The organism is Actinomycetospora sp. ABD4_176 (assembly GCF_056311855.1).
Genome location: NZ_CM149974.1, coordinates 2,879,686 through 2,994,093, shown reverse-complemented (window position 1 = coordinate 2,994,093; position 114,408 = coordinate 2,879,686). Strand labels below are relative to the sequence as shown.

General features: G+C 75.6%; 106 protein-coding genes and 1 pseudogene (2 of these 107 cut by a window edge). 64 read left to right on the top strand and 43 right to left on the bottom strand.

Features of this window, described 5'->3' with window-relative positions:
• Together ACYX4T_RS14480 and ACYX4T_RS14475 are read left to right on the top strand one after the other, a co-directional pair.
• Nucleotides 1-484, top strand: partial view of a MadS family sensor histidine kinase gene (locus tag ACYX4T_RS14480; protein WP_476010005.1) — the 3' portion only. Its footprint begins 887 nt before the window's first position; only the last 484 of its 1,371 coding nucleotides appear in the window; the start codon falls outside the window, past its left edge; its stop codon occupies nt 482-484.
• Nucleotides 481-1,158 (top strand): MadR family response regulator transcription factor, encoded by a 678-nt coding sequence (locus ACYX4T_RS14475; protein ID WP_274203679.1) that lies wholly within the window; start codon nt 481-483, stop codon nt 1,156-1,158. The genes ACYX4T_RS14480 and ACYX4T_RS14475 overlap by 4 nt, the downstream gene beginning before the upstream one ends.
• A 91-nt stretch (nt 1,159-1,249) precedes the next feature.
• Here ACYX4T_RS14475 and ACYX4T_RS14470 read toward each other — a convergent pair whose 3' ends face one another.
• Nucleotides 1,250-2,134, bottom strand: coding sequence for a sigma-70 family RNA polymerase sigma factor (locus ACYX4T_RS14470; RefSeq protein WP_476010004.1), 885 nt, complete (start codon nt 2,132-2,134; stop codon nt 1,250-1,252).
• 83 nt (nt 2,135-2,217) lie between these two features.
• On the opposite strand from ACYX4T_RS14470, the gene ACYX4T_RS14465 reads away from it, so the two are divergent.
• Nucleotides 2,218-2,670 carry a carboxymuconolactone decarboxylase family protein gene (locus tag ACYX4T_RS14465; RefSeq protein WP_476010003.1) on the top strand — a complete coding sequence of 151 codons (453 nt, stop codon included), beginning with the start codon at nt 2,218-2,220 and terminating at the stop codon, nt 2,668-2,670.
• Nucleotides 2,671-2,726: 56 nt separating this feature from the next.
• Here ACYX4T_RS14465 and ACYX4T_RS14460 read toward each other — a convergent pair whose 3' ends face one another.
• The gene (locus tag ACYX4T_RS14460) at nt 2,727-3,266 is read right to left on the bottom strand and encodes a winged helix-turn-helix transcriptional regulator (RefSeq protein WP_476010002.1); all 540 of its coding nucleotides are present in this window, start codon (nt 3,264-3,266) and stop codon (nt 2,727-2,729) included.
• Nucleotides 3,267-3,334: 68 nt separating this feature from the next.
• Between ACYX4T_RS14460 and ACYX4T_RS14455 the strand changes: the two genes are divergently transcribed.
• Nucleotides 3,335-4,726, top strand: a complete 1,392-nt coding sequence (locus ACYX4T_RS14455; RefSeq protein WP_476010001.1) for an MFS transporter — start codon at nt 3,335-3,337, stop codon at nt 4,724-4,726.
• A gap of 43 nt (nt 4,727-4,769) precedes the next feature.
• The gene (locus ACYX4T_RS14450; RefSeq protein WP_476010000.1) at nt 4,770-5,294 is read left to right on the top strand and encodes an OsmC family protein; all 525 of its coding nucleotides are present in this window, start codon (nt 4,770-4,772) and stop codon (nt 5,292-5,294) included.
• Nucleotides 5,295-5,470: 176 nt separating this feature from the next.
• Here the strand turns inward: ACYX4T_RS14450 and ACYX4T_RS14445 are convergent, their stop codons facing one another.
• Together ACYX4T_RS14445 and ACYX4T_RS14440 are read right to left on the bottom strand one after the other, a co-directional pair.
• Nucleotides 5,471-7,204: an FAD-binding oxidoreductase gene (locus ACYX4T_RS14445; protein ID WP_476009999.1), complete on the bottom strand. Its 1,734-nt coding sequence runs from the start codon at nt 7,202-7,204 to the stop codon at nt 5,471-5,473.
• 292 nt (nt 7,205-7,496) lie between these two features.
• Complete coding sequence (locus tag ACYX4T_RS14440) at nt 7,497-8,378, bottom strand: hypothetical protein (protein ID WP_476009998.1); 882 nt, start codon at nt 8,376-8,378, stop codon at nt 7,497-7,499.
• Nucleotides 8,379-9,125: 747 nt separating this feature from the next.
• Here ACYX4T_RS14440 and ACYX4T_RS14435 point away from each other — a divergent pair.
• Nucleotides 9,126-10,358, top strand: a complete 1,233-nt coding sequence (locus ACYX4T_RS14435) for a nitric oxide synthase oxygenase (protein WP_476015277.1) — start codon at nt 9,126-9,128, stop codon at nt 10,356-10,358.
• 58 nt (nt 10,359-10,416) lie between these two features.
• Here the strand turns inward: ACYX4T_RS14435 and mftM are convergent, their stop codons facing one another.
• The 4 genes from mftM to mdo all read right to left on the bottom strand — a co-directional run bounded on the left by mftM (nt 10,417) and on the right by mdo (nt 15,577).
• Nucleotides 10,417-11,361 (bottom strand): mycofactocin oligosaccharide methyltransferase MftM, encoded by a 945-nt coding sequence (mftM, locus tag ACYX4T_RS14430; RefSeq protein WP_476009997.1) that lies wholly within the window; start codon nt 11,359-11,361, stop codon nt 10,417-10,419.
• Nucleotides 11,358-12,902 (bottom strand): VWA domain-containing protein, encoded by a 1,545-nt coding sequence (locus ACYX4T_RS14425; RefSeq protein ID WP_476009996.1) that lies wholly within the window; start codon nt 12,900-12,902, stop codon nt 11,358-11,360. The genes mftM and ACYX4T_RS14425 overlap by 4 nt, the downstream gene beginning before the upstream one ends.
• A 29-nt stretch (nt 12,903-12,931) precedes the next feature.
• The gene (locus tag ACYX4T_RS14420) at nt 12,932-14,188 is read right to left on the bottom strand and encodes an AAA family ATPase (RefSeq protein ID WP_476009995.1); all 1,257 of its coding nucleotides are present in this window, start codon (nt 14,186-14,188) and stop codon (nt 12,932-12,934) included.
• A 96-nt stretch (nt 14,189-14,284) separates the two neighbouring features.
• Nucleotides 14,285-15,577 (bottom strand): NDMA-dependent methanol dehydrogenase, encoded by a 1,293-nt coding sequence (gene mdo, locus ACYX4T_RS14415; RefSeq protein WP_274230606.1) that lies wholly within the window; start codon nt 15,575-15,577, stop codon nt 14,285-14,287.
• A 260-nt stretch (nt 15,578-15,837) separates the two neighbouring features.
• Between mdo and ACYX4T_RS14410 the strand changes: the two genes are divergently transcribed.
• Nucleotides 15,838-16,548, top strand: a complete 711-nt coding sequence (locus ACYX4T_RS14410; RefSeq protein WP_476009994.1) for an SDR family NAD(P)-dependent oxidoreductase — start codon at nt 15,838-15,840, stop codon at nt 16,546-16,548.
• Between the two features lie 81 nt (nt 16,549-16,629).
• On the opposite strand, the gene ACYX4T_RS14405 is transcribed toward ACYX4T_RS14410, so the two are convergent.
• Nucleotides 16,630-17,001 (bottom strand): GntR family transcriptional regulator, encoded by a 372-nt coding sequence (locus ACYX4T_RS14405; protein WP_476009993.1) that lies wholly within the window; start codon nt 16,999-17,001, stop codon nt 16,630-16,632.
• A complete protein-coding gene (locus ACYX4T_RS14400; RefSeq protein WP_476009992.1) occupies nt 16,998-17,585 on the bottom strand; it encodes an acyl-CoA-like ligand-binding transcription factor in 588 nt (195 codons plus the stop codon). Before ACYX4T_RS14400 ends, ACYX4T_RS14405 begins: the two co-directional genes overlap by 4 nt.
• Before the next feature lie 143 nt (nt 17,586-17,728).
• Here ACYX4T_RS14400 and mftA point away from each other — a divergent pair, with 143 nt between their 5' ends.
• The 5 genes from mftA (at nt 17,729) to ACYX4T_RS14375 (ending at nt 21,091) form a co-directional block, all read left to right on the top strand.
• Nucleotides 17,729-17,806 (top strand): mycofactocin precursor MftA, encoded by a 78-nt coding sequence (mftA, locus tag ACYX4T_RS14395; protein WP_408630132.1) that lies wholly within the window; start codon nt 17,729-17,731, stop codon nt 17,804-17,806.
• On the top strand, nt 17,806-18,141 hold the full coding sequence (gene mftB / locus ACYX4T_RS14390; RefSeq protein ID WP_476009991.1) for a mycofactocin biosynthesis chaperone MftB: 336 nt from the start codon (nt 17,806-17,808) through the stop codon (nt 18,139-18,141). The genes mftA and mftB overlap by 1 nt, the downstream gene beginning before the upstream one ends.
• A complete protein-coding gene (gene mftC, locus ACYX4T_RS14385) occupies nt 18,138-19,358 on the top strand; it encodes a mycofactocin radical SAM maturase (RefSeq protein ID WP_476009990.1) in 1,221 nt (406 codons plus the stop codon). Before mftB ends, mftC begins: the two co-directional genes overlap by 4 nt.
• A gap of 211 nt (nt 19,359-19,569) precedes the next feature.
• Nucleotides 19,570-19,914, top strand: coding sequence for a hypothetical protein (locus tag ACYX4T_RS14380; protein WP_476009989.1), 345 nt, complete (start codon nt 19,570-19,572; stop codon nt 19,912-19,914).
• Nucleotides 19,915-20,047: 133 nt separating this feature from the next.
• Nucleotides 20,048-21,091 (top strand): class I fructose-bisphosphate aldolase, encoded by a 1,044-nt coding sequence (locus tag ACYX4T_RS14375; protein WP_476009988.1) that lies wholly within the window; start codon nt 20,048-20,050, stop codon nt 21,089-21,091.
• Nucleotides 21,092-21,101: 10 nt separating this feature from the next.
• Here ACYX4T_RS14375 and ACYX4T_RS14370 read toward each other — a convergent pair whose 3' ends face one another.
• The 6 genes from ACYX4T_RS14370 to ACYX4T_RS14345 are packed head-to-tail and all read right to left on the bottom strand — an operon-like array spanning nt 21,102 to nt 26,834.
• Nucleotides 21,102-21,977, bottom strand: coding sequence for a LysR family transcriptional regulator (locus ACYX4T_RS14370; protein ID WP_476009987.1), 876 nt, complete (start codon nt 21,975-21,977; stop codon nt 21,102-21,104).
• 60 nt (nt 21,978-22,037) lie between these two features.
• A complete protein-coding gene (locus tag ACYX4T_RS14365) occupies nt 22,038-23,027 on the bottom strand; it encodes an AAA family ATPase (protein ID WP_476009986.1) in 990 nt (329 codons plus the stop codon).
• Nucleotides 23,014-23,487, bottom strand: a complete 474-nt coding sequence (locus ACYX4T_RS14360; RefSeq protein ID WP_476009985.1) for a ribulose bisphosphate carboxylase small subunit — start codon at nt 23,485-23,487, stop codon at nt 23,014-23,016. The genes ACYX4T_RS14365 and ACYX4T_RS14360 overlap by 14 nt, the downstream gene beginning before the upstream one ends.
• A gap of 10 nt (nt 23,488-23,497) precedes the next feature.
• A complete protein-coding gene (locus ACYX4T_RS14355; protein WP_476009984.1) occupies nt 23,498-24,922 on the bottom strand; it encodes a form I ribulose bisphosphate carboxylase large subunit in 1,425 nt (474 codons plus the stop codon).
• A 35-nt stretch (nt 24,923-24,957) separates the two neighbouring features.
• Nucleotides 24,958-26,175, bottom strand: coding sequence for a GAF domain-containing sensor histidine kinase (locus tag ACYX4T_RS14350; protein ID WP_476009983.1), 1,218 nt, complete (start codon nt 26,173-26,175; stop codon nt 24,958-24,960).
• On the bottom strand, nt 26,172-26,834 hold the full coding sequence (locus ACYX4T_RS14345) for a response regulator (RefSeq protein ID WP_476009982.1): 663 nt from the start codon (nt 26,832-26,834) through the stop codon (nt 26,172-26,174). The genes ACYX4T_RS14350 and ACYX4T_RS14345 overlap by 4 nt, the downstream gene beginning before the upstream one ends.
• 114 nt (nt 26,835-26,948) lie before the next feature.
• Between ACYX4T_RS14345 and ACYX4T_RS14340 the strand changes: the two genes are divergently transcribed.
• Both ACYX4T_RS14340 and ACYX4T_RS14335 read left to right on the top strand, forming a co-directional pair.
• On the top strand, nt 26,949-27,893 hold the full coding sequence (locus ACYX4T_RS14340) for a phosphoribulokinase (protein WP_476009981.1): 945 nt from the start codon (nt 26,949-26,951) through the stop codon (nt 27,891-27,893).
• Complete coding sequence (locus tag ACYX4T_RS14335; protein WP_476009980.1) at nt 27,890-28,612, top strand: HAD-IA family hydrolase; 723 nt, start codon at nt 27,890-27,892, stop codon at nt 28,610-28,612. The genes ACYX4T_RS14340 and ACYX4T_RS14335 overlap by 4 nt, the downstream gene beginning before the upstream one ends.
• On the opposite strand, the gene ACYX4T_RS14330 is transcribed toward ACYX4T_RS14335, so the two are convergent.
• The 6 genes from ACYX4T_RS14330 to ACYX4T_RS14305 all read right to left on the bottom strand — a co-directional run bounded on the left by ACYX4T_RS14330 (nt 28,554) and on the right by ACYX4T_RS14305 (nt 38,290).
• A complete protein-coding gene (locus ACYX4T_RS14330) occupies nt 28,554-30,098 on the bottom strand; it encodes an Hsp70 family protein (RefSeq protein ID WP_476009979.1) in 1,545 nt (514 codons plus the stop codon). The genes ACYX4T_RS14335 and ACYX4T_RS14330 overlap by 59 nt on opposite strands.
• Before the next feature lie 105 nt (nt 30,099-30,203).
• Nucleotides 30,204-31,427 (bottom strand): heparan-alpha-glucosaminide N-acetyltransferase domain-containing protein, encoded by a 1,224-nt coding sequence (locus tag ACYX4T_RS14325; RefSeq protein ID WP_476009978.1) that lies wholly within the window; start codon nt 31,425-31,427, stop codon nt 30,204-30,206.
• Nucleotides 31,424-32,833 carry a M1 family aminopeptidase gene (locus ACYX4T_RS14320; RefSeq protein WP_476009977.1) on the bottom strand — a complete coding sequence of 470 codons (1,410 nt, stop codon included), beginning with the start codon at nt 32,831-32,833 and terminating at the stop codon, nt 31,424-31,426. Before ACYX4T_RS14320 ends, ACYX4T_RS14325 begins: the two co-directional genes overlap by 4 nt.
• Entirely contained in the window at nt 32,830-33,456 is a 627-nt protein-coding gene (locus ACYX4T_RS14315; RefSeq protein WP_476009976.1) for a BPL-N domain-containing protein, read from the bottom strand. The genes ACYX4T_RS14320 and ACYX4T_RS14315 overlap by 4 nt, the downstream gene beginning before the upstream one ends.
• A complete protein-coding gene (locus ACYX4T_RS14310; RefSeq protein ID WP_476009975.1) occupies nt 33,453-37,472 on the bottom strand; it encodes a Pls/PosA family non-ribosomal peptide synthetase in 4,020 nt (1,339 codons plus the stop codon). Before ACYX4T_RS14310 ends, ACYX4T_RS14315 begins: the two co-directional genes overlap by 4 nt.
• Nucleotides 37,473-37,723: 251 nt before the next feature.
• Complete coding sequence (locus tag ACYX4T_RS14305) at nt 37,724-38,290, bottom strand: DUF1707 SHOCT-like domain-containing protein (RefSeq protein ID WP_476009974.1); 567 nt, start codon at nt 38,288-38,290, stop codon at nt 37,724-37,726.
• Nucleotides 38,291-38,348: 58 nt separating this feature from the next.
• Here ACYX4T_RS14305 and ACYX4T_RS14300 point away from each other — a divergent pair, with 58 nt between their 5' ends.
• From ACYX4T_RS14300 to ACYX4T_RS14225, 16 genes are all read left to right on the top strand, one after another.
• A complete protein-coding gene (locus ACYX4T_RS14300) occupies nt 38,349-40,181 on the top strand; it encodes an oxidoreductase (protein ID WP_476009973.1) in 1,833 nt (610 codons plus the stop codon).
• The gene (locus tag ACYX4T_RS14295) at nt 40,178-42,094 is read left to right on the top strand and encodes an oxidoreductase (RefSeq protein WP_476009972.1); all 1,917 of its coding nucleotides are present in this window, start codon (nt 40,178-40,180) and stop codon (nt 42,092-42,094) included. Before ACYX4T_RS14300 ends, ACYX4T_RS14295 begins: the two co-directional genes overlap by 4 nt.
• 31 nt (nt 42,095-42,125) lie before the next feature.
• A complete protein-coding gene (mftE, locus tag ACYX4T_RS14290) occupies nt 42,126-42,803 on the top strand; it encodes a mycofactocin biosynthesis peptidyl-dipeptidase MftE (RefSeq protein ID WP_476009971.1) in 678 nt (225 codons plus the stop codon).
• A gap of 78 nt (nt 42,804-42,881) precedes the next feature.
• Nucleotides 42,882-43,316 carry a hotdog domain-containing protein gene (locus ACYX4T_RS14285; protein ID WP_476009970.1) on the top strand — a complete coding sequence of 145 codons (435 nt, stop codon included), beginning with the start codon at nt 42,882-42,884 and terminating at the stop codon, nt 43,314-43,316.
• A 10-nt stretch (nt 43,317-43,326) separates the two neighbouring features.
• Nucleotides 43,327-43,947, top strand: coding sequence for a phosphoribosyltransferase (locus tag ACYX4T_RS14280; protein ID WP_476009969.1), 621 nt, complete (start codon nt 43,327-43,329; stop codon nt 43,945-43,947).
• A gap of 111 nt (nt 43,948-44,058) precedes the next feature.
• Nucleotides 44,059-45,612 (top strand): glycosyltransferase, encoded by a 1,554-nt coding sequence (locus ACYX4T_RS14275; RefSeq protein WP_476009968.1) that lies wholly within the window; start codon nt 44,059-44,061, stop codon nt 45,610-45,612.
• Nucleotides 45,609-46,241 carry an MOSC domain-containing protein gene (locus tag ACYX4T_RS14270; protein ID WP_476009967.1) on the top strand — a complete coding sequence of 211 codons (633 nt, stop codon included), beginning with the start codon at nt 45,609-45,611 and terminating at the stop codon, nt 46,239-46,241. The genes ACYX4T_RS14275 and ACYX4T_RS14270 overlap by 4 nt, the downstream gene beginning before the upstream one ends.
• A 114-nt stretch (nt 46,242-46,355) precedes the next feature.
• Nucleotides 46,356-49,037, top strand: a complete 2,682-nt coding sequence (ppdK, locus tag ACYX4T_RS14265) for a pyruvate, phosphate dikinase (RefSeq protein WP_476009966.1) — start codon at nt 46,356-46,358, stop codon at nt 49,035-49,037.
• A 419-nt stretch (nt 49,038-49,456) separates the two neighbouring features.
• Nucleotides 49,457-49,981, top strand: coding sequence for a (2Fe-2S)-binding protein (locus ACYX4T_RS14260; RefSeq protein WP_476009965.1), 525 nt, complete (start codon nt 49,457-49,459; stop codon nt 49,979-49,981).
• On the top strand, nt 49,981-52,473 hold the full coding sequence (locus ACYX4T_RS14255; protein WP_476009964.1) for a xanthine dehydrogenase family protein molybdopterin-binding subunit: 2,493 nt from the start codon (nt 49,981-49,983) through the stop codon (nt 52,471-52,473). Before ACYX4T_RS14260 ends, ACYX4T_RS14255 begins: the two co-directional genes overlap by 1 nt.
• A complete protein-coding gene (locus tag ACYX4T_RS14250; RefSeq protein ID WP_476015146.1) occupies nt 52,470-53,321 on the top strand; it encodes an FAD binding domain-containing protein in 852 nt (283 codons plus the stop codon). Before ACYX4T_RS14255 ends, ACYX4T_RS14250 begins: the two co-directional genes overlap by 4 nt.
• Before the next feature lie 98 nt (nt 53,322-53,419).
• Nucleotides 53,420-54,298 carry an SRPBCC family protein gene (locus ACYX4T_RS14245; protein WP_476015145.1) on the top strand — a complete coding sequence of 293 codons (879 nt, stop codon included), beginning with the start codon at nt 53,420-53,422 and terminating at the stop codon, nt 54,296-54,298.
• Between the two features lie 103 nt (nt 54,299-54,401).
• Entirely contained in the window at nt 54,402-55,193 is a 792-nt protein-coding gene (gene thiM / locus ACYX4T_RS14240; protein ID WP_476015144.1) for a hydroxyethylthiazole kinase, read from the top strand.
• The gene (gene thiE / locus ACYX4T_RS14235; protein ID WP_476015143.1) at nt 55,190-55,822 is read left to right on the top strand and encodes a thiamine phosphate synthase; all 633 of its coding nucleotides are present in this window, start codon (nt 55,190-55,192) and stop codon (nt 55,820-55,822) included. Before thiM ends, thiE begins: the two co-directional genes overlap by 4 nt.
• A gap of 5 nt (nt 55,823-55,827) precedes the next feature.
• Nucleotides 55,828-56,844 (top strand): P1 family peptidase, encoded by a 1,017-nt coding sequence (locus tag ACYX4T_RS14230; protein ID WP_476015142.1) that lies wholly within the window; start codon nt 55,828-55,830, stop codon nt 56,842-56,844.
• 4 nt (nt 56,845-56,848) lie between these two features.
• Complete coding sequence (locus ACYX4T_RS14225; RefSeq protein WP_476015141.1) at nt 56,849-57,523, top strand: helix-turn-helix domain-containing protein; 675 nt, start codon at nt 56,849-56,851, stop codon at nt 57,521-57,523.
• Here ACYX4T_RS14225 and ACYX4T_RS14220 read toward each other — a convergent pair.
• Entirely contained in the window at nt 57,509-57,907 is a 399-nt protein-coding gene (locus ACYX4T_RS14220) for a VOC family protein (RefSeq protein ID WP_476015140.1), read from the bottom strand. The genes ACYX4T_RS14225 and ACYX4T_RS14220 overlap by 15 nt on opposite strands.
• A 61-nt stretch (nt 57,908-57,968) precedes the next feature.
• Here ACYX4T_RS14220 and ACYX4T_RS14215 point away from each other — a divergent pair, with 61 nt between their 5' ends.
• Both ACYX4T_RS14215 and ACYX4T_RS14210 read left to right on the top strand, forming a co-directional pair.
• Nucleotides 57,969-58,871 (top strand): DNA-3-methyladenine glycosylase family protein, encoded by a 903-nt coding sequence (locus ACYX4T_RS14215; RefSeq protein ID WP_476015139.1) that lies wholly within the window; start codon nt 57,969-57,971, stop codon nt 58,869-58,871.
• The gene (locus ACYX4T_RS14210) at nt 58,868-59,341 is read left to right on the top strand and encodes a hypothetical protein (protein ID WP_476015138.1); all 474 of its coding nucleotides are present in this window, start codon (nt 58,868-58,870) and stop codon (nt 59,339-59,341) included. The genes ACYX4T_RS14215 and ACYX4T_RS14210 overlap by 4 nt, the downstream gene beginning before the upstream one ends.
• 17 nt (nt 59,342-59,358) lie before the next feature.
• Here the strand turns inward: ACYX4T_RS14210 and ACYX4T_RS14205 are convergent, their stop codons facing one another.
• From ACYX4T_RS14205 to moaA, 4 genes are all read right to left on the bottom strand, one after another.
• Entirely contained in the window at nt 59,359-60,327 is a 969-nt protein-coding gene (locus tag ACYX4T_RS14205; protein WP_476015137.1) for a hypothetical protein, read from the bottom strand.
• Between the two features lie 69 nt (nt 60,328-60,396).
• Complete coding sequence (locus ACYX4T_RS14200; protein ID WP_476015136.1) at nt 60,397-60,879, bottom strand: methylated-DNA--[protein]-cysteine S-methyltransferase; 483 nt, start codon at nt 60,877-60,879, stop codon at nt 60,397-60,399.
• A gap of 106 nt (nt 60,880-60,985) precedes the next feature.
• Nucleotides 60,986-61,285 carry a MoaD/ThiS family protein gene (locus ACYX4T_RS14195; protein ID WP_476015135.1) on the bottom strand — a complete coding sequence of 100 codons (300 nt, stop codon included), beginning with the start codon at nt 61,283-61,285 and terminating at the stop codon, nt 60,986-60,988.
• Nucleotides 61,282-62,370: a GTP 3',8-cyclase MoaA gene (gene moaA, locus ACYX4T_RS14190; protein WP_476015134.1), complete on the bottom strand. Its 1,089-nt coding sequence runs from the start codon at nt 62,368-62,370 to the stop codon at nt 61,282-61,284. Before moaA ends, ACYX4T_RS14195 begins: the two co-directional genes overlap by 4 nt.
• Before the next feature lie 201 nt (nt 62,371-62,571).
• On the opposite strand from moaA, the gene oxdA reads away from it, so the two are divergent.
• From oxdA to ACYX4T_RS14175, 3 genes are all read left to right on the top strand, one after another.
• Nucleotides 62,572-63,618 (top strand): aliphatic aldoxime dehydratase, encoded by a 1,047-nt coding sequence (oxdA, locus tag ACYX4T_RS14185; protein ID WP_476015133.1) that lies wholly within the window; start codon nt 62,572-62,574, stop codon nt 63,616-63,618.
• Between the two features lie 88 nt (nt 63,619-63,706).
• Nucleotides 63,707-64,759 (top strand): efflux RND transporter periplasmic adaptor subunit, encoded by a 1,053-nt coding sequence (locus tag ACYX4T_RS14180; protein ID WP_476015132.1) that lies wholly within the window; start codon nt 63,707-63,709, stop codon nt 64,757-64,759.
• Nucleotides 64,756-65,205 carry a hypothetical protein gene (locus ACYX4T_RS14175; protein WP_476015131.1) on the top strand — a complete coding sequence of 150 codons (450 nt, stop codon included), beginning with the start codon at nt 64,756-64,758 and terminating at the stop codon, nt 65,203-65,205. The genes ACYX4T_RS14180 and ACYX4T_RS14175 overlap by 4 nt, the downstream gene beginning before the upstream one ends.
• A gap of 12 nt (nt 65,206-65,217) precedes the next feature.
• Here ACYX4T_RS14175 and ACYX4T_RS14170 read toward each other — a convergent pair whose 3' ends face one another.
• Nucleotides 65,218-66,240 carry a hypothetical protein gene (locus ACYX4T_RS14170; protein ID WP_476015130.1) on the bottom strand — a complete coding sequence of 341 codons (1,023 nt, stop codon included), beginning with the start codon at nt 66,238-66,240 and terminating at the stop codon, nt 65,218-65,220.
• Nucleotides 66,224-67,486, bottom strand: coding sequence for a hypothetical protein (locus tag ACYX4T_RS14165; protein WP_476015129.1), 1,263 nt, complete (start codon nt 67,484-67,486; stop codon nt 66,224-66,226). Before ACYX4T_RS14165 ends, ACYX4T_RS14170 begins: the two co-directional genes overlap by 17 nt.
• A gap of 205 nt (nt 67,487-67,691) precedes the next feature.
• On the opposite strand from ACYX4T_RS14165, the gene ACYX4T_RS14160 reads away from it, so the two are divergent.
• Entirely contained in the window at nt 67,692-68,417 is a 726-nt protein-coding gene (locus ACYX4T_RS14160; RefSeq protein WP_476015128.1) for a helix-turn-helix transcriptional regulator, read from the top strand.
• A 19-nt stretch (nt 68,418-68,436) separates the two neighbouring features.
• On the opposite strand, the gene ACYX4T_RS14155 is transcribed toward ACYX4T_RS14160, so the two are convergent.
• Nucleotides 68,437-69,645 (bottom strand): acyl-CoA dehydrogenase family protein, encoded by a 1,209-nt coding sequence (locus tag ACYX4T_RS14155; protein WP_476015127.1) that lies wholly within the window; start codon nt 69,643-69,645, stop codon nt 68,437-68,439.
• Nucleotides 69,646-69,763: 118 nt separating this feature from the next.
• On the opposite strand from ACYX4T_RS14155, the gene ACYX4T_RS14150 reads away from it, so the two are divergent.
• Genes ACYX4T_RS14150 through ACYX4T_RS14135 form a run of 4 tightly spaced genes read left to right on the top strand, consistent with a single transcriptional unit; the run spans nt 69,764 to nt 72,853 of the window.
• Entirely contained in the window at nt 69,764-70,168 is a 405-nt protein-coding gene (locus ACYX4T_RS14150; RefSeq protein ID WP_476015126.1) for a TOBE domain-containing protein, read from the top strand.
• Complete coding sequence (gene modA / locus ACYX4T_RS14145; protein WP_476015125.1) at nt 70,165-70,953, top strand: molybdate ABC transporter substrate-binding protein; 789 nt, start codon at nt 70,165-70,167, stop codon at nt 70,951-70,953. The genes ACYX4T_RS14150 and modA overlap by 4 nt, the downstream gene beginning before the upstream one ends.
• A 35-nt stretch (nt 70,954-70,988) precedes the next feature.
• Nucleotides 70,989-71,762: an ABC transporter permease gene (locus tag ACYX4T_RS14140; protein ID WP_476015276.1), complete on the top strand. Its 774-nt coding sequence runs from the start codon at nt 70,989-70,991 to the stop codon at nt 71,760-71,762.
• Nucleotides 71,759-72,853, top strand: a complete 1,095-nt coding sequence (locus ACYX4T_RS14135; RefSeq protein WP_476015124.1) for a sulfate/molybdate ABC transporter ATP-binding protein — start codon at nt 71,759-71,761, stop codon at nt 72,851-72,853. Before ACYX4T_RS14140 ends, ACYX4T_RS14135 begins: the two co-directional genes overlap by 4 nt.
• Before the next feature lie 42 nt (nt 72,854-72,895).
• On the opposite strand, the gene ACYX4T_RS14130 is transcribed toward ACYX4T_RS14135, so the two are convergent.
• Nucleotides 72,896-73,666, bottom strand: a complete 771-nt coding sequence (locus ACYX4T_RS14130; RefSeq protein ID WP_476015123.1) for a TetR/AcrR family transcriptional regulator — start codon at nt 73,664-73,666, stop codon at nt 72,896-72,898.
• Between ACYX4T_RS14130 and ACYX4T_RS14125 the strand changes: the two genes are divergently transcribed.
• Complete coding sequence (locus tag ACYX4T_RS14125; protein ID WP_476015122.1) at nt 73,649-74,956, top strand: FAD-dependent monooxygenase; 1,308 nt, start codon at nt 73,649-73,651, stop codon at nt 74,954-74,956. The two genes, ACYX4T_RS14130 and ACYX4T_RS14125, sit on opposite strands and share 18 nt — an antisense overlap.
• A gap of 5 nt (nt 74,957-74,961) precedes the next feature.
• Here the strand turns inward: ACYX4T_RS14125 and ACYX4T_RS14120 are convergent, their stop codons facing one another.
• Nucleotides 74,962-76,146: a phosphorylase family protein gene (locus ACYX4T_RS14120; RefSeq protein WP_476015121.1), complete on the bottom strand. Its 1,185-nt coding sequence runs from the start codon at nt 76,144-76,146 to the stop codon at nt 74,962-74,964.
• 125 nt (nt 76,147-76,271) lie between these two features.
• On the opposite strand from ACYX4T_RS14120, the gene ACYX4T_RS14115 reads away from it, so the two are divergent.
• Nucleotides 76,272-77,921 (top strand): AMP-binding protein, encoded by a 1,650-nt coding sequence (locus tag ACYX4T_RS14115; RefSeq protein ID WP_476015120.1) that lies wholly within the window; start codon nt 76,272-76,274, stop codon nt 77,919-77,921.
• Nucleotides 77,922-78,044: 123 nt separating this feature from the next.
• Nucleotides 78,045-78,431, top strand: a complete 387-nt coding sequence (locus ACYX4T_RS14110) for a cold-shock protein (RefSeq protein WP_476015119.1) — start codon at nt 78,045-78,047, stop codon at nt 78,429-78,431.
• Nucleotides 78,432-78,504: 73 nt separating this feature from the next.
• Here the strand turns inward: ACYX4T_RS14110 and ACYX4T_RS14105 are convergent, their stop codons facing one another.
• The 3 genes from ACYX4T_RS14105 to ACYX4T_RS14095 all read right to left on the bottom strand — a co-directional run bounded on the left by ACYX4T_RS14105 (nt 78,505) and on the right by ACYX4T_RS14095 (nt 82,522).
• Nucleotides 78,505-80,319, bottom strand: coding sequence for a ricin-type beta-trefoil lectin domain protein (locus ACYX4T_RS14105; RefSeq protein WP_476015118.1), 1,815 nt, complete (start codon nt 80,317-80,319; stop codon nt 78,505-78,507).
• A gap of 138 nt (nt 80,320-80,457) precedes the next feature.
• The gene (locus ACYX4T_RS14100) at nt 80,458-80,976 is read right to left on the bottom strand and encodes a DUF2771 family protein (protein WP_476015117.1); all 519 of its coding nucleotides are present in this window, start codon (nt 80,974-80,976) and stop codon (nt 80,458-80,460) included.
• Nucleotides 80,977-80,983: 7 nt separating this feature from the next.
• Nucleotides 80,984-82,522 (bottom strand): MFS transporter, encoded by a 1,539-nt coding sequence (locus ACYX4T_RS14095; protein ID WP_476015116.1) that lies wholly within the window; start codon nt 82,520-82,522, stop codon nt 80,984-80,986.
• Nucleotides 82,523-82,643: 121 nt separating this feature from the next.
• Here ACYX4T_RS14095 and ACYX4T_RS14090 point away from each other — a divergent pair, with 121 nt between their 5' ends.
• The 3 genes from ACYX4T_RS14090 (at nt 82,644) to ACYX4T_RS14080 (ending at nt 87,501) form a co-directional block, all read left to right on the top strand.
• The gene (locus ACYX4T_RS14090) at nt 82,644-83,483 is read left to right on the top strand and encodes a DUF3027 domain-containing protein (protein WP_476015115.1); all 840 of its coding nucleotides are present in this window, start codon (nt 82,644-82,646) and stop codon (nt 83,481-83,483) included.
• A gap of 29 nt (nt 83,484-83,512) precedes the next feature.
• Nucleotides 83,513-86,605: a sacsin N-terminal ATP-binding-like domain-containing protein gene (locus ACYX4T_RS14085; RefSeq protein ID WP_476015114.1), complete on the top strand. Its 3,093-nt coding sequence runs from the start codon at nt 83,513-83,515 to the stop codon at nt 86,603-86,605.
• Nucleotides 86,606-86,667: 62 nt separating this feature from the next.
• Entirely contained in the window at nt 86,668-87,501 is an 834-nt protein-coding gene (locus ACYX4T_RS14080) for an NmrA family NAD(P)-binding protein (protein WP_476015113.1), read from the top strand.
• A gap of 15 nt (nt 87,502-87,516) precedes the next feature.
• Here ACYX4T_RS14080 and ACYX4T_RS14075 read toward each other — a convergent pair whose 3' ends face one another.
• Nucleotides 87,517-87,783: a DUF2530 domain-containing protein gene (locus ACYX4T_RS14075; protein WP_476015112.1), complete on the bottom strand. Its 267-nt coding sequence runs from the start codon at nt 87,781-87,783 to the stop codon at nt 87,517-87,519.
• 87 nt (nt 87,784-87,870) lie between these two features.
• On the opposite strand from ACYX4T_RS14075, the gene ACYX4T_RS14070 reads away from it, so the two are divergent.
• The 4 genes from ACYX4T_RS14070 (at nt 87,871) to ACYX4T_RS14055 (ending at nt 92,276) form a co-directional block, all read left to right on the top strand.
• Nucleotides 87,871-89,307, top strand: coding sequence for an NCS2 family permease (locus ACYX4T_RS14070; protein WP_476015111.1), 1,437 nt, complete (start codon nt 87,871-87,873; stop codon nt 89,305-89,307).
• Between the two features lie 13 nt (nt 89,308-89,320).
• Nucleotides 89,321-90,382 carry a nitrilase-related carbon-nitrogen hydrolase gene (locus tag ACYX4T_RS14065; protein WP_476015110.1) on the top strand — a complete coding sequence of 354 codons (1,062 nt, stop codon included), beginning with the start codon at nt 89,321-89,323 and terminating at the stop codon, nt 90,380-90,382.
• Between the two features lie 218 nt (nt 90,383-90,600).
• The gene (gene sfnG / locus ACYX4T_RS14060; protein ID WP_476015109.1) at nt 90,601-91,731 is read left to right on the top strand and encodes a dimethylsulfone monooxygenase SfnG; all 1,131 of its coding nucleotides are present in this window, start codon (nt 90,601-90,603) and stop codon (nt 91,729-91,731) included.
• 110 nt (nt 91,732-91,841) lie between these two features.
• Complete coding sequence (locus tag ACYX4T_RS14055) at nt 91,842-92,276, top strand: YybH family protein (protein ID WP_476015108.1); 435 nt, start codon at nt 91,842-91,844, stop codon at nt 92,274-92,276.
• 10 nt (nt 92,277-92,286) lie between these two features.
• Here the strand turns inward: ACYX4T_RS14055 and ACYX4T_RS14050 are convergent, their stop codons facing one another.
• A complete protein-coding gene (locus ACYX4T_RS14050; protein WP_476015107.1) occupies nt 92,287-95,076 on the bottom strand; it encodes an ATP-binding protein in 2,790 nt (929 codons plus the stop codon).
• A 150-nt stretch (nt 95,077-95,226) separates the two neighbouring features.
• Between ACYX4T_RS14050 and ACYX4T_RS14045 the strand changes: the two genes are divergently transcribed.
• The 7 genes from ACYX4T_RS14045 (at nt 95,227) to ACYX4T_RS14015 (ending at nt 100,729) form a co-directional block, all read left to right on the top strand.
• A complete protein-coding gene (locus ACYX4T_RS14045) occupies nt 95,227-95,511 on the top strand; it encodes an ArsR/SmtB family transcription factor (RefSeq protein ID WP_476015106.1) in 285 nt (94 codons plus the stop codon).
• Nucleotides 95,508-95,900: a VOC family protein gene (locus ACYX4T_RS14040; protein WP_476015105.1), complete on the top strand. Its 393-nt coding sequence runs from the start codon at nt 95,508-95,510 to the stop codon at nt 95,898-95,900. The genes ACYX4T_RS14045 and ACYX4T_RS14040 overlap by 4 nt, the downstream gene beginning before the upstream one ends.
• An 85-nt stretch (nt 95,901-95,985) precedes the next feature.
• A complete protein-coding gene (locus ACYX4T_RS14035) occupies nt 95,986-97,623 on the top strand; it encodes an AMP-binding protein (protein WP_476015104.1) in 1,638 nt (545 codons plus the stop codon).
• The gene (locus tag ACYX4T_RS14030; protein ID WP_476015103.1) at nt 97,620-98,459 is read left to right on the top strand and encodes a methyltransferase domain-containing protein; all 840 of its coding nucleotides are present in this window, start codon (nt 97,620-97,622) and stop codon (nt 98,457-98,459) included. Before ACYX4T_RS14035 ends, ACYX4T_RS14030 begins: the two co-directional genes overlap by 4 nt.
• The gene (locus tag ACYX4T_RS14025; RefSeq protein ID WP_476015102.1) at nt 98,453-98,848 is read left to right on the top strand and encodes a nuclear transport factor 2 family protein; all 396 of its coding nucleotides are present in this window, start codon (nt 98,453-98,455) and stop codon (nt 98,846-98,848) included. The genes ACYX4T_RS14030 and ACYX4T_RS14025 overlap by 7 nt, the downstream gene beginning before the upstream one ends.
• A 224-nt stretch (nt 98,849-99,072) precedes the next feature.
• Nucleotides 99,073-99,291, top strand: coding sequence for a dodecin (locus tag ACYX4T_RS14020; RefSeq protein WP_476015101.1), 219 nt, complete (start codon nt 99,073-99,075; stop codon nt 99,289-99,291).
• A 127-nt stretch (nt 99,292-99,418) separates the two neighbouring features.
• Nucleotides 99,419-100,729, top strand: coding sequence for an MFS transporter (locus tag ACYX4T_RS14015; RefSeq protein WP_476015100.1), 1,311 nt, complete (start codon nt 99,419-99,421; stop codon nt 100,727-100,729).
• Here ACYX4T_RS14015 and ACYX4T_RS14010 read toward each other — a convergent pair.
• Nucleotides 100,675-102,189, bottom strand: a complete 1,515-nt coding sequence (locus ACYX4T_RS14010; RefSeq protein WP_476015099.1) for a glutamate-cysteine ligase family protein — start codon at nt 102,187-102,189, stop codon at nt 100,675-100,677. The genes ACYX4T_RS14015 and ACYX4T_RS14010 overlap by 55 nt on opposite strands.
• Before the next feature lie 246 nt (nt 102,190-102,435).
• Nucleotides 102,436-102,984, bottom strand: a complete 549-nt coding sequence (locus ACYX4T_RS14005; RefSeq protein ID WP_476015098.1) for a bifunctional nuclease family protein — start codon at nt 102,982-102,984, stop codon at nt 102,436-102,438.
• A 178-nt stretch (nt 102,985-103,162) separates the two neighbouring features.
• On the opposite strand from ACYX4T_RS14005, the gene ACYX4T_RS14000 reads away from it, so the two are divergent.
• Both ACYX4T_RS14000 and ACYX4T_RS13995 read left to right on the top strand, forming a co-directional pair.
• Nucleotides 103,163-103,987, top strand: a complete 825-nt coding sequence (locus tag ACYX4T_RS14000) for a TrmH family RNA methyltransferase (RefSeq protein WP_476015097.1) — start codon at nt 103,163-103,165, stop codon at nt 103,985-103,987.
• Nucleotides 103,988-104,025: 38 nt separating this feature from the next.
• Nucleotides 104,026-104,757 (top strand): DUF2537 domain-containing protein, encoded by a 732-nt coding sequence (locus tag ACYX4T_RS13995; RefSeq protein ID WP_476015096.1) that lies wholly within the window; start codon nt 104,026-104,028, stop codon nt 104,755-104,757.
• 12 nt (nt 104,758-104,769) lie between these two features.
• Here ACYX4T_RS13995 and sepH read toward each other — a convergent pair whose 3' ends face one another.
• The 3 genes from sepH to ACYX4T_RS13980 form a co-directional block, all read right to left on the bottom strand.
• Nucleotides 104,770-105,957 (bottom strand): septation protein SepH, encoded by a 1,188-nt coding sequence (gene sepH / locus ACYX4T_RS13990; RefSeq protein WP_476015095.1) that lies wholly within the window; start codon nt 105,955-105,957, stop codon nt 104,770-104,772.
• 194 nt (nt 105,958-106,151) lie between these two features.
• Nucleotides 106,152-107,288: a phosphoserine transaminase gene (gene serC / locus ACYX4T_RS13985; RefSeq protein ID WP_476015094.1), complete on the bottom strand. Its 1,137-nt coding sequence runs from the start codon at nt 107,286-107,288 to the stop codon at nt 106,152-106,154.
• Between the two features lie 68 nt (nt 107,289-107,356).
• The gene (locus tag ACYX4T_RS13980) at nt 107,357-108,487 is read right to left on the bottom strand and encodes a citrate synthase 2 (RefSeq protein WP_476015093.1); all 1,131 of its coding nucleotides are present in this window, start codon (nt 108,485-108,487) and stop codon (nt 107,357-107,359) included.
• Between the two features lie 221 nt (nt 108,488-108,708).
• Between ACYX4T_RS13980 and pdxH the strand changes: the two genes are divergently transcribed.
• Nucleotides 108,709-109,332, top strand: a complete 624-nt coding sequence (gene pdxH, locus ACYX4T_RS13975) for a pyridoxamine 5'-phosphate oxidase (RefSeq protein ID WP_476015275.1) — start codon at nt 108,709-108,711, stop codon at nt 109,330-109,332.
• Nucleotides 109,333-109,350: 18 nt separating this feature from the next.
• Nucleotides 109,351-110,811, top strand: a complete 1,461-nt coding sequence (locus ACYX4T_RS13970) for an MFS transporter (protein ID WP_476015092.1) — start codon at nt 109,351-109,353, stop codon at nt 110,809-110,811.
• A gap of 53 nt (nt 110,812-110,864) precedes the next feature.
• On the opposite strand, the pseudogene ACYX4T_RS13965 reads toward ACYX4T_RS13970, so the two are convergent.
• Nucleotides 110,865-112,181 (bottom strand): annotated as a pseudogene (locus tag ACYX4T_RS13965) (NAD(P)/FAD-dependent oxidoreductase); the annotation flags it as partial.
• Nucleotides 112,182-112,269: 88 nt separating this feature from the next.
• Here ACYX4T_RS13965 and ACYX4T_RS13960 point away from each other — a divergent pair.
• The 3 genes from ACYX4T_RS13960 to ACYX4T_RS13950 all read left to right on the top strand — a co-directional run.
• Complete coding sequence (locus ACYX4T_RS13960) at nt 112,270-113,169, top strand: aldose 1-epimerase family protein (RefSeq protein WP_476015091.1); 900 nt, start codon at nt 112,270-112,272, stop codon at nt 113,167-113,169.
• Nucleotides 113,166-114,104, top strand: coding sequence for a carbohydrate kinase family protein (locus ACYX4T_RS13955; RefSeq protein WP_476015090.1), 939 nt, complete (start codon nt 113,166-113,168; stop codon nt 114,102-114,104). The genes ACYX4T_RS13960 and ACYX4T_RS13955 overlap by 4 nt, the downstream gene beginning before the upstream one ends.
• A gap of 235 nt (nt 114,105-114,339) precedes the next feature.
• Nucleotides 114,340-114,408 carry the 5' portion of a citrate synthase gene (locus ACYX4T_RS13950; protein WP_476015089.1) on the top strand. Its footprint extends 1,236 nt past the window's final position, so the window shows 69 of its 1,305 coding nt (coding positions 1-69); it begins with the start codon at nt 114,340-114,342; its stop codon lies beyond the right edge, outside the window.

The window sequence follows — 114,408 nt, the reverse complement described above, 5'->3', positions numbered from 1 at the left end:
CGACCGCGGCCGGCAGAGCCTGCCCGCCATGCTCGAGGAGCTCTCGACGGTCCACATGCCCTCGGACCTGCGGGTGCAGGTGCGCATCGAGGGGCGCCCGGTGCCGCTGCCGTCGGCGGCCGAGCGCTCGCTCTTCCGGGTCGCGGGCGAGGCACTGTTCAACGCGGCGGTCCACGCCGAGGCGGGCGTGGCCGTCGTGCGCCTGGCCTACCGCAAGGACCGCCTGGTGCTCTCGGTGTCCGACGACGGCACCGGCGACCCCGAGCACGTGCGCCGCTCGCTGCGCGTCGCCGCCGCGGGCGACCTCGACGGGTCCCACCGCGGCCTGGTGAACATGGCCGAGCGCGCCCGCGAGATCGGCGGCACCCTCCGCATCCGCCGTGCACCCCAGGGCGGTATCCGCGTCGAGGTCGGCGTGCCGCTGCCCGCGGCGCCCGCCGCGACACCCACCACCGACACCGAGGAAGCCGGGAGCCGGACATGACCGAGATCCGCGTGCCCGCCCGCGCCGCCGCCAAGCGCGGCGAGGTGCGCATCGTCCTCGTCGACGACCACGCCATCGTCCGCCAGGGCCTGCGCTCGGTGCTCGAGCGCGAGCCGCAGTTCGCCATCGTCGGCGAGGCGTCCAGCGCTGCCGAGGCGCTCGCCGTCGTCGCGCACCAGCGCCCGTCGATCGTGCTGCTCGACCTCAAGCTCTCGACCAGCTCCGACTCCGAGGGCCTGCAGCTGTGCCGCCAGCTCACGCAGGCCCACCCGGGCGTCGGGGTGCTCGTGCTGACGACGTTCCTCGACGACCGCCTGGTGGTCGAGGCCGTCCACGCCGGCGCGCGCGGCTACGTGGTCAAGGACGTCGACACCACGGAGCTGACCGCGGCGATCCGCGCGGTGTCCCGCGGCGAGTCGGCGTTCGACTCCCGCTCGGCGGCCGCCGTGGTGCGCTCCCTCAACGGGCAGCAGCCCCACGGCGACCCGCTGACCGGCCGCGAGCTCGACGTCCTGCGGCTGCTCGCCCGCGGCATGTCCAACCGCACCATCGGCCGCGAGCTCTTCATCTCCGAGACGACGGTGAAGTTCCACGTCGGCAACCTCATGCGCAAGCTCGACGTCACCCGCCGCGCCGAGGCCGTCTACGCCGCCTCCAAGATGGGCCTCATCTAGCCGCTCCCACGCACCTCGCGGTGCGAGCGATGCGGCATCGCTGGCATCTGACACCAGGATCGCCACATCCTCGCCGACGCGACACGCCGGGTCACCGCAGCTCCACCTCGATCCCGGCGAGCACGTCGGGGTCGGCGATCATCTCGATGGCCACGATCCGCCCGTCGACGACGACGAGGTCGAACGCCGCGCGCACCTGCCCGCCCGGGGCGTAGGCGATCCCGACCGCGCCGTCGAGCAGCGCCGGCTGGGCAGCGGTGGCGCGCCCGCTGAACACGCGGGCGATCACCTCGGCGCCGCGCATCTCCCCGGCGACCTGCGGCGCGTTCGGGTTCGCGGCGGCCGCGGCCAGCGCGATGCGGTCGGCACGCAGCTCCACGTCGGGGTCGAGGACGCCGAGCAGCCCGGCGAAGTCGCCGTCGCGGGCGGCGGTGAGGAAGGCCGCGACGACCTCGCGCCGCCGCGCCGGGTCCGGGTCGCTGCCGGCGGACCCGCCCCGCACGCGCCGCCGCGCACGGCTCGCGAGCTGCCGGGCCGCGACCGGGCTGCGCTCGACGACCGTCGCGATCTCGTCGAACGGGACGCCGAACAGGTCGTGCAGCACGAACGCGAGGCGCTCGGCGGGCTCGAGGCGCTCGAGCACGACGTGCAGCGCGGCGCCCAGCGCGTCGGCCTGCAGTGCCCGGGTCTCGGGGTCGGGCTCCTCGTCCACCGCGCTCTCGGCCTCGGCGAGGTCCGACTCGGCGCGGGTCGCGCGCCGCTGCAGCATCGTCAGCGCCACGCGGCCGGCGACGGTCGTCAGCCAGGCGCGCAGGTTCTCCACGTCGGAGACGTCGGTGCGCGCGAGGCGCAGCCAGGTCTCCTGCACCGCGTCGTCGGCCTCGGACGGGCTGCCGAGCAGCCTCATCGTCACCGCGCGCAGGTGCGGGCGGTGGGTCTCGAAGGTCCCCGCCAGGTCAGCCGGATTCGTCTCCATCGGTCACATCCCTGCGTCGCGAGAAGTCTCCCTGGTGACCGGCGAGCGCCGGTCGATGTGACAGGCCGACGGAGGAGACCATCATGGCCGGACGACTCGAGCACTTCACCCGCGCCCTTCCCGGCTTCGGCGAGGCGGTGGGGTCGATGATCGGCACCATCCGCGCCGCGGGCGTGCCGGACGCCACGCTGGAGCTCGTGCACCTGCGCGTCAGCCAGATCAACGGCTGCGCGTTCTGCGTCGACACGGGCACGAAGGCGCTGCGCAAGAACGGCGAGTCCGACGAGCGCATCGACATGCTGCCGGTCTGGCGCGAGGCGCCGGGCTACTCCGACGCCGAGCGGGCGGCGCTGGCGCTGGGGGAGGCGGCGACGCGGATCGCCGACCGCCCCGACCCCGTGTCCGACGAGGTGTGGGCCGAGGCGGCCCGGCAGTTCGACGAGACGGTGCTGGCCGGGCTGGTCGCCCAGGTCGCCCTGACGAACCTGTTCAACCACGCCAACGTCGCCATCCGCCGCCCGGTGGGTGCGTGGTGACCGGGCCGTGTGAGCGGAATTCACGGTCCTGATCGTGAACTCCGCTCACGTGGGGTTCACGGGAGCGGCGCCAGCAGCCGGTGGGGGCGGCGCAGGGCGCGGCTGACGGCGTCGTGGCGCTCGGGCCGCGTGCCGTCGTCCTCGTCGGGGTCGAGCGCCCGCGTCTCCAGCGCCGACGGCGGCGGCAGGGTGCCGCAGGCGGGGCAGACGCCGCCGGCGGCGAGGTCGGCCCCGCCGGCCGGGCAGTCGGCGTGGCGGAACCGGCGCCGCCCGCCGCCGCGCCCGACGCGGTGCCGGTCACCCCACCGCGCGAGGGAGAACAGCGCGGGCCACAGGTCGAGCCCGTCCTCGGTGAGCACGTACTCGTCGCGGCCGGCGGCGTAGGGGCGTCGTTCGAGGATGCCGGCGTCGACGAGGGTCGCCAGCCGGTCGGAGAGCACGGCGCGGGGGATGTCGAGGTGGGCGCGCAGGTCGGCGAAGCGGCGGACGCCGAAGAAGCAGTCGCGCAGCACCAGCATCGTCCAGCGCTCGCCGACGACCTCGAGCGCGCGGGCGAGTGCGCAGTCCTGGCGGTCGTAGTCCTTCCCCAGCGGCACGCGACCACGGTAGCCGCCTCCGCCGGAGAGGTTCAATGACCGAACCAGTGCTGCTAGCGTGCTGCGACGTGACCCCGGTCGACCGCCCCCGCGCCGTGCTCGCCGTCGCCGGGACCGCGACGTTTCTCGCGCTCGTCGTCTTCACGACGCCGCTCGCGTCGCTGCCCTCGACGGCCACGTCGCTCGGGGCGGGTCCCGAGGCGCAGGCGTGGATCCTCAGCTCGATGAGCATCGGGCTCGGCGTCGCGCTGCTCTCGGTGGGCGCGCTCGGCGATGACCTCGGCCGGCGCCGGGTCCTCGTGCTCGGCGCCGGGGTGCTCGCGGCGTCGTCGGTCCTCGGTGCGCTGGCCCCGAACGCGCTCGTGCTCGTCGTCGCCCGCGTGCTGCAGGGGATCGGGGCGGCCGCGCTGCTCGCGTGCAGCCAGGGGCTCCTCGGCCACGCCTTCCCCGCAGGGACGCACGAGGCCCGCACGGCCGGCAGCGTGTGGGGCGCGAGCCTCGGCGCCGGCATCGCCGCGGGCCCGTTCCTCGCGTCGGGCCTCGACCGCGTCGTCGGCTGGACCGGCGCCTACTGGGCCGCCGCGCTCGCCGCGGTGGTCCTCGCCGTCGTCGCCGCGCGCGCGGTACCGGAATCCCGCGCCGACGTCCCGCGCCCGCTCGACCTGCCCGGCGTGCTCGTCCTCGCCGCCGGCCTCGCCGCGCTGCTCGCCGGCCTCGTCGAGGGCCGCTCGGGGTTCACCCGGCCCGGCGTGCTCGCGCTGCTGGCGGCCGGCGTCGTGCTGCTCGCGGTGTTCGTCGTCCTCGAGCGCCGGCGCGCCGCCCCGATGCTCGACCTGGGCCTGTTCGCGTCGCCGGCGTTCGTCGCCGCCACCGTCGGCGCGCTCGCGACGGGCATGGGCATCATCGCGTCGACCTCCTTCCTGCCCACCGTCGTCGAGCGCGGGCTGGGCAGCACCGCGCTCGTCGGGGCCCTGCTCCTGTTCGCCTGGTCGGGCACGAGCGTCGTCACCGCGCTGCTCGCCCGTCGCCTCCCCGCGGCCTGGGCCGGGCGGCTGCTGCTCGCGGCGGGCCTCGCCGTCGTGGCGCTCGCCCAGCTCCTGCTGCTGGGACTCGCGGTCGGCGACAGCCCGCTCTCGCTGGTGCCCGGGCTCGCGCTGGCCGGCGCGGCGAGCGGGGTCGTCAACGCGTCGCTGGGCCGCGAGGCCGTCGCCAGCGTGCCCCCGGGTCGCGGGGCGATGGGCGGCGGCGCCAACAACACCGCCCGCTACGTCGGCTCGGCGATCGGCACCACCGTGATCGCGGTCGTCGCCACCCGCCCCTCCCTGGGCGCCGGCCCGGCTGCGCTGGTCGAGGGCTGGAACGACGGGCTGCCGCTGCTCGTCGCGTTCTCGCTGGTCGGGGCCGTCGCGGTCGCCGCCTGCCGCCCCCGGCGGGTGCGGACGCCCGTGGCGACCCCGTGACGACAAGGTGACGCACGACCGATCACGGGGGAGGATCGCGGTCATGGACAAGTCGAAGCTCGCCGAGACCCAGGGCCCGCTCAAGTCGCAGTACAAGGAGGACCCCGAGGCGGCGGTCGTCACGCTCAAGGCCGATGGCGACGTCGACGGCTCGGGCATCGCCTGCCGCGTGCAGACCTCCCAGGCGCTCGTCGAGGCCGGGCTGCACCCCGCCACCGGTGGCGACGGCACCCAGCTCTGCTCCGGCGACATGCTGCTCGAGGCGCTCGTCGCCTGCGCGGGCGTCACCCTGCGCGCCGTGTCCACGTCGATGGGGGTCGAGGTCCGCGGCGGCAACGTGCACGCCGAGGGCGACCTCGACTTCCGCGGCACCCTGGGTGTCGCCAAGGACGCGCCGGTCGGGTTCCGCGAGGTCCGCCTGCGCTTCGACCTCGACACCGACGCCGACGCCGACACCCTCGCCACCCTGCACAAGCTCACCGAGCGCTACTGCGTCGTGTTCCAGACGCTGGCGAAGCCGCCGGAGCTCTCGGTCGAGATGACCCCGCGCCAGACCGCCGGCGCCTGACGCCCGCGCGCCCCCGGGACGAGCGCCCCGAGGAAACGAGCGAACGCGCTGTTCGCTGCGCAAGAAGCAGCGAACAGCGCGTTCGATTCCACACCCGCTCGCCGGACCGGGGAGATCAACGGGGAGCTCGCGCGCCTAGAAGCAGCGAGATACCCGTTCGCTCCGAAAGCGTCTGCTCAGTCCGTGTGGTACGGGTCGTAGTGGATGTTGAGGAACGGCGTTCCGGCGTCGAGGAGCGCGCTGGTGGTCGCGCGGACCATGGGCGGCGAGCCGCTGACCGTGATCTCCCGGTCGGCCCAGGCGCCGTAGCGGGCGACGACCTCGCCCACCGTGCCGGTCTCCGCGCCGTGGGCGCGGCCGTCGTCCTCGACCACCGGCACGACCGACAGCCAGGGGTTCTCCTGCGCGCTGCGCCGCAGGGCCTCGATGTCGTAGAGGTCGGCCCAGGTGCGCCCGCCGACGAACAGGGCGACCTTGCGGTCGGTGCCGTCGATGATGAGCTGCTCGATGATCGCGCGGGCCGGCGCCAGGCCGGTGCCGCCGGCGACCATGAGCAGGTCGGAGCGCGAGCGGGGGTCGAGCGTCATCTGGCCCATGGGCGGGCCGATGCGCCAGACGTCGCCGACGCGCGCGTGCGACACGATCGCCCGGCTGACCCAGCCACCGGGGACCGTGCGCACGTGGAACTCGAGCACGCAGTCCGGGCCCGGGGCGTTGGCCGGTGACATCGAGCGCCACATGCGCGGGCGCTGCGGCGTCTCGACGCTGACGTACTGCCCGGCCTGGTAGGGCACCGGCTGGCTGGTCTGCACCCGGACCACGGCGAGGTCCTGGGAGATCCGCCGGTGCTCCATGACGCGGGCCATCCACACGGCGGGGCCGCGTTCGGCGTCGGCCGCCTCGCGCATGGCCTGCGCGACGATCCCGTACGCGCCGCTCCACGCCTCCTCGACCTCGCGGGTCCACAGCTCCGGTCCGGCCGTCTCGCGCAGCGCGCCGAGCAGGGCCTCGCCGACCTTGTCGTAGTGCTCGCCGATGACCCCGAACTTGCGGTGGTCGCGGCCGAGCTGGCGCAGGAAGACCGACAGCTCGTCGGGCCGGTCGACCATCTGCACCACGTGGACCAGCGCCCGCAGCAGCCGCGTGCGCTGCAGCTCCATGGTGACCGGGAACAGCTCGCGGGTCTCGGGCGCGATCCGGAACAGCCAGCCGTAGAACAGCTGGGTCAGCTCGTCGGAGCGCGGTGCGACCGCGGCGAAGCTCGACCGGATCAGCGACACCATGTCGTGCACGTCGTTCGATGCCGCGGCCTCGCGCGGGGCCGGCAGCCCGACGCCCTCGGGCGCCCGGCCGGTCGGGGCCGACGGGGCCGCGGGGGCCGGGGCGGGCGGCGGCGGGGGCGGCGCGGTGGGGATCGGCGGCATCGACGACGGACCGTTGTGCCGGCCCCCGTCGTACCGGCCACCGTCGGAGGGGGCCGGCGGCGCGGCCGCCGGCGTGGACCCCGGGTAGGAGCGCACGCCGGACTGCCGACCGTACGAGCCGGGCGGGTAGGTCATCGAGCTCCCCTCGGACGCCGAGCGGTAGGGACCCGTGCGTTCGGGTCCGTGTGTGGACGGTCGGTACGACGGGCCGTCACGGCGATCGTCGGCGATGTCGAAGACCGAGCTGTCGGTCTCGTCGGGGTCGGCCGGGCGGCCGGACCCGAGGGGTCGGGACAGGGGGCCGGAGGACGTCTCGTAGCCGTCGGGCTCGGACCGGCGGCCGTCGCGGGCCTCGCCGCCCCGGTAGCCGCCCCGGGGTTCCACGCGGTGGTCGTCGCGGAGGTCACGGTCGCGGGCGCCCCCCGGCACGGGTGACCGGCCGAGCGGTCCCCCCGCCAGGGAACGGTCGTCCCTCGCTGCGGTCACGTCTGGTCGACTCCTCGTCCCGGATGACTGGTCTCCCCCGGCGTCGCGCCACCCTAGCGGTTGTCCTCGACCTGCGAACGCTACTCCCGGTCGCCGCCGGTACCGCTCTGTCGTGTTCCCGTGCGGTCAGCGTAGGGCCACGCCCGGTGAGCGGAGCCCGCCGGCCCCCGGATCGGGTGACGCGGCCGATCGGCCGCGTCACCCGTCGTCGCACGGCGACCGCTCCCCGCTGTCGATCTCCACCGGCCGCGGGGGTCGCGGGCGTGTGTCGCCGGACGGGCGCCCGGCCGCGTCAGTTCGCGGTGGGGAATCCGCCGTCGAGGGGCGAGGACGAGGTCGAGGAGCCGTCGCCGAGCTCGTCGAGGCCCCGGCTCCCGCCGGCCGTGTCCTCCGGCGGGGCCCCGTCCTCGCCGCCGCCCTCGCGCGGGGTGGCCGACGCCGTCGAGCGCGGGGTCGGGGTGGACGTGGTGGGGCGGTCCGGGGTGGTCGAACGGGGGGTCGTCGCGCTCGGGCGGGTCCGCGACGACGGGGTCGTCGCGCGCGGGGGCGCGGCCGGCTGCGGCGCGCGGCGCGCCTCGGCGCCGACCGACGAGGGCTCGACGACCCGCACGGAGATGTCGGGCTCGAGCGCCTCGACGGCGCCGGTGTCGACCGTCGGGACGGTGGTGGTGCCGTCGGTCTCCGGGACCGGGGTCTGCTCGGCCGGCACGTCGGGCAGGCCCGGGAGCGCGATCTGCGCCCCGGTCCGCTGGGCGTCGAGCCCGAGGGCGATGCCCACCCCGCCGACCGCGAGGGCGGCGAGCACGGCGGCGGCCGCCGGCAGCGACGACAGCGCGCGGCGGTCCCGGCGACCGGTCCCGTGCGTGCGGGACAGGAGGCGCGCCATCTCGTCGGCGCGCGCCCGCATGTGCCGCGACGGGCGCGGCCGGCGACGGCCCGGGAGCTCCTCGGGGGTGACGACGGCGGGAACGACGGCCGAGACGTCGGGGCGCCCGGGAGCGGCGATATCGGCGATCGCGGGGACCTCGGGCAGCGCGGGCGCCGTGCGTCCCGTCTCGGCGGCGCCGACCACGGGCAGCACCGTGGTCTCGCACTCGTCGGCGGGCAGGGGCGCTCGACCCGGCGGGCCCGGCCCGTCCGGCTCGTGGCTCGCGGGCCCCGGGGCTCGCGTCACGGTGCACCTCCCGACCCCGCGGTGCGCGCTGTCCCCGACGACGTGACGCGCTGTGTGCGAGGTCATCACACGTTGTCGATCGGGCAGCGTGCCAGACGTGATCGACCGGTGACGAACGACCCGTCAGCGCGCTGGATGAGCCGGACGGTCCAGGGGGTGACGGCGGATGCGCTCCGTGCGCGGAGCACCCTCTACAGTGGGTCCACGTGGAGCCGTCACGGGACGCCGGCGCGTCGGAAGGCGATGTCCGGGACACCGCGTGGTGACGTCGGCGGCCGCGGACACGATCGTGGAAGATGCCGTTCGACGCGCTCCGCGAACCGCTCATCTCTGGTTGATCGGCCGAGATTGCGCCGAACAGACGTCCACGGCTCCGACGTCCGCCGGGCGATTGATCCGAACAGTGAGATCCGCTTCGAGGCGCGGGGCGGCACAGTGGACGGCGGCCGCGCGGGGACGGCTTCGAGACACGGAGGTGGCATGACGCGCGGCGTGGCGATCGAGGCCGTCGGTAGCGGGGACCACACCATGGTCCCCACCCCGCATCCGCGACCCCGTCCACGGCCTCGTGTGCCGTCGGTCGTCGGCACGGGCGCGCCCGTGCCCGCGGTGTCGCCCGAGGTGTCCCCCGAGGCGTCTCCCGAGGTCTCCGAGGCGCCCGACGGGGCGGAGGACCTCGCCGAGGTCCCCGCGGCGCTCGCGGTCGACGCGGCCGACGCGGTCGCCCCTGCCGAGGCGGCCGACCCGGTGGTCGACCCCGCCGGCCCCGCCCCGGCGACGGACGCGACCGGCAGCCCGACGACCGGCACTCCCGCGACCGGGACCCCGGTCCCCGCGCCCGAGCACCCGGTCCGCGGCGGCACCGTCGACCCCGCCGAGGCCGAGGAGTTCCTGCGCCTCTTCCACGCCGAGAGCCCGGCCGAGGGCCCCGTCGAGCCGCGGGTCGCCGCGGTGCACGACGAGATCGCCCGCACCGGCACCTACGTCCACACCACCGCGGAGCTCGAGTTCGGTGCCCGCGTGGCGTGGCGGAGCTCCGCGCGCTGCATCGGGCGCCTCTACTGGCGCAGCCTGCACCTGCGCGACCGCCGGCACGTCACCGCGCCCGACGAGGTCGCCGCCGAGTGCGTCGGGCACCTGCGCGAGGCCACGCGCCGCGGACGCATCCGTTCCACGATCACGGTGTTCGCCCCCGACGGGCCGTCGGGGGCCGGGCCGCGTATCTGGAACGAGCAGCTCGTCCGCTACGCCGGCTACCGGGCCGGCGGGCGGGTGCTCGGCGACCCGCGCTACGTCGGGTTCACCGACCACGCCCGCGCGCTGGGCTGGATGCCGCCGAGCCCGATGGGCCGCTTCGACGTCCTGCCGCTCGTGGTCAGCGGCGGCGGCGAGCACGTGGCCGCGGGTCCGCAGGTCCACGAGGTCCCGGCCGACGCCGTGCTCGAGGTGCCGCTGAGCCACCCCGACTTCGGCTGGTTCGGCGACCTGGGGCTGCGCTGGCACGCCCTGCCGGTGATCAGCAACATGCGCCTGGACATCGGCGGGATCTCCTACCCGGCGGCCCCGTTCAACGGCTGGTACATGGCCACCGAGATCGCGGCCCGGAACTTCTCGGACGCCGACCGCTACGACCTGCTCCCCGACGTGGCCGAGGCGATGGGCCTCGACACCTCCAGCGAGCGCACCCTGTGGCGGGACCGCGCGGCCGTCGAGCTCACCGCCGCGGTCCAGCACTCCTTCGACGAGGCCGGCGTCTCCCTCGCCGACCACCACGGCGAGTCCCAGCGCTTCCTGCGCTTCGTCGAGAAGGAGGAGGCCGCCGGGCGGAAGTGCCCGGTGGACTGGAGCTGGATCGTCCCGCCGATCTCCGGTGGCCTCACGCCGGTGTTCCACCGGTACTACGACGAGCCCACCGACACCGGCCCGATGTTCCGCCTCGACGACCAGGCCAAGGCCCGCGGGCGGGGCTGCCCGGTCTGACCCGGCGACCGAGCGGCATCACAGACACTCAACGTCAGCGGAGCCACTCCGCTGACACTTAGCCGGCCTCGATCACGAGCCAGCCGCCGTGGTCGTCGGCGACGGTGAACGGGCGTCCGGAGCGCTCGCCCAGCGCGTACAGGGCGGCGTGGTCGAAGGTCCGCAGGTGGCCGTACACGGGCTCGGGGACGTCCTCGTAGGGCACGGCGACGACGACGCGGCGGCGCGCGACGCGCAGCGCCTCGTCGAGCACGCCGGCGGTCTCGCGCGGGGGCAGGTGCTCGAGCAGGTGGACCGCGGTGACCGTGTCGACGGCGCGGTCGGCGACGGGCAGGGTCCGGGCGTCGGCGACGACGGGGCGCACGGCCTCGCCGCGGCGCCGGGCGACGGCGCCGAGCAGGCCCATGGTGCCCGGGGTGTGGTCGCTGGCGACGACCTCGAACCCCTCCTGCGCCAGGCGCAGCGGCAGGAACCCGAAGCACGAGCCGACGTCGAGCACCGTGCGGCCGCGGACCTCGACGAGCGCCCGCTCGTGCACCGGCGCGAAGGCCGCCAGCGACGACTCGGGAGCGACGTCGGGCGCCGTCTCGTGCCCCGGTGCGCGCAGGACGGCGAGGCTGTTGGCGTAGAACGTCGACCAGGCCGTCAGCGGGTCGCTGACCGTCGAGCGGACGATGCCGGTGAAGATGCGCTCGAAGTCGCCGGCCGACGCGACGAGCCCGCCCAGCTCGCCCGCGATCAGCCCGGCGATGTCGTCGTCGAGCTCGTCGGGCCGAAGCCGGTGCAGCACGAGCAACCGCTCGCCCTGGCGGTGCACCTCGAAGTGGTCGGTGACCCGTTCCGGCGGCCGCGCCGCGACCAGGCGCACGGGCACCGCGCCCCGGTCGACGTGGCACACGACGACCCGGTCGTCCTCCCAGCGGCCCGGGTGCGACGGGGCGAGGGGGTCGATCCGCACGATCCCCGTCGAGCCGGCCGCGGGCGCGTCCGCCAGCCCGGTCATCTGCCGATCATCTCGGCCGCCATGTCGTGGCTGACCTCGGAGAGCCCGGTGAGGTCGCGGACGACACGGATGCGATCGACGTACTCGGCGTAGCGCGGCAGGTCGCAGGCGCCCAGCCCCCACGAGTAGCGGGGCTCCGGGGTGAGCCAGATCGTCTCCCGCGCCCGGCGGGTGATCTCGGCGAAGGCCTCCATGTTGGCGTCGTTGCCGTTGCCCCGGCCGTCGCCCAGCACGATCACCGTCGAGCGCCGGTTCACCGCCGAGGAGTGGTCGTCGAGGAACGTGCCGAACGCGGTGCCGTAGTCGGAGTTCGCGTCGACGTCGATGAGGTCGCCACCGAAGATCAGCCCGAGGGCGTCCTCGACGGTGTGGTCGGCGAACAGGTCGGTGACCTCCATGAGGTCGGCGACGAACGCGAACGACCGCACCTGGCCGAACATGTCCTGCAGGCCGTGCACCAGGTGCAGCGTGAAGCGCGCGGTGGCCCGCACCGACAGTGACACGTCGGCGAGGATCACCAGGCGCGGCTTGTCCTCCGTGCGCGCCACGGTCACCGGCCGGAAGGGCACGCCGTCGAAGCGCATGTTGCGCCGCATCGTGCGCCCGGGGTCGATCCGCCCGCGGGGGGACTCGCGGCGCTTGTGGGTCAGCGCGCCGTGGAGGGTCTTCGCGAGCCGGCGCAGGGAGTCCTCGAGCTGCTGGCGCTCGTGCTCCTCGGCGCGGTCGACCTCGGCCCGGTGGGCCTCGGAGTCGGCGTGCCCGCCGTCGACGATCCGCTGCTCGATCTCCAGCAGCCGCTCGAGGTGGCGCTTGATCGCCTCGGGGAGGTTCTCGAGCATCCCGGCGAGCCGGCGCCGCAGCGCCATCGCGTCGGTCTCGTCGCCGTCGTCGGAGATCCCGTCCTCGACGCCCTGTAGCCAGCCGAGCAGGGCCTCCTGCTGGGCCACGTTGAGGTCGGCGTCGACCTTCGTGCCGGACTCGGTGGCGATGTCGCCGGGCAGGCCGCCACCGTGCAGGCGGTCGGTCTCGATCTGGACCTTCTCGGTGGTGCCGGTCTGGTCGGTGGCCCCGTCCTTGGAGAAGACGATCTCGTCCGTCATCGCCGCGAGGTCGAGCTTGTTGGCCTCCTGGTGCAGGTTGTACTGCTGGGCCATGTCCTCGGGGTCGAAGAACTCCTTGATGTCCACCGGCTTGCCGTGGTCGTGGCCCTGCTGCGGGGTCTCGCCGGGCTCCTCGGAGAGCGTGAAGTCCTCGAGCGTGCCGTCGTCGGACAGGTCCTCGTGCCCGTGACCGTGGCCGTGCCCCCGGTCCTCGGCGCCGATGCGGACCAGGGCGAAGAACGCGTCGAAGATCTCGTCGAACGTCGCCTCGTCCCGGATGTCCTTGACCAGCGCGACGCGCAGGGCGGCCCGCAGCGTCTCGCGGTCGGCGAGCACGCCGGGCTCGCGCGCGCAGCGCATGGCGTCGAGGACCTCCGAGGTGGAGATCCGGACCTGCCGGATGCGGAGCAGACGGACGAAGCGGTGGATGCTGGCCTCCACGCGGGGGCCTCCTCTCGCTCGCGGGGCCGCTAGAGCGCGCGCTTCTTGCCGAGCCCGAACGAGCGGCTGCCCTGGCCCGAGCTCACCGGGCGCTTCTTGCTGGGCTCGGCCTCGCCCGAGCGGGCGCGCTCCTGGTACTCCCGGCCCGGGGCGCCGTAGACGCCCGCGTGCCGGCCCTCCTGGTCCTTGGCGGCGCGGACCGCGCGCCCGTCGGGACCGTCCTCCTCGTCGTCGTGCACGGGCCGCGCGGTCGCCGGCGCGGGGCCGCTCGAGTGCCCGTTGTCGTGCTCGTGGCCATGGCCGTGCCCGTGCCCGTGCCCGTGGCCGTGCGCGTCGTCGACGACCGCGTTGGGGTCGACGAGCTTCGGCAGCGCACCGAGGGCCTTGGTGACGTCCTTGTCGTACTTGACGACGACGGAGACGGTGTCGGAGAGGATCTGCGAGTTCAGCTCGTCGACGCCCAGCACGGCCAGGGTGCGGGCCCAGTCGATGGTCTCGGAGATGCTCGGCGCCTTGCGCAGCTCGAGCTCGCGCAGGCCACGGACGACCTCGACGAGCTCGCGCGCGGCCGCCTCTCCCAGCCCGGTGTCCTTCGAGCGCACGATCTCCAGCTCGCGCTCGGCGGTGGGGTAGTCCAGGAACAGGTGCAGGCAGCGGCGCTTGAGGGCGGCGGCGAGGTCACGCGTGTTGTTGCTGGTCAGGATGACGTAGGGCGCGTTCTCGGCGGTGAACGTGCCGACCTCGGGCACCGAGATCTGGAACTCGCCGAGCGTCTCGAGCAGCACGGCCTCGAGCGCCTCGTCGGCGCGGTCGACCTCGTCGATCAGCAGCACGACGGGCTCGTCGGAGCGGATGGCCTCCATGAGCGGCCGCTCGGCGAGGAACTCCTCGGAGAAGAAGACGCTGTCCTGGTGGGCGATGCGCTCGACCGACGTCCTGATGTCGGGAGCGTCCTGGACGATCTCGGCGATCTTCTCGCGCAGCATCTGGGTGTAGAGCAGCTGCTTGCCGTAGTCCCATTCGTAGAGGGCCTTGGTCTCGTCCTGGCCCTCGTAGCACTGCAGTCGCAGGAAGCGTCGGCCCGTCGCCAGGGCGAGCATCTTCGCCAGCTCGGTCTTGCCGACGCCGGCCGGGCCCTCCAGCAGCAGCGGCTTCTCGAGGCGGGTCAGCAGGAACACCGTCGTGGCCAGACGCCGGTCGGCGATGTAGCCCTGCGCGGCGAGCGCGTCCACGACCTCCTCGACCGAACCGAAGGGGTAGCTGGCGTCGGTGGTCGTGCTGGTCACGCGGTGTCCTTCCAACAGGTGGCGGATCGAGGGGAACACACCGGTGCCCGGTGGGCCAGCGCGGAGGCCGACCTCACCGGGCACCGGGCGCGGCGATCAGCTGAGCAGGTCGTCGAGGTCGCCGTTCATGCAGTGGTCCACGACGGGGCGCACGGTCGTGAACGTGCACTCCTTGGGGTTGCCCGGGGTGCAGGCGTCACCGAGGACGTGGTTGGTGATGCGGTCCACGTCGGCGTCGTTGCCCGTGATCGTCTTCTCGTTCTCGTAGAACTTGGTCGGGCCCTGCCCGAGGCGGTTCTTCGAGTACGAGTCCTGGGTGACGTCGGTGAACTTCTCCGGGATGCCCACGTCGCGCAGCAGCCGGATGGACGCGGCGAGCGCGGCCTCGGCGGCCTGGACGTCGGTCATGTGCGTGGTGTCCACGCCCATGGCCTGGGCGATGCGCGCGAAGCGCTTGTAGGCCACCGGCATGTTGAACGCCCACACGCGGGGGAGCGCGACGGCGTTGTTCAGGCCGTGGTGGGTGTCGTAGAACGCGGACACCGCGTGCGAGATCGAGTGGATGATCCCGAGGCCGCCGGAGTTGAAGGCCTGGGCGGCGATGTACTGCGCGTACATCATGCCCTGGCGGCCGGGCAGGTCCTGCCCGTTCCACACGGCCTCGCGCAGGTGCTCGTTGGTCAGCTCGATCGCCCGGATCGCGTTGCCGAGGCTCGGCTCGAAGTTCAGCCGCGAGACGTAGGGCTCGGAGGCGTGCGCGAGCACGTCGAAGCCGCACTGGGCGGTGAAGTCGACCGGGCAGTCGTAGTAGAGGACCGGGTCGTCGATCGCCAGGCTGGTCACCGAGGCGTCGTCGAACGCGACGTACTTGTGCGGGTTGTTCGGGTCGGTCGTGGTGTCGGTGATGACGTAGGCCCACGACGTCTCCGAGCCCGTGCCGGCCGTCGTCGAGACCGCGATGTGCGGCGGGTTCTTCGGGTTCTCGGACTGGTTGAAGCCCTCGAACTCGTTGACGTTGCGGCCGTCGTGCGCGACCGAGACGCGGGCGCCCTTGCAGGCGTCGTGCGAGGAGCCGCCGCCGATGGAGACGAAGCTGTCACAGGAGTTCTCCTGGTACAGCTTCACCGAGTCCATGACGTTGTAGTCCTTGGGGTTGGACTCGACCTGGTCGTAGATGACCGTCTCGATCCCGTGCCACTTCATGGACTCGGAGATCTTGTGGACGATGTCCGTGCCGCGCAGACCCGAGGTCATGATCAGCGTCTTCTTGAAGCCCATCTTCAGGGCCTCGGGGCCGATCATCTCGTGCGAGCCGGGCCCCAGCAGCGCCCGGGGGAAGGGGTGGAACTCCTTGATCGGGAACGGCTTGAGCAGCTCGTCGACCTGCATGGGTGTCCTCTCGTCGGTGCGGTCCTCGGAGCCTCGCCCCGTCGGGCGGGCTCCTCGCGATCCGGCGCGACGCTAGGGGTGGCGCGGGTCACGGGGACAGGGCCGCGCGGTGATCCCGACCACGGCGACGGTGCCCGGCCTGCACCTTCGGGCAGGTGGCCCACCTGGCCATCGTGCGGCGTTGCCCCACGACCGTTGTTGCCAGTGAAACGCGACAAGCGGCGCGGGTGGAAGGGGCCGCCCGCGGGAACCTCGGGCCGGTGAGCTCCACCGACCTCGCGGGCCGCACCGCGCTCGTCACCGGTGCCAGTCGGGGCCTGGGCCGCGCGATCGCCGCGGGCCTGGCGTCCGCGGGCGCCTCGGTGATCGGCGTGGCGCGGGACGGGGACGCGCTGTCCCCGGCCATGGAGGCGCTCGGCGGGCGGGCACTCGTGCACGACCTCGCCGACGTCGACGGCATCGCCGCGCGCGTCGAGGGCCTCGAGGTGGACGTGCTGGTCAACGCCGCGGCGGTGATGAGCGCCCGGCGCTCGAAGACCCTCGACGCGTCGCTGGGGGAGTGGCGCGACGTCCGCGCGGTCGACCTGGACGCCCCGTTCGCGCTGGTCGGTGCGCTGGTGCCGGGAATGGCGCGGCGCCGGTGGGGGCGGGTGGTCAACCTGTCCGCCTGCCTCGGGCGCATGACCGGCCCGGGCACCGCCGGCGGGCTCGCGCCCTACCGCGTCGCGAAGGCGGGGCTCAACGCGCTGACCCGCAACCTCGCCCACGAGCTCGCGCTGGGCCGGCGCGGGGTGCTCGTCGACGCCACCTGCCCGGGCCACTGCCGCACCGACATGGGCGGCCCCGACGCGCCCCGGTCGATCGAGCAGGGCGCGGACACGGCGATCTGGCTCTGCCGGCGGGAGTCCAGCCCCTCCGAGCCCGCGCCCACCGGGCGGTTGTGGGAGGACCGGGCCGAGGTGCCCTGGTAGGGGAGCGAGGGCGTCCCCGGCGGTGTGGGGGGCAGCGAGGGCATCGCTCGCCCACGGGCCGGCTCGGGCGCGCCGTCGCCCTCACCGCTCGGCGAGCGCCGCGCGGGCGAGGTCCAGCGCGCGCTCGCGCGAGACGCCCAGCGCCGTGACCCGGCGGGCGTACTCGGCGGCGAGCTCGCGGGCCGGGTCGGCGTCCGACGCCCCGCCCACGACGAAGGTGCCCAGCCGCCCGCGGGTCTCGATGACCCCGGCCGCCTCGAGCTCGCGGTAGGCGCGGGCGACGGTGCCCGGCGCGAGGTTGAGGTCCCCGGCGAGGCGCCGGACCGCGGGCAGGCGGGTGTGCGACGCGAGCGCGCCGGTGCGGGCGAGCTCGGTGATGCGGGCGCGCAGCTGCTCGTAGGGCGGGGCGGTCGAGTCGGGGTCGAGGTCGATGAGCTCCTCGGGTGCGCTCACGGCGACGAGAACCCCCGCGCCAGGGCGTCGAACGCCTCCTCGACCAGCGCGCCGAGCGCCGCCGCGTCCGCCTCCGGGCGCCTGTGCCAGGCGCTGAACACCGCGCGCATCGCCGCGACGACGGCGCGCCCGAACACCTGCGCGCGCAGCGACGCGGGGTCGGCGCCCCAGCGCCCGGCGGCGTCGGTGGCGAGGGTCTGCTCCCAGTCGCGGTAGCGCACCGTGGCCCGCGCGGCCAGCTCGGGCACGTCCTCGATGAGCCCGAGGCGCCGGCGCAGCGCGGGGAGCTCGGCGTCGGCGTACCGATTGACCGCGAGGAAGGCGGCGCGCGCGGCGGCGACCGGGTCGTCGCCGGGCTCCTCGCGCAGCACCCCGGCCAGCGCGGCGAGGCCGTCGTCCAGCTCGCCGAGGACGACGTCGAGCTTGGTGGGGAAGTACCGGAAGAAGGTCCGCCGGCCGACCCCGCCGGCGACGGCGAGCTCGTCGACCGTGGTCTCGTCGAACCCCTGCGTCGCGAACAGCTCGAGGGCGACGTCCTCGAGGCGCCGGGCGACCGGCACCCGGCGCGCGCTCCTCGTCGTCACCACACGAGCATCCTCTACCAACCCGGGTGATCCGCCGCCCCCACCGAACGGACAGGGCAATCCCGTCCGCCGGACGGCTGGTGGTGGCACCGAGTGCCGCTTAGCGTTCCCAGCGCCCGAGGCACCGCAGGTGAGGAGGACGCATGGGAGAGAACGAGGAGCTGGTCGAGGAGACCCTCGTCGAGGAGGTCTCGATCGACGGCATGTGCGGCGTCTACTGATGTCGACGACGGCGGCGGGGGCCGGCCCGCGAGCCGCCCCCGCCGGCGTCGGGCACTTCGACGCCGACCGGCCGTACCGGATCTCCGGCTCGGTCTCGGTGCGTCCGGAGTCGTTCGGCGCCCTGGTCTACGACTTCCACACCCGCCGGCTGTCGTTCCTCAAGACCCGGCCCCTGGTCCGGGTCGTCGAGACGCTCGCCGACCACCCCGACGTCCACGGCGCCCTCGAGGCCGCCGAGGTCCCCGCCGGGCAGCGGGACCAGTACCTGAAGGCCCTGGCCGGCCTGGCGCAGGCGGGCACGATCAAGCAGCGCTCGCAGGGGGACACCACATGAAGCTCGTCGACCACTTCGTCGAAGGTCTGAACTCCCCGATCTGCCTGACCTGGGAGCTCACCTACGCCTGCAACCTGTCCTGCGTGCACTGCCTGTCCAGCTCCGGCCGCCGGGACCCGAACGAGCTCTCCACCTCCGAGTGCAAGGCGGTCATCGACGAGCTGCAGCGCATGCAGGTCTTCTACGTCAACATCGGGGGCGGCGAGCCGACGGTCCGCAGCGACTTCTGGGAGCTGCTGGACTACGCGATCGCCCACGACGTCGGCGTCAAGTTCTCCACCAACGGCGTCAAGCTCGACGAGGCGCGGGCGGCGCAGCTGGCCGCGACCGACTACGTCGACGTGCAGATCTCCCTCGACGGCGCGACGGCCGAGGTCAACGACCACGTCCGCGGGCCCGGTTCCTACGCCACGGCGATCCGGGCGATGGAGAACCTGTACGGGGCCGGATTTGGCCAGTTCAAGATCAGCGTCGTGGTGACGCGCCACAACGTCGACCAGCTCGACGAGTTCAAGGCCATCGCCGACCGCTACGGCGCCCAGCTGCGGATCACCCGCTTCCGCCCGTCGGGACGCGGCGCCGACTCGTGGGACGAGCTGCACCCGACCCGCGAGCAGCAGCGCCAGCTCTACGACTGGCTGGTCGCCCGCGGCGAGGACGTCCTCACCGGCGACTCGTTCTTCCACCTCTCCGCGTTCGGCCAGGAGCTGCCCGGGCTCAACCTGTGCGGTGCCGGGCGCGTGGTGTGCCTGATCGACCCGGTCGGCGACGTCTACGCCTGCCCGTTCGCCATCCACGACCAGTTCCTGGCCGGGAACGTGCGCTCCGAGGGCGGGTTCCAGGCGGTGTGGCAGGAGTCCGAGCTGTTCGCCGAGCTGCGCGGCCCGCAGTCCGGCGGGGCGTGCACGAAGTGCTCGCACTACGACGCCTGCCAGGGCGGCTGCATGGCGGCGAAGTTCTTCACGGGCCTGCCGCTCGACGGCCCGGACCCGGAGTGCGTGCTGGGCAACGGCGAGCGCGAGCTCGCGAAGCTCGAGATGGATACCGTCGTCCCCAAGCCGTCGCTGGACCACTCGCACCGCACGACGAGGGGCCCGCGCAAGGACGGCGGGCCGGTGCCGCTGGCGCTGTCGGTGCGCCGTCCCGACCGGGCCTGCGACTCCGACCCCCTCGCCGGCGAGGGCACCCGCCTGCCCGCCGGCATCCGGGTCGGGTGATCTCCCCCGGTGCCGCGGGCGATCCCCGCGGCACCGGGGTGAGCCACCCGCACGAGGACGCGGAGGTCGTGCGCCCTCGCGCGGCTCTCGGCGTCGTCGCCGGTCGTGACCTGGGGCCGATACGCCGAACCCGCTCCCTCTCCTGCGTGGCCGGAGCACTGCGGATGTCGCCACTTCCGATCCGCTTCCGTGATCATCTCGTTCACCGGGCATGACCGGGTCATCACCGTCCGCGCCCGAGCCCGACGCCCTCGCCGCCCTGCCACTGCTCGCCGACGCGGGCGTCAGCGTCTACTGGGTCCCGCTCGACGGCAGGACGGCGTGGGTCGCCGACGCCGACCGCCGGCAGGTGTGGATCTCCCGGTCCGTGCCCCGGGAAGCGTTGCTGCACTGCCTCGTCGAGGCCCTGACGGTGGTGGACGAGGCAGGCGCGCCCGGGGACTCGCGCGGCCCGGGACTGCGGCTGGCGCACGACGGCGACCCGGTCCACCACGGCGACCGGGTCGAGGAGCAGCCGTCGCCCCGGCCGGCGTTGCGGGTGCTCCGCGGGGGCTGAGGTCGGGCCGGCGAGCTGGTCGACGAGGAGACGGAGTGACGGATCCCCCGCCCGCTCCACCGCGCAGGGGACGTCGTCGGTCGCGGGCGTTCGTAGCGTCGGTCGACGCGCACCATCGCCCGAGGAGGCCGCCGTGACCACGACCGCCGCGACCAGTCCGACAAGTCCGACGAGCCCTGCCACCGGGACCACCACGCCGGCGTCCGAGGAGCTGCGCGCCACCGCCGCGCGCCTCGTCGCCGGGCGGCGCGGGATCCTCGCCGCCGACGAGAGCCCGCGGACCATGTCGCGGCGACTGGAGGACGCCGGCGTCGCCCCGACCGAGGAGCAGCGCCGGGCGTATCGCGAGCTGCTCCTGACCACCGAGGACCTCGAGGCGGGCGTCAGCGGCGTCATTCTGTGCGACGAGACGCTGCGCCAGCACCTCGCCGACGGCCGCCCGTTCCCCGCGGCGCTCGCCGACGCCGGGATCCAGACCGGCATCAAGGTGGACACCGGCACCGCGCCCCTCGACGGCGGCGAGGACGGCGAGACGGTGACCGAGGGCCTCGACGGCCTCGCCGACCGGGTCGCGGAGTACGTGGCGCTCGGCGCCGAGTTCGCGAAGTGGCGCGCCGTGCTCCACCTCGGAGCCGGCCGCCCGTCGCCCCGGGCCCTCGAGGCGAACGCCGAAGCGCTCGCCGCCTACGCGCTCACCTGCCAGGCCGGCGGGCTGGTGCCGATCGTGGAGCCCGAGATCCTCAGCGCCGGCGGGCACCGCATCGAGGTGTGCGCCGCGGCCACCGCCCGCACCCTGGCCACGCTCGCCCGCGCCCTGGACCGCGCGGGCGTCGACCCGGCGGCGATGGTGCTCAAGCCGAACATGGTCACCGCGGGGGAGGGTGCGCGGCAGGCGGCGGGGCCGGCCGAGGTCGCCCGTGCGACCGTCGACACCCTGCGCGCGACGATGCCCGACGAGCTCGCCGGCGTCGCGTTCCTCTCCGGGGGCCAGCCCCCGGCCACCGCCGCCGCGAACCTCGCCGCGATCCGCCGGCTCGGCGGGCCGTGGCCGCTGACGTTCTCGTTCGGGCGGGCTCTCGTGTCGCCGGCGCTGCTCGCGTGGCGCGGCGACCCGGCCGCCGCCGACGCGGGCCGAGCGGCGCTGCGGCGAGAGGTCGACCGGGCCGTCGCTGTCTGAGCCGTCGGGGTCAGACCCGCACCCACCCGAGCTCCTCGTCCTCGCACAGGTGGCGGACGAGGAGCTCGGTGCTGGCCGTGGCGTCGGGGTGGGTGACGACGTGCCAGGGGCGGGCGATCGGGACGCCCGGCACCGCCAGCTCCACCAGCGCGCCCTCGTCGAGCAGGCGCGCGACGCCCTCGCGCGCCACCAGCGTCACCCCGAGCCCGGCCCGCGCCGCGGCGATCGTCGCGCCGTGGGAGCCGAGCACCATCCGGGGCGGGTCCCCGGGCAGGTCCTCGAGCAGCGCGGTGAGGGTGGCGCGGATGCCGGATCCGGTCTCGCGCATCAGCCAGGTCGCGGTCGCGGGGTCGAAGCCGGCCGCCGCGTCGGGGGTACCGACGACGGTCAGCGTGTTGTCGCGCCGCGCGCGCACCCGCCCGTCGAGGTCGCCCGGCGGGCTGCCGGCCACGACGACGTCGAGCTCGTGGTGGCGCAGCATCGCCCACACCGCGGCGCTGGGGGAGACCTCGACGCCGACCCCGACGTGCGGGTGGCGGGCACGGAACGAGGCGAGCAGGGCGGGCAGGAGGTGCTCGCCGGCGGTGGTGACGGCGCCGAGGCGGATGTGCCCGTGCTCGGGGTCGGCCTCGCCGCGCGCGGCGGTCGTGGCCTCGTCGAGCAGGCCGAGGATGCGGCGGGCGTAGTCGGCGTAGCGGGCGCCGGCGGGGGTGAGGCGCACGCCGCGCCCGTCGCGCTCCAGCAGCGCGACGCCGACCTCGTCGGCCAGCGCGCGCACGGCAGCCGACACCGTGGACTCGGTGACCACCAGCGCCGCCGCGGCCCCGCGCACCGACCCCCGGTCGGCGAGCGCGACGAACGCCCGCAGGCGCGCGGTGGTGGTCACCCGCCGAACCTATGTGAGTACTTTCCGGGCCTATAGGCCCGGAAAGTACTCACATGAGAGTCAGCCGCGGTGGCCGCCGGCGAAGACGCGGCTGGCGCGCAGGTCGGCGGCCTCGAGGGTGGTGAGGTCGGCGAGGCCGACGCGGTCGCCGCCCTCGGAGAGCCTCCGGGCCTGGCGCATGCGGGCGCGGTCGAGGGCGTTGCGGACGCTGCGGGCGCCGGCGAACCACTCCTGCTCGCGGCGCAGTGCCAGGTACTCGCGCAGCGCGGTGCGCGCCTCGGCCGAGAACCCCAGCCCCTGCTCGGCGACCATGCCCTCGGCGATGGTCACCAGCTCGTCGGCGGAGAAGTCGGGGAAGTCGACGTGGTGCGCGATCCGGCTCTGCATGCCGGGGTTGGCCTCGAAGAACGTCGCCATCCGGTCGGCGTAGCCGGCGAGCACGACGACGAGGTCGTCGCGGTGGGACTCCATCGCCTGCAGCAGGATCTCGATGGCCTCGCCGCCGTAGTCGCGCTCGTTGCCCGGCCGGTGCAGGTAGTAGGCCTCGTCGACGAACAGCACGCCGCCGCGCGCCTTGCCGACGATCTCCTTCGTCTTCGGCGCGGTGTGCCCGACGTACTGGCCGACGAGGTCGTCGCGCGTCGCGGTGACGAGGTGCCCGCGGCGCAGGAAGCCCAGCCCCTTCAGGAGGTCGCCGATCCGCTGCGCCACCGTCGTCTTGCCCGTGCCGGGGTTGCCGGTGAAGCACATGTGCAGGGTCGGGCGGTCGGTCGTCACGCCGAAGCGCTCGCGGACCCGGTCGACGACCAGCAGCGCCGCGAGCTCCCGCAGCCGCTCCTTGACCGGCGCGAGCCCGACGAGCTCGCGGTCGAGGCCGTCGAGGACGTCGTCGACACCGGCCTCCCGCCGGACGTCGTCGAGGTCGACGACGGCGTCGGGGGCCAGCGTGGTGTCCGGCTCGTCCGACGAGGGCCCCGGATCCGCCACGGCCGGACGGGACGCCCGCCCGGCCGTCGCGAAGGAGACCCGCCCGTTGTCAGTGCTGCCCATGGCCGGACCCATGACCGTTGCTCCGCGAACCGCCGCGGGCGTCGCCGTAGCGCGAGCCCGCGGGCCGCTCGGTGGCGTAGGAGTGGATCGAGTAGGTGACGCGCCGGTCCGCGCCCTCCTGGCGGTCGACGCGGAAGCCGGGCTCCTCGCTCGGCCGGTTGACCAGGAACGACAGCGCGACGGTCTGGCGACCCAGCGAGGCGTCGTAGGCGTTGACGCGCACGTAGTGCTCCGGGTGCTCGTCGCGGCAGGCGCGCACCTCGTCGAGCACCGCGGCGGGGTCCTGCAGGTCGAACAGCGGCAGCCCCCACATCTCCCAGTAGGTGTTCCGCGGGTGCGGGTCGTCGGTGTACTCCACCGAGCAGGGCCAGCCGTGCTCGAGCGCGTAGGCGATCTGCGCGGTGATCTCGTCGTCGGTCAGGTCGGGCAGGAACGAGAAGGTTCCCTGGGTGACGCGCACGGTGTCCTCCTCAGGCGGGCGTCGGGGTGGCGTCGACGGTGTCGGTGGACGCGTAGTCGAAGGTGACGTCGCCCCATGTCGACAGGGCCATGTCCAGCGGCTTGTTCCGCTTCGCGGCGTCGCGGAGGATCTCCGGGCCCTCGGTGAGGTAGTCCCGCCCCTCGTTGCGCGCCTTGATCATCGACTCGACCGCGACGCGGTTGGCCTCGGCGCCCGAGGCGATGCCCATCGGGTGGCCGATGGTGCCGCCCCCGAACTGCAGGACGGTGTCCTCGCCGAGGTGGTGCAGCAGCTGGTGCATCTGGCCGGCGTGGATGCCGCCGGAGGCCACGGGCATCACCGCGGGCATCGACACCCAGTCCTGCTCGAAGTAGAGGCCCTTCGACGGGTCGGCGTCGTAGCGGCCCTTGCGCAGCACGTCGTAGAAGCCGTGCACCGACGCCGGGTCGCCCTCGAGCTTGCCGACGACCGTGCCGGCGTGGATGTGGTCGACGCCGGCGAGGCGCATCCACTTGGAGATGACGCGGAAGCTCACGCCGTGGTTCTTCTGGCGCGTGTAGGTCGCGTGGCCGGCGCGGTGCAGGTGCAGGACGACGCCGTGGCGCCGCGCCCACTTCGCGAGCGACTGGATCGCCGTGTAGCCGACGGTCAGGTCGACCATGACGATGACGCTGCCCAGGTCGCGGGCGAACTCGGCGCGCTCGTAGATGTCCTCCATGTCCGCGGCGGTGACGTTGAGGTAGTGGCCCTTGACCTCGCCGGTCTCGGCCTGCGCCCGGTTCACGGCCTCCATGCAGGCGAGGTAGCGGTCCCGCCAGCGCATGAAGGGCTGGGAGTTGATGTTCTCGTCGTCCTTGGTGAAATCCAGCCCGCCGCGCAGGGCCTCGTAGACGACGCGGCCGTAGTTGCGCGCCGACAGCCCCAGCTTCGGCTTCGTCGTCGCGCCGAGCAGCGGGCGGCCGAACTTGTTGAGGTACTCGCGCTCGGTGACGATCCCGTGCGCCGGCCCCTGGAACGTCTTGACGTAGTGCGGCGGGATGCGCATGTCCTCGAGGCGCAGGGCCTTGAGCGGCTTGAAGCCGAAGACGTTGCCGATGATGGAGCTGGTCAGGTTCGCGATCGACCCCTCCTCGAAGAGGTCGAGGTCGTAGGCGATGTAGGCGATCCACTGCCCCTCGACGCCCGGGACGGGCTCCACCCGGTAGCACTTCGCCTGGTAGTGCTCGAAGGTCGTGAGCCGGTCGGTCCAGACGACGGTCCACGTCGCCGTGCTGGACTCGCCGGCGACCGCCGCGCCCGCCTCCTCGGGGGGCACCCCGTCCTGCGGCGTCACGCGGAACGCGCAGAGCAGGTCGGTGTCCTTCGGTTCGTAGTCGGGCTGCCAGTACCCCATCTCCGCGTAGGGGATGACGCCCGCGCTCCATCGATCGGCCATGTCCCGAGCGTGCGGGCGCACGCTGCGCAGGACAATCAAGTGTTCCGGGTCGACCCTTCGCCGTTCGGCTCATCGTCGAGGGGAGCGGTGACGGTCACCGACGTCCCGGTCCCCGGCCGGGAGATCACGCGCACGGTGCCCCCGACCAGCTCCGCGCGCTCGCGCACCGAGGCGAGGCCGTAGCCGTGGGAGCCGGCCCGGGCGTCGTGGGGGTCGAACCCGACGCCGTCGTCGGTGAGCGTGAGGTGGACCCCGCCGTCGGTGGCCGCCAGGCGCACGTCGACCTCGCCGGCCCGCGCGTGCTTGAGCACGTTCTGCAGGGTCTCCTGGGCGATCCGGTACAGCGCGACCTCGACGTGCTCGGGCAGGCGGCGGTCGTCGAGGTCGAGGACGACGCGCACGTCGGGCAGCCCGCGGGCCAGGGCGGCGAGGGCGCCGGCGAGCCCGAGGTCGTCGAGCACCGGCGGGCGCAGCGCCCCGATCGCGGCGCGGGCCTCGTCGAGGGTGGTGAGGACGAGGTCGCAGGCCGTGGCGAGGTCGGTCCGCGCCGCCTGCGCCTCGGCCCGGTCGAGGAACGTCCGCACGGCGTCGAGGTGGAACGACAGCGTCACCAGTCGCTGCGAGATGCCGTCGTGGATGTCGCGCGCCAGCCGCTGCCGCTCGGCCTCCTGCGCCGCGACCATCTGCTCGGCGAAGCGCCCGTGCGCCTCCTCGCGGGCGGCGAGCCGGCGGTGCATCCGAGCCTGGTGCACCGCGCCCGCCACGAGCCGCCCGATGGTGCGCAGCACCCGGACGTCGCGGTCGTCGAACTCCCGGCGCGCGACGGTGTGCACGTTGAGCACCCCGACCAGCCCCGCCGGCTCGCTCTCCATCGGCACCGACACCATCGACGTGTACGCCTCGCCGCGCAGCTCCGGGATCGCGACGTAGCGGGGGTCGTCCTGCTTGTCGGCCGGGATGACGACGGGCTCGCGGTGGCTCGCGACCCAGCCCGTCACGCCGGTCCCGAGCGGGAGCCGCACCGCGCCGACCTGGGCGTCGAAGGGCGGGGTGGCGCCGGCGAGGGTCAGCGAGGGCTCGGTGTCGTCGAGGACGTGGACGAAGCAGACGTCGGTGGCCGTGGCCTCGGTGATCACGCGGGCGACCGCGGCGGCCAGCGGCTCCACGCCCGGCCCGCTCGTCGCGGCCTCGATGATCGCGAGCAGGACGGCGTTCTCCCGCTCGGGGTCGGCGAGCCCCAGGCCGCGGGTCACCGGAACACCCCTTCCCGCAGCGCCGCGGCGACGGCCGCGGTGCGGTCGGGCACCGCGAGCTTGCGCAGCAGCGAGCGCACGTGGCTCTTGACCGTCTCGTCGCCGATGACGAGCTCGGCGGCGATCGCGCGGTTGCTGTGCCCGGCGACGAGCAGCGCGAGGACCTCGCTCTCGCGCTGGGTGAGCCCGAGGTGCGCGCCCGGCCAGAACTCGTCGCGCTCCAGGCGGGCCGCCGACGCCGCCGCGCGCCCGGCCATCGTCGCGTCGACGACCGTCGTCCCGGACGCGGCGAGCTCGAGGTGGCGGACGAGCTCCTCGCCGCCGATGTGCTTGAGCAGGTAGCCGGCCGCCCCGGCGCGCAGCGCCTGGTAGAGGTACTGCTCGTCGTCGTACACCGACAGCAGCACGACCTTCTGCCCCGGCGCGCGCTCGGCGAGGCTGCGGCACAGGTCGAGGCCGCTGTCGCCGCGCAGCCGCACGTCGCACAGGACGATGTCGGGGTCCAACGACACGGCGACGTCGAGGGCCTCGCGGGCGCCGTTCGCGCTGCCCACCACGCGGACCCGGCCGGCGAACGGGGCGAGCATCGCCTTCAGCCCGACGATCACCATCTCGTGGTCGTCGACCAGGACCACGCGCAGCGGTCCGGTCCCCGTCATCCGGCCCACCCTAGGGACGGCGCTGCGCGGCGTCTCCCCCGTCGCGCCCCCCGTCACGGGGGAGCAGGCGCCGGGCGGCGGTGCCTAGCGTCCGGGTCGACGAAGGGAGAGCTCGTGCCCGACAAGTCCCTGCGCATCCGCCGCGCCGGCGGTGTGCCGTCGCCCCGTCGCCCGGTGATGCTCGCGATCGCCGGGGACAGCGCCGCCGGCAAGACGACGATGACCCGCGGTCTGGTGGAGGCCCTCGGCCCCGAGCGGTGCGTGTCGCTGTGCACCGACGACTACCACCGCTACGACCGGGAGGAGCGCAAGGAGCTGCCGTTCACCGCGCTCCACCCCGACTGCAACCACCTCGAGATCATGGAGCAGCACCTGCAGCTGCTCGCGACGGGCGCGCCCGTGCTCAAGCCGGTCTACGACCACGGCACCGGCGAGCTCGTGCGTCCCGAGCTGGTCGAGCCCGCCGAGTTCGTCATCGTCGAGGGTCTCTTCCCGCTGTGGAGCAAGCTCTCGCGGGCCTGCTTCGACGTCACCGTCTTCCTCGACCCGCCCGAGGAAATCCGCCGCGCCTGGAAGGTCGCCCGCGACACGAGCAGGCGCGGCTACACCGAGGAGAAGGTGCTCGCCGAGCTCGAGCGCCGCGAGCCCGAGTCGGCGGCCCACATCCGCCCGCAGCGGGCCAACGCCGACCTCGTCGTGCGCTTCGCGCCGATCGAGAGCCGCGACGACCCGCCGGACACGCCGCTCTCGGCGACGATGATGATGCGCCCGACGATCGACCACCCCGACCTCACCGAGGCCCTGCAGCCCGGGCTCTCGCGCGCCATGCACCTCAAGCTCGAGCGGGACCCCGACGGACGGCCGGTCGAGTCGCTGCACGTGCACGGCTACGTGCCGCGCGAGGAGAGCCTCGCGGTGGAGAAGGCGATCTGGACCTCGCTCGGCGCGCCCGACACCGAGACCCCCGAGTGCCTGGGGCGGGTGGGCGACGCGCGCAGCGAGCCGCTCGCCATCGCCCAGCTCCTGCTGCTCTACCACCTCACGGAGGCGGCGCGGTGACCCCCGACCTCCCCGAGGCCGTCGTCTTCGACGTCGACGGCACCCTCGCCGACACCGAGCGCGACGGGCACCGCGTCGCGTTCAACGAGGCGTTCGCCGCGCACGGGCTCGACCTGACCTGGGGCGTCGAGCACTACGGCGAGCTGCTGACGATCACCGGCGGGCGGCAGCGGGTGGCGGCGGCGCTCCGGGCGCAGGGGGTCGACGACGCCGAGGAGCTCGCGTCCGCCGTGCACCGCACGAAGACCGAGCTGTTCGTCGACGTGGTGCGGCGCGGCGAGGTCGGCCCGCGCCCGGGGCTGCCCGCGCTCGTCGACGACCTGCGCGCCCACGACGTGCGGATCGCGGTCGCGACGACCGGCCGGCGCGCGTGGGTGGAGCCGCTGCTCGCCCACCTGCTCGGCGCGGGGACCGCCGAGGTCGTGGTGTGCGGCGACGACGTCGCGGAGCTCAAGCCCGACCCCGAGGCCTACCGGCTCGCGCTCGCCCGGCTCGACGTCGACGCCGCCCGGGCCGTGGCGGTCGAGGACTCCGGGCCGGGGCTGCGGGCGGCGCTGGCGGCGGGGATCGCGACGGTCGTGGTCACGAACCACTACACCGCCGACCACGACGTCCGCGGCGCGGCGATCGTGCGCGAGGCCTACGACACCCCGACGCCGCTCACCACCGCCGAGCTCGGCACCGCCCTCGCTCGCACCCCCCGCGCCCGCGCCCACTAGCCCGCTCTCTGCTGCTGGTCGGACGGGTTCCGGGTGTCGTCGCCGGGGTTCTGGTCGGGGGTCTGGTCGGGATCCTCGGTGCCGGGGTCGTGGTGGTCGGTGTCGTCGCGGCCGTCCTCGTGCCGGTCGTCGTGCCGGTCGTCGGGCCGGTCGTCGTGGGAGTCGCGGGAACCGCGGGGCGGTGCTCCGACGTCTCGGTGGCCGTCGACGTGGTGGTCGTGGTGCTGGTGGCGGTCCGCGCCCGGGGTGTCACGGCGCGCGTGGTGGTGTCGCTGGTGGTGTCGGCGACCGAGGTGACCTCCGGCTCGGCCGTCTCGACGGGTTCCGTGGTCGTCGCGGTGGTCGTGGTCTCCGCCGCGACCGGCGCCGTCGGCAGCGGCGCCGGCGGGGCCGCGACGGCCGGGGACGCGGCGCCGAGCAGGGCGAGCGCGCCCCCGCCGGCCGCGCCCAGCGCGATCGCCGCCGCCGCGAGCCCGGCGGCCAGGCCGCGCCGCGGACGTCGCTGCGCCGTCCGCACGACGGCGCCGGCCGGGGCCGGCGCGGGAAGGGCGACGGGTCCCGCGGCGACGGGCGCGGGGTGCTCGACGCGCACGGTCACGGGCTCCGCGTCCGCCGCCGCACGGGGCGGGGGCGCCGACGTCGACCCGATCTGCGCGCCGAGGCGCGCGGCACCGATCGCGACCGCGTGCTCCGGCTCCGGCCCGGTCTCGACCGGGCGCCCCAGCGCCGCACCCAGCGACGCCGCCAGGACGCCCGGGCGGGTCGTGCGGCCCGTGAGCAGGACGCCGTCGAGGTCGGTCGCGGCGAGGCCGGCGCTCGCGAGCGTGCGCTGCAGCGCATCGAGGATCCGCTCCCCGGTGGGCTCGTCGTCGTCGGGGTGCTCGACACTCCCGGGCCGCCCGAGCACCGCGGTCCCGCCGCCCGCGTGCGCCACCACCGTGGTGTCGAGGCTGCCCCCGCCGAGGTCGACGACGGCGAGCGTCCCGTCGGCGACGGCCCACCGCCGGGCGAGGTGATCGGTGACGGCCGCCTCCGGCGCGGTGACGAGGGCGGTCTCGCCGAGGCCGAGCGAGGCCGCCACCTCGGCGAACGCGTCGCGGTGCGCCGCGCCCCAGGTCGCCGGGTGGGTCAGGACCACGCCCGCGGGCGCCCCGCCCTCGCGCTGCGCGACGAGGTCGACGACCCGGCGCAGCAGCACCCCCAGCAGCGCGCCGGCGGCGAAGGGCGCCCCGCCGAGCGAGAACGGCACGGGGTCGAGGAGGCGGGGGCGGATGCCGCGGGCGACGCGGGTCGGCTCGGCGGCGGCGCGCCGCTCGGCGTCGTCACCGATCAGCGGCGGCCCCTCGGCCGGCCACAGCAGCAGCGACGGGATGGCCGCGCTGCGCTCGCCGAGGATGACGACACCGGCACTGTCGGCACGGCCGGGACGGTGGACGGCGGCCGTGGTGGCCGTCGTGCCGAGGTCGACACCGAGCTGGTAGCTCATCGCGGGCTCCGGTGGGCCGGGCGGGCGGGACGATCACGAGCCTGCTGCCGGCACGGCGCGCGCGGAGTGGGGAGGACCCGACCCCGCCCGGGGAGGACCCGCCGATCAGGGCGCGACCCACCGCGCCGCGCGGGCGCCCGCCCCGGACGCGAGCGTCTCCAGCGGTCCGCGTCCCGCGCTCGTGCGCCACGCGATGCCGAGCAGCAGCACCGCGGCTACCTGGACGACGTAGCCGGCCACCGGCCCGTAGACGTCGACCGGCGAGTCGAGGAACAGGACGTGCAGCGTGTAGAAGGTCAGCGTCATCGCCCCGGCCGCCGCGAGCGGGGCCCGCACGGCGGCGAGGACGGGGCCGCGCACGCGGTCGAGCAGGAGCATCACCCCGAGCACGGCGAGCGCGGTGCCGCCCGTGCGGGCGAGGTCGAGCGGTGTCGAGGAGTGCGGGCTGTCGACGGCGAGCCACCACCAGGTCGTGGTCGGCGTGGTGCCGTCGGGCCCGATCGTCAGGGCCTCGCCGACCGCGGCGGGGTCGAGCCCGGTCGACGCCGCCGTGATCCGCGCGAGCCCGCCACCCGGCCCGAGCAGCAGCGCCGACGTCCCGGCGGCGGCCGCCGCGAGCGCGACCCCGCCCCCGGCGAGCCCGGCCGCCAGCCGCGGTGAGCGCAGGTGCGCGCGCCCGACCGCCAGCCCGACCGCGAGGTAGGGCAGCCACGACACCGCGGGGTAGGAGCCGGTGAGGAAGAGCTCGCGCACCAGCGCGAGCGGGTCGGTGGCGACCCACGACAGCGACGGGTTGCCCAGCTCCGGCGGGGGCAGCTGCGCCCGCACGAGGTGGCTGACGACCGGGATCCCCGCCGCGCCCAGCACGGCGCCGCCGACGAGCACCGGGGTCGGCAGCAGGACCAGCGGGATCGCGAGCAGGAAGAGCACGGCGTAGGACGGGAGGATCACCGTCGCGACCTCGGGGTCCGTGACGCCCCCGACGGCCAGCCCGAGCACACCGATCACGATCGCCCGCGCCGTCAGCGAGGCGGCGGCGCGCCGGGTCCCCGCACCGTGGCGGACCCGCGCCCGGCCGGTGAGGAACGCGATCCCCACGCCGGCGAGCACCGCGAACAGCGCCGAGGCGTTGCCCAGGGCGATCGTGCCGATCCAGGTCGGGCGCCCCTCGGCGTCGGCGACGTAGAGGGAGTGCACGGCCATCATCCCGAGCAGGGCGAGGCCGCGGGCGGCGTCGACGCCGAGGACGCGACCCCGGGGCGGACCGGGAGCGGCGGGCGCGACCGGCTCGGTGCGCGGCTCGGCGTCGTGGACGGCGGCAGCGGTCATCGGGGTGGTGCTCCTCCTCGGGCGGGTGGCAGCGCGCCGGCGCGGGTGAGCGCGTCGGTCACCGCGGGCAGGCCGGCGAAGGCGCGGGCCACGTCGTCGGGGGTCGCGACGCGGTGGGCGTTGTCGGCGATGTAGGCGCGCAGGGCGTCGTCGAACGCCCCGGCGCCGGCCTGCTCGCGCGCGGCGAGCAGCACCGCGGCGCCCTGGACGTAGACGCCGGTGTTGTAGGGCCCGAAGCCGCGCTCGGCCCACGCGGACATGGGCAGCCCGAGGTCGCCGCGGAGGCGCTCGGGCACGTCCTCGAGGGCGTAGTCGTCGTCCTCGGTGTCGGTCACGCGGGCCTGCGCGTAGGTCGTGAAGGCCTCGTCGAGCCAGGGATGGGTGCCCTGGTCGTTCCCGACGAGCGCGTAGAACCACTGGTGGCCCAGCTCGTGCGCGACGAGCTCGGGCAGGTCGCGGGGCGCGGTGTCGCCGAACTGGAGGGCGCCGTCGTACTCGATCCCCGACGACTGCGAGGGGGCGATCGCCACCCACAGGTCGGGCTGCGGCACGGGGCCGAGGAGGTCCTCGAGCCGCCCGAGCGCGCCGTCGATCTCCGCGGCCCACCGCTCGGGGTCGACGCGGGTGCCGGCGGTCGGCGTGAAGAGGTGCAGCCGGGTGCCGGAGGACAGCTCTCGCTCGAGCACCCGGTAGGCCCCGACCGCGACCGACACGTCCCGCACGGCGTCGGCGCGGAACGTGTGCGTGGTGGTGCCGGCGCGCGGGCCGGGCGCGGTGCCCTCGGCGCGCCCCACCCCGGAGACGGCGGCCCCCTCGGGGGCGGTGACGCGCAGCGCGTCGAGGCGGAACCGCTCGCTGACGGCGTTCTCGCCGGGGATGTCGGCGGCGTCGTCCCGGTCCCAGCCCTGCCCTCGCACCCAGGCGAGGAGCGGGAGGCCGGAGCCGAACCAGGCGGTCCCGGTGGACGGGGAGGTGCCGAGGCGCTCGTCGGCCTCGACCCCGAGGCGCAGCGTGAAGCCGAGCTCGGCGCGGACGGGGGTGCCCGCGTCGACGCACGACGGCAGCGGCAGCTCCACCAGCGTGCCGGGGGAGCCGGAGGGCGCGCCGGCCTGCCGGACGACCGGGGTGGTGGCACGCCCGTCGACGGTGGCGTCGGTGACCATCAGCGCGTTGCCCTCGGAGGCCGGCGAGGGCGCGTTCGCCCAGGAGCGGAAGACGAGCTCGCAGACGCGCCGGTCGGGCGTGAACGTGACGGTCTCGCGGCCGGTGACGCTGCGCAGGTCGGGCGCGACGTCGTAGGACAGGTCGACGGTCGGCCGCTCGGGCCAGGGCGCGGCGTGCGCGGGCGGGACGGCGCAGCCGGCCAGGGCCACCAGCAGCGTGACGAGGACGATCAGGGCCCTCACGGGGCGCCCTCCAGGGTGCGGGCGACGAGGTCGCGGGCCAGGTCGCGGGCGTCGGGGGCGACCGGGAGGCCGACGTCGGTGAACCAGTCGGGCGTCGCCTCGGGGTGGGGGCCGACGACGCCGACGCGCCCGGCACCGTACGGGGCGACGGCGGCCGCGGCCTGCCCGTCGGGGTAGCGGGCGAGCACGTCGGCGCGCCCGTCGACCAGCAGCGCGGCGGGGTCCTGGGCGAACACCGCCCGCCGCATCCCGCCCCAGTCGACCTCGACCACGGTGTCGTCCTCGGTGTCGAGGGCCTGGTCGGTGTCGCCGGGCAGCAGCCCGAAACCGGGGGTCGCGCCGGCGAGGTAGGCGCCGAGGCAGAACCCGACGTAGCGCCCGCCGCTGGCGACGAACCCCTGCACGGTGCGGCGGTGCCGGCGCATCCGCCGCCAGCCCCGGCGCAGGGTGCCGCCGCCGGGCTGGGCGTAGAGGTCGGCGCCGGCGAGCACCGGCGCGGTGAGGGCCAGGTCCTCGCGCGGCCCGACGTAGCGGACGTCGAGCCCGGACGCGTCGAGCACGGACGCGACGGCCTCGGGGCAGCCGGGCAGGCTCGCGGGACCGCGGTAGACCAGCGCCCTCACCGGACGGCGCCCGCGAGGCGGGGGAGCTCGACGGTCGGCTCGTCGGTGCTCGCCGTGGGCTCGGTGGGCTCGGTGGGCTCGGCGACGCCACGCGCCGGGATGCCGCGCCAGCGGCCGCCCTCGCCGAGCTCCTCGCCCTTCATCAGCAGCGAGAGCCGGTCGAGGTCGACGTCCGCACCGACGGTGGCGTCGTAGAGCACCACCGAGCGCGCGCCGACCGTGGCGCCCGGCGCGACCCGGACCGTCGACATCTTCATCACCCGGTCCTCGAAGAGGTGCGTCTGCAGCGAGACCGCGGGCCCGACCGCGGCGTCGTCCCCGATCTCGACGAGGTCGAACTCGGTCAGGTAGGTCGTGGCGATCCAGGTCCGCCGCCCGATCCGCGCGCCGAAGCGGCGCAGGACCATCGGCAGGTACGGGGTGCCGACGAGCATCCCGAGCAGCGTCGGGACCGCGGCGGCCTCGTAGAGCCCGGTGACGAGCTCGGTGCGCCGCACGAACGGGTCCCACAGCGGCGCGACCCGCGGCCGGTAGGTGCCGGCGACGTGCCGCTTGACCGCCACCACGTAGGCGATGATCGCGCTGCTCGCGACGAGGGCGATCAGCGGGGCGACGAGGGCGACCGGCAGCAGCTCCCGGCCGCGGGCGACCAGCGAGAGCGCCAGCAGGTAGCCGTAGAGGCCGAGCCCGAGCAGCGACGCGGGCAGCGTGGCCCGCACCAGCTCGACGGCCAGGCGCCGGCGCACGCGCCGCCGGTCGGGGGCGAACGTCTCCTCCACGGGGTGGTCGCCCGAGTCCTGCCGCTGGGGAAGGTGCATGGCGGGCGAGCCGAGCCACGACGAGTCGTCGGGCACGCCCCCGGGTGGCGGGACGGTGTGCACCCCGACCAGCGAGCCGTCGCCGGTGCCGACGCCCGACGGGACGAGCGCGGCGTTGCCGACGAACGCGCGGTCGCCGACCCGGGTCGGGCGCAGCAGCATCCGGCCGTCGGCGTAGGTGGCCGCGCCGACGCTCGCCATGTCGGCGACGAAGCTCTGCTCGCCGAGCGTGAGCAGGTCGGGGTCGAGGTGCGCGGCCGTCGAGACCTCCGCGCCGCGCCCGACCCGCGCGCCGAGCAGCCGCAGCCACGGCACCGTGTAGAGGGTCGCGTAGAGCGAGTTGGTGAACGCGAGGCTGTACGCCAGCAGCGCGTCGGCGACCCACTTGCGCAGGCCCAGCGGCGACCGGACCGGGTGGATGCCGACCGGTGTGCGCGGCAGCACGAGCCGGCGGCCGAGCGCGACCACGACGCACACGGTCACGACGAACACCGGGCCGGCCAGCAGCGTCGCGACGAGCCCGGCGAGCACGCCCGCGCCGAGCAGCGCCGCCCAGACGACGAGCACCGACGGCACGACCATGAGCACCGCGGCGAGCTCGAGACCGAGGAGGCCGGCGAGCGCCGCGGGCAGGTGGCGCAGGCGCCAGCCGGGCAGCGGCCCCGCGCCGCGCATCGCGACCAGCGCGGCGTCCTGGTCGGCGACCTCCTGCGGCGGCGAGCCGGCCCACGTCGTGTCCGCGGGGACGACCTCGTCGCGGCCCAGGGCGGACTGCTCGGCGAGCATCCCGCGCTCGCGGACGCGGCTGCCGGGGGAGAGCACGCTGTTCGCGCCGGCGACCGCGCGCCGCTCGAGGTGGACCGGCCCGACGACGACCCAGCCGTCCTCGACGGCCCACGCGTGCAGCACGGCGCCGTAGCCGACGGCGACGTCGTCGTCGAGGTGCAGCAGGCGGGGCAGGGAGATGTCGGCCACGGCGACGTGCACGCGGCGCCCGACGCGTGCGCCGAGCAGGCGCAGGTAGGGCGCGAGGAACGGCGATCCGGCGAGCACCGGCAGCGGTGACTGGCGCAGGACGAGGTCGAGCGTCCAGAGTCGCAGGTACGTCACGCCCCACAGGCGGTACCGGCCCGGGCGGATGCCCGCGGCCAGCGGTCGGGCGAGCAGCACGGGCAGCACCCAGCGCACCCCGAGCCACGCTGCGGCGCCGGCGACGAGCACCTGGGTCAGCACCCCGGTCGAGACCGTGCCGTCGTTGGCGGTGTAGACCCAGCTCAGGGGCAGGGTGACGACGAGCAGCAGCAGGTAGAGCAGGACGGCCTGGGCCGCGCCCGCCGCGGCGACCCGCCGCCGCGAGTGCCGGATCGGGCCCGGGCGGGCCGCGGCCGCGGTGACCTCGCCGGCGCCGGCGCTCGCGAGGTGCGCGGCGAGCGCGCGCACGCTCGGGTGCGCGTAGAGGTCCCGCACGGCCGGACTGCCGCCCACCCCGCGCTCGCGCATCAGCGTGACGGTGGTGGCCGCGAGCAGGGAGTGCCCGCCGAGCTCGTCGAAGAAGTCGGCCTCGACCGAGAGCTCGGCGACGGGGATGCCGGTGGCCTCGGCCCAGATCGCGGCGAGCTCGGACTCGAGCTCGCCCTGCGGCTCGACGACCGGCCCGGTGGCGGCGACGAGGCGCCGTCCCGCCGGCGGCGGGAGCTGGGAGCGGTCGACCTTGCCGCTGGCCTGCGTCGGCAGCACGTCGAGGACGTCCAGCGTCGCGGGGATCATGTAGGCGGGCAGGCGGTCGCGGGCCAGCTCGGTGAGGCGGGCGACCAGGACGTCGACGGCCTCGTCGGTGACGACGTAGGCCGCGAGGTCGCCCTCCTGCAGGGCGACGACGGCGCTGCTCACGCCGGGGTCGGCGAGCAGCACGCTCTCGATCTCGCCGAGGTCGACGCGGTGCCCGCGGACCTTGACCTCCGCGTCTGCGCGGCCCAGGTACTCGACCTCGCCGTCGGGGGTCCAGCGGCCCAGGTCGCCGGTGCGGTAGACGCGTCCGCCGGGCCGCGCGAGGAACTTCTCGGCGGTCTTCTCCGGCATGCCGACGTAGCCGCGCGCCACGCCCGGGCCGGCGAGGGTGATCTCGCCGACGCCGCCGGGCGCGACGGGGCGGTGGTCCTCGTCGTCGGGGTCGAGGAGCTCGACGCCGTAGGTCGGCAGCGGGCGCCCGATCGTCACCGGCCGCCCCGGCACGAGCTCGCACCAGGTGGCGGTGACGGTGGCCTCGGTGGGGCCGTAGGTGTTGAGCATGCGGCGCCCGGGGCGGGCCCAGCGCTCGACGATCTCGGCGGGGCAGGCCTCGCCGCCGACCAGGACGCTGCGCACGCGGGGCAGGTCGCGGGGGATCGTCGCGAGCAGCGTCGGCACCGCGTAGAGGACGGTGATCCGGGCCGCCTCGAGGTGGTCGGCGAGGTCGGCGCCGAGGCGGCGCTCGTCGTCGGGGCCGACCACGAGGGTGGCACCGACCGCCCAGGTCGGCCAGATCTCCTCGATCGAGAAGTCGAAGGAGATGGTCATGCCCTGGTGCACCCGGTCGTCGGGGCGGACGTCGTAGACGGTGGGCACGACGGCGACGAAGTTCGTGATGCTCGACTGCGCGACCTCGACGCCCTTGGGGCGGCCGCTCGAGCCGGAGGTGTAGATGACGTACGCGGCGGGGTCGTCCTCCCCGGGCGGGCCGCGGCCGTCGGGGCGCCGGTCCGACGCGCGGTCGATCGTGGCGGACGCGGAGTCGACGGCGAGCCGGGGACGGTCCTCGGGGACCGTCCCGCCGAGCGCCTCCGAGGTCAGCACGAGGTCGACGTCGGCGTCGTCGAGGACGTAGGCGACGCGGTCGGCGGGTGACTCCGGGTCGATCGGCACGAAGGCCGCCCCGGACTTGAGCGCCGCCAGCAGCGCGACGTAGGTCTCCGGCGAGCGCTCCAGGAACAGGGCGACGCGGGCGCCGGGCCGGATCCCGCGGTCGCGCAGCACGTGCGCGAGCTGGTTGGCCCGGGCGTCGAGCGCGGCGTAGGTGGTCGGCCGGCCCTCGTGCTCGATCGCGGTGGCCTCGGGGGTCGCGTCGGCGGTGCGCTCGAACACGTGCTCGAGACGGGCCTTCGGGACGGGCCGGGGTGCGAGGTCGAGCGGGAGCTCCGTGGTGGCTTCGGTCGCGGTCACTGATCGATCACGGGGTGGTGCCTCCCCTCCGGCGGGCCCCGTGCCGGGGTCGCGTCGGCGGTCGACGGCGGTCGGGGCACGGACTCGTGACGGTCGGGTCCGTGGCGGGCCGCGGGGGGCTGTACCTCGGTGGGTCCGGCTGCGAAACGCGACCGGCGGGGACCGTCGATCACGTCACAGACGGGTAACGCGGCCACACACCGTGATCAACAGGGGTCTGGTGCAGGGTCGATACCGCACACGATCGGGTGTCACTCGTAGAAGTAGGCCCCGCGGGTCCGGAAGGTGCCCACGCCGATCGAGCCGGTGACGACGATCGTCGGGCGACCGGGGTCGGCCTCGGCCCGGTGGCGGTTCTTCACCGTGCCCCAGGCCGAGCGCAGGGCGTCCGAGTCGACCGACCAGCCCTCGGGCAGGACCAGCACCACGCTGCCCATCCCGCCCTTGATCTCGAGGTCGATGCGCGGCAGCGAGGTCGAGACCTCGCGGAAGTCGAGCTTGACGTCCGACATCGCGGCCTCGGCGACGATCCGCGAGGGCACCCGCCAGGCGCCCGTGCGCTTCTCGCTCGACCACCCGGCCGTGATGACCAGGGGCTCGTCGTCGGCGGGGCGGACGACCGCGGCCCGCTGCCAGGGCAGCGTGGCCGGGAGGTCGGCGACCAGGGGCTCGAGCTGGGCGTACGTCCTCGCCGCGTAGACCTGCGCGAGGCGCTCGTCGACCTCGGTGAGCTCGAGGCGGCCCTCGCCGAGCGCGGTCCGGAGGATCTCCGCGACGGCCTCGCGATCGGCGTCGCTCGCCTTGAGGTCGCCCGTCACACCGGACAATCTAGACGTTCCCTCCCTCGGCGTCCGGTGCGCGACTACGGTGCCGCGGGTGCTGGGCGACGAGGTCGTGCTCGGCCGGCGCACCGCGCCGAGCCGGGTGCTGTTCGGTCCGCACGTCACCCACCTCGCCGACCCCCACCACCCGCGGGCGCTCTCCGACGACCACGTCGCGCACTACCGCGCCCGGGCGGCGGGCGGGGCGGGCGTGGTCGTCACCGAGGTCGCGTCGGTGCTCGCCGCCGACCATCCGTACGAGGACGCGCCGCTGGCCGTCTCCTGCCCGCCGGGGTGGGCCGCGGTGGCCGACGGGTGCCGGCCGTTCGGGACGCTCGTGCTCGCCGGGCTCGGTCACGCGGGCGGGCAGGGGTCGTCGGCCTACACCCGCGGTCCGTTGTGGGCGCCGTCGGCGGTGCCGGACCCGGCGAGCGGGGAGGTGCCGGCGGTGCTCTGCGCTTCCGGGATCGCCGAGGTGGTGGCGGGGTTCGCCGCCGGGGCGGCCGCGGCCCTCGACGCGGGCTGTGACGGTGTCGAGGTCCAGGCGGGGCAGCACGCGCTGCTGCGGCAGTTCCTCTCCGGGCTGACCAACCGGCGCGACGACGCCTACGGGGCGGACCGGGCGGTGCTGCTGGTCGAGGTGCTGACGGCGGTACGGGAGGCGGTCGGCGACGACGCCGTCGTGGGGCTGCGGCTCACCGTCGACGAGCTGGCGCCGTGGGCGGGGATCACGCCGGCGTTCGCGTCGTCGGTGCTCGGGCGGGTGGCCGGTCTCGTCGACCTCGTCGTGCCGGTGCGGGGCTCGGCGCTCACGGTCGGCGCCACGCGGCCGGACGCGCACACGGCGCCGGGATTCCTGCGCGACGCCGGCCGGGCGGTGCGGGTGCCGGGCGTGGCGACGGTGCTCGCGGGCAGCGTCGTGGACCCGTCGCTCGCCGAGGACGTCCTGGCGTCCGGGGACGCCGACCTCGTCGAGATGACCCGCGCGCAGCTCGCCGACCCCGACCTGGTCGTCCGGGTGCGCGCCGGACGGCGGGTCCGGCCGTGCGTGCTGACCAACCAGCAGTGCCGGGTCCGCGACGTCCGCAACCCGCGGATCGGCTGCACGGTGGCCCCGCCGGCGGTCGACGTCCCGCGCACCGACGCCGCCGTGCTCGTCGTCGGGGCCGGGCCGGCGGGGCTGGAGGCGGCGCGCACGCTGGCGCTGGCCGGCGCCGCGGTGCGGGTGGTGGAGCGCGCCGACGCCGTCGGCGGGCTGTTGCGCGAGGTGGCCGTGCTGCCCGGGCGGGCGCGGTTCGCCGACCTCGTCGCCTGGTACCGCTCGGAGCTGGACTCGCTGGGGGTGCCGGTGCTCCTGGGGACGTCGGCCGAGGTGCCCGCCGACGAGCTCGTGGTGCTCGCGACCGGCGGGGTCGACCGTCCGGGGCGCGGGGTGCCGATCGCGGCGGCGGTGTGCGACGGCGTCGCCCCCGGGCCCGTGGTGATCGAGGACCCGGTCGGTGACGGGGCGGCGGTTGCCCTCGCGGAGCTGCTCGCGGGACAGGGCCGCGAGGTGGCGGTGGTGGCGCCGGGGCTGCTGGTCGGGCCGGGGCTCGCACGCACCGGGGACCTCGTCGACGCCCAGGCCCGGCTCGCGCGGGCCGGGGTGCGGCGGGTGACGGAGTCGGCGGTCGTGGGGTTCGCGGACGGGGTCGTGACGGTCGCCGACGTCGTGACGGGCGCGGCGTCGTCGTGGCCCGCGGCCGTGCTCGTGGACGCGGCCCCGCGGCGCGCGCCGGCGGTGGCGTCGCGGCCCGGGCTGGTCGCGATCGGTGACGCCGTGGCGCCGCGGACCGTCGCCGAGGCCGTGCGCGAGGGGCGTGCGGCGGCGCGGGAGCTGCTCGCGTGAACGTGCTGGGGGAGCCGGTGCGGCTCGGGACGCGCGTCGTCCGCAACCGGATCGTGTTCCCGGCGCACCTGACGAACGCGGCGGTGGCGCGCCGCCCGAGCGCGCAGCACGCCGCGTACTACGGCGCCCGCGCGGCGGGCGGGGTCGGCATGGTGATCACCGAGGAGCAGTCGGTCGACCCCGTCGACCGGCCCTACGAGAAGCTCGTCGACGGCACCGACCCGGCCGTCGTGCCGGGCTACCGGTCGATCGCCGACGCCGTGCACGCCCACGGCGCGCTCGTGCTGGCGCAGCTCGGGCACAACGGCGGGCAGTCGTCGTCGCTGTACTCCCGCGCGCCGGTCGACGGCGCCGACGACGAGCCCGACCCGATGTTCCGGGAGGTCCCGCGGCCACTGTCGGACGCCGGGCTGGCGCGGCTGGTGGACGGGTTCGGGCGGGTCGCGGCGCACGTCGCGGCGGGCGGTCTCGACGGCGTCGAGATCCAGTGCTCGCAGGCCTCGCTGATCCGGCAGCTGTTCTCGGCGCGCTCGCAGCGGGCGCTGCCGTTCCTGGTCGCGGTGCTGCGCGCGGTCCGGGCGGCGGTCGGCCCCGACGGCGTGCTCGGCGTGCGGGTGCAGGGCGACGAGGGGTTCGCGGGCGGGCTCTCCACGCCGGACGCCGTCGCGGTGGCCGTGGCCGTCGAGCCGCTCGTGGACTACGTCAACACCTCGGTCGGCGTCGCCACCCGGACCCTGCCGCTGATCGAGCCGCCGATGGGCGTGCCGGCGGGGTATGCCGCGCACGTGCCGTCGGCGGTGCGGGCGGCGGTGTCGGTGCCGGTGCTCGGGGTGGGGCGGTTCACCACGCCGGAGCAGGCGCGCGAGGCCGTGGCGTCGGGGTCGTGCGACCTCGTGGGCGTCGTCCGGGGCCAGATCGCCGACCCGGCCTTCGCGGCGACGGCGCTGCGCGGCGGGCGGGTGCGGCGGTGCATCGGCTGCAACCAGGAGTGCATCGCGCGCGTGGGCCTCAACCAGCGGCTGGGGTGCGCGGTGAACCCGGTGGCGGGTCGCGAGTCCGTGGCAGCGAACGGGTATCTCGCTGCTTCTACGCGCACGAAGTCCCCGTTCGCGGGCGGCTCCGCGCGCGTGCTCGTCGTCGGCGGCGGGCCGGCGGGGCTGGCGGCGGCGGTCGCGGCGGCGCGCGACGGGCACGCGGTGACGCTCGCCGAGCGCCGCGACGTCCTCGGCGGCCAGCTCGCGATCGCCTCCCGCGCCCCCGAGCGCCGGGAGCTGGCGCACCTCGTCGCCGACCTGGCGCACGAGGCCCGCGACCTCGGGGTCGTCGTGCGGCTGCGGACGCCCCTCGAGGAGGTGCACGGGGTCGACGGTGTCGACGCCGTCGTCCTCGCCACCGGCGCGCGCCCGGCGCTCCCGGCCTGGGCCGGCGGGCAGGCGCGGGTCGTCGACGTCACCGACGTGCTCACCGGGCGGGTCGCGCCGAGCGGGCGGGTGCTGGTCGTCGACGACGGGCGGGGCCACGCGGCGACGTCCACCGCCGAGCTGCTCGCGCGCCGGGGCGCCTCGGTGGCGACGCTGACCCCGGCGCTCGTGGCCGCGAACGACCTCGCACCGACCCTCGACCGCGAGCGCTGGCGCCGCCGCGCCGTCGAGGCGGGGATCGCCGAGTACACCGACCGGGTGGTGCTCGCCGCGCACGACGGCCCGGTCCTCGACGTGCTCCACCACCTCACCGGCGAGGTGACGCCGTGGCCCGCCGACTGGGTCGTGCACGCGGGCCCGCCGACCCCGCACGTCCCCCCGCTGGTCACCGACGTCCCCGTGATCCGCGTCGGCGACTGCCTCGCCCCGCGCGGCATCGACGCGGCGGTCCGCGAGGGCACAGCCGCATGTGAGCACTTTCCTGCCCTATAGGGCAGGAAAGTGCTCACATAGGGTCGGCGCCGTGCAGATCGGCGAGGCCCGGTGGGCGGAGTGCGAGGACGTCCCCCTGCTGCTCGTGCCGATCGGGGCCACCGAGCAGCACGGCCCCCACCTGCCGCTCGGCACCGACACCACCGTCGCCGCCGCCGTCGCCGACCGCAGCGGGCTGCCCACCGCGCCCGCCCTGCCCTACGGCGCGTCCGGCGAGCACGAGGGCTTCCCGGGCACCGTGTCCCTCGGCACCGAGACCCTCGCCGCCGTCGTCGTCGAGCTCGGGCGCTCGGCGTGCCGCTTCGCCCGCCGCCTGCTGCTCGTCAACGGGCACGGCGGCAACGTCGGCGCGCTGCGGGTGGCCGTGCCGATGCTGCGCGCCGAGGGCCGCGACGTCGCCTGGTTCCCGTGCGGCGTGCCCGGTGCCGACGCCCACGCCGGGCGCCACGAGACGTCGGTGATGCTCGCGCTCGCGCCCGGCACCGTCCGCGAGGACCTCGCCGCGCCCGGCAACACCGCCCCGCTGCGCGAGCTCATGCCCGCGATCGCCGCCGGCTCGGTCCGCGACGTCAGCCCCTCCGGCGTGCTCGGCGACCCCACCGGGGCGAGCGGCGCCGAGGGCGCGGAGACGGTGGCGGTGATGGTGGCCGGGCTCCGCACGGCGTCCGAACGGTGGGTCGTCGACGAGGCGACCGGGCGCCTGACCTGATCCCGGCTGCCCGCCCGACCGCGACCCGACCCCGCGCGTCCTCGCGCCGTTCACACCCCCGGCGGACACTCGGGCCGCATGACCGGACTGCTCACCGGCGACGATCTCCTGGCCCGCGCCGAGGCCGCGCTCGCGGTGGCGCTCCCCGACGCGCTGGGCCTCGAGTTCGTCGACCCGCACGCCCCCCTCGACGGCGTCGTCCTGCCCGTCACCGGCCTCGCCGTCACGCCCGCCGCCACGGCGCACGCCGCGGCGCTCGGTGCCGCCGTCGAGCTCGCCGGCTACCTCGCCGTGCTGCCGACGCTGACGCCGGCCCAGCACGCGGTGACCCACCAGATCTCCACCCAGTACCTGCGTGCCGCGCGGGCGGGGCGGCGCGTGCGCGTGGTCGGCAAGCTCGCGCGGCGCGCCCGGGAGGTCGCCTTCGTCAGCGTCACCGCGAGCCTCGAGGACGGGCCGGACCGGCCGGTCGCGCTGAGCCAGGTCACGAAGTCGATCGTCGGCGCCACCTAGCATCGGGGCGGTGGAGCGCTTCGCCGACCGGACCACCGCGGGGCACGCGCTGGGCGAGCGGCTCGCCGGCCTCGGGCTCGACCGCCCGCTGCTCGTCGGGCTGGCGCGCGGCGGCGTGCCGGTGGCGGTCGCGGCGGCGGCGGTGCTCGACGCGGAGGTGGACGTCGGGGTCGCCCGCAAGATCACCGCGCCCGGGCGGCCCGAGGCGGGGCTGGGCGCGGTGGCGGTGGACGGCGAGCCGGTGTGGTTCGAGCGGGCCCTGCAGACCGCGGAGCTGACCCCGGAGGCGCTGGCCGACGCGGTCGCCGCCGAGCGGGCGGAGGCGGCGCGCCGCGAGGAGGCCTACGGCGCGGGGTGGCGCCCGCACGCCGGCGGCCGGGACGTCGTGCTCGTCGACGACGGCATCGCGACGGGGATGACGGTGCGCGCGGCGCTCGGCGCGATCGCCGCCGCCGGGCCGTCGCGGCTCGTGCTCGGCGTGCCGGTCGCGTCGCCGCCGTCGCTGGAGCGGGTCGGTGACGTGGAGGTCGTCGCCGTGCTCGTGCCCGAGGACTTCCGGGCGGTCGGCGACGTCTACGACGACTTCGGCCAGCTCTCCGACGACGACGTGCGGCGTGCGCTGGATCGCTGACCGGCGGGCGTCGGCTGCCTAGACTCGCCGGCCATCGCCACCCCCACGCTCGCCCCCGCCCGCCCCGCCCGCCTCCCGTCGGGGTGGGCGGTCGTCCTCGACCGCTCGGTGATGCGCGTCGACGGCGGGCGGACACTGGTCGGTGGCTCGCCGCCCCGGGTGCTGCACCTGGCGCCGGCGGCGGTCTCGCGGCTCGCCGGCGGCGGGACGATCCCCGCGGGCGCACGCCTGGTCGTCACCGACGCGACGTCCGCCGCGCTGGCGCGCCTGCTCACCGACGCCGGCGTCGCGCACCCGGAGCCGTCGCACCCCGACGCGCCGGACCCCGCCGACGTCTCGGTGGTCGTGCCCGTCCGCGACCGGCCCGACGAGCTCGCGCGGCTGCTCGACGCCCTGCACGGCACGACGCCGGGGCTCGGCGAGGTCGTGGTCGTCGACGACGGCTCCGCCGACCCCTCCGCGACGGCGCGCCTGGCCGGCGAGCGGGGCGCGCGCGTCGTCCGGCACCCGGTCTCGCGGGGCCCGGCCGCCGCGCGGAACACGGGCGCCGCGACGTCGACCGGCGCGCTCGTGGCGTTCCTCGACTCCGACGTCGTGCCCGAGGCGGGCTGGCTCGACCCGCTGCTCGGGCACCTCGCCGACCCCGCCGTCGCCCTCGCCGCCCCGCGCATCGTCGCCTGGTCCGACGCGAGGTCCGGTGTGACCAGCGATGCGGCATCGCTGGCACTCAAGGCCAGGATCGCCACATCCTCGCCTGCGCGACACGCCGTGGCTCGTTACGAGGAGCGACGCTCCAGCCTCGACCTCGGCGCACGCCCCGCCCCGGTGACCGCGCGCTCGCGCGTCGCCTACGTCCCCAGCGCGGCGCTCCTGGTGCGCCGCGAGGCGCTGGGCGCCGGCTTCGCCGAGGACATGCCCGTCGCCGAGGACGTCGACCTCGTGTGGCGCCTGGCCGCCGACGGTTGGCGGCTGCGCTACGAGCCGGCGTCGCGGGTCGCGCACGAGCACCGCGACGCCGTCGGTCCCTGGCTCGCGCGGAAGGCGTTCTACGGCACCGGCGCGGCCCCGCTCGCCCTGCGCCACCCGCGTCGCGTGCCCCCGGTCGCGCTCGCGCCCTGGACCGCCACCGCCGTGACGCTGCTCGGCGTCCAGCGCCGGTGGAGCACGGCCGCGGCCGGCGCGGTGACGCTCGCCGCCACCGCCCGCCTGGCACGGAGCCTGCACGACGCGAGGAGAGCCAAGCCCGGCGTGTCGCCGGAGCGAGGATGTGGCGATCCTGGCGTTGAACGCCAGCGAAGCCGCATCGCTCGCACGCCCTGGCTGCCCCCCGCCCGCCTGGCCGCGGTGCTGGCGCCGTGGGGGCTGGGCGGGGCGGTGTGGCAGGCGGCGGGGGCGCTGACGCGCCACTGGTGGCCCGCCGCCGTCGCCGGGTCGCTCGTGTCCCGCCGCATCCGCAGGGCCCTGGTGACAGCCGCCCTCGCCGAGGGCCTCGCCGACTGGTGGCGCTTCCGCCCGCCCGGCGCCGGCCCCCTCGACGCGGCGACCCACGTCGTCGCGCACCGTCTCGACGACCTCGCGTACGGCGCCGGGCTGTGGTGGGGCGCCTGGCGTCACCGCACCGTCGCGCCGTTGCGCCCCGACCTGACCGGGAAGGCGCCGTCATGAGGATCCGCACGGTCGCCCTCGGCCGGTCGCGGGAGGTCCCGGGCCCCCGCGACGGCGAGACGACGAGCACCGCGATCTGGAAGGACCCCGTCGTCGGTCCGGTCGAGGTCGGGCCCGAGGGTCTGGTCGGCGACGAGCAGGCCGATCGGGTCAACCACGGCGGCCCGGAGAAGGCGGTCTACGCCTACGGCGACGAGGACCTCGCCTGGTGGCGCAGCCACGGTGAGCCGGGAGACGACCAGGTGTTCGGCCAGAACCTCACCACCACCGGCCTCGACCTGCGCGGCGCCGTCGTCGGCGAGCACTGGCACGTCGGCACCGCCGAGCTCGCCGTCGTCCAGCCCCGCATCCCGTGCTTCAAGCTCGGCCTGCGCGCCGGCGACCCGACCCTGCCCCGCCGCTTCGCCGCCGCCGACCGGCCCGGCGTCTACCTGCGCGTCGTGCGCCCGGGCACGATCACGGCCGGGGACGCCGTCGCGATCACCGATCGGCCGGCCCACCGCGTCACGGTCGCCGAGGCCTTCGCGATCTTCCACCACGACCGCGACCGCGCCGCCCGCCTGCTCGACGCGCCGGACCTGCCGTCCTCGTGGCACGCCTGGGCCCGCAAGCGCTTGACCCGCCGGTGACCACGCGACGCCGCGCACTCGGACGTGGTCCGGCGGCGCGACGGCGTGCCAGAGTTCCGCGACGAGGACTGCGGGACTGCGGGACTGCACGGCAACGGGACGAGGACGGGACACATGACCAAGTTCGTGTACGACTTCGCCGAGGGTGACCGCGACCAGAAGGACCTGCTGGGCGGCAAGGGCGCCAACCTCGCGGAGATGACCAACCTCGGTCTGCCGGTGCCCCCCGGGTTCACGATCACCACCGAGGCCTGCCGCGCCTACCTCGCCGACGGTCAGGAGCCCGCGGGCCTCGCCGACGAGGTCACCGAGCACCTCGTCGCCCTCGAGAGGACGATGGGCAAGCGGCTCGGGCAGGCCGACGACCCGCTGCTGGTCTCCGTGCGCTCCGGGGCGAAGTTCTCGATGCCCGGGATGATGGAGACCGTCCTCAACGTCGGGCTCAACGACGCGTCGGTGCACGGGCTCGCGACGCAGGCCGGCGACGAGCGCTTCGCCTGGGACTCCTACCGGCGGCTGATCCAGATGTTCGGCGCGACGGTGCTCGACATCCCGGCCGAGCACTTCGCCGACGCCCTCGACGACGCGAAGAGGGCCAAGGGCACCGCGGACGACCTCGACCTCGACGCCGACGACTTCCGCACGCTGGTCGAGACGTTCAAGGGCGTCGTGCGGGAGCAGGCCGGACGCGACTTCCCGCAGGACCCGCGGGAGCAGATGGACCTCGCGGTGCGCGCGGTCTTCGACTCCTGGAACTCGCCGCGCGCCAACGTCTACCGCCGCCAGGAGCGCATCCCCGCCGACCTCGGCACCGCGGTCAGCGTGTGCTCGATGGTCTTCGGCAACCTCGGGATGGACTCGGGCACCGGCGTCGCCTTCACGCGCGACCCGGCGTCGGGCGCCCAGGGTGTGTACGGCGACTACCTGCAGAACGCGCAGGGCGAGGACGTCGTCGCCGGCATCCGCAACACCCTCGCGCTCACCGAGCTCGAGCGGATCGACAAGGCCAGCTACGACCAGCTCATGGAGATCATGAGGACGCTGGAGAACCACTACCGCGACCTCTGCGACATCGAGTTCACCATCGAGCGCGGCAAGCTCTGGATGCTGCAGACCCGCGTCGGCAAGCGCACCGCCGCGGCGGCGTTCACCGTCGCCTGCCAGCTCGTCGACGAGGGCCTGATCGACATGGACGAGGCGCTCCAGCGGGTCACCGGCGCGCAACTGGCCAACCTGATGTTCCCCCGGTTCGACCGGGACGCCGAGAAAGAGCTGCTGACGACCGGCATGAACGCCTCGCCCGGCGCCGCCGGCGGCATCGCGGTCTTCGACTCCCCGACGGCGGTGCGCCGCGCGAGGGCGGGGGAGAAGGTCCTGCTGGTCCGCCGCGAGACCAACCCCGACGACCTCGACGGCATGATCGCCGCCGAGGGCGTGCTGACCAGCCGCGGCGGGCGCACCTCGCACGCCGCGGTCGTCGCCCGTGGCATGGGCAAGACGGCCGTCTGCGGCGCCGAGGAGCTCGAGGTCGACGTCCGGGCGAAGAAGCTCACCGCCGCCGACGGACGCGAGGTCGTCGAGGGCGACACGATCTCCATCGACGGCACGAACGGCGAGGTCTACCTCGGTGAGGTGCCCGTGGTCGCGAGCCCGGTGATGGCCTACTTCGAGGGGTCGACCGGGCTCGCGGAGAACGACGACCTCGTCGCGGCCGTCGACCGGATCATGCGTCACGCCGACGTCGGCCGGCGGCTGCGGGTGCGGGTCAACGCCGACACCGGCGAGGACTGCGCGACCGCACGCACGTTCGGTGCGGAGGGCGTCGGGCTCTGCCGCACCGAGCACATGTTCCTGGGCGAGCGCCGCGAGCTCGTCGAGACACTGGTGCTCGCCGAGACCCAGGACGAGCGCGAGAAGGCGCTCGCCGCGCTGCTGCCCCTGCAGATCGAGGACTTCACCGCCATCTACCGCGCGATGGAGGGCCTGCCGGTCACGATTCGGCTGCTCGACCCGCCGCTGCACGAGTTCCTGCCCGACCTCACCGAGCTCTCCGTCGAGGTCGCGGTCGCCCGCGAGCGCGGCGAGCTGAGCGAGGAGCGCGAGGAGCTGCTCGCGAACGTGCGCCGCCTGCACGAGCAGAACCCGATGCTGGGGCTGCGCGGCGTGCGCCTCGGGATCGCGGTGCCGGGCCTCTACGCGATGCAGGTCCGCGCGATCACGCGGGCGGCGGCGGCTCTGGCCGCCGAGGGCATCCGCGTGCTCCCGGAGATCATGGTGCCGCTGGTCGGCACCGTGCAGGAGCTGCAGGCGGTCGCGGCGGAGATCGCCGAGGTGGTCGCCGAGCCGGAGTCGCTGGTGGACGGGGCGCCGGTGGAGCACCAGATCGGCACGATGATCGAGCTGCCGCGCGCCGCCCTGGTGGCGGCGCAGATCGCCGAGACCGCCCAGTTCTTCTCGTTCGGCACCAACGACCTGACGCAGACCACCTGGGGCTTCTCCCGCGACGACGTCGAGGGAGCCTTCTTCTCCGACTACCTCGAGGCCGGCATCTTCGGCGTCTCGCCGTTCGAGTCGCTCGACACAGAGGGCGTCGGCGAGCTCGTCGAGATCGCGTCGTGGCGGGGCCGGGAGGTGCGCCACGACCTCAAGCTCGGCATCTGCGGCGAGCACGGCGGCGACCCGGACTCGGTGCACTTCTTCCACCACGCCGGCCTCGACTACGTGTCGTGCTCGCCGTTCCGGATCCCCGTCGCGCGGCTCGAGGCGGGGCGGGCGGCCACGTCCCCGAAGGCCTGACGGACGGTCTCGCCGGGCGTCGCCGCGCGTGTGCTCCGCGTGACGGCGCCACCCCTCCGAACGGAGGGGGGCGCGGCTGTCCGGAACGCCTTCTTTCGGTCGGTGCCCACCGGCGCTCGGCCGCCGTCACGCCGCAGGTACGGAGCCCACGAGCCGCTTCGCCCCGCGGCTGCGGAAACGCCACCCGAACGGCCGTCCACCTGGACGTCGACCGACCGGATCCGGGGGCCGAGTGGATGTTGCGCCACCCCGACGAGGGGGGTGTGATGTGTCCGCCACCACGCCGGAGTTGGTCGGCAACGCGTGCGCGCCGTCGGCGACGGCGGCGGGCACGGTTCGCAACACCACCACCACCACGTCCTCGGTCACGTCCGCCGGGCTCCGGTGCCCGTCGCGAGGCCGAGTGAGGAGTGAGGTCCATGGCACGCATCCGGACCACCGTCGACGGACTCGTCTACGAGGACGACGTCGAGCCCCGCATGCTGCTCGTCCAGTACCTGCGTGAGCGACTCGGCAAGACGGGCACGGTGATCGGCTGCGACACGAGCAACTGCGGGGCGTGCACCGTCCACCTCGACGGTCTGAGCGTGAAGTCGTGCTCGGTGCTCGCCGTCCAGGCGAACGGCAGCGAGGTCCTCACCATCGAGGGTCTCGAGCGGGACGGCCAGCTGCACCCCATGCAGCAGGCGTTCCACGACAACCACGCCCTGCAGTGCGGCTACTGCACGCCCGGCATGATCATGCAGTCGATCGATCTCCTCGGGGAGAACCCCGACCCCTCGGAGCACGAGATCCGTGAGGGCATCGAGGGCAACCTCTGCCGCTGCACCGGCTACCAGAACATCGTGCGCGCCGTCCAGGACGCCGCCTCGAAGATGAAGCCGGGCGCGTCCCCGACCGCCGAGACCGGCGCGAAGCAGACCGTCGCGGGCGGGGGCGCCTGATGACGACGACCGAGAACGCCCCCACCCAGGAGATCGGCCGGGACCGCCGCCGCAAGGAGGACCGTCGGCTCATCACCGGGCGCACCCGGTGGACCGACAACCAGGCCCTCACCGGCCTGCTCCACATCTCGGTGGTGCGCAGCCCGTTCGCGCACGCCGAGATCAAGGGCGTCGACACGTCGGCGGCCAAGCAGGTCCCCGGCGTCGTCGCCGTCTACACGGCCGCCGACCTCGGCGCCGACCAGGTGCAGCTGCCCTGCGCCTGGCCGGTCACCAAGGACATGAAGGCCCCGCAGCGCCCGGCGCTTGCCGGCAGCCGGGTCAACTTCGCCGGCGAGGGCGTCGCGGTGGTCGTCGCCCGCAGCGCGGCGATCGCCAAGGACGCCGCCGAGCAGGTCGAGGTCGACTACGACGAGCTCGAGCCGGTCCTCGACATGGAGGCCGCCCTCGCCGACGGCGCGACGCTCGTCCACCCGGAGATCGGCACCAACGCCAACGCGCAGTGGGTGTTCGACTCCGGCGAGGCGGGCTCGGGCGGCAGCGTCGCCGAGGCGCTGCAGAAGGCCGACTCGGACGACGACCAGATCGTCGTCAAGCGCCGCTTCCGTCAGCAGCGGCTCGTGCCGGTGTTCATGGAGCCCCGCTCCACGGTCGTCGACCCCAGCGGCGAGCAGCTCGTCATGTGGTCGTCGACGCAGGTGCCCCACATCCTCAAGACGATGCTGGCGCTGACGCTCGGCCTGCCCGAGCACAAGGTCCGCGTCATCGCACCGGACGTCGGCGGCGGCTTCGGCGGCAAGATCGCCGTGGCCCCCGAGGAGGTCCTGACGCTGCTGGTGGCCCAGAAGCTGGGCAAGCCGGTGAAGTGGACCGAGACCCGCTCGGAGTCCCTGCTCACCGCCCACCACGGCCGGGACCAGATCCAGGACCTGACGATGTCCGTCACGAAGGACGGGCAGATCACGGGCCTGGACGTCAAGCTCCTCGCCGACATGGGCGCCTACCTGGGCCTCGTCGGGCCGGGCGTGCCGATCCTCGGCGCGTTCATGTTCAACGCGATCTACAAGATCCCGGCGTACCGCTTCGACTGCACCAACGTCTTCACCACCAAGACGCTCACCGACGCCTACCGCGGCGCCGGTCGCCCGGAGGCCACCTTCGGCATCGAGCGCCTGATGGACGAGGTGGCCCTCGAGCTCGACATGGAGCCGATGGAGTTCCGCCGGAAGAACTGGATCAAGCACGAGGAGTTCCCGTACACCACGGTCAGCACGCTGACCTACGACACGGGCAACTACGAGGCGGCCACCGACCAGGCCCTCCAGATGTTCGACTACGACGGCCTGCGGCGCGAGCAGCAGGAGCGTCGTCAGCGGGGCGACGTCAAGCAGCTCGGCATCGGCATCTCGACCTTCACCGAGATGTGCGGCCTCGCCCCCTCGCGCGTGCTCGGCTCGCTCGACTACGGCGCCGGCGGCTGGGAGACCGCGGCCATCCGGATGCTGCCCACCGGCAAGGCTGAGGTCGTCGTCGGCGTCAGCCCGCACGGGCAGGGCCACGAGACCGCGTTCTCGCAGATCGTCGCCGACCAGCTCGGCGTGCCGTTCGACGACGTCGAGATCCTCCACGGCGACACGCAGTCGTCCTACCGGGGCCTCGACACGTACGGCTCGCGCTCGCTGGCCGTCGGCGGCATCGCCGTGGTCAAGGCGGCCGAGAAGGTCATCGAGAAGGCCAAGCCGATCGCGGCGCACATGCTCGAGGCCTCCGAGGGCGACCTCGAGTTCTCGGGCGGGCGGTTCACGGTCAAGGGCACCGACAAGGGCGTGGGCATCCAGGACATCGCGCTCGCGGTGTTCGCGGCCCACGACTACCCGGAGGGCATCGAGCCCGACATCGACGCCCACGCGACGTTCGACCCGGAGAACTTCTCGTTCCCGCACGGCACGCACCTGTGCGCCGTGGAGGTCGACACCGAGACCGGCTTCGTGCAGCTCTACCGCTACGTCTGCGTCGACGACGTCGGCAACGTGATCAACCCGCTGATCGTCGAGGGCCAGGTCCACGGCGGTCTCGCCCAGGGCATCGCGCAGGCCCTGTTCGAGGAGGCGGCGTACGACGACCAGGGCACGCTGCTCTCGGGCACGCTGGTCGACTACACGCTGCCCACCGCGGCGGACCTGATCAGCTTCGACACCGCGAACACCACCACCGCGTCGACCACCAACCCGCTCGGGGTCAAGGGCGTCGGCGAGGCGGGCACGATCGCCTCCACCCCGGCGGTCGTGAACTCGGTGCTCGACGCGATCCGCCACCTCGGCGTCAAGGACATCGACATGCCGACCACGCCCTACCGGGTGTGGACGGCGATCAACGACGCCAAGGGCACCGCGGGCCGCGGTGACGAGGCGAACGTGGCCTCGCCGGGTGCGGGCCTCGGCTCCACCGCCAGTGACATCTCGAAGGGCGACACCCAGGGAGGGCACCTGTGATCCCGGCCCAGTTCGACTACGTCCGGCCGACCACGGTCGAGGAGGCGGTCCAGGCCCTGCGCGACGGCGGCGACGACGCCAAGCTCCTGGCCGGCGGCCAGAGCCTGCTGCCGGTGCTGCGCCTGCGCATGGCCGACCCCTCGCTGATCATCGACCTCGGGGGCATCCCGGAGCTCAAGGGCGTCCGGGAGGAGGGCAACGAGGTCGTCGTCGGGGCCATGACGTCGCACTACGACGTCACCCGGGACGACACACTGCGCCAGCACGTCGCCCTCATCCAGGAGGCGACGAAGACCGTCGCCGACCCGCAGGTGCGCCACAAGGGCACGCTCGGCGGGGCGCTCGCCCACGCCGACCCGGCCGGTGACCTCGCGGCGCCGGCGCTGGCCCTCGACGCGCAGTTCGTCATCGCGGGCCAGAACGGCACCCGCACGGTGGCGGCGGCGGACTTCTTCGAGGACTACTTCACCACCGCCATCGGCGAGGGTGAGCTCCTCACCCAGATCCGCTTCCCGAAGTACACCGGGTGGGGCGCGCGCTACGAGAAGTTCAACCGCGTCGCGCAGGCCTGGTCGATCGTCGCGGTGGCCGCCACGGTGAAGGTCGACGGCGGCACGATCTCCGAGGCCCGCATCGGCCTGACCAACATGGCGGGCACCCCGGTGCGCGCCCGGTCCGTCGAGTCGGCCCTGGTCGGGCAGAGCGCCACCGAGGAGAATGTCCGCAAGGCCGCCCAGGCCGCCGCCGAGGGCACCAGCCCGACCGCGGACGCGGACGCCGGTTCCGACTACCGCGAGCACCTCGCCAGGGTGCTCACGGGTCGGGCCGTCCTCGCGGCCGCGGGCTGACCCCCGATCGACGACCGACACCCACGACGACGGCCCGCCCCCGCATCCGCGGGGGCGGGCCTGTCGTCGTCGACCGCACCCTCCCAGGAGGTACGCCAGTGAAGCTCGAGAACGAGTTCACCGTCCCGGTGGACATCGACACCGTGTTCGACGCCCTGAACGACCCCGAGAAGGTCACGCCGTGCTTCCCGGGAGCCACGCTCGACTCCCACGAGGGCGACGACTTCACGGGCACCGTGAAGGTCAAGCTGGGCCCGATCTCGATGACCTACAAGGGCAAGGGCACCTTCGTCGAGCGGGACAAGACCAACCACAAGGTCGTCGTCGACGCCCAGGGCCGTGACTCGCGGGGCAACGGCACCGCGTCGGCGAAGGCGACGCTGACGATGACCGACGAGGGCGGCAAGACGAAGGTCAACGTCCTCACCGAGATGCAGGTGACCGGCAAGCCCGCGCAGTTCGGCCGCGGCGTCATGTCCGACGTCGGCGACAAGATCCTGGGGCAGTTCGCGTCCTGCCTCGCCGACGAGTTCGGCAGCGCGGCCGCGGGCGGCGCCCCGGCGCCCACCGTCTCGGGCACCGACACCGCCGCCACCGGCGGGAACGGCACCGCGCCGGCTCCGGAGGCCGTGGCCGCCGGCGGGGACGCCGCCCCCGTCACCGCGCCGCCCTCGCCCGCGCCCGTCGCGTCGGGCTCCGGCGCGCCGACGGCCGCGTCGATGCCGACCACGGTGGCCGAGGCCGCGAAGGGCGACACGGGCGCGAAGCCCGGCGCCTCGGTCGGCGGCGCCACCGGCGCCGCCGGGGAGGCCGCGGCCCAGCCCGCCGGCCAGCGCCGCCAGCAGGTCGAGGCGATCGACCTGCTCGACAGCTCGCGCGACGCGATCGTCAAGCGCCTCGCCCCCGTGGGCGTCGCCGCCGGCGTGCTCGCCGCGATCATCGCGATCATCCTCGTGGCGCGCGGGCGCTCGTCGTAGGTCGGGTCAGCTGTTCTGAGCGAAGGGCCCCTCCGGTCGAGGAGATCGACCGCAGGGGCCCTTCGCTCGTGTACGGGGCGGCGCGAGCGGCAAGGCCTTCGGCATGACCGCACCCCTGCTGGACGCGGTGCGGGAGCGGACCCCGCTCGTGCACTGCGTGACCAACCTCGTCGCCACGACGTTCTCCGCCAACGCCCTGCTCGCACTCGGCGCCTCGCCGGCGATGGTCGAGGACGCCGAGGAGGCCGCCGAGCTCGCGGCCGTGGCCGGGGCGCTGGTCGTCAACACGGGGACGATGTCACGGCCGCGCGCCGAGGGCATGCACGCGGCGGCGGGCGCGGCCCGGGACGCGGGGACGCCGTGGCTGCTCGACCCGGTCGGGGTCGGCCCGCTGTCGCTGCGCACCCGCGTGGCGTCGGAGCTGCTCGGCCTCGGGCCCACGGTCGTGCGCGGCAACGCCTCGGAGATCCTCGCGCTGACCGGGCGCGAGGGCGGGGGCCGCGGCGTGGACGCGACGGTCACGGTGGAGGACGCCGCCGATGCCGCCGACGAGCTCGCCCGCACCCACGGCACGGTCGTGGCGGTCAGCGGCGTCGTCGACCGGGTCACCGACGGCGCGACGGTCCACCGCGTCGGCGGCGGCCACCCGCTGATGGGCCGCGTGACGGCGATGGGCTGCGCCCTCAGTGCGGTCACCGCCGCGTTCCTCGCCGTCGCCCGCACGACCGGTGCCGACCCCCTCGCCGCCACCCTCGCCGCGCACGCGGTCGTCGGCGCGAGCGGGGCCGCGGGCGGGGCGGCGGCGCGGGGACCGGGGTCGTTCGTGCCGGCGTGGCTGGACGAGCTCGCGATCGTGGACGGGCAGGCCGCGCAGGCCCTGGTGGACCCGGCGTGACACCCCTCGACCCGCGCCTCTACCTGGTCCTCGACCCGGTGCACGGACCCGCCGACCCGTTCGCCGTGCTGCACGCGGCCGTCGACGGCGGGGTGACGGCCGTGCAGGTCCGGGCGCCCGCCGCCACCGGGCGGGCGCTCTTCGACGCCACGCGCGCCGTCCTCGCCGCGCTCGCCGGCACCGGGGTCGCCGTGGTCGTCGACGACCGCCTCGACGTCGCGCTCGCCGTCGGCGCCGACGGCGTGCACCTGGGTCGGGACGACGTCCCGCCGGCCGAGGCCCGGCGCGTCGCGGGGCCCGGGCTGTCGATCGGCTGGTCGGTGACCGGGCCCGACGACCTGCGCGCCGCCGACCCGGCCGTCGTCGACCTGCTCGGCATCGGACCGGTCTTCGCCACGGCCACCAAGCCCGACGCCGCGCCCGCGACCGGGCTCGACGGGCTGCGCGCGCTGGCGGCCGGGGCGCGGGAGCTCGGCGTGCCGTCGGTGGCGATCGGCGGGGTCGGCCCGGACAACGCCGACGACGTGCTGGCCACCGGCGTCGACGGGCTCGCGATCAGCTCGGCGATCGCCGCCGCCCCGGACCCCGGTGCCGCGGCCCAGGCGCTGCGCCCGGCGCCTCTAGGCTGATCACCGTGCACCCCGGCGCCAGCAACACGATCGTCGACGTCCCGGGCCTGCAGGTCGGGCACGCGGAGCTGACGGGGGAGGGCGCGCTGTCGGGCACGACGGTCGTGCTGCCCGGACCCGACGGCGCCGTCGCCGGGGTCGACGTGCGCGGCGGCGGCCCGGGGACCCGCGAGACCGACGCGCTCGACCCGCGCACCCTCGTCGAGCGCGTCCACGCCGTCGTGCTCACCGGCGGCAGCGCCTACGGGCTCGCCGCCGCGTCGGGGGTCGCCGACGCGCTCGGTGCGCAGGGCCGGGGCTTCCCCGTGGGCCGCGGCCCGCTCGAGGTGGTGCCCGTGGTGCCCGCCGCGGTGGTGTTCGACCTGGGCCGTGGCGGCGACTTCGGCCGGCGCCCGACCGCCGACACGGGCGCCGCGGCGCTCGCCGCCTGCTCCGCCGAGCCGCCGGCGCAGGGCGTCGTCGGCGCCGGGTGCGGGACGGTGATCGGCGGGCTCAAGGGCGGGGTCGGATCGGCGTCGTCGGTGCTCGCCGACGGCACGGTGGTCGCGGCGCTGGTCGTCGCGAACGCCGCGGGGTCCGCGGTCGACCCGGCGACCGGCGAGCTGTGGGCCGCGCGCCACCTCGGCGCGGGCGACGCCCGGCCCCCCGCCCTGCCGGCCGACCGCACCGCGCTGCTGGCGACCCTGCGCGATGCCGCGGCCCCGCCGACGCTGAACACGACGATCGGGGTCGTCGCCACCGACGCCGGGCTCTCGGTCGCCCAGTGCGCCAAGCTCGCCGCCGTCGGGCAGAGCGGCCTCGCCCGCGCCGTCCACCCCGCCCACGGCATGACCGACGGCGACACCTTCTTCGGTCTCGCGACCACCGAGCGCGCCGCGCCGGACCTCGCGGGCCTCCAGGAGCTCCTCACCGCCGGCGCCGACTGCGTCACCCGCGCCGTCGCCCACGCCGTGCTGGCGGCGCGCTCGGTCGAGACGCCGGGCGGGCGCTGGCTCGCGTACCGGGACGTCGTGGATCCGTAGCACCATGGACCCCGTGGCGGGCTACCGCGAGCGGCGGATCGCGCCCGGCGTCGTGCTCTGGGAGAGTGACGGGGCGCCGGGCACCATCCTGCCCGACGGGTGCCTCGACCTGATCTGGAACGGCCGGGGGCTCGTCGTCGCCGGTCCGGACGCGGGGCCGCGCCCCCACGACGGGGGCGGCAGGGTGCACGTGGGCCTGCGGTTCTCGCACGGGCGCGGGCCGGGGTTCCTCGGCGTCCGCGCCGACCAGCTGCGCGACACCACCGTCGACCTCGACGCCGTGTGGTCCGACGCCGCGGCGCGTGGGCTCACCGACCGGGTCGCCGACGACCCCGCCGGGGCGCTCGCCGCGCTCGCCGCGGCCACGCCGCCCGCGGACGGCGAGCGCTTCGGCGTGCGGGTGTTCGCGGCGCTGGCCCGCGGGCGCGACGTCGCGGGGGTCGCCGACGAGCTCGGCACCACGTCCCGCACCCTGCACCGGCGCTGCCTGCCGCTCTTCGGCTACGGACCCCAGCACCTGGGGCGCATCCTGCGCCTGCAGCGCGCGCTGGCCCGGGCCCGTACCGGCACGCCGTGGGCGGAGGTCGCCGCCGTCGAGGGCTTCGCCGACCAGCCACACCTGGCCCGCGAGGTCCGGGCGCTGGCGGGGACGACGCCCACGGGGCTACGGCGCGGGTAGCGGCGCGAAGAGGTCCACCGACCCGCCGTCGGGGTCCTGCACGGTCGCGTAGCGCTGGCCCCAGAACGCGTCCCAGGGCTCGAGCTCGCCGTGGTAGCCGGCGCCGACCAGGGACCGGTAGGTCGCGTCGACCTCGGGCGGCGCATCGCACGCGAACGCCAGGGCGCTGCGGGGCCCGCCCGTCGGCGGGGTCCAGGAGGGGTCGACGGAGCGGATCGTGGCCTCGGTGTCGAAGGCCAGGCGCAGCCCGCCCCCGAGGTCGACCTCGACGTGCGGCTGGTCGTCGGCCTCGGGCGGGGCGTCGATGCCGAGGCGTCGGTAGAAGGCGAGCGTGGCGGCCATGTCGGCGACGACCAGCTCGACGACGGAGAGTCGGGGTGCCATGGCCGTCACCGTAGGGACCGCCCGTGCGGCCGGGCGTGGAGCGATCGGACATGCTCGACCCGTGCACGTCGAGGACCGCGCGCTCCGGTTCACCCCGCCGCTGTGCCCCGACAACCTCTTCGGCCATCTCGTCGCGACGGCCGTGCCGGGCGTCGAGGAGTGGCACGACGGCGCCTACCGCCGCACGCTCGCCCTGCCCGGCGGGCCGGGTGTGGTGGCGCTGCGGCCCGGCGCCGGCCCCGACACCGTCGCCGCGACGCTGACCGTCACCGACCCGTCCGACGCGGACGCGGCGGCGCGCCTGGCCCGGCGCGTTCTCGACCTCGACGCCGACCCGGAGGCGGTCGATGCCACCCTGCGCGCCGACCCGGTGCTGCGCCCCCTGGTCGACGGGGCCCCGGGCCGGCGGGTGCCCGGCGCGCCCGACCCCGACGAGTTCGCCGTGCGCGCCGTGCTCGGCCAGCAGGTCTCCACCGCCGCCGCCCGCACCCACGCCGGGCGCCTCGTGCGCGGCCACGGCACGCCGCTGCCCGACGGGCTCGCCGGCCCCGGCAGCACGCTGACCCACCTCTTCCCGTCCGCGCCCGCCCTGACCGCCGTCGACCCCGACGAGCTCGGCATGCCCCGCACCCGCAAGCGCACGCTGCTGACGCTGGTGCGGGCGCTGGCCGACGGCGAGGTGGTGCTCGACCCGGCCGACGTGCCCGCGTCGCGGACGGCCCTGGCCGCGCTGCCGGGGATCGGGCCGTGGACCGTCGACTCGGTCGCCATGCGCGCGCTCGGCGACCCCGACGCCTTCCTGCCCACCGACCTCGGCGTCCGCGCCGCCGCCGAGCGCCTCGGGCTGCCCGCCCGCGACCGCGACCTCGTCGACCGCGCCGAGACCTGGCGACCCTTCCGCGCGTACGCCACGCAGTACCTCTGGGCGGCGCTGGACCACGCCGTGAACACCATGCCAGGGTGACGGTCGTGGACACGGACGACGCGCTGTGGGGCGCGCTCGACCGCGTGGCGGAGGCGCCGACCCTGCTCGTAGCCTGCGCGTTCGACGGTGCGCTGGCCCCGGACGAGGGCGACCCCGTGCAGGCGCGTGCCGAGCAGGTGTCGTCCGAGGCGCTGAACGTCCTCATGGCCCTGCCCGCCACCACCGTCGCGGTGGTGTCCGACCGGCCCGCCGACGAGGTCGCCGAGCTGATGTTCCTGTCCGGCTCGAAGGGCGGCGCGCGCGTCGTCGCCCCGGAGGGCCTCGGCGCGCTGCGCGACGAGGTGGGCGCGACCGCGCTGGTCGCCGTGGGGGTCGCGACCGACGGCGGCGCCGGCGACGTCGTCGTGGGTGTCGGGGAGGACGGGGCCCCGGCGCCCTACGAGGTCGAGGACGTCGACGACGTCGGCGAGCTGCTCGAGGAGCTGGCGAGCCTGCGCCGCCGCGTCTGAGCGAGACGTCGGTCGGCCTACACCGGCGCCGGCAATCGCGTCGCGAGGTCGGTGGCGATGACCCGTGCCATGTCGCAGGAGCTTGCCGACGCGGACCCGACCGAGACGCGGGCGAGCGTGTCCTGCGGGAACGGAAAGCTGTCGGAGGCGAGCCCCCACTCCAGCAGGTAGCCGCAGTTGCTCGTGGAGCGGCCACCGGCGTACGAGTCGGGCTGGCGCTGCAGATGCAGGGGGTGGGCGCCGACCCACTCGCGGGGCTCCCGGTCGGTCAGCCGGCGATCCTCGTCGTCGAGCACGAACTCCAGCCGCGCGTGGGTGGCACCGGGGCCCGGGATGCCGACGACGCAGCTCCAGTTCCCGAACCCCGGCGTGACGGGCGGGGCCGCGAGCCCGAGCAGCGGGGCGGCACCGGCCAGCGCCGCGCACGCGTCGGCGCGAGCGAGGTCGTACGGGGGCTGCCAGCCGGGCCGGTAGCGGATGCCGTCCGCGGCGAGGCGCCGCAGCCCGAGGGCGAGGGCGCGCTCGGCGACCGCGCAGTCGCCGACCCGCGAGGTCGAGCCGACGATCGACCAGCCCCCGAAGACGACGAGCGTGCCGTCGACGAGCCGGGCGACCCGGCGGCAGGTGTCGGCCGCGGGGGCCGGCGACAGGACGGTCACGGCACCGACCTGCTGGCCCGGCCCCGTCGACGCCGGTGACGCGGCCCGCTCGTGCTCGAACCACGCTGCGACCATCTGTCGTCGGTCGTCGTCGCTGTAGCCGTCGGCGCGGCAGGAGCCGACGACGTCGCCGAACGGCCGGGACGGCATCGACTCCGGGCGGCCGGTGAAGGCGCCCGGGTCGAGGAGCGCACACGGGTCCGCGGCGCGCTCGTCGCCGTCCAGGACCACCGCGCCGACCTCCGTCGGGAGCTCGGGCGCGGAGGAGCACGCGGCGCTCCCGGCGAGGGCCGCGCCGAGCACGAGGACCAGGAGGGCGCGGCGCACCCGCTCTTCGTAGCAGAGCGTGACAAACAGCGGAGATGAAGATCGCTGAGATGGAGCAGTGGCGACCGGTCAGAACAGCAGCGTGTCGCGGGCCTCGAGGTCGAGCAGGGTGCGCTTGCGCTCGAGGCCGCCGGCGTAACCGGTGAGGCTCCCGTCGGCGCCCACGACGCGGTGGCACGGGACGACGACGGCGACGGGGTTACGGGCCATCGCCCCGCCGACGCGCCGGGCCTCGGCCGGCCCGAGGCCGACGGCGGCGGCCAGTTTCCCGTAGCTCACCGTTTCGCCGTAGCCGATCGCCGCGAGCCCGTCGAGCACGCGGCGGTCCCACGCCGGGTGCGCGGAGAGGTCGACGGGCACGGTGAACGTGCGCAGCGAGCCGTCGAGGTAGGCGTCGATCTCGCGGCGGGCGAGGTCCAGGACGTCGGCGGCGGGCTCGCCCTGCTGGTGGGGACGGTGCTCGGGACCGGGGGAGAAGCCCAGCAGCGTCAGCCCCCGCGGCGACGCGTCGAGGTGCAGCGGGCCAATGGCGGTGTCGTGGACGACGCTCATGCCCGGCAGAACCCCGCGCGCCGGTGCGGCGTGGCGCGTGTCAGCGAAGTGCCGTTGCGGACGTTGAGTGTCCGTAACGCCACTTCGCTGGCATCCACGCGAGCCCCTAGCCGCCGGCGAAGGGCGGCAGGACGTCGACGACGGCGCCGTGGGGCAGGACGGTGGCGCGGTCGTGCACCGCGACCTCGTCGAGCAGGAAGCTCGAGGCGCCGAGCACGCGGGTCAGGGCCTCGCCGTGGTCGGCGGCGAGGGCGGTGACCAGGTCGGCGATGGTGGCGCCGCGGGGGACCGCGACGGTCTCGCTGCGCGTGCCCGCCGCGGCCTTGGCGCCGGCGAAGTAGCGCACGGTCACCGTGGCGGCGGGTGCGGTGGTCGCGCTGGTGGTGGACGCAGGGGCGGTCATCATCCTCCGATCGCGCTCATCGGACGGTCGGGCTGCAGGAAACCGGGGTCGTCGATGCCGTGGCCGGGCTTCTTGCCCCACATGGCCACGCGCCACGCGTCGGCGATCTCCTCGTCGGAGCCGCCCCCGCGCAGGAGACCCCGCAGGTCGTTCTCGGTCTGCGAGAACAGGCACGTGCGGACCTGGCCGTCGGCGGTGAGGCGCGTGCGGTCGCAGGTGCCGCAGAACGGGCGGGTCACCGAGGCGATGACACCGACCTTCGCCGGCGTCCCGTCCGGGGCGGTCCAGCCGTCGACGAGGAAGCGCTCGGCCGGGGCACCGCCCCGCTCGGCGGGGTCCTCGGTGAGGGTGAAGCGGGTACGCAGCGAGGCCAGCACCTGCTCGGCGGTGATCATGCGGTCGCGCTGCCAGGAGTGGCCGGCGTCGAGCGGCATCTGCTCGATGATGCGCAGCTCGTAGCCCTCCTCGAGGGCCCAGGCCAGCAGGTCGGGCGCCTCGTCGTCGTTGAGCCCGGGCATGAGCACCGTGTTGACCTTGATCGGGTCGAGCCCGTGCTCCCGCGCCGCCCGCAGGCCGGCGAGGACGTCGTCGAGGCGGTCGCGGCGGGTGATCTCGGTGAACCGCTCCCGGCGCAGCGTGTCGAGCGAGACGTTGACTCGGTCCAGGCCCGCGGCCGCGAGGCCGGGCGCGCGGCGCGTGAGCCCGAGCGCGTTGGTGGTCACCGACATCTCCGGGCGCGGCGACAGCGCGGCGGTGGCGGCGACGATGTCCTCGAGGCCCTTGCGCAGCAGCGGCTCGCCGCCGGTGAAGCGGATCTCCTGCACGCCCAGGCGCTCGACGGCCACGCGCACCAGGCGCACGACCTCGTCGTCGGTCAGCGCCTGCTCGCTCGGCATCCACTCCAGGCCCTCGGCGGGCATGCAGTACGTGCAGCGCAGGTTGCAGCGGTCGGTCAGCGAGACCCGCAGGTCGGTGGCGACCCGGCCCCACGAGTCGACGAGGCGGGGGTCGGAGGGACGGCCCCTGGTGTCGGTGGTGGACGTGGCGGCCCCGGGGACGGCCGGCACACCGAGGTCGAGAGCGGTCATCAGGTCCACACTAACCGCGTCGCGGCGCTGTGGTGATCAGCATCTCCGCAGGTGGGGGGCTGCCCCCGCAGTTGCGGCGGCCATCAGCCGAGATCGGGAGCACCTGCGGGGGCGGGTGGGGAAAACGGTCCGATCGGAGGGGTCCGACGACCGTCCCGGGCTACGCTCCGTCGACCCGACGCCCTCCATCGAAGGGGAGCCGTGGACTCTGCGATCGACCACCACCTCCGGTGCCCGCGCACCCTCTCGCGGCGCGCGTCCGACGACTACAGGCCGCCGTTCCCGATCGTCGTCGCCCGCGCGCACGAGGACGTCACGCAGGTCGTCATGGCCTACCTGGGCGTCCAGTACCGCGGCGAGGAGCACCGGGCCGAGGCGCTGGAGACGCTGCGGCGGATCGTCGGCCAGTTCGGGCTGGACGATGGCCCGGGGCACCACGACACGACCCACCACCGCGACGCGCAGGGCCGCGACAACCTCGTCGCCGTCGGCTACTGGCGCGACCCCGCGCGCTACCGCCGGTGGCTCGCCCACCCCGAGGTGGCCGGGTGGTGGGAGGCCGACGAGCGCCTGCGGGCGGACGTCGGGGTCTTCCGCGAGGTCGTCATGCCGCGCGTCGACGGGTTCGAGACGCTCTACCCCTTCACCGACGGGCTGCCCGGCGTCGGCGCGGTCCTCGACGGCGTCAGCGACGAGGTCCAGGAGCACGCCTACTGGGGCGCGATGCGCGACCGGATCCCGCGCTCGCAGACCGACCGCATGACCGGCTCCGGCGAGCTCGAGGTCCGCGGCGACCCGGCCGGGCGGGCCGTCGTCGTCGGGCACGACGACGTGGCGCTGATCCGGTCGGGGCAGGACTGGTCGGGGACCGAGCCCGGCGAGCGCGAGCTGTACCTCGAGGAGGTCGAGCCCGAGCTGCGGGAGGCCATGGACTTCCTGCGCGACCGCGGCGAGCGCCTCGGCTGCTACAGCAACCGCTGGGTTCGCAACGTCGACCTCGAGGGCCGGCCGCTCGACGAGACCTACGCCATCAGCCACTGGCGCTCGCTCGACCGGCTCGAGCGCTGGGCCGAGTCGCACCCGACCCACCTCAGCCTCTTCGTCGCCTACGTCCGCCGCGCGAAGCGGCTGCCGCGGCTGCGGCTCTACCACGAGGTCTCCGTGGTCGGCGCCGACGACCAGTTCTACGAGTACGTCAACTGCCACCCGGCGACGGGCCTGCTGCGCGACGCGCGACCCCCGGGCTGACCCCACGGAGCCGCGACCTCCGGACGGGTGACACGCCGGGAGCGCGCTTCCCCTGGTCACGGGGCGACCGGCACTACGGTCGGGCGCCATGTCCACCGGTCGGCGCCGCCTGGGCGGGCTGCTGCCGACGGTGCTGGTGGTGGTGCTGCTCGCCGGTGCCGTCACGGTCGTGGTCCTGCTGCGCCAGCCCGGGCTGCTGCGGGCCCCGACGGCCGACGTCGTGCCGGTGGTGCGCGCCGACGTCCTCACCGAGGTCCGCGCGCCCGGCGCCGTCCGCACCGCCGGCGAGGCCGACGTGTCGTTCGACGTCTCCGGCACCGTCACGACCGTCGACGTCACCCCGGGCTCGGTGGTCGTGGCCGGGGACGTGCTCGCGACGCTCGACGACACCACCGCGCGCGCCCGCCTCATCGCCGCGCAGACCGCGGTCGCGAACGGTGCCCAGGACCTCGACACGGCCCGCAACGCCGTGCCGCCCGACCCGCTGCTGGTGAGCCGGCTCGAGACCACCGCCGCCCGCGACCGCCTGGAGCTGGCCGAGGCGAACCGGGTGCTCGCCGGGACGGTCCTGCGGGCCCCGCGCGACGGGACGGTGACGGCGGTCGCGGGGCAGGTCGGCGACCGCGTCGTCGCCGGCGCGCCCACCCCCGACGACGCGCCGAGCCGCCGGCCCTTCGTGCGCCTCGCCGACCTCGGCGCGCTGGTCGTGCGCGCGGCCGTGCCGCCCCGCGACGTCGCGCGCGTGACGGCCGGACAGTCCGCGTCGGCGAGCGTCGACGGGGTCGGCGAGCCGGTGTTCGGCGAGGTCGTGGGCGTCGAGCCCGCGCCCGGACCCGACGGCGCCTACGGCGTCACGGTGGCCGGGCCCGTCCCGCCGGTGACGCTGCGGGTGGGGCAGGTCGCCGACGTGCGGGTGCTGGTCGAGCGCGCGATCGGCGTCGTCGTCGTGCCGCCCGCCGCGGTGCGGCGCACGGGCCCGGACCGCGGCACGGTCCTCGTGCGCCCCCAGGACGGGCGCAGCCCCGACCGCGTCGTCGCGGTGACGACGGGGCTCGCGGACGCGGTGTCGGTGGAGATCCGCGACGGGCTGCGGGTCGGCGACCGCGTCCTCGTGCCCCGGGACGCGGGACCGCGGCCGTGAACCGCCCCGAGGAGTGGGAGACCGATCCCGGCGGCTACGGGTACGAGTCCCGGCCGCCCGACGAGTCGGCGCCCCCGCGGGAGCGGCCCCGCCCCCGGCGCTGGGTGATCGGGCTGGCGCTGCTCACGGTCTTCGTGCTCGGGGTGGTCGGCGGCGTGCTCGCCGACCGCCACCTCGCCGTCGGCTGCCCCTCCTGCCCGCCGCCGGCGGGGGTGGGCGTGCCGCTCGTGGGCACGCTCGAGAGCAGCGTCGACGGCGTCCTGGCCGTCCGCACCCCCGACGGTCGGCTCGTGGCGCTGCGGACCTCACCGGCGACCCGCGTGGTCGGGCAGGAGCCCCGGCCCGGGCCGGTCGGTGCGCTGCCGCGGGGGACGCGCGTGACGGTGCTCGGCGTCCCGGACACCGACGGCGTGCTCACGGTGGAGACGGTGGGCGTCCCGGGCTGAGCCCCGCTGCGACTAGAACGCGCGGCCGAGCCAGGCGAGCAGGTCGGCGCCCCACCACGACTCCTGCGCGGCCGCCGCGGGGATCGGGCGCGCCGGGGGCAGGTCGACGGTCGGCAGCGGCACGCCGGGCACCAGCGCCACGGGCGGGACCACGGGCGTCGTGGTGGTGGTCGTGGTGGTGGTCGTCGTGCTCGGTGTGGTCGTCGGCTCGGTGGTCGTCGGCGCGGTCGTCGGGGTGGCTGGGGGCGCCGGCGTCGTGGTGGTGGTCGGCCGGGGTCTCGGCGTGGTCGTGGTCGGCCGGGGCCTCGTGGTGGTGGGCCGGGCCGTCGTCGTGGGCTCGACCGAGGTGGTCGTCGTGGGCTCGACCGAGGTGGTCGTGGTCGGCTCCGCGGTGGTGGTCGTGGGCCCGGCCGAGCTGGTGGTCGTGCTCGTGGGGGTGGTCGTGCTCGTGCCCGTCGGCGCGGTGACGGTCGCCGTTTCGGTCCGGGTGCGGGTCCGGGTCTCGGTGCGGGTCTCGGTCCGGGTGGCGGTGGTCGGCGGAACGGCGGTGGTGGTCAGCCACAGCCCGCGCAGCACCGGGCCCGCGCCGGCGCCCTCGCGGCGCAGCAGCACGCGCACGGCGATCTCGGTGCTCGGGGTGCCGAGGCGCGCGGCGCCCTCGCGGGGCACGGTGACCCACGCGCCCCAGGCCCCGTCGCCGCGCAGCCCGCGGGCCTCGACGACGACGGAGCTGCCGGCGGGGACGTCGGCGGAGGGGATCCCGCGCACGGCGTCGACGACGCCCGCGGTCCGGCGGGGCGCGAGCACCAGCTCGCCGGCGCGCACGCCCGTGCCCTCGAGGCGGATGGCGCCGGCGTCGAGCACGACCCCGCGGTCGTCGCCGCCCTCGATCGCGAGCTCGGCGCCCCAGCTCTCCGTGCGCGGTCCCGGGTCGGTGGCGGCCCCGGCGGGCACGGCGAGGACGAGGGCCAGCCCGAGCGAGCCGGCCGCGACCGCGAGCGCGCCGTGGCGGAACGGGTCAGCAGGACGGGACATCGCGCGCCTCCACCTGGTCGGCCGGGACGAACTGGGCGGGTCCGAGGCGCAGCCAGCGGGCGCCGGCCCCGGTGCGGCCGGCGGTGGTGTCCACCGCGCAGTCGTAGGACACCCGCGCGTGCGGGGCGACGCTGCCGACGACGGCCGCGTCGGGAGCGGGGGCGGCGCGGACGTCGAGGCGGGCCTCCCGGTCGCGGGCGGGGGCCGAGGGGCCGGTGCCGGTCCAGAGGTAGGTGACCGTCACCCAGGCGTTGTCGCGCAGCCCGAGGTCGTCGCGGAACGTGCCGTCGGCGAGGTCGATGCCCGCCGGGTTGCGCACGCGGCGTCCCGAGCCGTCGCGGCCGTCGCGGTAGCGGTCGGTGAACGCGGCCTCGGCCTGCGGGCGCCCGCGGGGCAGGTCGCCGAAGGCCTGGCGCTGCGGGCCCTCGCTCCAGTAGTCGTCGCGGGTGTTCCAGGGCCCGACGTCCCAGACGGGGGCCCAGGTGCACCGCTGCGCCGCGCAGACGCGCACGGTGTAGTCGCCGGACTCCTGCGGGCCCAGGCTGCGCCGCGAGGGCAGGGCGACGAACCGGTCGTCGCGTTCCACCTCGTGGCCGTTGGCGGTGTCGTTGCCGACGAGGCCGATGCGGGTGGCGAAGACGCGGCTGGTCAGCGGCGTCGTCGGGCGCGGGACGCCGAGGCCGAGCGGGGCCCGGTCGGCGGTGAGCCACAGGCGGCGCAGGGCGGGCCCGGTGCCGTCGGGCGCGGCGACGAGCGTGACGCGGACCTGCACCTCGAACGTCGGCTCGTCGAGGCGGGCGGGGCTCCCGGGGCGGGCCTCGCGCCACTCGCTCCACGTGCCGTCGTCGCGGATGCCGCGCACCGACACCAGGATCTCCGCCCCGGCGGGGACGTCGGCGGTGACGTCGGCCGCGACCCGGTCGGTGATGGCGGCCGGCCGCCGGGGCGAGAGCAGGAGCGTGCCCTCGGCGGGGACCGGCCCCGCGCTCGTGGGCCGCGGGGCGAGGTCGCGCAGCCGCACCGCGTCGCCGGCCGCCACGACGTTCGCGTCGTCGCCGCCGGTCACCGCCAGCTCCGCCGACCACGACTCCGCCGCGGGCAGCGCCCCGGCGGGCGGCGCCGTGACGACCGCGGTGAGAACCGACGCGACCACCGCCCCCACCGCGACGGCCACACCCAGCGCGCTCCGGACCCCGGGCGTCGGGGTCTCCCGCGTCGCGCCGTGCCCGGCCTGACCGTCCGCCATCGGCGCTCCTCGCGGGTCGGGTCCCCGGGTCGTCGAGGACGTCGCGGGGACATGCAAGGTCGTGGACTCTCCGTCGACAAGTGAAACGCCTGTCGACGCGTGTGGGTGATACCCGGCCGGGCGACTTACAGCACTGTCATTTCGGTGATCGTCGCGCCGCGCGTCGTGTCGTCGGAGATCACCCCGATGAGGTACCTCTACCGGGGTGCGCGAGGACGGGGGGTCCGGGGAGACGTGCGTCGTCCACGACGAGCGTCCCCAGGCACGACGCCGGCTGCGGTTGCTCGTCGACTCCGTCGCGGGCCCCGACGCCGTGGCCGTCGCGCGGGACGTCGACGACCTCATGACCCACCTCGCGGCGACCCCGGGCGCGATCGCGGTACTCGGGCTGGGCGAGACCGAACCGACCGGGCTCGCCGTCGTGCGCCGCGTGCTCGCCGAGTCGCCGCGCACCGGCGTGCTCGTCGCCGGCTCGGCGGGCGCGCACGCGCCGGCGCAGCAGGCGGTCGCCGAGGGCGCGGCGGGCTTCCTGCGCTGGGACGCGCCGCGGGCGATGATCCGCACGCTCGTGCGCAGCACCGCGGTCACCGCGGCCGGCGAGGACCTGGTGCCCCGCCCCGCGGCGCCCGCCGACGGCCCGACGGTCGGCGCGCGGGCCGACGGCCTGCACGACGTCGTCGTCGACCTCGAGGCCCAGCGGCGCCTGGAGCTGTCGGTGCGCGAGGTGCAGGTGCTCATCGGGGTCAGCCGCGGGCTGACCAACGCCGACATCGGCCGGCGGCTCTACCTCTCCGACCACACGGTGAAATCGCACACCGGGCACCTGTTCCGCAAGCTCGGCGCGAGCGACCGCGCCCAGGCGGTGAGCCACGCCTGGCGCCTCGGGCTCTTCGTCCCCGCACCCGCCCGCGCCCGCCGCCCGATCGCCTGACCCCCGCGCCCTGGCGCGACTAGCTGCCGTGGGCCTTGAGCTCCTGGCGGGCGACGGAGCGCAGGTGCACCTCGTCGGGGCCGTCGGCGAGGCGCAGCGCGCGGGCCCAGGCGTAGGCGTAGGCGAGCGGGAAGTCGTCGGAGACCCCGCCGCCGCCATGGATCTGGATGGCGCGGTCGATGACGTCGCACGCCATCCGCGGGCACACGACCTTGATCGCCGCGATCTCGGTGGCCGCGCCCCGCGAGCCCACGGTGTCGATCAGCCAGGCGGTCTTGAGCACGAGCAGGCGGGCCTGCTCGATGGCGATGCGGCTCTCGGCGATCTGCTCGCGGACCACGCCCTGCTCGCCGAGCGTCCGACCGAAGGCGACGCGGTCGTTGGCGCGGCGCACCATCGCGTCCACCGCGCGCTCGGCCATGCCGATGAGGCGCATGCAGTGGTGGATGCGCCCGGGGCCCAGGCGCGCCTGGGCGATGGCGAAGCCGCCGCCCTCCTCGCCCAGCAGGTTCGACGCCGGCACCCGGACCTCGCTCAGCTCGATCTCGCAGTGCCCGTGCTGGTCCTGGTAGCCGAAGACCGGCAGCGGGCGGGTGATCGTGAGCCCGGGGGCGTCGCGGGGGACGAGCACCATCGACTGCTGGCGGTGCGTCGGGGCGTCCGGGTCGGTCTTGCCCATGACGATGAAGACGGCGCAGCGCGCGTCGGCGGCGCCGGAGATCCACCACTTCTTGCCGGTGATGACGTACTCGTCACCCTCGCGGCGGATCGAGGTGGTGATGTTGGTGGCGTCCGACGACGCGACGGCCGGCTCGGTCATCGCGAACGCCGAGCGGATCTCCCCGGCGAGCAGGGGCTCGAGCCACTGCTGCTTCTGCTCGGTGGTGCCGAACAGGTGCAGGGTCTCCATGTTGCCGGTGTCGGGGGCCTGGCAGTTGATCGCCTCGGGCGCGATCACCGGCGACCAGCCCGACACCTCCGCGACCGGCGCGTACTCCAGGTTCGACAGCCCGGAGACGTCCGGGAGGAACAGGTTCCACAGCCCGCGCCGACGGGCCTCGCTCTTGAGCTCCTCCATCACCGGCGGCAGGTCGTGCTCGGCCGGCGTCCCGCGCCGCTCCTCGCGCCAGGCGTCGTAGACCTTCTCGGCCGGCAGGACCGCTTCGTCGAGGAAGGCCCGCATCCGGTCGGTGTAGTCCTGGGCCGCGGCGCTGGGTGCGAAGTCCACCTCCGCACCTTCCCACCGCGTCGCCGCCGCGGCGAGCGCTGACCGGCGTGACCCGTCTCCGGACCTGCGGAGCAGGCGGCACTGTACAGACGCAGTCTCGGGCCTAGACTGCCCGCTCGTGACGCACTTCCGGATCGCCGAGGCCGCCCGGCTGCTCGGGGTCAGCGACGACACCGTGCGCCGGTGGACCGACGGCGGCGCGCTGCCGGTGTCCACCGACGCCAGCGGGCGCAAGGTCATCGCCGGCGCCGACCTCGCCGCCTTCGCGCGCGCCCAGGCCCACGCCACCCCCGACCCGTCCGGGGTGGGCCGCTCCGCGCGCAACCGCTTCGTCGGGCTGGTGACCTCGATCAGCAGCGACAAGGTCATGTCGCAGGTCGAGATGCAGTGCGGGCCGCACCGCGTGGTGTCGCTGATGAGCACCGAGGCCGTCGAGGAGCTCGGGCTCGAGGTCGGCTCGCTCGCGGTCTCGATCGTCAAGGCGTCCCAGATCATCGTTGAGACCCCCGGAGGCCTGGCGTGAGCGGCGCCCGCACCGTCGTCCTGACGGCCCTGGCCGCCGCGCTCGCGCTGGCCGTCACGGCGTGCGGATCGTCCGGTGGGGAACAGTTCGGTGGAGAGCAACAGCCCGGCCGCACGCTCACCGTCTCCGCAGCGGCGTCGCTGACCGACGTCTACGAGCAGCTCGGGCCGCAGTTCGAGCTGGCCAACCCCGGCACCACCGTCGTGTTCAATGTCGGCGGCTCGGACACGCTCGCCCAGCAGGTCGTGCAGGGGGCGCCCGCCGACGTGCTGGCCACCGCGAGCACGCGGACGATGCAGACCGCGCAGCAGGCGGGGCGGATCGCGGGGGAGCCGCTCACCTACGCGACGAATCGGCTCCAGATCGCCGTGCCGCCCGGCAACCCGAAGCGGGTCACCGGCCTGTCGTCGCTGGTCGGACCGCAGGTCACCGAGTCGGTCTGCGCGCCCGCCGTCCCGTGCGGCGCCGCCACGGAGGCCGCCGAGCGCGCCGCGGGCGTCACCCTCGACCCGGTCAGCGAGGAGCAGGACGTGCGCTCGGTGCTCCAGCGCGTGCAGACCCGCAACGTCGACGCCGGGCTCGTCTACGTCACCGACGTGCGGTCGGCGGGCGGGCAGGTCGAGGGCGTCGACTTCCCCGAGGCCACAGCGCCGGGGGCGGCGCAGAACTACCTCATCGGCGCCGTGGAGGGCGGCCAGGCCGACCTCGCGAACGCCTGGATCCAGTTCGTCACCGGCCCCCAGGGCGACGCGGCCCTGCAACAGGCCGGGTTCACGCTGACGTGACGCGCACCCGCCGGGGCGGCGCGATCACGCTCACGTTGCCCTGGCCGGTGTGGGTGCCGGCGGTGGTGGGGTTCGGCCTCGTCGCGGTGCCCGTGGCCGGGCTCGTGGTGCGGACCGACTGGGCGGACTTCGGCACCCTGGTCACCACTCCCGCGGCGCTCGACGCGCTGTCGCTCTCCCTGCAGACGGGGCTCGTCTCGACGGCGCTGTGCCTGCTGCTCGGGACGCCGCTCGCGCTCGTGCTGGCGCGCTCGGACCTGCCGGGGCTGGCGGTGCTGCGCTCGATCGTGCTGCTGCCGCTGGTGCTGCCCCCCGTGGTCGGCGGCCTGACGCTGCTGTTCCTGCTCGGGCGCACCGGGCCGGTCGGGCAGCTGCTCGACGCCTGGTTCGGGATCACGGTGCCGTTCTCCACCGCGGCCGTCGTCATCGCGCAGACCTTCGTCGCCATGCCGTTCCTCGTCGTCAGCCTCGAGGGGGCGCTGCGGACGGCGGGCGAGCGCTACGAGGTCGTCGCCGCGACCCTCGGGGCGCCGCCGCTGACCGCGCTGCGGCGGGTGACGCTGCCGGTCGTGCTGCCGGGGCTGGTGTCGGGGTCGGTCCTGGCCTTCGCCCGCGCGCTCGGCGAGTTCGGCGCGACGATCGCCTTCGCCGGCAACCTGCAGGGCACCACCCAGACCCTGCCGCTGCTGATCTACATCCAGTCGCAGAACGACCTCGACGGCGCGGTGGCCATGTCGCTGGTGCTGGTCGTGGTCGCCGTCCTCGTCATCGTCGCCACCCGCACCCGCGACGTCTCGGGCGTGCGGTGACCGCGCTCGAGGCCCGGGTGACGACCCGGCGCGGCGGGTTCACCCTCGACGTCGCGGTCGAGGTGGCGCCGGGGGAGGTGGTCGCGGTGCTCGGGCCGAACGGGTCGGGCAAGTCGACGCTGCTCGGGACGCTCGCGGGCCTCCACGGCCCCGAGGATGCGCGGGTCACGCTCGGCGGGCGGGTGCTCACCGACACCGCGGCGCGGGTCGCGGTGCCCGCCCACCGGCGCCGGGTGGGGCTGCTCAGCCAGCAGGCGCTGCTGTTCCCGCACCTCTCCGCCCGCGACAACGTCGCCTTCGGCCCCCGCTGCGCCGGCCGGGGGCGACGCGCGGCGCGGGCGGCGGCGGACGAGCGGCTCGCCGACGTGGGCCTCGCCGATCTCGCCGAGCGCCGGCCGTCGGAGCTCTCGGGCGGCCAGGCCCAGCGGGTCGCGATCGCCCGCGCGCTCGCCGTCGAGCCCGAGCTGCTGCTGCTCGACGAGCCCTTCGCCGCGCTCGACGTCGACGCTGCGCCGGCCGTGCGCTCGGTGCTGCGCCGGGTCGTGCGGCAGACGGGGCAGACGACGCTGCTCGTCACCCACGACGTGGTCGACGCCGTGGTGCTCGCCGACCGCCTCCTGGTGCTGGCCGACGGCGCGGTGGTCGAGGAGGGCCCGACGGCCGAGGTGCTGGCGCGCCCGCGCTCGGCGTTCGCGGCCCGGATCGCCGGGCTGGACCTCGTCGGGGGCGCGGCCTCCGCGGCCGGGCTGACGACGCCCGAGGGCGCCACGGTGCACGGGCGCGCCTCCGAGGAGCTGGCGGACGGTGAGCCGGCGGTCGCGGTGTTCCCGCCCAGCGCGGTCGCGGTGCACCGCAAGCACCCCGAGGGCAGCCCCCGCAACGTGCTCCCGGTGCGCCTCGCGGCCCTCGAACCCCGGGGCGAGGTGGTGCGGCTGCGCGCGGCGGCGGCCCCGGGCGGCCCGGAGTGGGCCGAGGGGCTCGCCGCCGACGTCACCCCCGCCGCCGTCGCCGAGCTGGGCGTGGAGCCGGGCGATGACCTGTGGTTCGCGGTCAAGGCCACCGAGGTCGCCGTGCACCCCCGCCGCCGCTGAACCCACGTGAGCACTTTCTGCCCCTATAGGGGATGAAAGTACTCACATAGGGGGGCGGCACAGGGCCGCCTCCGCCATGGCGACGAGGCGGCGGGCGACCTCGTCGACGGGCAGGCCGCGACCGGTGTAGAGCGCGTCGAAGCTCGCGAAGCCCGCGATCACCCAGAGGGCGTCGGCGGCCTCGGCCTCGGAGACGTCGTCGCGCAGCTCGCCCTGCTCGGCCAGGCGCCGGGCGAGGTGGAGCATGCCGCCCCACCGCTCCTGCTCCATGCGCACGACCGCCCCGCCCACCGAGTCCGGGTCGAGCGCCGACATCGCGAACAGCACCGCGGCGACGTCGCGCATCGCCGCGAAGATCTCGGTGCCGGCGCGGAGCCCGCCGCGCAGGTGCTCGCGGGCGTCGGGGTGCGCCACGGCCTCGGTGAGCCGGGGGAGCCCGGCTCGCTCCCAGAGATCGTCGGCGAAGGCGTCGAAGAGCCCGGCCCGTGAGCCGAACACCAGGTACACGGTCGACCGCGAGACCCCGGCCCGGCGCGCCACGTCCTCGAGCCCGACCGCGCCGCGGGTCTCGGTCAGCCGCTGCTCCAGTGCGGTGAGCACGTCCCGGCGCGTCTGCTCGGCCGACACGGCGCGCAACCGTTGCTCGTACTTCCGGGTGGCCACGAGGCCGAACCTAACAGATTTGGCTTGACAGCCTGTATTCGACTGAACAGCCTGTCTTCTATGAGACACCATGTTCATCGGAAGTGTGACGTCCTCGTCGTCGGCGGTGGTGCCGCCGGGCTCGCCGCCGCCGTGACGCTGGGCCGGCACGGCATCGACACCCTGGTGGTCGAGAAACGCGCGACCCCGTCCACGTGGCCGCGGGCCACCGTGGTCAGCACCCGCGCGATGGAGCACGTGCGCGCCTGGGGCCTCGAGGCCGCGGTGCGCGCGCAGGGGCACGACGCCGACGTCTGGCTGTGGGAGTGCGCCTCGCTCGCCGCCGCCGACGACGGCCGCGCCGTCGCGGTCGGCTACCCGACACGGGAGCAGGCCGCCCTGGTCAGCCCGACGGCGCCCGCCGTCGTCGCCCAGGACCGGTTCGAGGCCGTGCTGCGCGGCCACCTCGCGACGCTGCCCACGGTGCGCGTCGTGTCCGGCGCCGAGATCGCGGACGTGGGGTCGGCCGCCGACGGCGTCGTCGCGACCACCACCGACGGCCGCACCCTGCGCGCCCGCTACCTCATCGGCGCCGACGGCGCGCACAGCGCGGTGCGGCGGGCGGTCGGGATCGTCGTGCACGGCGACGACGACGGCGTGCTCGCCGGGACCCACACCGTCGTGCGGGCCCCGCTGGAGGCGGTGCTGGGCCGGGTCCGCTTCGGCCTGTACTGGGTCTCGGACTCCCCGGGTCTCTTCCTGCCCGCCGGGGGCGACCGGTGGATCTACGCGCCGGGCGAGGACACCGACAGCCCGGAGGAGGTCGCGGCGATGCTCCGTCGCAGCGCCGGGGTCCCGGGGCTGGACGTGCAGGTCGAGAGCGTCCGGCCGATCCGTGCCGCGGCCCACCTCGCGGAGACCTTCCGCGCCGGCGACGTGTTCCTCGCCGGCGACGCCGCCCACCGCGTCACCCCGCGCGGCGGCACCGGCATGAACACCGCCCTGCAGAGCGGCGTCGACCTCGCCTGGAAGCTCGCCTGGGTGCTGCGCGGCTGGGCCGGCCCCGAGCTGCTCGACACCTACGAGGCGGAGCGCCGCCCGGTCGCCGAGCACGCCGTCGCGCGCTCGACCGACCCCGACGGCAGCCGCCGCGACGTCGCCACCGAGCTCGCCGTCGACCTCGGCGCCCGCCTGCCCCACGTCGCGCTGCCCGACGGCCGCTCGACCCTCGACCTGCTCGGACCCGGCTGGACCGTGCTGGCCGGGCCCGACGCCGCCACGGCGACCCGCCTGCTCGCGGCCGGGCGCACCGGCAGCGCGCCCGTCGCCGTGCACCCCCTCGACGCCGCGACCGCGACGACCCTCGGGCTCGATCGCGACGGTGCGGTGCTCGCCCGCCCCGACGGCGTCCCCGCCGACCGGCAGGGCGCCGCGACCGCACCGTCGCTCGCCGCCGCCTGATCACCTCACAGGTCGGGCGGGCCCCCGAACAGCGGCTCGTCGACGGCGCGGATCTCCTGGCCGGGCAGGCCCTCGGGGTGCTCGCGGCGCACCGACGCGAGGGCCGTCAGCGCCAGGTCGAGGTGGTGGCGCTTGGACGCCTCGTAGAACTCCTGCGCGCCGGCGGCGAGCTTCGGCGAGCCGTGCAGCGGCTTGTCCGAGACGCAGAGCAGCGTGGCGTGCGGCACGCGGTAGCGGAAGCCGTTCGTCGCGATCGTCGCCGACTCCATGTCGACCGCGACGCTGCGGCTCAGCTGCATCGCGCGCAGCGCCGCCTGCTGGTTGAACTCCCAGTTCCGGTTGTCGGTGGTGTGCACGATGCCGAGCCGGTAGGTCATGCCCGCGCGCTGCAGCGCGTCGAGCAGGTAGGAGTTCAGGCGGTGGTTGGGCACCACGGGCACGTCGAGCGGCAGCACCTCGTCGAGGACGTGGTCGGCGCGCTGGTAGCCCGTGGCCAGCACGAAGTCGCCCTTCTGCTGGTGGTTCCGCAGCCCGCCGCAGTGCCCGATCATGATCATGGTGTCCGGGCGCAGGACGGCGACGTGGTCGGTCGCGGTCTTCGCGTTCGCCGGCCCCACCCCGATGTTCACGAGGCTCACGCCGTCGCCGGCCTCGGTGACGTGGTGGTAGGCGGGCATCTGGGCGCCCGGCCGTTCGGGGCGCACCGCGTCCGGGAAGCGCTCGAGGAACGACTCGACGTGCATGGCGTAGTTCGTGAACAGCACGTGGCGCTGGAAGGCGGCGGCCGGCGTGCCCGTGTAGTGGCCGATCCGGTCGATCGAGAGGGCCATGCGCTCGGGGGAGAACAGGAAGAGCTTCTTCGAGCGGGTGTCGACACGGTCCTCGTCGAGGGCGACGAAGAAGTCGGGGTCGTCGAACGGCGGCTGCACCCGCGAGGGCCGCGCGGTGATCCGCGCGCCCATGCCCAGCAGCGACGCCAGCTCGCGGCACAGGTAGCGCCGGATCGCCCCGGCGCGGGCGAACTCCCCGTCCAGGTGCGGGTTGTGCGCCGACCAGGGCCGGACGACCTCCAGTCGCCCGTACCAGCCGTCCTCGTCGGCGGCCACCAGCACGTCGACGAGCCGGTCGGTCGCCTTCTCGACGTCGTCGCCGGAGAGCCCGGTGCCGTCGACCTCGACCACGTCACCCATGGTCGGCAATGGTCCCAGGCCCGTCCGATCATCCGGTGACGGCGGGGCGACCGGCGTGACATCGTGGCCGCGACCACAGTGCATCGGAACAGTGCTCGCACACGTGCTCGCCCCGGAGGTCTCCTGTGACGGCGCCCGCCCAGCCCCTCGTCCCCAGCTACACCTCGGGGATCTCGGACATCCCCCTGCTGGGGGACACCATCGGCGACAACCTGGACCGGACCGCCGGAGCGCGCCCGGACGCCGAGGCGCTCGTCGACCGGGCGCGGGGCGAGCGGTACACGTGGGCGCAGTTCGTGGCCGAGGTCGACGCGCTCGCGCTGGGCCTGCTCGAGGCCGGGGTGGCCGTCGGCGACCGCGTGGGGATCTGGGCGCCGAACTGCGCGCCGTGGACGCTGCTGCAGTACGCGACGGCGAAGATCGGCGCGATCCTCGTCAACATCAACCCGGCCTACCGGACCCACGAGCTCGCCTTCGTGCTCGACCAGGCGGGCATCTCGCTGCTGGTCGCCGCGCGCAGCTTCAAGACCTCCGACTACGTCGCGATGATCGACGAGGTCCGGCCCGAGCGGCGGGCGCTGCAGCGGGTCGTGATCATCGACTCCGACGAGTGGCACGGCCTGTTCGACCGCTCCGGGGACACCTCGCGGGTCCGCGAGGTGCAGGCGACGCTGACGCCGGACGACCCGATCAACATCCAGTACACCTCGGGCACGACGGGGTTCCCCAAGGGCGCGACGCTGTCGCACCACAACATCCTCAACAACGGCTTTTTCGTCGGGCAGCTCATCGGCTACGACGACACCGACCGCGTCTGCATCCCGGTGCCCTTCTACCACTGCTTCGGCATGGTCATGGGCAACCTCGCGTGCACCAGCTCGGGCGCGACGATGGTCATTCCCGCGCCCGGGTTCGACCCGACGCTGACCCTCGAGGCCGTCGCGCAGGAGCGGTGCACCTCGCTCTACGGCGTGCCGACGATGTTCATCGCCGAGCTGGGGCTGGAGGACTTCGAGTCCTACGACCTGACGAGCCTGCGCACCGGGATCATGGCCGGCTCGCCGTGCCCGATCGAGGTGATGAAGCAGGTCGTCGAGCGGATGGGCATGTCCGAGGTCGCCATCTCCTACGGCATGACCGAGACCAGCCCGGTGTCCACGCAGACCCGGGTCGACGACTCGCTGGACCGCCGCGTGTCCACCGTCGGGCGCACGATGCCCCACCTCGAGTCGAAGATCGTCGACCCGGAGACCGGGCGCACCGTGCCGCGCGGCACCCCCGGCGAGCTGTGCACCCGGGGCTACTCGGTGATGCTCGGGTACTGGGAGCAGCCCGACAAGACCGCGGAGGTCATCGACCGCGCCCGCTGGATGCACAGCGGCGACCTCGGCGTCATGGACGACGAGGGTTACATCAACATCACGGGCCGCATCAAGGACATGGTCATCCGGGGTGGGGAGAACATCTACCCGCGCGAGATCGAGGAGTTCCTCTACACCCACCCCGACATCGTCGACGCCCAGGTCATCGGGGTCCCCGACGAGCGGTTCGGCGAGGAGATCATGGCCTGGGTGCGTCAGAGGCCGGGCACCGAGCCGTTGACCGCCGAGGCGCTGCGCGAGTTCTCGAGCGGCAGGCTCGCGCACTACAAGATCCCGCGCTACGTGCACGTCGTCGAGGACTTCCCGATGACCGTGACCGGCAAGGTCCGCAAGGTCCAGATGCGCGAGGAGGCCGTCGAGCTGCTGGGCCTCTCGCGGAGCCCGACGGCCTGAAACCGGCACGACGGCGTCCTGACAGCGGATTCGTGGTGGCCGCGCGGGGATAAACTGGATGCCTGCGCTCCGGCACGGCCGCCGGGGCGCTTTGTCGTGGGTGACGCAGGACGGGAGACGACGGTGCCGACCGGCAGGGTCAAGTGGTACGACGCCGAGAAGGGGTTCGGCTTCCTCTCGCAGGAGGGCGGGGCGGACGTCTACGTGCCCAAGGGGGCGTTGCCCCGCGAGGTGGAGACGCTGAAGTCCGGGCAGCGCGTCGAGTTCGGGATCGCCGAGGGCCGGCGCGGGCCCCAGGCGCTGCAGGTCCGGCTCGTCGACCCCGCGCCGTCGGTGGCCGAGGCCGCCCGCCGCTCGCCCGACGAGCTCCACGGCCTCATCGACGACATGATCAAGATCCTGGAGGCCCGCGTGCAGCCCGAGCTGCGCCGCGGCCGCTACCCGGACCGGCGGCACACCAAGCAGCTCGCCGAGGTCGTCCGCGCCGTGGCGCGCGAGCTCGAGGGCTGATCCGCCGGGGCGCGCCGCACGCTCCGAGCGCCCGCCCGTGCCGGGGCACGGACGGGCGCTCGGGACGGGTGGTTCAGCTGCCCGGCACCGGCGCGGTGGTCGTCGGCGGGACGGGACCGCTGGTCGCCGTCGTCTGCGGGGCCGTGGGCACGGTCGGCGGGACCGTCACCATCGGCTGGACGAGCTCGGGCAGCAGCGGCTGGCGGGGTGTGCCGCCGCCGCCGATGCTCGAGGGCCCGTTGTTGTCGACGACGGACAGCGCGGTGCGGAGCTTCTGCAGGTCGCGGCTCCAGGCGTTGGCGTTGCTCGCGTAGATCTCGAAGTCGTAGCCCCAGTCGCCGCGGAACTGCGTGCGCATGTTGCCGCCCGGCCCGTTCTCGGCGTTGAGGGCGAACGACGGGCCGCTGGTGTCGTCGACGACGTAGGCGCCGTAGTTCTGCAGCGTCCAGGCGATCTGGCGGGCGGGCTCGGTCTGCAGGTTCAGCGAGGCGATGCTCGTGTTCGCCGGCAGCGCGAGCAGCGCGCCCATGCGCATGGCGGTGTTCTGGTTGTTGGTCGCCTGGCCGTACCAGGTCACCGCCCGCGAGTCCGACTTCACCGCCGGCCAGCGGAAGCACTCGGCGCGCGTGGGACCGCAGACGCCCAGCTCGCCGCGGGCGTACAGGTTGATCTTCAGCGCGTGGCGTGGGCCCTGCTGGCCGGGGCGCAGCTCGCCGATGCGGATCGACCCGCCCAGCGCGCTCATGCCCGACCCGCCGTGCGAGCCCTCGATGCCCGGGCCGTAGATGTCCTGGTCGGGGTAGCGGACGTAGCTGGTCGCGGGCCCGCCCGCGCGGCACCGCGCGAGCGGCTGGGGCGAGATGATCGTGCGGCCGTCGGCGGCGAGGATCGCGGCGCTCTGGTTCTTGTTGTCGCTGGGCAGGACGTAGCCCGACGGGATCGGCGCCCGGGCGAGCACGCGCGAGGGGTCGTTCTGGCAGCGGTCGCCGCCCCAGCCGCCCGAGCTGAAGAGGATGTCGGTCAGGGGCGCGGTCGGCGTGAGGATCAGCGGCTCGTCGTCGACCTGCGGGACGCGGGCGCCGGTGCTGCCGCCGGGCAGGGCGGGCAGGCCCGCGGGGACGTACACCGCGCCGCTGCCGATCGGCATGTTCCAGATCGACGTCGACGAGAACGGCTGGCGCAGCGGGTCGCGGCCGGCCGGCGGCGGGGTCGTGGTGGTCGGCGGGGTCGTGGTGGTCGGCGGGGTCGTGGTGGTCGGCGGGACGGTCGTCGTGGTCGTCGTCGGGGGGACCGTCGTGGTGGTCGTGGTCGTCGGCGGGACCGGCGTGGTGGTCGTGGTCGGCGTCGTGGTCGGCGTGGAGGCCGCCGGGACGGTCCAGCGCATCGCGGCCGTCGTGGAGCAGTTCGCCAGGACCGTGCGGGTGCCGTTGGTCGTGGAGTTGTTCAGCGGCGCGAGGCAGCGGAGCGCCTGCCGGTTGATCACGAGCCCGTCGGTGCGGATCACCCAGTGCTGGGTGTTGTTCGCCGGGTTGCAGGCGACGAGCACGACGTTGGTGCCGGCCGCGGTCCCGTTGTTCAGCGTGCCGAGGCAGCGCCCCGCGGGCGTCTTGATCGCCTCGTCGTTCGCCCACCGGCTGAACTGCTGGGCCTGGTTGGTCATCGGCCCGCAGGCGTTGATCCGGATGGTGTTGTTCGTCGTCGTGGCGTTGTTGAGGTTCTCGAGGCACTTGCCGGAGCCGTTGCGGAACTGGCCGAGGACGGTGGCCGCCTCGGCCGACGGCGCGACGGCGACGGTCGAGAACGTGAGCGCGGCGGCGACGAGGACCCCGAGTACGGCGAACCACCGCGAGGCGCGGCGACGGACGGTGACAGCACGCGACGTGACCATGTAGAGAATCCCCCCGAGAGTCCCCGATGCAGTCGCGCACGATGGCGATCTCCGTTACAGCCACCCAGAGCCGAACGAGTGAAAACGCCGTGCACCACTCGATCGGACGTCACTCGACGGGATCGGGGTCACGTCGGGTCACCGGTCGTCGACGCTGAGTACCCACGTCGCGCGCGTCGCGAACTCCAGACCGTTGGGGCCCTGGGTGATCCGCGCGCCGTACTGCTGGACCTCGGCACTGGTCAGCTGGTCGGGCGCAGCCGGCAGGACGAGCGTGAAGGTCGGGGTCGTGCCCGGCGCGAACACGGGGCTGCGGCCCTGCTGCGTGGCGCCTGTGGAATCACGGAACGTGAACGCGAGCTGCCACGGCGTGCTCGCGACCTCCTCGGGCACCGTGACCGTCAACGGCGTGTTCGGCGGGACCGGCAGGACGGCGGTCGCCTCCGGGTCGTCGCCGCACTCGGTGACTCCGACGTCGCAGAACTGGGTCGCGCCCACGGTCGCGGTGGCCCCGCCCGCGGCGAAGGTGACCTCGCCCGGGGACGAGGGCCCGGCCGTCGCACGCACGACGAGCACGACGACCACGGCCACGACGGCGACCAGCACGAGGGCGCCGACGACGAGCGTCCGGCGGGGGAGCGACCGCAGAGATGTCACAGCGACCTCACCGCCGTCTCCACGGGATCATCGACGACCCCCGACTGATCAGCACGGTCTGCACGGTACCGAGCGCCACGACGACGCCGATGACCGTGAACCCGATCCACCACGTCGGCGGCAGCAGCACGCCCAGCGCGCCACCGAACACCCACGACAGCTGCAGGATCGTCTCGGAGCGCCCGAACGCCGAGGCGCGGCCGGCCTCGGGCAGGTCGCGCTGGACGACGGCGTCGAGGCAGACCTTGAGCAGGGCGCTGGTGGTGGCGGCGACGAGGGCGCACACCGCCGCGCTCGCCAGCCCGGTGAGCACCGCCGCGACGACCACCGCCGCCAGCGCCGCGACGAGGCCCACGACGAGGAGCACGCGGGGCCGGTCGAAGCGCTGGCGGGCGCCGACGAAGTTGCCGAGGAAGCCGCCCGCCCCGGCCGCGGCGCCGACGATGCCGAGCAGCACGAGCTGGTCGCCGGGCGCGCCCTCGGTCTCGTTCTTGACGACGAAGGCCGCGAACAGCATGAGGAAGCCGGTCAGGCTGCGGATCGTGCCGTTGGCCCACAGCGCGGTGACGACGTCGCGGGACAGGGGGCTGCGGCGCGGGGCGTCCTCGGTGATGCCGGGCACCGGGAGGATGCGGGTGGGTTCCTCGCCCTCGGTGACCTCCACCCAGGCCGGGATGCGCAGGCACAGCCACACCGCGGCGAGGCAGATGACCGCCGTGAGCCACGCGGCGCCGGGGGAGCCGAAGAGCCAGGCGACGCCGGCCGCGACCGCCCCGGCCACCCCGGAGGCGATCAGGCCGAAGACGGTGAGCCGGGAGTTCGTCGTGACCAGCGTGATGCCCGGTGGGAGCACGCGGGGCGTGACCGCGGCCTTGAGCACGCCGAACGACTTCGAGAGCACCATGATCCCCAGCGCCGCCGGGTACAGCGCCCAGGTGTCCATGTACAGGGCGAGCACGACCGCCAGCGCGCCCTGGCCCGCGGTCGACGCCGCCATCGCCGCGCGCCGGCCCTGCTGCAGCCGGTCGAGCGCCGGCCCGATCACCGGCGCGACCAGCGCGAACGGCGCGACGGTGATGAGCAGGTAGAGCGCCACCCGGCCCTTGCTCTCGGCGCTCGCGGCGGAGAAGAACAGGGTGTTGGCCAGCGCGACGGCGAGCGTCGCGTCGGAGGCGTAGTTGGCCATCCAGGCGTAGGTCAGCGCCGTGAGCCCGGAACGGTCGGCGCCGTCGGCGGACGCGGCGCGGTGGAAGGCCTGTGCGCCGCGGCGGGTCAGGTGCCGGGCCCGCCAGGCGGCGACCCGGGTGACGGTGATCTTGCGGGGGCCGGGGTGGTCGTCACCGTCGTGCGGGCGGGCGTCCGCGGCGCGGGCGTCGTGCCGGGTCTCGGCGCGCGGGTCGAAGCGGGTGGAGTACCGGGTGTCCCGGTCGCCGGGGGGCTCGGCGGGACCGGCGGGCTCCCCCTCGGGGAAGGGCCGCGTGGACCGGGGCGTCGGCGGCAGGCGCTCGGGCCGACGGCGCGGCGGCGGGCCGTACGGTCCGGTCACGGGTCCATGATGACCGACGTACGACCCCGATCGGGACACCCTCGGTGACCGGCCGCCGACCGGGAGTGGCCGGTGCCCGCCCGGCTCCGCCGCCCGGCGGTGTGGCGGGCACAATCGTGGCGTGGTCCCCGAGCTCGCCGACCCGGCCGTCCCGTCCGCCACACCGTCGGACACACCCTCCGACGTCGCCGCCCACCTCCGCGGAGCGGCCGACCTCGCGCGCGCCGCCGCCGTCGAGACCGCCGACGGCGAGGCCGGCCAGGTCGGCGAGGCCGTCGCGATCCGCGCCGAGGACGTGCCCGACGCCGCGACCCACTACTTCGCGGCCGGCAAGCCGGGCTACCGCGGCTGGTACTGGGCCGTGACCGTCGCCGGGCCCGAGGGCGACGTGAACGTCAGCGAGGTCGTGCTGCTGCCCGGGCCGGAGTCGGTCGTCGCACCGACCTGGGTGCCGTGGACCGAGCGCCTGCGCGCCGACGACCTCGGCCCCGGCGACCTGCTGCCCGTCGAGGACGACGACGAGCGCCTCGTGCCCGCGTACGCCGCCCTCGACCCCGACGAGGAGGACGCCGAGGACCCCGAGCCCGGCCCCGGGGTCCGCGAGGTCGGCGACGAGCTCGGCATGGGCCGCCCGCGCGTGATGAGCCGCGAGGGGCGCCTGGACGCGGCCGTGCGCTGGTCGGACGGCGACTTCGGGCCCGGCGCCGACATGGCCCGCGCGGCCTCGGCGCACTGCGGCACGTGCGGCTTCTACCTGCCGGTCGCCGGCTCGCTGCGCGCCGCGTTCGGGGTCTGCGGCAACGGCAACGTCCCCGCCGACGGGCACGTGGTGCACGCCGAGTACGGCTGCGGGGGCCACTCCGAGATGCAGGTCGACAGCGGCTCGGTCATCGCGGTGGCGGACCTCGTCTACGACGACGGCGTCGAGATGGAGCCCGAGACCACCGGTTCGGGCGGCTGAGGACGCGACAGAGCGGGGACAGGGGAGCCGTGACCCCCGATCCCTTCGGCACCGCCGCGCTGCGGCAGGCCGTCCTCGACGCGTGGTCGGCCTCGCCGGCGCGCTTCCGCGAGGACGCCAACGCCGAGGAGGACCTGCTCCGCGGCGGGTACCGCGACCGCTGGTTCGTCGAGCTCGCCCAGAACGCCGCCGACGCCGCCGAGCGGGCGGGGGTGACGACCACGCTGCGGATCCGTGTCGTCGACGGTGCCCTCCAGGTCGCCGGGGCGGGCGCGCCGCTCGACGCCGACGGCGTCGCCGCGCTCGCGTCCCTGCGCGCGTCGGCGAAGCGCGGGGACGGCGGGGTGGGCCGCTTCGGGGTCGGGTTCGCGGCGGTCACCGCGATCAGCGACGCCCCGCGCGTCGTCACCCGGCGCCCGGACGGGACCGTCGCCGGCGTCGCCTTCGACCGCGCCCGCACCGCCCGCGCGGTCGCCGCGGCCGGGGTGCCGGCGCTGGCCGACGAGCTCGCCCGCCGCGACGGCGCGGCCCCGGCGCTGCGGCTCGCCTGGCCCACCGACGCCGACGAGCCGGCCCCGCCGCCGGGCACCGACACCGAGGTCCGCCTCCCGCTGCTCCCGGGCCTCGACGCGGCGGACCTCCTCGCCGCCGCGGCGACCCAGGCGCCCGACCTCCTGCTCGCCCTGCCCCCGCTGCACGCGGTCGACCTGCCCGGCGGCGTCGTGGCGCGCACCGGGGACGGGGACGTCGTGCGGGTCGGCGACCGCGCCTGGCACGTGCTGCGCGTCGAGGGCACGGTCCCCGCCGACCTCCTCGCCGGGCTCGCCGTGGAGGACCGCGCGCGGACGGGGTGGCGGGCGACGTGGGCGGTGCCCGCCGACGGGACGCCCGCCGGCCCCGAGGTGCTGCACGCGCCGACCCCCACCGACGAGCGCACCACCCTGCCCGCGCGCCTGCTCGCCACCGTCCCGCTCGACCCCGACCGGCGGCACGTGCGCCCCGGCCCGGTCACCGAGCACGTCCTGCGCGCGGCGGCGGCCCGCTACCCCGACCTCGTGCGCGCCCGGCCCGTCGAGGAGCGCCCCGCGCTGGTGCCGCTGCCCGCGCTGCCCGCGGCGGCGGTCGACGCGACCCTGCGCGACGCCGTGCTCGAGGGGCTGCGGACCTCGGCCTGGCTCGCGTCGGTCGCGGGCGAGGTGGACCCGGCCGGCGCCGGAGTCCTCGACCTCGACCCGACCGCCCCGCCCGACGCCCTCGCCGCGCTGGTCGAGCAGCTCGCCGACGTGCTGCCCGGCCTCCTCGACGCCCGGCTCGCCGCGCCCCGCCACGCGGCCGCGCTCGCGGCGGTCGGGGTCACGCGGGTCGGCCCGGCCGCGCTCGTCGACGCGCTCGCCGGGCTCGACCGCCCCGTCGCGTGGTGGCGCGCCCTGTACGCGGCCCTCTCGGCGCTGCCCGCGCTGGTGGCCCCCGGCGCCCGCGAGGAGCTCGCCGGCCTGCCGGTGCCGCTGGCCGACGGCCGGGTGGTGCGCGGGGTCCGCGGGGTGCTGCTGGCGCCGGGCGTGACCGGCACGGGCGGCGGCACCGACACCGACCTCGGCGCGCAGCTCGCGGCGGCCGCGGTCCCCGGGCTGCGGGTCGCCGCGCCGGATCTCGACGACGGCTCCGTCGACGGTCGGGCCGCCCGCGAGCTGCTCGTGGCGCTCGGCGCGCGCCCTGTCGAGGGCCCCGCGCTGCTCGCCGACCCGGCGCTGCGCGAGGCCGTCGAGCGCTCCGTCGACGACGCCGAGGCAGGCGGAGCGGGCGGCGACGCGCTCGACGCCCTCGGTGACCTGGTGCTGGCCCTCGTCGCCGCCGGGGGTGACGCCGACGCCGGGCTCGGCGCGGTGGCGCTGCGCGACGCCGACGGCGGGTTCCGGCGCGCCGACGAGCTCGTCCTGCCCGACGGCGCGCTGCGCGGGCTCGTCGACCCGGACGGCCCGCTCGGGGTGCTCGACCCGGCGGTCGCCGCGGCCCACCCCCGCCACGCGCTCACCGCCGTCGGCGTGCTCGACGGCTTCGCGGTCCTGCGCGACGACGCCCCCGCGGGCCCCGACCACGACCTCGACGACGAGGAGACGTGGTGGGCCGAGGAGGTCGACCCGGTCGCCGAGCGCCTCGACGGCCCCGACGGCCCCGACGGCCCCGACGGCCCGGCGCCGGGGCCGATGGTCGCCGTGCGCGACCTCGAGCTCGTCGCCGACGACCGGTGGGACGCGGCGTGGACGGTGCTGGCGGGGGACCGGGACGTGCGCGAGGCCCTGGGCGGCGCGCGTCCCGTGGGCGCCGCCGGCGACGACGGCCCCCGCCCCTACACCGCCTGGTGGCTCGGTCGGCACGGACGCCTCGCGGGCCGCCCGCCGACGGCCTGGCGGCTGCCCGGCGCGAGCGCGGTGGCCGGGCTCTGGGACCCGGTGCCCGACGCCGTCGCCGCGCGCCTCGACCCGGCGTTCCTCGCCGCGGTCGGCGTGCGGACGCGGGCGCGGGTGGCGTGCGCCGACGACGCCACGGACCTCCTCGCCCGCCTCGCCGACCCGGCGCGCGCCGTGCCCCCGGCGCGCGCCGCGGCCGCGCACACCGCGCTCGCCGAGGCGGTCGCCGCCGGCCGCGTCAGCGTCGCCGACGTCGAGCCGCCCGACCGCGTGCGCACCGCCGACGGCCTGGTGCGTGACGCCGACCCCGCCCGCGACACCCCGCCCGCGGTGCTCGACCGCGCGCAGCTCGCCGGCGTGCTCCCGCCCGCGGTCCTCGTGCTGCCCGGCGCCGGCGACGCGGCGGTGCTCGCCGACCTCCTCGACCTCGCCCGGGCCTCCGAGCGCGTGCGTGTCACCGTCCGCGAGGGCGGGCGCGCGGTCCCGTGGGAGGAGCTGCCCGCCGCGGTGGCCTGGGCGGCCGCGCTCGGGCAGCCGCTGCCCGACGGCGCGCTGGTCCTGCACGAGCGCCTGCGGGTGCTGGTCGTCGACGGCGAGCGCGGTGGCGCGCCCGTCGAGTACACGCCCTCGGCGTGGGTCGACGACCGGGGCGTCACGCACGCCGACGACCCGGTCCGCGGACTGGTCGCCGCCCTGGCGCGAGCGCGTGAGTAGCGGACCGAACCTGTCCGCCCCTGCCGCGATGCTCGTCCCGTAGCCGAGACGAGGAGGACCGCATGACGATCCTGGTGGCCGGGGCGACGGGCACGGTGGGGCGCTCGCTGGTGACGCAGCTGCTGGCGGCGGGGCACGCGGTGCGCGCGCTGACCCGCGACCCGGCACGCGCCGACCTGCCCGCGGGCGCGGAGGTCGTGCGCGCGGACCTGACCGACGCGGGGACGCTCGCCGGCGTGTTCGACGGCGTCGAGGCCGCGCACCTCATCACGTTCGGCGGGGACTTCGCGGCGACCCTGGAGAACGGGCCGGAGATCGTCGACCTGCTGGTCCGGGCCGGCGTCGCGCGCGTCAGCGTCCTCGGCGGCTGGGACACCGGCACCCTCGAGCCCGCCCTCGACGCGGCCGGCGTGCCGTGGGCACTGCTGTCGCCGGTCGAGTTCATGGCCAACACGCTCGACCACGCCCCGGCGATCCGGACCACCGGCGAGGTACGCGTGTACGACCGCGGGCGCACGAGCGCCGCGGTGCACGAGGCCGACATCGCCGCGGTGGCCCTCGCGGTCCTCACCGGCGCAGCGCCGACCGGCCGGGGCTACGTCCTGACCGGCGGCACGGCGGTCACCCTCGCCGAGAAGCTGGCCGCGGTCTCCGAGGCGATCGAGCAGGAGGTCGTGCTCACCCGCCTGTCCGAGCAGGAGGCGCGCGCCGACCTCGCCGCCGCCGGCATGCCCGCCGAGCTCATCGAGTTCACGATGGCGCTGGAGAACGACCCGCCGCCGGTCGGCTCGGTCCCCGTCGACACGGTGGCCACGGTGACCGGGCGGCCGCCGCGGACCTTCGCCGACTGGGCGCGCGACCACGCCGACGCGTTCCGGGCACCCGTCCGCGCCTGACCTACAGCACCGGACCTACAGCTTCTGGGCCCACTTGACGCCGCGGCGCACGGCCCGGCGCTGGAGCCCGAGGACCAGCAGCCCGATCCCGCCGAGCGCGACCCCGCACAGCGCCGCGGCGAACCACACGTCGAGGGGGCGGACGCCGGTCGCCGCCAGGACACCCAGCACCACGGCGACGGCCACCCACACCGCCGAGCCGGCGAGGACGGCCGGCACCGGGTCGGTCAGCCGCCGGGGCAGCGGCGGCGGTTCGGCGTGCAGATCGAGGCGGCGGGCCACGGGGGAGACCCTACGTGGTGGAAACACCGTGTTGCGCCACGCAGATCACAGACATGAAAGGCGTGTGATGCGGTTAGCCTGCGCGCCGTGTTGCAGCGCTTCTTCCGCCTGAACGAGCGGGGGACCACGGTCGGCCAGGAGGTCCGCGGCGGCGTCGTCACCTTCGTGACGATGGCCTACATCGTGGTCCTCAACCCCCTGATCCTCGGGAGCATCGACCCCTCCTCGCCGTCGGCGAAGCGCGACGTGCTGGGCATGACCCTCAGCGTGCCCCAGGTCGCCGCGGTGACGGCGCTGGTCGCGGGGGTCATGACGATCATCTTCGGTCTCGTCGCCAACTTCCCGTTCGCGATGGCGACCGGCCTCGGCATCAACACGCTGGTCGCGGTGACGATCGCGCCGCAGGTCACGTGGCCGGAGGCGATGGGCCTCGTCGTGGTCAACGGCCTGATCATCGTGATCCTGGGTCTCACCGGCTTCCGCACCGCGGTGTTCAACGCGATCCCCGATCCGCTCAAGATCGCGATCGCGGCCGGCATCGGCGCGTTCATCGCGTTCATCGGCCTCGTCGACGCCGGGTTCGTGCGCCGCCTGCCCGACGCCGCCAACACCACGGTGCCGGTCGGCCTGGGCATCGAGGGCTCGATCGCGTCCTGGCCGACGGCGGTGTTCTGCATCGGGCTGCTGCTCACCGGCGTGCTCGTGGCCCGCGGCGTCCGCGCGGGGATCCTCGTCGGTGTCCTCGCCACGACGGTGCTCGCGATCGTCGTCGAGGCCATCGTGGCGGTCGGGCCGTCGAACGGCACGAACCCGGTGGGCTGGAACCTCGGCTACCCGGGCCTGCCCGAGTCGATCGTCTCGCTGCCCGACCTCTCGCTCGTCGGCGACGTGTCGTTCGGCGCCTTCGCCCGGCTGCCCGCGCTGGCGGTGACGCTGCTGGTGTTCACGCTCGTGCTCGCGAACTTCTTCGACGCCATGGGCACGATGACCGGGCTGGGCCGCCAGGCCGGCCTGCTCGACGAGAACGGCCAGCTGCCGCGGATCGGGCGCGCGCTGGTCGTCGAGGGCGCCGGCGCGGTGGCCGGCGGCGCGGCGTCGGCGAGCTCGAACACCGTGTTCGTCGAGTCGGCCTCGGGCATCGCCGAGGGCGCGCGCACCGGTCTGGCCAACGTCGTCACCGGCCTGCTCTTCCTCGCCGCGATGTTCTTCACCCCGCTCTACGCCGTGGTGCCCGTCGAGGCGGCCGCGCCGGCCCTCGTCATCGTCGGCGCCCTGATGATCGGCGGGGTCCGCGACGTCGAGTGGTCGGACTTCTCCGTCGCCCTGCCGGTGTTCCTGACGATCGTCGTCATGCCGTTCACGTACTCGATCGCGAACGGCATCGGCGCCGGCTTCATCAGCTGGGTGCTGCTGCGCACCGCCACCGGCCGCGTGCGGGAGATCCACCCGCTGATGTGGGTCGTCGCCGTCGCGTTCGTCCTGTACTTCGCCGTCACACCGTTGCGGGTGCTGTTCGGACTGTGAGGTACTCGGGCCCGTGATCGAGCCCTACCAGGTGGTCGGCCTGGTCCCGACCATGCGCGGCATCCGCCACCGCGACGAGATCAAGGTCAACATCGAGCACCTCGAGCACCTGGCGAAGGCCGCCTCGTGGCTCTCGGCGATGGCCCTGCCCGTCCGGCTCATCACCATCCCCGAGGGCGCACTGCAGGGCTTCAACGACGAGGTCCTCGACCACGACCACGAGTGGTTCGCCCGCGAGTGCGCCATCGACATCCCGGGGCCGGAGACCGACGCGCTCGGGCGGCTCGCCGCGACCTACGACGCCTACGTCATGGCGACGGCGAAGGCGCGGCACCCCGAGTTCCCCGGACGGTTCTTCAACGTCGGGTTCGCGATCTCGCCGCAGCAGGAGATCGTGCTGACCCACTACAAGGTCACGCCGCTGCAGCCCGTGGAGCACTCGGTGACCCCGCACAACGTGTGGGACCGCTGGGTCGAGCTCTACGGCGACGGGCTCGACGCGTTCTACCCCGTCGCGGACACGGAGATCGGCCGGCTCGGCGTCATGATGGCCAACGAGGCGTCGTACCCGGAGAACGCCCGTGGCCTCGCGATGAACGGCTGCGAGGTCGCCTACCGCGGGCCCTACCCCCACCCGCACGCCGGCAACGGCTTCTACGAGATCCAGAACCGGGCCCGGGCGCTGGACAACAACATGTACGTCGTCGCGAACCAGGTCGGCACCTACTACCTGCACACCGACTCGGACGTCCCGATCGACACCTTCGGCTCGCCGAGCATGATCTGCGACTACCGCGGCACGGTGGTCGGCGAGGTCGGGTACGCCGGCCACTCCACCTACCTGGCGGGCACCATCAACATCCCGGCGCTGCGCGACTTCCGCGCCCGCGCCCAGTTCGGCAACTGGCTCAAGGACCTCACCACCGAGCAGTACCGGACGATCTACGCCGAGCCGATCTACCCGAAGAACCTCTACCTGGACCGCAAGCCCTACGACCACGCGGAGTACCGCCGCGAGGTCACCGAGAAGCAGATCGAGCTGCTGCACTCCCGCGACGTGTGGCGGCGCCCGTGAACCGGAATGTGACCGAGCCCCGGCTCCGGTTGACAGGGGCGCGCGGTACCGGAAGCGTCCCCGGGCGATGAGTTGGGCACTGCTGACGCGCCGCCGGCACGTCGACCACGGGAAGCTCGCGACGACTCTCTGTCGCTGAGCCCGTCCGTCCCCTCCTTCCCGTTCTCCGCGCGGCTCCCGCGCGTCCTCACACCCCCTCGACGAGGAGGTATCCCGACGTGTCCGTCGGCATCCCCACGAAGCCCCTGAAGTTCGCCTACTGGGTCCCCAACGTCTCGGGCGGCCTGGTCACCAGCGGCATCGAGCAGCGCACCGACTGGAACTGGGACTACAACCGCGAGACCGCCATCGCCGCGGAGAACAGCGGGTTCGAGTACGCCCTGTCCCAGGTCCGGTACATGGCGAGCTACTCGGCCGAGTACCAGCACGAGTCGACGTCGCTGTCGCTCGCGATCATGATGGCCACCGAGCGGCTCAAGGTCATGGCCGCGGTGCACCCCGGCATGTGGCACCCGGGCGTGTTCGCCAACTTCGGCGCCACCGCCGACCACCTCACCGGCGGCCGCTTCGCCACCAACGTCGTCTCCGGCTGGTTCAAGGGCGAGTTCACCGCCTTCGGCGAGCCGTGGCTCGAGCACGACGAGCGCTACCGGCGCACCGAGGAGTTCATCTCCTGCCTCAAGGGCATCTGGGAGCAGGACGACTTCACCTTCCGCGGCGACTTCTACCGCTTCCACGACTACTCGCTGAAGCCCAAGCCGCTGAACACGCCGGAGCGCCCGCACCCGGAGATCTTCCAGGGCGGCAACTCGACGGCGGCCCAGAAGATGGCGGGCCGGGTGTCGGACTGGTACTTCTCCAACGGCAAGGACTTCGACGGGGTCGTCGAGCAGCTCGACGTCATCAACGCGGAGGCGGCCGCCCACGACCGGTCGGTGAACTTCGGTCTCAACGGCTTCATGATCGTCCGGGACACCGAGTCCGAGGCCCGCGACACCCTGCGCGAGATCGTCGACAAGGCCAACGTCGAGCAGGTGAAGGGCTTCCGTGACGCCGTCGCGCAGGCCGGCCGGTCGGCGTCGGACGGCAAGGGCATGTGGGCGGAGTCGTCGTTCGAGGATCTGGTCCAGTACAACGACGGCTTCAAGACCCAGCTCATCGGCACCGCCGAGCAGGTCGCCGACCGCGTCATCGCGTACAAGAAGCTCGGCGTCGACCTCAACCTCCTGTGCTTCCTGCACGTGAAGGAGGAGATCGAGCAGTTCGGCGAGAAGGTGCTGCCGATCATCCGCGAGAAGGAGGCCGAGCTCGGAGACGCCGAGCCGGCCCCGGCGCTGGCGCAGGCCTGACACCTATGTGAGCACTTTCCGGGCCTATAGGCCCGGAAAGTGCTCACATGGGATCCTCGGGGTCCCGCCCCGACGCCGCGGGCCCGTGGGGCGGCGGAGGGTTCGCGGGCATGACGAGCACCCGAGCAGTCGACGCGCCGCCGGACTTCCTCGCGTTCCTCGACCGCGTGGACCGCGCCCTCGACGCCGTCTTCACCGGCGACCACCGGCCCTACGCGGCACTGTGGGCCGACACCGACGACGTCACGCTCTTCGGCGCCTGGGGCCCGATCGAGCAGGGCCACGAGGCCGTCACCCGCACCTTCGCGTGGGCCGCCTCGCGGTTCAGCGACGGCGTCATGGAGCCGTACGACCACCGGGTCGTCGCGGTCTCGGGCGACCTCGGCGCCACCGTGGGCTTCGAGCGGGGCACCGTCCGGATCGACGGCGGTCCGCCCACGTCGATGGTCCTGCGGGTGACCCACGGGTTCCGCCGCATCGACGGCGCCTGGTACCTGACCCATCGGCACGCCGACTTCCCGCCGCCCGACCAGCGCGAGGGCTAGCCGAGCAGGGCTACTCGAGCAGGGCTGCGATCTCGTCGCGCCCGGTCACGCCGAGCTTGCGGTACACGTGCCCGAGGTGGGTCTCGACGGTCTTCGTGGTGACGAACAACGCCTGGGCCACCTCGCGGTTCGACAGGCCGTCGGCGGCGAGGTCGGCGACGCGCCGCTCGGCGGCGGTCAGCGCCTCGGCGCCGGTCACGGCCACCCGCCGCGGGCGCGCCCCCGCCGCGCGCAGCTCCTGGCGGGCGCGCTCGACGAGCGGGTCGGCGCCGCACCGGCGCGCGAGGTCCTGCCCGGCGGCGAGCTCGCCGCGCGCCGCGACGCGCTGGTTGTCCCGGCGCAGCGCCGCCCCGAGGTCGACACGGGCATGCGCCAGCTCCAGGCGCGCGGGCGTGGGCTCGAGCAACGTGACGGCCTCGCGCAGCGGGGCGAGGGCGCCGCCGACCAGCCCGCGCACCCGCAGCGCGTCGCCCAGCGGCCGGGGCGCGGCGAACCGGCGCCCGGCGGCGACCGCGTCGTCGGCCGCGCGCACCGCGCCCTCGGCGTCCCCGAGCCGGTGGCGGGCGATCGCGAGCCCGGTGCGCCAGGGCAGCAGGCCGGGGTGCTCGATGCCGCGCAGCCGCAGCCGCTCCCCGCAGCCGGCGAAGTCGTCGCGGGCCTCGCCGGCGCGGCCCTGCGCGAGCCGCAACCGGCCCCGCGCGGCGAGGAGGTACGCCAGCCCCGTGGGGGCGTCGGCGGCCTCGAGGACGTCCGCGGCCTCGTCGACGGCGCCGCGCTCGACGAGCACCACGACCAGCCAGGCGAGCGTGTAGCGGCGGGTGTGCAGGCCGTGCTCGACGGCGAGGGCGTCGGCGAGGCGCGCGTCGGCCTCGGCCTCGACGAGGCGTCCCTGCAGGTAGCGGGCCTGCGTGCGCAGGACGCTCGCGGCCACGAAGTCGTACGTCGACCCCCGCCGCCGCGCGCCCGCGAGCATCGCCTCGGCGCACGCCCGGACGGGGTCGAGGTGGTCGATCGCGACGAGCACCATCGTCGCGGGCAGGACGACGCCCGGGTCCGGGGCGGGCTCGCGGAGGGTCGCGTCGAGCGCCTCGCGGGCGAGGTCCACCGCCGTCGAGTCCCGGGCGGTCTGCAGGGCGTCGAGGGCGGTGAACGCCAGCAGGGCGGGCCCACCGCGCGCCGGGAGCGGACCGTCGCGGCGCAGCGTGCGCGTCAGCTCGGCGGCCGCCGCCCGGCGGGCGGGGTCGCGGCGGGCGAGGCCCACGGTCGCGGCGGCGATCTCGGTGGCAAGCTCGCCGTGGTCCTCGTCGGCCAGGGCCGCCGCGGCCTCGTCGAGGACCTCCAGCGCGCGGCCGAACGCGAGCGTCACCGACAGCGCGCGGGCGAGCTCCAGGGCGATCAGCCCGCGCCGGCGGGGGTCCACGGCGGTCGCGAACGCCTCCTCGAGCAGCGCCACGCCCTCGCCGAAGGACACGTGGGCGGTCGCCGCGCCCAGCTCGTGCAGCACCGCGGCGCGCTCCTCGGCCGGCGGCGGCTCGGCCACGGCGCGCTGGAGGTAGGTCCGCGCGGTCTCCGGCGCGCCCTTGCCCAGCGCGACCCGTCCCGCGGCGCGCAGCCACGCGACGACGGTCGGGTCGCCGAGCGCCTCGGTGCGCAGGAGGTGCGCCGCCACCCGCTCCGCGCCGGCCCCGTCGGCGTCCAGCGCGGCGGCCGCCCGCCGGTGGGCGCGGTGGCGGGTCGCGGGGTCGAGCCGGTCGGCGACGGCCTGCTCGATCAGCGAGTGCCCGAACGCGAGCGGCCGCCCGGGACGCAGCAGGCGCGTGGCGGCGAGGGTGTCCGCGGCCCGGGCCACCGCGTCGGCGTCGAGCCCGGACACCGCGGCCACGTGCCGCAGCTCGGCCGCGGCCCCCAGCACGGCGACCGCGCCGGCGACCGCGACGGCGTCCTCGCCCGCCTCGCGCAGACGGCGGTCGACGAAGGTCGCGACCACCCCCGGCGCGAGCCGCGCGACCGCGCCGGGTGCGGCGAGGTCGGTCCGCGTCTCGGCGCCCGCGGCGAGCAGCGCGCGGACCAGCAGCGGGTTGCCGCCGGTCGCCTCGTGGCAGGCGTCGGCGACGGCCGGGGGCGCGTGCGGGAGGGCGTCGGCCACCAGCGTCGCGACCGCGTCCCGGCTGAGCGGCCCGGGGCGCAGCACCGTCGTCACCTCGGCCTCGCGCAACGCGTCGAGCACTGCGGGCTCGACGTGGTCCACGGGCGTCTGCACGGCCAGGACGAGGGCGACGGGCAGCTCGCCGACCCGCCGCGCCAGGTAGGCGAGCGCGCGCAGCGAGGCGGCGTCGGCGAGGTGGGCGTCGTCGACGACGAGCAGCACCGGCCCGCGCTCGGCGAGGTTGGCGACGAGCCAGTAGATCCCGTGCAGGGTGCTGGCGGGGTCGCGGGTCGCGTCGTCGCCCGGCCCCGGGGTGACGACGGGGGCGGCGAGGCGGGCCGCGCCGGCGAGGAGGCCGTCGGTGCGCGCCGGGTCGGTGAGCAGCGGCTCGAACAGCCCGCGCACGACGCCGAAGGCGAAGTCGCGCTCGAGGCGCCCGCCCCGGGCCGCGAGCACGGCGTGCCCGGCCTGCCCGGCGGCGACGGCCCGCGCCGCGTCCACCAGCCGGGTCTTGCCGATGCCCGGCGGGCCCTCGATCCACGCCAGCGCCCCCCGACCCTCGCCGGCGCCGCGCAGGACCGCGGCGAGCGCCGCCAGCTCGTGGTCACGCTCGAGGATGGCCGTGCCCCGCGCGGCCGGTGGCGTCAGCGTCACGGCGACACCTCGTGCTCTCCCGCGTCCCCCTGACGGCTGACCGTAGGCGGCGAGGGCGGCGACGACAATCACGCAAAGTGACCAACTCCGTGATGCGCAAGTCGTTGCTTACCCTTGAAGTGCAAGCAGTGACTTGCCTATCCTGACCGCATGGCGGACGTGTTCCACGCCCTCGACGACGAGACCCGGCGTCTCGTCCTCGACGGGCTCGTCGCCCGGGACGGCCAGACGCTCTTCGAGATCTGCAGCATGCTCGTGACCCGGCACGGGCTCTCCTCGTCCCGCCAGGCGATCTCCCAGCACCTGGCGGTGCTCGAGGACGCGGGCCTCGTCGTCACCGAGCGACGCGGCCGCTCCAAGTTCCACTACTTCGACGGCCGGCCGCTCGCCGCGATCACCGAGCGGTGGCCCACGACCCGGAAGGGGACCCCGTGAGGATCCGCCTGACCAGCGTCTTCGTCGACGACCAGCGTGCCGCGCTCGACTTCTACACCGACGTCCTCGGCTTCACCAAGCACCACGACATCCCCCTCGGCGACGACGCGTGGCTCACCGTCGTGTCGCCCGAGGACCCCGAGGGCCCCGAGCTCCTGCTCGAGCCCGCCGGCCACCCGGCGGTCAAGCCCTATCGCGACGCCCTCGTCGAGGACGGCATCCCGCTCGTCCAGTTCGCCGTCGACGACGTGGCGGCCGAGTACGAGCGGCTCACCGCCCGCGGCGTCGCGTTCACCCAGCCGCCGACCGACATCGGCAGCGCCGTCGTGGCGGTCCTGGACGACACCTGCGGCAACCTCGTCCAGATCGTGGCGATGAAGCCTGTCTGAGGCTTTCTCGGGGTCCGTCCCCGACGCCTCCGGCACCCGCGCGGACGTCTCCTGACGGCTCACCCCCGAGCGTCCGGAGGCCCGCATGTCCCGCGACCACGTCGTCCGCAGCCGCTGGCCCGCCCCCCGCGTCCCCGACGTGACGGTGCCGGACTTCCTGCTCGCCCACGCCGACGAGCACCCGGAGGCGACCGCGGTGGTCGACGGCCCGTCCGGGCGCGCGGTGACCTACGGCGAGCTGCGCCGCGACGTGCGCCGCTGCGCCGCGGGGCTCCGGGCGCGGGGGCTGCGGCCGGGCGACGTGCTGGCGATCGTGGCGCCCAACGGGCCGGAGTGGCTCGTCGCGTGCTTCGGTGCGATGATGACCGGTGGGGTGGTGTCGGGGATCAACCCGCTCTACACCGCCGACGAGATCGCCCCGCAGCTGCGCGACCACCACGCCCCGGTCGTGGTGACGATCCCGCCGCTCCTGCCGCTCGTGCGGGCGGCGATCGCGACGGCGGGCACCGACCCCGAGGTGATCGTGCTGGGGGAGGCCGCGGGCGCGACGCCGTTCGGGGCCGTGCTCGCCGCCGGCGGGGACGGCGCGGACGGCGCGGGCGGGCAGGTGCCTCACGGGCTCGTCGACCCCACCCGCGACCTCGCGGTGCTGCCCTACTCGTCGGGCACGACGGGGCTCGCGAAGGGCGTCATGCTGACGCACCGGGCGATCGTGACCAACGTCGAGCAGATGCTGACGGTGATGGGCCTGACCGGCGAGGACCGGTCGGTCGCCGTCGCGCCGTTCTTCCACGCGGTCGGGCTCAACGTCGTGGCGGGGGTGACGCTGCGCGCGGGCGGCGCCGTCGTCACCCTGCCGCGCTTCGACCTCGAGGCCTACCTCGGCGTCATCGAACGCCATCAGGTGACGGTCGCGGTGGTCGTCCCGCCGATCGCGCTCGCGATGGCCCGCCACCCGGCCGTCGACCGCTACGACCTGTCCTCGCTGCGCCTGCTCGGGTGCGGGGCGGCGCCGCTGTCCGCGGACCTGCAGCAGGAGTGCGCCCGCCGCGTCGGGTGTCCCGTCGGGCAGGGCTACGGCATGACCGAGGCCGTCGCCGCGATCACGCTCTTCGACGCCACCGCCCCGGTCGTGCCCGGCTCGGTCGGGGTGCTGCTGCCCGGCGTCGAGGCGCGCATCGTCGACCCGGTGACCGGCGAGGACGTCGGCACCGAGGGCAGCGGCGAGCTCTGGGTGCGCGGTCCGCAGCTGATGGAGGGCTACCTGGGCAACGCCTCCGCGACCGCGGCCACGATCGACGCGGGCGGCTGGCTGCACACCGGAGACCTCGCCCGCATCGACGCCGACGGCGACGTCTTCGTCGAGGACCGGCTCAAGGAGCTGGTCAAGGTCAAGGGCCTGCAGGTCGCCCCGGCCGAGCTGGAGGCGGTCCTGCGCACCCACCCGGCGGTCGCCGACGCCGCGGTCATCCCGGTGCCCGACGAGCGCGCCGGCGAGCGGCCCAAGGCGGTGGTCGTGGCGTCGGGGCCGGTCACGGCGGAGGAGATCGTCGCGCACGTGGCCGACCGGGTCGCGCCGCACAAGCGGATCGCCGACGTGGTGTTCGTCGACGCCATCCCCGTCTCGCCGTCGGGGAAGATCCTGCGCCGGCTGCTCGTCGCCCAGGACCGGGCCGGCGCGCTCGCCCCGGCCACGTCGACCCGTCCGGTGGCCGCGCCGTGAGCGTCCCGGCGAGCGGCGGTGCCTACGCGCTGCGGCTCTCCGACGACGAGCTGGCGCGCTACCGCCTGATGGCCGACCGCGCCCGCGAGCACGAGGCGGACCTCTGGGACCGCGCGGGGCTGCAGCCCGGCGCCCGCGTGGTCGACGTGGGCTGCGGCCCCGGCGCGATGTTGCTCGCGCTCGCCGACCGCGTGGGTCCGCACGGCGCGGTGGTCGGGGTGGACGCCGACCCCGAGGCCGTCGCGACGGCGCGCGCGGTCCTCGCCGACGCCGGGGTCCGCCGCGCGGGGGTGCGGCAGGGCCGCGCCGAGGCCACGGGCCTGCCGGCGAGCTCCTACGACGTCGCCTTCCTGCGCCACGTCCTCGCCCACAACGGCGGTGCCGAGCAGCGCATCGTCGACCACCTCGCCACCCTCGTCCGGCCCGGCGGGCACGTCTACCTGCTCGACATCGACGCGGCCGCCGCCGGTATCACCCCGGCGCTGCCCGACCTCGACGACCTGACCGCGCGCTACGAGCGTTGGCACACCGATCGCGGCAACGACGTGCGGGTCGGTCGGCGGCTGGCGTCCCTCGCCCGCGCCGCCGGGCTCGAGGTCGAGGCGTTCCGCGGCTGGTTCGACATCCAGCCGCTGCCCGTCGGTATCCGGGGCCCGGCGTGGGCCGCGCGGGACACGCTGGTCGCCGCGGGGCTCGCGGACGCCGGTGACGTCGCCCGCTGGGGTGCGGCGGCCGAGGCGATGGACGCGTGGAGCGAGCGGCCCGAGCTCATGATCGCGATCTTCGCGGTGGTGGCGCGCCGGCCGCGGACCGGGGAGGTGGAGGACGGATGCTGAGCCAGGACGCCGACGCGCGGACCCGGGCGGGGCTCCTGCGCTACCTGGAGGCCACGGGCGTCGACCCCGAGCTCGGCCACCAGATCTTCGCCGAGGACGCCGTGCTCGAGTTCCCGCAGTCCGGGGAGCGCTTCGTCGGCAAGCGGAACATCGTGGCCTGGCGGCGGCGCTACCCGGCCCAGGTCACGATGACCCTCCGGCGGCTGCTGGGCAGCGGCGACCTCTGGGTCGGCGAGGCCGAGGTCCGCTACGACGGCGGCGACGCGACCTACGGCGTGAGCATCCTCGAGCTCCGCGACGGCCTCGTGGCCCGCGAGACGATCTACGGCGGGCCGCCCTGGGAGGCCCCGGACTGGCGGGCGCCCTACCGCGACGGAGGCACGGGATGAGCGGCGACGGGACCTACCTGCTCGACGACGCCGCCGCCGAGGCGGCCGAGCGCTGACGCCGACCGGTCGTGGCCACGTGAGCGACGCCGACGGGCCCGGTCGTGCCGCTCACGTGGGCGTCCTCTCCTCCGGGAGATGCAGCGCTGCGCGTGGTCGTCCGCCGGAGAACGGGTACCGCTCCGGTCGGAAGGACGGACACCCCGACCAGCGCGAAGGAGCCCTGCGTGGCGGACAACACCTACAGCAAGACGGAGATCGTCGGCAGCTCGGCCGAGAGCGTCGACGAGGCCATCCGCGGGGCGATCCGCCGCGCGTCGGCCACCCTGCGCCAGGTCGAGTGGTTCGAGGTCATCGAGATCCGCGGCCACGTGCAGGACGGCGAGGTCGGCCACTTCCAGGTCACGCTGAAGATCGGCTTCGCCCTCGAGGACACCAAGTCCTGAGCTCGCGTGGTGACGTCAGCGAAGTGGCGTCACGGACACTCAACGTCCGCGACGCCACTTCGCTGACACGACCCGGCGCCAGGTCGTTAGGTAAGCTCACCAGTATGGCGCGGTGCGGCGGACCCCGGTGAGCGAGGTCGACAGCCACACCGACGGGACGCGCGGCAGCATCTTCGCCGCCCTGCGCGTCCGCAACTACCGCCTCTTCGCCTCCGGGCAGGTCGTGTCGCTCGTCGGCACGTGGATGCAGCGCGTCGCCCAGGACTGGCTCGTCCTCGAGCTCTCCGGCGGCAGCCCGGTGGCCCTCGGCGTCGCCGCGGCCCTGCAGTTCGGGCCGACCCTGCTGCTGAGCCTGTGGGGCGGCGCGATCGCCGACCGCTACGACAAGCGCCGCCTGCTCATGGGCCTGCAGGTCGCCATGGGCCTCTGCGCGCTCGTCCTCGGCCTGCTCGACGTCACCGGGCTGGTCACGCTCGCCCAGGTCTACGTCCTGTGCGTGCTGCTCGGCTGCTTCTCCGCGCTCGACGGCCCGGTGCGCCAGTCGTTCGCCGGGGAGATGGTCGGCTCCGGTGCGCTGGCCAACGCCGTCGCGCTGAACTCGATGACGTTCAACACCGCCCGGGTGCTGGGCCCGGCGATCGGCGGCCTGCTCATCGCCGGGGTCGGCACCGGCTGGGTCTTCCTCGTCAACGCGGCCACGTTCGCCGCGGTCCTCGCCGGGCTCGCCCGCATGCGCGCGACCGACATGTTCGCCTACGCGCGCGCCCCCCGGGAGCGCGGCGCGATCCGCGCGGGGCTGCGCGAGGTCCGGCGCCACCCCGACGTCGTGCTGCTGCTCGTGCTCGTCTTCTTCGTCTCGACCCTCGGCATCAACTTCTTCGTGACGCTCGCGATCGTCGCCCGCAACGTCTTCTCCCGCGGCGCCGAGTCCTACGGTCTCCTGACCTCGGCGCTCGCCGTCGGCTGCCTGCTGGGCGCGCTCACCGCGGCCCGACGGGTCGGGCGCCCGCGCCTGCGCACGGTCGTCGTCGCGGCGGTCGTGTTCGGCCTCTGCGAGGTCGCCGCCGGCCTCATGCCCAGCTACGCGCTGGTCGCGCTGCTGCTGGTCCCCACCGGCGCCGCGCAGCTGCTGTTCACCAGCGCGGCGAACGCCGCGGTGCAGCTCGGGGTCGACGAGTCGGTGCGCGGGCGGGTCATGGGCCTGTGGATGGTCGTGCTGCTCGGCGGCACCCCCGTCGGCGGGCCGGCGCTCGGGTGGCTCGCCGAGGAGCTCGGCGGGCGGGCGCCGCTGGTGCTCGGCGGCGCGGCGTCCGTGGTGGCCGCGGTGGTCGTCGCGGGCGTGTGGCTGGTGCTGCAGCGTCGTCGCCGGCGGCGGGACGGGCCTCAGGCCGGCGGCCACTCGTGCACGGGCACGTTGGCCTCCATGCCCTCGAGGTAGGCGCGCATCATCGCGAGGATCGCGTTGCCCCGGTCCAGCCCGCGGCGCTCGGCGTCGGCGACGGCCCGGACCTGCCACGTCGCGCCCGTGCACCGGCGCACGCAGCGCTGCTCGATCACCGACAGGTAGCGGTCGGCGGCCTCGCCGTCGACGCCCCAGGCGGCCAGTCCCTCCTGGGCCAGCGGCAGCATGCGGCGCAGGACGAGCTCGTCGGCGCGCACCGTGCCGATGCCCGGCCAGTAGAGGGCGGCCTCGATGCCGTGCCGCGCGCCGGCGGTGAAGTTGGCCTCGGCGGCGTCGAACGACATCAGCTGCCACGGCGGGCGGTCGGACTCGGCGAGGGCCCGGATGAGGCCGTAGAAGAACATCGCGTTCGCCACCGCGTCGACGGCCGTCGGGCCGGCGGGCAGCACGCGGTTCTCCAGGCGCAGGTGCGCGACGCCGTCGGCGACGTCGTAGACCGGCCGGTTCCAGCGCCACACCGTGCCGTTGTGCAGCCGCAGCTCCTGCAGGCTCGGCGGGCGCCCCGCGTCGAGCTCGGCGAACGGGTCCTCGTCCTCGGCGAGGGGGAGCAGCGCGCCGAAGTAGCGGACGTTCTCCTCGAACAGGTCGTACGCCGAGTGCGCCCACCGGTCGCCGAACCACACCCGCGGCCGCACGCCCTGGTTGCGCAGCTCGACGGGCCGCGTGTCGACGGCCTGGGTGAACAGCGGGATGCGGGTCTCGGCCCACAGGCGGCGCCCGAGCAGGAACGGCGAGTTGGCCGCGAGCGCGACCTGCAGCCCGGCGATCGCCTGCGCGGCGTTCCAGTAGGCGGGGAAGAGCTCCGGGGTGAGCTGCAGGTGCAGCTGCAGCGAGGTGCAGGCCGCCTCGGGGGCGATCGAGTCGACGTCGAGGACGAGGTGCTCGGCGGGCGCCCCGTCGGTCGGCCCGTGGCGCGAGGCCGGCGGCTCGGTGATGTCGAGGCGGAACGGCTCGCCGCGCGCGGTCAGCATCTGCCGGTTGAGCAGGGCGTAGCGCGGGTCCTCGGTGAGCTGGTCGGACGCGAGGTGCTCGGCGGCGAGGGTGGGCAGGATGCCGATGGTCACCGCGCGGGCGCCCAGGTCGCGGGCGCAGTCGCCGGCGTTGGTGGTCGCGTCGAGCATGTCCTGCTCGAGGTCGCGCGCGGTGGCGCCGGGCAGCATCCGCGGCGGCAGGTTGATCTCGAGGTTCCAGCGCCCGAGCTCCGAGGTCAGGACGTCGGAGGCCGACCGGTCGAGCACCGCGTGGTTGAGCATCGCCGGGCGCATGTCCTCGTCGACGAGGGCGAGCTCGATCTCGACACCGGTGCTCGGCTCGGCGGCCGCGAAGCGGCCCTCGGTGACCATCGACCCGAACGCCTCGAGGCAGCGGTGGATGCGATGGCGGTAGCGGGCCTGGTCCGAGGCGGTGAAGAGGGTGGCGGTGAGGTGCTGGCCCATTGCCCGCCCGGCTCCCGTCCACGATCCGATATCGACGACCGGGGCACGACCGCCACGACCCGCCCGGCGGCACACCCCGGCTACCTCACGCGAACCCCGACGAGCGGTCACGCTGACACAGCCCGGAGGGACACGCCAGCCGTCCGCACCGTCCGACGGCGGAAAGCGTCCGTTCAGCGTAGGGCACCGATCGGGTGGACCGCTGGGCGACGCCCGGTGACCTCCGACCCGTCCGGAACCGGGGCGTCAGCCACTTCGTCCGAAGTCCTCCGGCGAGATGTTGTCGAGGAACGCGCGGAACCGGTCGACCTCGTCCTCGTCGTTGCCCGACCCCCCGCCGGCCGACGACGACTCCTCGCCCTCGTCGTCCTCGACCACCACGCCGGCGTCGTCGAGGACGCCCTCGGTGGCGTGGATCGGCACGTCGGCGTGCAGGGCGATGGCGATCGAGTCGCTGGGCCGCGCGGAGACCCGCAGACCGCGGTCGAAGACCAGGTCGGCGTAGAACGTGCCCGCACGGACCTCGGTGATCTCGATGCGCTCGAGGCGCCGGCCCAGAGCGGAGACCACGTCGGCGATCAGCACGTGGGTCAGCGGCCGCTCGGGCAGACGACCCTGCTGCTCGAGGGCGATCGCCTCGGCCTCGGCCAGCCCGATCCAGATCTGCAGGCACCGCTTGCCCTCGGTCTCCTGCAACAGGACGACGGGGTGCCGGCTCTCGCCCGAGCCCGACGAGCCGCCTGATGGCGTCGCGTCGTCCACGGCCAGTACGCCGACCACCCGCATCTCGCTCACGGCCCCAGCCTCCCACGTCCCCGGGCCCTTCCGGGGTGTTCGGTTCCGCTCGTCTCCGGCGCCCGGCGGGGTGCCGGTGCTCCCGGGTGCCCCGACCGGCGGCCGTCACACACGGCCCCGCACGTCGCCCGGGTCGGCGGGCGCGGAGCCGTCCGTGGCGGTCTGGGACGATACGCACGTGGCGCGTGTGGTGGAGATCGACGACGCGGCGGACCCGCGCCTCGCCGACTTCCGCGACCTCACCCGCGCCGACCGCCGCCCCGACCGTCCCGGCGGCCGCGGCCTCGTGCTGGCCGAGGGCACCGTCGTCGTGCGGCGCCTGCTCGCCTCGCCCTACCCGCCGCGGGCCCTGCTCGGGGTCGGTCGGCGGATCGAGGACCTCGCGCCGGACCTCGCCGGCGTCGACGTCCCCGCCTACGTGACCGACGCCGACACCATGGCGCACGTGGTCGGGTTCCACCTCAACCGGGGGGTGCTCGCCAGCGCCGACCGCGCGCCCTCCCCCGATCTCGCGGGCCTCCTCGCGCGCGTCCGGCGGGTCGCGCTGCTCGAGGGGGTCAACGACCACGAGAACCTCGGCGCCCTGTTCCGCAACGCCGCCGCGCTCGGGGTGGACGCGGTGCTCGTGGGTCCGGGGTGCGCCGACCCGCTCTACCGGCGCAGTGTGCGCGTCTCGATGGGACACGTGCTGCGCGTGCCGTTCGTGGCCTGCGAGCTCGACGAGGCCGTGGCGGCCCTGCGCGCGGCGGGTTTCGTGCTGGGAGCCCTGACGCCCGCGGGCGACCCGGGGGCGCTGGCCGGGCTCGCCGACCGCGAGCGGGTGGCGCTCCTGCTCGGCGCCGAGGGCCCGGGGCTCTCCGCGGCGGCGCTCGCCGCCGCCGACGTCCGGGTCCGGATCCCCATGGCCGGCGACGTCGACTCGCTCAACGTGGCCACCGCCGCCGCCGTCGCCTTCCACGCCACGGCCGGCGTGCTCGTCCCGGACGCGCGGGCGACGCGGTGAGGGTCGTGCCGTGAGGGTCGTGCGGTGAGGGTCGTGCTGTGAGGGTCGTCGAGGTGGCCGCCGTGCGGGGCCGGGCGCTGGTCGCCGGGGTGCCGCTCGGGGAGCCGGACGCCGACGGCGGGCCCGGCCGGACCTGGGGCCTGCCGCCGGACCTCGTGGACGCGCTGCAGGAGTGGGCGCGGATCGCGGCGGCGGTGCCGGCCGGGACGGCCGCCGGCCCCACCGCCGACCCCACCGCCGACCCCACCGCCGACACCACCGCCGACACCGTCAGCCGCCGGGGCCGCCAGCTCGCGGCGCGGCTCTCGGTGGAGCTCGCCGCGCCGGTCGACTACCGGGACCCGGTCACGGGCCACCGCGTCGCCCTGCGCGCCGTCACCCGGACCCCGTACCCGCCGCCGGTGCCGCCGCTGCCCCGCAACGGCCACGGCCACGGCCACGGCCACGCCGCCTCTCCCGCCCCGCACCCCGCCGCCGAGGGCGGCGAGCCGTCCGCGGTCACGTCCGCCGCCGAGCCGACGCCGTGGGGCGTGGGCCTGACCCTCGCCGTCCTCGTGGCCGGCGTGGTCCTGCTGGCGAACCTGGCGCTGGCCGCACCCCTGATCACCGGGCTCGGACCGCTCGGGCTGCTCGTGGACGCGGCCGTGGTCGCGGGTCTGGTGCCGGCGCTGTGGCTCAACCGGCACGTGCCGACCTGGCGGTGGGCGGTGTACGGCACGTTCGCCGGCACCGGCACCGCGCTGGTCTTCCTGGCCGTCGCGGCCTTCTGAGGTCCGCCCGCGTCAGCTCCGCGGCGAGCGCGTCCCCAGCAGCACGTCCTCCCACGAGGGGACGATGGGGTGCGTGCGCCGCCCGCGCCGACCCGTCTCGGCGGGCGCCTCACGCTCGCTGCCCCCGGTCTCGCCGGGCCGACCCGTGCGGGGCACGGGGACCTGGTCGTCGGTGACGGCGGTGGTCTCGGCGGTGGTCCCCGCGGTGGTCCCGCCGGTTGTGTCGGCGGTGGCGCCCGTCGCCGGGCTCGTCGGTGCCGTCGGTGAGGTGGGTGCCGTCGGTGACGTGGACGCCGTCGGTGACGAGGGCGCCGCCGATCCCCGGGTGGGACGCCCGCCGCGCCGGCCCGTGCCGCGCTCACCCCGACGCGAGGCACCGCCGTGGCCCGAACCGTGGCCCGAACCGTGGCCCGAACCGTGGCCCGAACCGTGGCCCGAACCGTGGCCGGAGGCGCCGCGGCGCGCCGGGGGCGTGTCGCCCCCGACGGCGAGGGCCGGGGTCTCCTCGAGCGCCTCGTCGTGCTCCTCGGCGCCCTCGACGGGCGGGGCCGCCGCAGCCGGCTCGGACGGTGCCGCCGGCACCGGGGCGTCGACGCGCCGCGGGCCGCCGACCGGGTCGTGGCCGAGGAGCTCGCGGGCGGGGTCGTCGCGCGGGTCGACCGTGCCGCCGGCGCTGCCGGGGCGGAAGGCCCAGCGGGCGAGGTTGTCCGAGCGGCCCGTCTGCCACGCCAGCGTCACGATCCACTGCGCGTCCTCGCCCTTGTGGGCGTCCCAGCGCGCGTCGTCGAGCTCCTGGCCGCGGGCGACGAACGTGGCGGCGACGATCTCGCCGAGAGTGCGCCCGTCGGTACGCGTGGAGTCGGTCGGCAGCACGGGGTGGGCGCGCCGGGCGATCTCGGCGACGCGGGCACGCTCGAGCAGCACCGGGTAGGCGAAGCGCTCGACGTGCGCGGTGGTCACGCCCGAGGCCGCGGCGACGTCGTCGACCGACTCGCCGGCCCGCACGCGCGCCTGGATGTCCCGGGGACGCAGCGGGCTCGTGACCTCGATCTCCATCTGCCCGAGGCGTCGCACGTCCCCCCGGGCGGCGGCCCGCAGGCGCTCGTCACCGGAGACCGCGAACCGCTCGTGGCGGATCGGGTCCTCGAGGATCACGGTCTCGTGGTCGTCACCCAGGCCGACGACGCGCAGCTGACGCATCAGGCCTCCCCGTCGGCTCGCGGCCCGGGCCCCGTCTGCCGGGTGGGGCCTCGTGGCTCGCCGTCCGACGCTAGGCGACGGATTTGCACGGACGAGGGAGGCGCGCCGCGCCCGTGTCCCGCCTGTCGGTGGACGGGAGACACGGGCGGGGCGCGTGTGACGGGTGTGCTACCCCGATCGGACCAGTGCGCTGGTCACGACTGGCGTTCGACGACCCAGTCGATGCAGCGGGTCAGCGCGGTGACGTCGTCCGGCTCGACGGCGGGGAACATGCCGACGCGCAGCTGGTTGCGCCCGAGCTTGCGGTAGGGCTCGGTGTCGACGACCCCGTTGGCGCGCAGCGTCGCGGCGATCGTCGCGGCGTCGACGGACTCGTCGAAGTCCACCGTGCCGACGACCCGGCTGCGGTGCGCCGGGTCGGTGACGAACGGCGTCGCGAACGACGACTCCTCGGCCCACCGGTACAGGCGGTCCGAGGAGTCCTTGGTGCGCCCCGTGGCCCAGTCGAGGCCGCCGCCGGCGTTCATCCACTCGATCTGGTCGGCGAGCAGCAGCAGCGTCGCGACCGCGGGCGTGTTGTAGGTCTGGTCCTTGCGCGAGTTGTCCAGCGCCGTCGACAGCGACAGGAACTCGGGGATCCAGCGCCCGCCCGGCCGGTCGGTGTCGATCTGCTCGACGCGCTCGAGCGCGGCCGGCGACATGATCGCGATCCAGAGCCCGCCGTCGGAGGCGAAGCACTTCTGCGGGGCGAAGTAGTAGACGTCGGACTCGCTGATCTGCACCGGCAGCCCGCCCGCGCCCGACGTCGCGTCGACCGCGACGAGCGCGTCGCCCGCGCCGCTGGGCCGGGTCACGGGCACGGCGACGCCGGTGGAGGTCTCGTTGTGCGCCCAGCCGATGAGGTCGGCGCTCGGGTCGGCGGTGGGCTCCGGGGCGCTGCCGGGGTCGGCGGAGACGACGATCGGGTCGGCGAGGAACGGCGCGCCCTTCGTCACCGAGGCGAACTTCGAGGAGAACTCGCCGTAGGTCAGGTGCAGGCTGCGCTCGCGGACGAGCCCGGCGGCCGCGGCGTCCCAGAAGGCGGTGGTGCCGCCGACGCCGAGGACGACCTCGTAGCCGTCGGGGATCGAGAAGAGCTCGCGCAGCCCGGAGCGCACCCGCCCGACGATCGACTTGACCGGCTTCTGGCGGTGCGACGTCCCCATCACGGCCGCGCTGTCGGCGATGTGGGCGAGCTGCTCGGGGCGCACCTTCGAGGGCCCGCACCCGAACCGCCCGTCGCTGGGCAGGAGCTCGGCGGGAATCTGCAGCGTGTCGGTCGACGTGGTCACCGCGGCATCCTCCCAGCGTCGCGGTGCTCGTGCTGTCGCCTGCACCACGTCGCGGGGCGGCGGGCGGCTCAGGCGCTGCGGGCCACGTCCTCCACCGGTCTCGCACCCGGCCCGATGTACTGCGCCGACGGGCGCACGAGCCGCCCGGTGCGCCGCTGCTCGAGCACGTGCGCGGCCCAGCCCGCGGTGCGCGCGCACGTGAACATCGCCGGCATCATCGCCGCCGGCACGCCCGCGAGGTCGAGCATCACCGCCGCCCAGAACTCGACGTTCGTCTCGATCGCCCGGTCCGGGCGGCGCTCGCGCAGCTGGGCGAGCGCCGCGGTCTCGAGCGCCGCGGCCGCCTCGTAGCGGGGCGCGCCCAGCTCGCGGGCGGTGCGGCGCAGCACGCGGGCCCGCGGGTCCTCGGCGCGGTACACGCGGTGGCCGAAGCCCATGAGCCGCTCCGAGCGGTCGAGGATGCCGCGCACCACGCCGGCGGCGTCCCCGCTGCGCTCGACCTCGGCGATCATCGGCAGCACCCGGGCCGGCGCGCCACCGTGCAGCGGGCCCGACATCGCCCCGACCGCGGCGGACAGCGAGGCGGCGGCGTCCGCGCCGGTCGAGGCGACGACCCGCGCGGTGAACGTCGAGGCGTTGAGCCCGTGCTCGGCGGCCGACACCCAGTAGGCGTCGAGCGCCCGCACGTGCCTCGGGTCCGCCTCGCCGCGCCAGCGGGTCAGGAAGCGCTCCACGGGGTCGTCGACGGCCAGCGCGCTCTCGGGCACCGGCGGGGCCCCGGCGCCCCGCGCCGAGCGGGCGACCAGCGCCAGCGCGGTCGCGGCGCAGCGGGCGAGGTCGTCGCGGGCGCGCTCCGGGGTGGCGTCGAGCAGCGGCGGCAGCGACCACCGCGCCCCGAGCAGTGCGAGCCCGGCCTGGGCGTCGACCCGGACGTCGCCCGAGAACAGGGGCTCCGGCCCGGGCTCCTCGCGCGGCAGGGGACGGCCGAGGTCGCCGTCGACGAGCAGCCCGAAGACGTCGCCGAAGCCGACGGCGCCGACCAGGTCGTCGATGTCGACCCCGCGGTAGCGCAGGGCGCCGCCGTCGCGGTCCGGCTCGGCGATCTCGGTGCGGACCGCGACCACGCCCTCGAGGCCCGGCGAGTACCCGGGCGGGGGCGGCACGGCGGACGCAGCAGCAGCGGGACCAGCGGCGCTCACGGGGTCCTCCTCGCGTCGGCGACGCGGGGACCCGGGGCCCCGCTGCCCAACAGCACCGTGCGTCGTGGCCTGCCCGGCGGGCAACGGAGCGTGCGCCGGACGGCTTGTGTCGCTGCTCACGTGGCGTGCACGGTCCCGTCGCCTACGGTGCGGCGGGAAACCGGACACGGACACGGTGAGGAGGCCCGGTGGCGGGGACTGCGAGGACGGGCCTGCCGGGGATGCGCGAGGACTACCGGGCCGCGACGCTCGACGCCGCGGACCTGGCCGCGACCTGGCACGAGCAGCTGCACGCCTGGATCGGCGCCGCGCGCGAGGCCGGCCTGCCCGACGCCAACGCGATGGTCCTGGCCACCGGCGACGACGAGCACCGTGTCACCACCCGCACCGTGCTCGCCAAGGACGTCGACGCCGCCGGGGTCACGTTCTTCACCAACTACACCTCGGAGAAGAGCCACCAGCTGCGCCAGACGCGCCAGGCGTCGGCGACCTTCCCGTGGCTCGCCCTGCAGCGCCAGGCCACGGTCATCGGCACGGTCGAGCTGCTCTCGCGCGAGGAGACCGCGCAGTACTGGCGCACCCGCCCGCGCGGCTCGCAGCTCGGGGCATGGGCGTCGCCGCAGTCGGCGGTCGTCCGCGACCGGCCGGCCCTCGAGGAGCTCCTCGCCACCGTCACCGAGCGCTTCGCGGGCGACGAGGAGGTGCCGCCCCCGCCGCACTGGGGTGGCTGGCGCCTCGTGCCCACCCACGTCGAGTTCTGGCAGGGCCGCACCGACCGCCTGCACGACCGCCTGCGCTTCCGGCGCACCGACACCGGGTGGGTGGTCGAGCGCCTCGCGCCGTGAGGGCGCACGATCCCCGACGTGCCACGTAGCCGGGGCTTCCTCGCCGACACCACGCCGCTGCGCACCCCCGCCTTCAAGCGGCTGTGGATCGCGGCGATCGTCACGGTCGTCGGCGCGCAGCTCACCGTCGTGGCGGTCCCGACGCAGCTCTACCAGCTGACCGGGTCGTCGGCGTGGGTCGGGCTCGTCGGCCTGTTCGGCCTCGTCCCGCTGATCGTCTTCGGGCTGTGGGGTGGGGCGATCGCCGACGCCGTCGACCGTCGCGGGCTGCTGGTGTTCACCGGTACGGGCATCGCGGTGACGTCCGCGCTGCTCGGCGTCGTCTCGGTCACCGGCGTCGGCGGCCCGTGGACGATCCTGACGCTCTACGCGGTGCAGACCGCCTTCCTCGCGATCAACCAGCCGACCCGCGCCGCGGTCCTGCCCCGGATCCTCCCGAGAGACCAGCTGCCCTCGGCCAACACGCTGCTGTTCACGGTCAACCAGCTCGGCGCCATCGCGGGGCCCCTGCTCGCCGGCGTCGTGCTGACGTTCACCTCGGTCGGCCTCCTCTACTTCATCGACACCGCCTGCCTGGCCGCCGCGATCTGGGCCGCGTTCAACCTGCCGCGCCTGCCCGTCGGCGACGGCCCGGGCGGGCTGCGCGGGGCGATCCACGCGGTGCGCCGCAGCGCCGGGTTCGCCGACGTCGTCGCCGGCTTCCGCTACATCGCGACCAGCCAGGTGCTGCTCGTGTCGTTCCTCGTCGACATCGTCGCGATGGCGGTCGGGATGCCGCGGGCGGTGTTCCCGGAGGCGGCCGAGCGGGTGTTCGGCGATCCTCCCGGCGGCGGCTTCGCCCTCGGCGCGCTGTTCGCCTCCATCGCCATCGGCGCGACGCTCGGCGGCCTGTTCTCCGGGCGCCTGCACGGCATCCGCCGGCAGGGCGTCGCGGTGACGATCGCCATCTGCGTGTGGGGCCTCGGGGTCGCGCTGTCCGGGCTGACCTCGATGCTGTGGCTCGCGGTGACGCTGCTCGCCGTCGCCGGCGCCGCCGACCTCGTCAGCGCCGTCTTCCGGCAGACGATGCTGCAGGTCGTCGCCACCGACCGGATGCGCGGGCGCATGCAGGGCGTCTTCACCGTCGTGGTCGCGGGCGGGCCCCGCGTCGGCGACCTCTGGCACGGCCCGGCCGCCGAGGCGTGGGGCACCGGCGCCGCCACGTTCGTCGGCGGCATCGGCGTCATCGTGCTGACGATCCTGGTCGTCGCCGTCTTCCCCGTCTTCTGGCGCTACCGGGCCCCGCTGCCCGGCGACCCGCCGCCGCCCGAGGCCGTGGCCGTCTCCGACGAGGTCCCGGCGGGCGCCGACTCGGACGCCGACTCCGACGCCGACTCCGACGACGACTCGGACGCCGACGCGGTGGACGCGGCCGACGCGGCCGATGCCGCCTCGGCCGACCCGCCGGGACGCGGCGGGAAGACGGCGTCGGAGGACTGACCCGCCTGACCCGCCGGGCCCGGGTTCCGCCCGTGCGGGAACCCGAGCCCGTGCTGCGGCACCTCGGGCGAGGCGCTGTCCAGCGGCACCGCCGGCGAGCGCACGAGGCCGAGCTGGGCGGTCTGGCGTGGCAGCAGCGCGTCCATCAGCCAGTCGACGGCGGTGCGCACGCGGTTCCCGGGCATGGCGAGCAGGTGGTATCCGCGGGCGACGACGTGCGCGGGCACCCCGGTCATCTTGAGGCCCAGGGGGTTGGCGGCCGCGTCGAAGCCGCCGAGGTCGACGACGAAGCCGAGGTCGCGGTGCTTGTAGGCCTTGGCGCGCCCGTGCCCGAGCGACGCGGCGACGTTGCGTCCCGCGAGCTTGCCCTGGCGCTCGGCGTGCTGGGCGGTCATCGCGGTGTACTCGCCGGGGCGGGCCTGGTCGGGCACCGCCGCGGCGTCCCCGCACGCGAAGACGTGCGGGTGCCCGGGCACGCGCAGGTGGGTGTCGGCGACGATGCGGCCCTGGTCGACCTCGACGCCGAGGTCGTCGATGAGCGGATCGGGGCGGACCCCCACGCACCACAGCAGCGTGCGGGTCGGGATGTGCTCGCCCGACGAGCTCAGGCGCACGCCGTCGCCGGTGGCCTCGTCGACCTGCTCCCCGGTGCGGACGTCGACCCCGCGCTCGCGCAGGACCCGCTCGGCGTTGCGCCCGAGGTGCGCGTCCAGCCCGGACAGGACCTCGCCGCGGCTGACCAGCACCCAGCGCGGGATCTCCGTCAGGCCGCGGCTGGCCGCCAGCTCCTTCGTGAACAGGAACCCTTGGGCGGTGGCCTCGGTGCCCGTGTAGCCGCCGCCGACCACGACGACGGTGAGCCGCGCCGCGCGCTCCTCGGGGTCCTCGCACATCGCGGCGAGCTCGACCTGCCGGATGAGGTGGTCGCGCAGGTAGAGCGCCTCGGGCACGCCGCGGAAGCCCTGCGCGTACTCGGTGATGCCCGGCACCGGCAGCACCTTGTGCACGCTGCCGGCGGCGATCACGAGCCGGTCCCAGCTCGTCTCGTGGTGGACGCCCTCGGGGTCGAGCCAGCCGATGGTGTGCCCGTCGAGGTCGAGCTCGTCGACCTCGCCCGGGGCGTGGCGCACGCACGACGGCAGGGCCGCGGCGAGCGCGACGGAGATCCGGCGCGGCTCGAGGATGCCGGCGGCCACCTCGGGCAGCAGCGGCAGGTAGAGGAAGTAGTTGGTCGGGCTGACGAGGACGATGTCGACCTCGTCGCCCATGCGCTTGGCGAGGGACCGCGCCGCCTGGAAGCCGGCGAACCCGCCGCCGACGATGACGACCTTCGGCGGGCGCCCGTGATCTTCCGGGGTGTCGTCCGTCATGACCGGCTATGTGACCGCTCGGACCGGGGGGCGAAACCGCTGTCAGGAAGACGCAAACCGATCGTCACACCCGCTAGCGTGTGCCGCCGTGCACCCGACCGGCGAGCAGATCGACCTCGTCGCGGGGCCCACCCGCGCCGTCGTCAACGAGGTGGGCGCGGGCCTGCGGGTGCTCCGCGTCCACGGGCAGGACCGCGTCGAGGGCTACGACGCCGACGCGGACCCGCCGATGGGCGCGGGCTGCGTGCTGGTGCCGTGGCCCAACCGCATCGCCGGCGCCGCGTACACCTGGGCCGGCCGGGAGTACCACCTCGAGGTCACCGAGCCCGCCCGCGGCAACGCCATCCACGGCTTCCTGCGCCGCCGGCCCTGGCGGGTCGTCGCGCGCGCCGCCGACGCCGTGACCCTCGCCGCCGAGGTCGACCCCGGGTGGGGCTGGCCGGGCCCGCTGCACGTCGAGACCACCTACACCGCGACGCCCACCGGCCTCGCCGTCGCGCACGCGCTGACCAACACCGGCGACGCCCCGGTCCCCGCGGGTGTCGGCACCCATCCCTACCTGCGTGTCGGTGACGTCGCCCCCGCCGACTGCACGCTCACCCTCGCGGCCGACCGGGTCGTCGACACCGACGAGCGGATGATCCCGACCGCCGTGCGCCCGGTGTCCCCGGACGAGGACCTGCGCGGCGGCCGGCGCGTCGCCGACCTCGCGCTGGACACCTGCTTCGGCGCCGCCCCGGGCGACGACGGCGTGCTGGGCGTGGTGACCGCGCCCGACGGCCGCGCCACCGCCCTGTGGGCCGGCCCCGACGTGCGCTGGGTGCAGGCGTTCACCCCCGACGACCTCGCCGGGCGCGGGAAGGCCGTCGCCGTGGAGCCGATGACCTGCCCGCCCGACGCCGCCCACTCCGGCACCGACCTGCGCGTGCTGGCGCCGGGGGAGACGTGGACGGTGCGCTGGGGCATCGCGGTGGAGGACCCGTCGTGACCGGGCGGGTCGTCGTCGGCGGCGAGGCGCTGGTCGACCTGGTGCCCACCGGCGAGGAGCACCCGGACGACCCCGCCCTGCGCGCCCTGGCCCCGCGTCTCGGCGGCGGGCCGTTCAACGTCGCGGTCGGCCTGGGGCGCCTCGGGGTCCCGACGACGATGCTCACGCGGCTGTCGACCGATTCCTTCGGCGACGCCCTGGTCCGCCGGCTCGACGCCAACGACGTCGACACGAGCCTGCTGCAGCGCGGGCCCGAGCCGACCACGCTCGCCGTCGTCACCCTCGACGCCGCCGGCGCCGCGCACTACGCCTTCCACGTCGCGGGCAGCGCCGACCGCCTCGTCGACGACCCCGGCGAGCTGCCGGCCGACACCGCCGCGGTCGCCGTCGGGACGCTGTCGCTGGTGCTCGAGCCGGGCGCGTCGCGCTACGCGGCGCTCGCCGTACGGGAGGCCGGGCGCGGGCGGCTCGTCAGCCTCGACCCCAACCTGCGCCCCGGGCTCGTCGACGACCCCGACGCCGTGGTCGCCCGGCTCGACGCGATCGCGGCGGTCGCGGGCCTGGTGAAGCTCTCCGACGAGGACGCCGAGCGCTGGGGCCGCACCCCGTCGGACCTGCTCGACGCCGGGGCGGGCGCGGTGGTCCTGACCCGCGGCGCCGACGGGCTCACCGCCCACACCCGCGGCGGCGGGGTCGTCGGTGTGCCCGCGGACGCCGTGGGCCCGCTCGTCGACACCATCGGCGCCGGCGACAGCGTGCACGCCGCGCTGCTGGCCTGGCTCGCCGGGCGTGACGCGCTCGACCGCGGCGCCGTCGCGGACCTCGACGCCGACGCCTGGACCGACGCCCTGCGCACCGCGGCCCGGGCGGCGGCCTGGACGGTCTCGCGCGCCGGGGCCGAGCCGCCGTGGCGCCGGGAGCTCGAGAAGCCCTGACACACGGTCGTCACACGGCCGTCACGGCGTGACGTGCCCCACGTCGCGCGGCGTCGGTCCTCGTACTGCACAGCGGGCTTTCCGGGCGCTACGGTTCGCGCTCGAACAACCCCCCACTGCTGCGGGAGCGCGCCGCGGGGACACCCCCTCCGGCCGGGCGGCCCGGCACCTCCGCTCGCCGAGCCGGCGCCGCCGCCCTCCCGCCGCGGACGAGCGCGAGAGGGACTGACTGCCGATGGCCAGCGAGGACTCCGAGAAGCGCACCGCCACGCTGTCGTACCCGGGCGGCGAGCACCAGATGGAG

Bases quoted from the DNA above. Each gene is read 5' to 3' on its own strand.
- ACYX4T_RS14475 (WP_274203679.1), top strand. From the start codon at position 481: ATGACCGAGATCCGCGTGCCCGCCCGCGCCGCCGCCAAGCGCGGCGAG.
- ACYX4T_RS14470 (WP_476010004.1), bottom strand. From the start codon at position 2,134: ATGGAGACGAATCCGGCTGACCTGGCGGGGACCTTCGAGACCCACCGC.
- ACYX4T_RS14465 (WP_476010003.1), top strand. From the start codon at position 2,218: ATGGCCGGACGACTCGAGCACTTCACCCGCGCCCTTCCCGGCTTCGGC.
- ACYX4T_RS14450 (WP_476010000.1), top strand. From the start codon at position 4,770: ATGGACAAGTCGAAGCTCGCCGAGACCCAGGGCCCGCTCAAGTCGCAG.
- mftM (WP_476009997.1), bottom strand. From the start codon at position 11,361: ATGACCGGGCTGGCGGACGCGCCCGCGGCCGGCTCGACGGGGATCGTG.
- mdo (WP_274230606.1), bottom strand. From the start codon at position 15,577: ATGCAGGTCGACGAGCTGCTCAAGCCGTTCCCGATCAAGGAGTTCCAC.
- mftA (WP_408630132.1), top strand. From the start codon at position 17,729: ATGGGAGAGAACGAGGAGCTGGTCGAGGAGACCCTCGTCGAGGAGGTC.
- mftB (WP_476009991.1), top strand. From the start codon at position 17,806: ATGTCGACGACGGCGGCGGGGGCCGGCCCGCGAGCCGCCCCCGCCGGC.
- mftC (WP_476009990.1), top strand. From the start codon at position 18,138: ATGAAGCTCGTCGACCACTTCGTCGAAGGTCTGAACTCCCCGATCTGC.
- ACYX4T_RS14380 (WP_476009989.1), top strand. From the start codon at position 19,570: ATGACCGGGTCATCACCGTCCGCGCCCGAGCCCGACGCCCTCGCCGCC.
- ACYX4T_RS14365 (WP_476009986.1), bottom strand. From the start codon at position 23,027: ATGGGCAGCACTGACAACGGGCGGGTCTCCTTCGCGACGGCCGGGCGG.
- ACYX4T_RS14355 (WP_476009984.1), bottom strand. From the start codon at position 24,922: ATGGCCGATCGATGGAGCGCGGGCGTCATCCCCTACGCGGAGATGGGG.
- ACYX4T_RS14345 (WP_476009982.1), bottom strand. From the start codon at position 26,834: ATGACGGGGACCGGACCGCTGCGCGTGGTCCTGGTCGACGACCACGAG.
- ACYX4T_RS14330 (WP_476009979.1), bottom strand. From the start codon at position 30,098: ATGAGCTACCAGCTCGGTGTCGACCTCGGCACGACGGCCACCACGGCC.
- ACYX4T_RS14325 (WP_476009978.1), bottom strand. From the start codon at position 31,427: ATGACCGCTGCCGCCGTCCACGACGCCGAGCCGCGCACCGAGCCGGTC.
- ACYX4T_RS14285 (WP_476009970.1), top strand. From the start codon at position 42,882: ATGACCGGACTGCTCACCGGCGACGATCTCCTGGCCCGCGCCGAGGCC.
- ACYX4T_RS14275 (WP_476009968.1), top strand. From the start codon at position 44,059: ATGCGCGTCGACGGCGGGCGGACACTGGTCGGTGGCTCGCCGCCCCGG.
- ACYX4T_RS14270 (WP_476009967.1), top strand. From the start codon at position 45,609: ATGAGGATCCGCACGGTCGCCCTCGGCCGGTCGCGGGAGGTCCCGGGC.
- ppdK (WP_476009966.1), top strand. From the start codon at position 46,356: ATGACCAAGTTCGTGTACGACTTCGCCGAGGGTGACCGCGACCAGAAG.
- ACYX4T_RS14260 (WP_476009965.1), top strand. From the start codon at position 49,457: ATGGCACGCATCCGGACCACCGTCGACGGACTCGTCTACGAGGACGAC.
- ACYX4T_RS14255 (WP_476009964.1), top strand. From the start codon at position 49,981: ATGACGACGACCGAGAACGCCCCCACCCAGGAGATCGGCCGGGACCGC.
- thiM (WP_476015144.1), top strand. From the start codon at position 54,402: ATGACCGCACCCCTGCTGGACGCGGTGCGGGAGCGGACCCCGCTCGTG.
- ACYX4T_RS14225 (WP_476015141.1), top strand. From the start codon at position 56,849: ATGGACCCCGTGGCGGGCTACCGCGAGCGGCGGATCGCGCCCGGCGTC.
- ACYX4T_RS14220 (WP_476015140.1), bottom strand. From the start codon at position 57,907: ATGGCACCCCGACTCTCCGTCGTCGAGCTGGTCGTCGCCGACATGGCC.
- ACYX4T_RS14200 (WP_476015136.1), bottom strand. From the start codon at position 60,879: ATGAGCGTCGTCCACGACACCGCCATTGGCCCGCTGCACCTCGACGCG.
- ACYX4T_RS14195 (WP_476015135.1), bottom strand. From the start codon at position 61,285: ATGATGACCGCCCCTGCGTCCACCACCAGCGCGACCACCGCACCCGCC.
- moaA (WP_476015134.1), bottom strand. From the start codon at position 62,370: ATGACCGCTCTCGACCTCGGTGTGCCGGCCGTCCCCGGGGCCGCCACG.
- ACYX4T_RS14180 (WP_476015132.1), top strand. From the start codon at position 63,707: ATGTCCACCGGTCGGCGCCGCCTGGGCGGGCTGCTGCCGACGGTGCTG.
- ACYX4T_RS14170 (WP_476015130.1), bottom strand. From the start codon at position 66,240: ATGTCCCGTCCTGCTGACCCGTTCCGCCACGGCGCGCTCGCGGTCGCG.
- ACYX4T_RS14165 (WP_476015129.1), bottom strand. From the start codon at position 67,486: ATGGCGGACGGTCAGGCCGGGCACGGCGCGACGCGGGAGACCCCGACG.
- ACYX4T_RS14120 (WP_476015121.1), bottom strand. From the start codon at position 76,146: ATGGGTGACGTGGTCGAGGTCGACGGCACCGGGCTCTCCGGCGACGAC.
- ACYX4T_RS14105 (WP_476015118.1), bottom strand. From the start codon at position 80,319: ATGGTCACGTCGCGTGCTGTCACCGTCCGTCGCCGCGCCTCGCGGTGG.
- ACYX4T_RS14080 (WP_476015113.1), top strand. From the start codon at position 86,668: ATGACGATCCTGGTGGCCGGGGCGACGGGCACGGTGGGGCGCTCGCTG.
- ACYX4T_RS14055 (WP_476015108.1), top strand. From the start codon at position 91,842: ATGACGAGCACCCGAGCAGTCGACGCGCCGCCGGACTTCCTCGCGTTC.
- ACYX4T_RS14045 (WP_476015106.1), top strand. From the start codon at position 95,227: ATGGCGGACGTGTTCCACGCCCTCGACGACGAGACCCGGCGTCTCGTC.
- ACYX4T_RS14035 (WP_476015104.1), top strand. From the start codon at position 95,986: ATGTCCCGCGACCACGTCGTCCGCAGCCGCTGGCCCGCCCCCCGCGTC.
- ACYX4T_RS14025 (WP_476015102.1), top strand. From the start codon at position 98,453: ATGCTGAGCCAGGACGCCGACGCGCGGACCCGGGCGGGGCTCCTGCGC.
- ACYX4T_RS14010 (WP_476015099.1), bottom strand. From the start codon at position 102,189: ATGGGCCAGCACCTCACCGCCACCCTCTTCACCGCCTCGGACCAGGCC.
- sepH (WP_476015095.1), bottom strand. From the start codon at position 105,957: ATGCGTCAGCTGCGCGTCGTCGGCCTGGGTGACGACCACGAGACCGTG.
- pdxH (WP_476015275.1), top strand. From the start codon at position 108,709: ATGCGCGAGGACTACCGGGCCGCGACGCTCGACGCCGCGGACCTGGCC.